This is a genomic window from Flavobacterium columnare (genome assembly GCF_014844295.1).
In the GTDB taxonomy this organism is placed as follows: domain Bacteria; phylum Bacteroidota; class Bacteroidia; order Flavobacteriales; family Flavobacteriaceae; genus Flavobacterium; species Flavobacterium columnare.
Genome location: NZ_CP054494.1, coordinates 2,347,672 through 2,463,014, shown reverse-complemented (window position 1 = coordinate 2,463,014; position 115,343 = coordinate 2,347,672). Strand labels below are relative to the sequence as shown.

The following is a 115,343-nucleotide window of genomic DNA, read 5'->3' as shown; positions in this document are numbered from 1 at the left end:
TTCAATAATGGCAAAATGGGCAGTCATTCCATTTTTAAAAAATAAAAATTTAGAGATGATCTCATTTCATGAAAATTTGGGAAATAGAGATTGGTACGTTGCAAGTCTAAATGAAATTTCTAAAATTGAAAACACTTTTATTAATGAAATTAAGAATCACTTTAAAAAATAGAAACAGATTGAAACGCACTCACTGAAACAACTATAAAAGAAGTTGATAATTTACAAATAAAATACCTTATCCTATTGTTATTAATACTGATAGTTAATATTAAATTATGAAACTTTTGAATTTGAATTACTACGTTTTGAACTAAAATAAAAAAAATATAAAAATAAATATTGATTAACAGCTGTGTAGAATCGACTCTGGTTAATACAATCTATATATTTAACTTCAACTTTTGAGATTTTTGCACTTAAAAATCACTTCCGAACTAACTAGAGCCGAAATTTGCAATATGTACCCAACCAACTAAACTCAATAGCGTATGAAGAAAATACCGTTTAAATTTATTCAAAATGATGAAATACCGAAAATATTGATGAAATTTATCGAAATCGATTCTGATTTATTGAGCTTAACACAGAAATAACCCTAAAAAAAATTAAGTCCTATTCATAACACCGTGCCATAACAGCGGTTACACGAGATTTGGGTTTTGGGCTTAATTTAAACTTGGTTTTGTACTTGAAAATTAGTGTTTAACCAAAAAATTAGTCTTAATTTAGTCCCAAACCTCGTGTAGCCGCGATACGTTGTAGGTAATTGTACGAGAAACGTGTTAAAAAGAAACCTAAGCGTAAAAAACAGAAAAAATTATGCTTTGGAATAAAATTTGCAGTATATTTGATATATTAAACAAAAGTATTATGTCAACAGAAGTTATAGTAAAAGTAAACGGAGAAGATGTTGGAGTTCGTGAAAACTATCACGGAGAAATCTTTATTAATAAAGCAATTTACTTAAAACACGACAGAATTACATCAGCAGTAGATGCATTGAGAAGAGCAAAAATTGTAGTTAAAAAATCTTCAAAAAAGAAGAAAGAGAAAGATTAATGACTTATACAATTTGGTTATTTCCGTTGATTAGTGGCTACTACTTTTTAAGTAACTTTGTTTACTCAAAACACAAATATGAAAGATTAGATAAAGATAGGTTAATCTTTCACTCTATTATTTATGGAATCTTTATTTACACATATCTATATTTATTCAGAATACTTTTAGAGTTTTATCATCCTGATTTTATACCATTTCTATATAAAAATTTATATAAACTGCATGTTTTAAAAGTTGATTATTTATGGACATGTATATTTGGGTTTGTAATTACTGTATTACTCACTAAACTTATTAATTTTATATTAGAAAAAGGTAACTATTATTGTTTGCCTTATCCGACATTCAGAGCTATTGAAAATTATGGAGATGATTTAGAAATACTTTTAAAAGATTGTATGCTTAAAGGATTACTTGTTCAAACAACCTTAAAGAACAACAAAGTCTACATTGGTTTAGTCGAATCTGTAAAACCTCCAAATGAAGAGAAATTTGTAAAAATTGTTCCTCTTATGAGTGGATATAGGAAATCTGAAAATAAAAAGTTAAAGTTAACAACAGATTATTTTGATGCATTTGACTTGTACAAAAGTTCTCCATCGAAATCTAATAATTTCAGTATGGAAATTATCCTAAATAAGTCGGAAATACTTTCTGCAAATGTTTTTGACTTGGAGATTTACGAAGCGTTTAATTAACAACTACCTACAACAGCGGTTTTGCAAGATTTGGGTTTCAGTCTTAAATTTAAAGTTCAGTTTGTACTTGCAAACGCCGTTAAAAAACAAAAAATTGGGAAGGCTTTCCCCAAACCTAGCAAAGCCACAAAACGTTGTGTGATATTTTACCGCTGAAAAACTAAAAATGAAAAAAATAACATTATTAGCATTATTTGCTACAATTTTCACTTCTTACAGTCAAAATTACAAAGATTTAATTAAAAAAGCGGATTCGTGTTACAATGAAAAATCATATAAATTATCAAATGATTACTTTAAAAAAGCATTTAAAATTGAAGCTAAAAATCCAAATGATTTATATAATAGTGCTTGTACATCTGCTTTAGCAAATGAAAAAGAAAACGCCTTTTTTTATTTAAAATTATCAATTAAAAATGGCTGGACAAATCTTGAACAATTAAAAACAGATAGTGACCTAGAAAATTTACATTCAGAATCGGAATGGTTAAATTTGATTAAAAAATTGCAGAAAAAAAATGATAAGGAAATAGCTTCACTTTTCAAAGGAGGCAAAGAAGTTGTAAAAATTTCAGTTTCTAAAACTGATGATTCAGGATTATATATAAATGACGAAAATTCTACAGAATTATTCTACTATAAATTTGTACCTAAAAACAAAATTAAAGGTGTTTTAGTTATTATTCCGTCTGGTGGAGAACTCGTTGAAAATACTTTAAAACAAATAAAACTGCATAAAATCGCCACAGAAAAAGGGCTTTTAGTAGTTGTTCCTTCGATAAATTGGGGAACAGATAATCGAGAAGCAGAATTTAAATTACTAGATAAAATTTTCAATGAAATTGTTGTTAAGGATAAAGTATCAAAAGATAAATTCATAATTGGTGGACTTTCAAGTGGAGCAATGATTTCTTTAACTTACGCTGAAAAGGCTACTAAAAATCCTGAAAAGTTTTTTCTAATTCCAAAAGGTGTTTTTGCATTAGACGCACCTTTAGACCAAGCGAGATTTTATAAATATTGTGAAAGAGAAATCGAAAGAAATATTTATGAGCCAGCAGTAAATGAAGCAAAATGGATAAAGAATAATTACGACAATATTTATGGAGGTTCTCCAGAAAAATTCTCTGAAAAATATGTAGAAAATTCTATTTATTCTTATGGCGCAAAAGATGGCGGAAACGCAAAGTATCTAAAAAAAATGCCTCTTTTAATGTTTACTGATTTGGATACAGATTGGTTAATTAATCAAAGACATCGTGATTTAAATGATTGGAATGGAATTGATATAATCTCAATGATAAACCAATTAAAAATAATGGGAAATGAAAACGCAAAAGTAATAGTTAGTCAAGGAAAAGGAATAAGATTAGATGGCTCAAAAAATCCACATTCTTGGTCAATTATGAATTCCGAAATTTGTCTGAATTGGATATTAGAAACAATTGATAAATAAAAAACATCACACAACAGCAGTTTGGCGCCATTGCTAGGCTTGGGCATACTTGGAAAATTTCTTTTTTTTCCAATCTTGGTTTTGTACCTGCAAACTTTTGTGCTATATTTACGCAACGGCGTCAAGCTGGCGGGACGTTGTGCACTATGTTTAAAAAAACCGTTTAAAACAAACTAAATTTTGGAAAATACAACAAATACAGAATACAAGGTTGGCGATTTGATTTACGATGCTAACATTTATGACGGACTAAATACTTTTCTTTCTGATTTTAGGTTCTATAAAAATTGGATGCCAAAAGAAGTAAATGCTGGAATACTTGAACTTTGTTGTGGTTCTGGACGACTTACAATACCTTTAGCCAAAGAAGGACTAAAAATCACTGGAATTGACAACTCAAAAACAATGTTGGAACAAGCTAAAGTAAAAGCAAAGAATGAAAAATTAGGAATCACTTTTATTGAAGCGGACATAAGAAATTTGGATTTAACCAATAAATACGACTTAATTTTTATTCCTTTTAATTCCATTCATCATTTGTATGAAAATCAAGACTTATTTAACACATTTAAAGTTGTCGAAAAACATTTGAAAGACGATGGTTTATTTATTTTTGATTGTTATAATCCAAACATTCAATACATAACAGAAGCTGAAAAAGGGAAAAATAAAATTGCTGAATATACAACAACAGATGAACGAAAAGTAATGATTGAGCAGACAATGAAATATGAAAGTAAAACTCAAATTAATAGAATTAAGTGGCATTATTTCATAAATGAAGCGTTTCATTCAGTACAAAATTTGGATATGAGAATGTATTTTCCTCAAGAATTGGATACATATTTGAAATGGTCGGGATTTACAATTCAACATAAATTTGGAAATTTTGAAGAAGCAAAATTTAATGACAAATCAGAAAAACAGATTTTTGTTTGTGTAAAAAGTAAAGAAATAAATAAAAATAATAAATAACACAGTGCACAACAGCGGTTTCAAGAAATGGCGAGGCACGGGATTTATCAGAAATTGGAAAGGTTTTTAATTAAAAGTTTTGCCTATATTTGTAAAGGCTTGGTCTTGATTCATCGCCACTTCTTAAAGCCGTGAAACGTTGGCAGTAACACTAAAAAACTGCCGTAATTTTTTTACGGCATTATTTTTTTCATTATCTTTGGCAAAAATGTAATAGAAATGCTTAGAAAATTTAAAGTTTCAAACTTTAAAAGTTTTGAAAAAGATTTTGAAATAGATTTGACTAATGTTAATGGTTATGAATTTAATAAAAGTTCTATCAAAAATGGAATAGTCAACAATGCCATTATTTACGGTCATAACGGTGTTGGTAAATCAAATTTAGCTCTTGCAATTTTTGATATCATTGAGCATTTAACTGACAAACAAAGAAATGAGTCTGTTTATAAAAATTATTTAAACGCTTATTGTAAATCTGATGTAGCAACTTTCTATTATGAATTTTTAATAAATTCAAAAATTGTAAAATACGAATATAAGAAAACTGACTACAAAACTATATCTTTTGAACGTTTTACAATAGATGATGAAGAACTTGTCTTATTTGATAGAGTTAATAAATCAAGTGCTATAATAAAACTAAAGGGAGCAGAAACATTAAAAACGGAAATAGAAAATTCTGAATTATCTATTCTTAAATACATAAAAAACAATACTAATCTCGAGCATAATGACGTAAATAATACGTTTACTACGTTTTTTTACTTTATTGAGCAAATGTTATATTTCCGCTCATTAAATGACAGAATTTTTCTTGGTTTTGATATTGGAGGAAAGCATATTTTAGAGGACATTATTAAGAAGAAAAATGTTGAAAATTTTGAATCTTTTTTAAATTCAGCAGGAATAGAATGTAAATTATCTATTGTTGAAGAACTAGGTAAAAATTCAATTGTTTTTGATTTTAATGGAAAACAACTTCCATTCGGTGAAGTTGCATCAACAGGAACTTTTGCACTTGCTCACTTCTATTTTTGGTACCAAAGTATAAAAGAAAATGGAACAGTTTCATTTGTCTTTATTGACGAATTTGATGCCTTTTATCATCATTCTTTGTCTGCTTTGATAGTTAAAAAATTAAAAGAAACAGATGTACAATTCATTCTTACAACTCATAACACTTCAATAATGACTAATGATTTATTAAGACCAGATTGTTACTTTGAAATGACTAAAAAGCAAATACGTTCTTTATCTAAAAGTACACAAAAAGAGTTGAGAGAAGCGCACAATATCGAAAAAATGTATAAAGCTGGTTCATTCGATGTCGAGTAAAGTATTATTTATTTTTGAAGGCCCTAAACTAGAGAAATTAATTACAGACAATTTAACTAAATTCTTTGTAAATGAAAACACTGTAATTACTTGTGCATATTGTACAACTATTTATAAAATGTATTCAGAAATCTCAGAAGATGAAGATTTAGACACTTTTAACTTACTTAAGGAAATAGAAATCAATAAAGAAAAACTAAAGGATTTTAAAAGGTCTGATTTTGCACAAATTTATATGTTTTTCGATTATGATGGTCACGCAACAAATGCCAGTGATGAAAAAATAAAAAAATTGTTAGGATTCTTTAATGAAGAAACTGAAAAAGGTAAACTTTATATAAGTTACCCAATGGTAGAAGCATTTAAACATATTGAAGATTTTGATACATTTGAAGAATTAAAAGTTCCTTGTAGAGAAAATATTGATTATAAAAGAATTGTAAGACAGAAAGGTTTAGAAAGCTTAAAACATATTATCAATTATGAAATAGATAATTGGTCAGAATTAATCAATGCTCATCTTAAAAAAATGAACAAAATTGTACACAATTCATATATCTTTCCAAATGATGTTATTGAACAAATAATCATTTTTGACAATCAATTAACCAAATATATTAATTTAGATAAAACTGTAGGGATTTTAAGTGCATTTCCCGTATTCCTTCATGATTATTATGGTAACGAAGAAATAAAAAAACGTATAGAATAAAAGTACTACTGCCAACAAGCGTTTGGCAAGATTGCGAATTTTGTGGTAAATTCACGTTTATTTCTCGCAAGAAATTTTATCTTTAACAGAAAATAATCGGTTCCGAACTTCGCAACCTCGCCAAGCGCCGGGACGTCAGGCTGTGAAAAAAACTCTTTTTTGAATACAATTCATCCCACCAAACTGACATAACTTTATTTTAAACAATGCTATTTTTGAACTTATTTTGAGGTGTTTCAAAAAATATAAAGCCTATAAACAGGTTTAAATAAGTCGTTTTTATCAAAAACAAGTCCTTTGTCTTGTAAGGTGAGTTCCAAGCTTTAATTTTTGCTATTAAATCAGGGACTCCAAGGATATTTATGGTACGCTTGATGTTGTACACTAGCATAATCAAGCTATGTTCTCCGTTTACTTTTTCAAGTCCTATTAAATTGGTATGATTGTATCCCCATCGGCATCTTTCAAAAAAGAAACAAACAGTTTAAAGAGTTGCTTCAATGCTTTGGGATTGTCTTTTCTAAAATCAGAAATACTGTGATAATTAGGACGAATATCTTCCAGTAACCACTGCATTTCTATGTTACGAATGCATTCTTTTTCTAGTTTTTTGGAGCTGCGAATACCATTCAAATAACCGTATAAATAGATTTTAAGAAACACTTGGATATTGAAACTTGGACGACCTTCTTTTTTAAAATCACTGCTGTAAATCCTACTTTTTGAAGGTCTATGTGTTCAATAAAAGCATCTATGAATCGAACAGGATTATCAGAAGTAATTTTGTCTTCTAAACTCGATACAGGTAACTGATTACGGGAAATCCCTTGGATGTGCTGCATTTTTAAAAATACGAAAATTCCTCTTTTTTAACAAACTATTTTAGCTATATTTGGTGAGGTTTCTGAGTTTTTTCACAGACTGACGTTAGCTGTCATTGCGGTGCAACGCAGAAAAACTGAACTCACAGAAAATTAATTAAGCCAAAAATTGACAAATTCCAGCAAAATATTTTCCGAAATTGAACTTATAAATAATCGTATTTTTCAGGTTTGCGGAATAGTACTTGAAAATGTAGAAACCGAAATAGAAAGCCAAGAATATTTCGCACATAATTTTGAGCTGAATAAACAAAAAGCAAAATTCAGAATGGCGAAAATTACACCGACTAAAACGGGGCAATTTGTAACAATCTGGAAACGAAACGAAAACAAAATAACTGAACCGTATAATATCGACGACGAATTTGAATTTTATATAATAGCAACTCGACAAGAAGAAAAATTTGGAGTTTTCATCTTTGACAAAACAATTTTAAGTGAAAACAAAATTCTGACAAGGAAAAGTGGACAAGGAAAACGTGGAATAAGAGTTTATCCTACTTGGAGCGTAACAGAAAGTAAACAAGCACAGAAAACTCAAAATTGGCAAACAAAATATTTTGTAGAAATTAGAACCGAAACCGACATAAACAAAGCAAGAAAGTTGTTAAAAGAACTAACCTAAAAGAAGCAACGAACAGCTAACAGCGGTTTCACAAAATGGCGAGAATATTAGTAAATTCATATTTGTTTTTCGCTATTAAATTATATCTTAGTGGAAAATTTATCGTCCCGAAGTTCGCCACTTCTTGAAGCCAGCGGGACGTTATATGCCACCTTATGACGACAGACGGTAAAACAAAGAATTATGTTTAAAAACCTATTCAATAGACAAAACGGAAAGACAAAAAGTGTTTTTCTTGCGGGTTGGGAAGTTCATTTGAACGGAGACCAACAATGTGACAATTTCATTGCGACTCAAATTACAAACAAGAGAACAGTCGATACACTTTATAGTGGAATTGAGTTAGTTTTTGAAAATGACAAACTAATAAGAGCTTATGACTATGAAGAAGGAAACAGAAAGGACAGAGAGCTCAAAGCAGACGAAATAGGACTGGAATATAAAGAGTTTGAAGAAAATAGAATATTGCAGTTAGTTGAAGACAAAAATGGACTACACCAACTTGGGGGAGAAATCCCAAACGACTTTCAATTACCAGACAATAATTGTGTTGTTCCCTTTCAATATATGGGGTTCATTGACAATAGGGACAAAAATCTTAGTTGGTTGCCATTTAAAGTTCATTTGACTTGTCCAATTTATTTAAACATTGGAAACGTATTCTTAGATTATTCAAATCCAAACAAACCTACTATAATCAATAGAGATGAAGTTGAGAAAGCTGACACATCATACGATGACGACCTTAATCAAAACTCTGAAATAGTGTTTAATGAAATGAAATTTTCCTTTGTCGAGGAAGAAGAGTTTTCAGGAACTGGACATTCAGGATTACCAAATTGGATACAATATCCCGGCATTCCAATGTGTCCAAAATCAGGAAAGAGAATGAAATTCCTTTGCCAATTAAATGGTGGGGTAACTGTAAAACGAACAAACGTTGATCCTAAAGATGAGTGGTATAGACACTATTACGAAGAACTGAACTTTTGGGGTGACGGTGACTTATTTGTATTCTTTGAACCGACATCAAAAGTTGCTTGCTATTTTATACAAAACACATAGAATGACAAGAAAGGCGGCATATAACAGCTAAGGTTTCGTTGGGCTCGAAGAGCCAACAATGAAACCTCTGTTGAACGGAACCGTTGAGATTCCATCCATTATGGGAATATCGAAGTAAAAATTTAAGAATATACAAGAGGCATTTAACGCCTCTTTTTTTGAAGTCTACTTTAGGTGGTTTTTAGCGTGATTTCCTTCACTTATGGGTAAAATCCCCGTATTACTTTATTTTGAAAAAGTTTTTGGGGAGTATATGCAAGACAAAACGTCTTGTGAGCTCCTCTAAGAAAGTGTCATTTGTTTTTTAATTCCCTTACGACTTGTAATGTTTATAGTGTAACTTGAGCCACACTTAGGACACTTTTTTATTTTTTTCACAAATAAAGAAGTATATTGAAAGTAGTTTCAATATACTTCTCTTTATCTACTTATTTCATTGGGCTTAATAACATTTTTTAGGTGCTATTTTTACTACATTGTCTTTTTAGTTATTCTTTACAACTAATCGAAACCCTTCTCCATGAATATTAAGTATTTCGACGTTTTCGTCGTGTTTAAGATATTTACGCAACTTGGCAATATAAACATCCATGCTACGAGAAGTGAAGTAATTATCATCTCTCCAGATTTTAGTTAAAGCTAACTCACGTGGCATTAAATCATTTTCGTGCAATGCTAACATTTTTAGTAGTTCATTTTCTTTTGGAGAAAGTTTTACGGGCTCTTCTCCTGGATAAGTTAAGAAGCGTAACTTAGCATTTAAATGAAACTTACCTATTTCAAATTCATATTTGCTAGTATCTCCTTTTATTTCAGAAGTTTTTCGCTGAATAATGGCTCGTATTTTCATCAACAACACTTCTGAATCAAAAGGTTTGTTTAAATAATCGTCTGCTCCTACTTTGTATCCTTTTAAGACATCCTCTTTCATGGTTTTTGCAGTAAGGAAAATAAGAGGGACTTCTTTATTTTTTTCTCTTATTTCTTTTGCTAATGTAAAGCCATCTTTATAAGGCATCATGACGTCTAAAATACATAAATCATATTCGTCTTTTTTAAATTTCTCGAAGCCTTCCATTCCGTTTTTAGCTAATGTTACTTCAAAATCATTCATGCTTAAATAGTCTCGAAGAATTGAGCCAAAATTAGGATCATCTTCTACTAATAATATTTTTTTTACCATTTCCATAATCAAACTATTAAGGGTAATTTTATTATAAATGTACTTCCTTTACCTTTTTCACTTTCTACCATCACTTCTCCGTGATGATCATCCATAATTCTTTTTACATAGGCTAATCCCAATCCATGTCCTTTAACATTATGAATATCACCTGTGTGTTCTCTATAAAACTTATCAAAAATCTTTTTTTGTGCCACTTTACCTATTCCAATTCCATTATCTTTTATTTTTACGACAATAAAATTTTTGATATTTTCTGTACTTATTTCTATCATGGGTCTTTCCGGTGTATACTTGACCGCATTTTCTAGAACATTTACCAAAACATTAGTAAAATGAATGTCATTCAGTAGAGCTTTTGATTTTAAGGCTTTGAAATTTGTTTTCATTTCACCTTGACGATCTTCCACTATTAAACTAACGTGTTCAATTGCCTCTTCTAACATATCGTGTACATCGTGACATTCTTTTGTTATATCTAATTCTTTTCTTTCTAATTTTGAAATCCTTAAGACATTTTCTACTTGTGCATGCATTCTCTTATTTTCGTCTTTGATCATTTGTAAATAACGTTGCACTTTTTCTTTATCATCAATCACTTTAGGGTTTCGAATAGCATCTAAAGCTAAATTAATTGTTGCAATAGGCGTTTTAAATTCGTGAGTCATATTATTAATAAAATCCGTCTTGATTTCAGAAATATGACGTTGGGTATTTAATTGTTTTAAAGCACTATAATAAGCTACGATGATAATAGATGTAAACAAGAAAGCTAAAAATGCGATTCCAACAAAATCAGAAGCTAAAAACACTTTCTTTTTAGGGAAACTTAATAACAATTGATATCTACTAATTCCGTCGTTATCTGTAAAAAGAGGCGTATCGTAGGTGTTTTTTTTATCATATTTAAAGTGCTCTGATTTTACTTTAGTAGCTAAACCATTATTATAAACTCCAAATTCAAAAGGAGTATTTATTCCTAATGCTTTTAGTTCATTTGCAAATAAAATCTGTAATTGTTCTACACTAACTCTTTGTGAAACTTGTCTAGTTGACGCTATGTCTTTAAAATTTAGTTCAAAAGTTGCTTTATCTAAGATCTCTACGACTCCCGCTTTTTCTATTCGTTCAGAAGGTTGAACTGTGGAAGTCATATTCTGATCGTTTAGGGTAGTTTCGTTATATACTTCTGTTACTCGTTTTGCTACATAATTTTTGATGCGGGTAGAGTCATTATTTTTATCAAAGAACGAGGAAGATACGGAATAATCCTCAGGAATTATACTGTTTGAATAAATAATCGTTTGATTTGTTAATTCGTTTTTTTCTACATAAAAAAACTTCATTAATTCACTTCGTTCTGGATCTTTACCTATACTATCTTTTATCTTACTAAATCGACTTAAAAAAGAATAGGCTTCCTGCTCTTCTACTTCTCTAGCTACATTATCAATTACTTGTTTAACTTGGTATTTAAACTGTTCTTCCTTATTTTTAAAGGAAACATTTATCAAATATCCTTGCACAGCCACAATTCCTAGTAGAGCGATAGACATTAAGACTACGACAAAACGAAACCAATTCTTATTCATTGAAACAAATATAATATTTTAACATTTAACTGTTAAAAAAATTAACCAAACATTAACAACAAAGAATTTTAATAAAAATTTGATAAAATTTTAAGAATATCCTCCAATTGTTTTCGGGTTTCTTCTAAATTTTCATTTTTTATAACAAAATCACTTTTAAGGATTTTTTCTTTATCCGATGATTGATTTTTCATACGTTCTAAAACTGCTTCTTTAGTCAACTGATCGCGTTTCATGACTCTTTTAACACGCATTTCTTCTGAAGCAGTAACTACAATTATTTTATCACAATCCTTATAGCTTCCACTTTCAAAAAGTATAGCTGACTCTTTTATGATAAAAGGATATGAATGATGAAATTGCAACCATGTTTTAAAATCTTTAGCTACTAACGGATGTATTAATTCATTCAGTTTTTTTAGTTTTGAAGGATCATTAAAAACAATTTGGGCTAATTGTTTTCGATCTATTTTTCCTTCTATTAATACTTTATTACCGAATAGCTGCACTACTTGATGAATCGTTTCGGGCAACTCCATTATTTTTCGAGCTTCCTCATCAGCTATATAAACAGGCACTCGATTCTCTTGAAATAAACGAGCTATTGTCGTTTTTCCACTGCCTATTCCTCCTGTTAAACCAATAATTTTAGTCATCAAACTTTGAAAAATAATTCTGGAAAAGCTTCTTCTGGTGATTTTTTTAAGATATTTATTTTATAATATGATTCTATAAACCCCATACCGTACCCAAAAAACTGTCTCCAAACAGCAACGATAGAATACAAACCTACTTTAAAATTCTTATTCTTATATGTTGAAACTGTCATTACCAAAACAGTGTATAAGAAATATAGTTTTAACAACCAGTCAAACAAAAATAAGAAACTTAAGAATATCCCAAGAAAAAATCCTACGACAAATAAAGACGGTAAAAAGAATGTTGGCTTAGCATACTCAGGATACCATTTATTTAAAATAGGTCTGACCTTTCCAAATTTATTAACTTGAATATAAAATTTTTCCCAATCAATTCTTCGTTTATGATATACAAAAGCATTAGAAATTAATTTTGTTTCAAATCCCATTTCCCACAAACGAATAGACAAATCAGGGTCTTCACCTGGGTGAATATTAGAAAATCCTTTTGATGCTTCAAATGCTTTTCTGGAAATTCCCATATTAAAACTTCTAGGTTGAAATTTTCCTATTTTTTCGCTAGCTCCTCTTATACCTCCTGTAGTAAGTACAGAAGTCATTGCAAAATTAATAGCCTTTTGGATAGGTGTAAAACTGGCTAACATATCATCGGGGCCTCCAAAACAGTCTACATATTTTTCTGACAAGGATTTTTCAACTTCCAACAGATATTGCGATGGAAGTATGCAATCGGAATCTAAAATAATATAATAATCCCCTTTTGCATATTGCATTCCAAAATTACGAGAATCGCCTGGGCCTGAATTATATTTTAGATAATATGTTAAGTTTAACTTGGTTCTATATTTATCTATTATATGCTCACAAGGTACTGTTGAACCATCTTCAACAATAATAATTTCAAAAGGCTTATTATAAGTTTGTTTGGTTAAACTTTCTAATAATTCATCTATTTCATCAGGTCTATTATAAACAGGGATAACAAAAGAAAAATTCATTCTTCTTATTTTTTTGACAAAGTTACATTTTTAACAAAAAAAGTCATGAAAAATAAATGCTTTTTTACCTTATTTTCACGCTTTTTTTCGCTAGAATATTCCAAAATTACAATTTATCATAAATCCTCCTTCTTTTGATTGCTCTAAGAAGTTTTTTACTACTCTAATGAAAGACATCTAACAATTTAGTTCTATTGAATATTTTTTATTTTTAACATTAAACAAGCAAACTAATAACTCCAAAAGTACTTTATTTATAGATTTTATTATAGAGATCGATAGCCGTAGTTTTATATATAAAACACTTTTAAAAAAATCAAACTTCTATTTTATTTTAATAAAACCATCTTTTACCTTTACACGATAATTAAAATAGTTTAAAAAATGAAGAAGATTATTATGTTTTTTTTAGGATGCTTAAGTATCAATGCTCAGTTCAATCAAAATTTTGAAAATTTGCCAAATACTATACAGTTAGAAGTTAACGGGTGGAAAGTTTTAAACAATAAAGATAATGAATCGAGTTGGGGGCTTTATGCTAATGATAATTACTTTCCTAGAACTGGCAAAAATTGCGCTATGATAGTAAAAGGAAAAAGCTCTGGTCTTAACGATGATTATTTAATTACTCCTAAAATTTCTGTAACACAAGCTGTAAATGATCAATTGAGTTATTGGATAAGTACGGTATTCATTCCTGATAGCGAAAAATACAGTCTACTTAAGCTATCCACAAATAATCCTACTGAAGAGGATTTAAATAATCAATCCAATGTATTAGTTAACAATGAAAACATTGAGTATCAATGGAAGTTTAAAACGATAGATTTAAGACCCTATATAGGGCAAGATATTTATTTAGCGTTTAAAGTAACTGATCTAAAAGGAGGTATAAAAGTAGATGATGTTATAAATAACACTTACGGAACTCTGAGTACCGACATTTTTAGTACCGATTTGTTTCAATTATACCCAAATCCTGTTATTGATCATTTAAAAATATCTTCTCAATCACAAATGAAAAGCATTTCTTTATTTAATCTTTTTGGAGAAGAAATTTACAGTAGAAACATTACTAGCATTGAACATAATTTAGATTTATCTAATCTAAAAGCGGGAGTTTATTTTTTAAAAATAAATTCAGGAAAACAAACTAAAACAACAAAAATCATTAAATCTTAATGGATTGGTTTGCTTTCTTTAGCGAATATGAAATCTTTTTTGATAGATATTCTGAGTTAGTTTCTATTATTACTAGGTAATTTAAATTAGGGGTCCAGGATATTATATAAATAACACCTCTCAAAAATATTATTTTTCTGAGAGGTGTTTTATTAACAGATGCCTATCTAATCTAAAAGATAAGGCTGTTTTTAGAACAGCCTTATCTTACATCTATACCCTTTGGTCTTTTATTACCCAATACTTTCAATAACAACCCTTTCGTTTGTATCAGCTAAATAATCAACACCTTCAAAACCAAAACCAAATAAATTCAAAAAGTCACTCTTGTAACCTGCTAAATCTCCTATTTCTTTTAAAGTTTCTGTACTTGCTTGTTCCCATAAAGTTTTAACAGCTTCTTGAACATCTGCGCGCATTTCCCAATCATCTACACGAATACGCCCTTTTTCATCTACTGGTACTGCTGCTCCAGTATATAAACATTCTGAAAACAAACGTTGCATTTGTTCAATACAGCCTTCGTGTATTCCTTTTGTTTTCATTGTTTTATATAATAATGATATATACAATGGAATCACAGGAATTGCGGAACTGGCTTGTGTAACCAAAGCTTTATTTACAGATACAAAGGCGCGTCCGTTAATATTCTTTAATTTTTCATCTATTTCAAAGGCTGTTGCTTCAAGGTGGTCCTTGGCACGACCAATAGTTCCTTTTCTATATACAGCTTCTGTGACTTCTGGGCCAATATACGAATAAGCAACAGTAGTAGCACCTTCAGCTAACACCCCTGCATCCATCATAGCATCCATCCACATTGTCCAATCTTCACCTCCCATTACGACTACTGTATTGTCTATATCTTCTTGTACAGCAGGTTGGATAGAAACTTCTGATACTACTCCTGTATGAAAATCAACTGTTTTATCGCTAAAAACCTGACCTATAGGTTTTAATACGGAACGATGTAACACTCCTGTATCTGGGTGCATACGTACTGGTGAAGCTAAACTATATACAACAAGATCGACCTGACCCAGGTCCGTTTTTATCATTTCAATCGTTTTTTGCTTAATTTCTTTTGAAAAAGCATCACCATTAATACTTTTAGCATACAAACTTGCTTTTTTTGCTTCTTGTTCAAAAGCAGCGGAATTATACCATCCTGGAGTAGCTGTTTTTCCTTCTGCTGGTTCTTTTTCAAAGAAAACCCCAATTGTAGAAGCATCACTACCAAAAGCAGCTGTAATTCTAGAAGCTAAACCAAAACCTGTAGAAGCTCCAATGACTAATACTCTCTTTGGTCCATTAATTTTTCCTTTAGATACTACGTAATTAATTTGGTTTTTAACACTTTGAGCACAACCTTCTGGATGTGCTGTCAAGCAGATAAAACCTCTCATTCTCGGTTCAATAATCATTTCTTTTCAATTAGTTTGATTAGCAAATTTAATTTAAATAATTAGTTAAGCAATGCTTTTGCATGTGCAATAGCAGAGTCTGAAATATTTTTACCTGATAGCATTTCTGCTATTTCTATTATTCGTTCTTCTAGAGACAGTAATTTTAATTCTGAAACAGTAACATCTGCTCGATCTGATTTAAAAACTTTATAATGTTGCTGTCCTTTAGATGCAATTTGGGGTAGATGTGTGATAGCAAACACTTGCATTTTTTCACTCATTAACTTCATTATGTTTGCCATTTTTTGAGCTACTTCACCTGACACTCCTGTATCTATTTCATCAAAAATTATTGTTGGCAATTTCGAATAGTTTGCTAAAACCGCTTTTACAGCTAACATGATACGTGACATTTCACCTCCTGAAGCTACTTTTTTTAGCAATCCAAAATCAGTTCCTTTGTTTGCAGAAAACAATAATTGGATTTCATCTTTTCCGTTGGCTAAGAATGTTTCTGACTCTTTTATATCAAATTCAAAACGGGCATTTGACATTCCTAATTCATTTAAAATAATTCCTATTTGAGAAACTAAGGTAGGCACTGCCTCTTTACGCTTTTTAGAAATAGTTGTGGTTAATTCTACTAACTTTTCTTGTATTGTATTTATTTCGGATTGTAGTTTTTCTATTTGTTCATCAAGATCTCCTGCAAATACAACTTTTGCATCTAAATCTTTTTGAATTTGAATTAATTCTTCTACAGTAGTTACTTGGTGCTTTTTTTGGAGATTATAAATAAGTTGTAGTTTTTGACTTACCCATTCTAACTTTTCAGGATCACTAAAAAGTTTTTCTCTTTGATTTTCTAAATCGCTTACTAAATCATCCATTTCTATCAAGACACTTGTTATTCTTTCAAACAAAGCTTGGTATTCTTGAGAAAAATTTCCTATTTTTTGAAGTGCGTTTTTTACTTCTTTTACATTTTGTAAAATCCCTATTTGCTCTTCATTATTTAATGCAATAGATTTATCAAGATTTTCTTTTATTATTTCAATATTGTTTAATTTTTCAAAAATATCTTCTAATTCTTGCTGTTCTCCTTCTTTGAGATTAGCATTAACTAATTCTTGTAGCAAAAAACTATTATAATCTGCTTCTTTAGCTAAAGATTCTTTTTCTGATAAAATTTTCTTTAATGATCCTTGAAGTGATTTGTACTGTTTTAGATTTTTTTGATAGGTGTTTAATACGGTTCCATTAGAAGCTATAGCATCTAAAATTTCTATTTGATATGATTCTTCTGTTAATTCACGTGTTTGCTGTTGTGAATGAATATCAATCAAAAAAGTACCCAACTCTTGTAATTCGGTTAAATTTATAGGACTATCATTTACAAATGCTCTTGACTTACCAGAAGGAAGAATTTCACGACGAATTATGGTTACTTCTTCAAAATCCATATCATTTTGTTTAAAAAAATCTTGTAGATTATAGGCAGATAAGTTAAAATGAGCTTCTATCACACATTTTTGTTCTTTATCTTTAAGAGATCCTAAATCCGCTCGATTTCCTAAAACTAATCCGAGTGCTCCTAATAGGATGGATTTACCAGCCCCTGTTTCACCCGTGATTATAGAGAACTGATCAGAAAAATTCATTTCTAATTGTTCTATTAACGCAAAATTTTTAATTGATAATTGTATAAGCATGATACAAAATTAAAAACTAATCTGACTCCATTTACTAATATTCGTTGGAGATAATTTACTTAATGTTTCAACTAATTGATTTACCTCCATTTTAGGGCCTTCAGAAAACACATTTAGAATTTCATCGGACTTGGTATCAAAAAAGATTCGAGTCAAATAAGCATTTGGACGAGATACGGCAATTTCTTTTAAATTAAAAATGGCTTTTTGCATGGCTTCTTTTCCTTCTTTCGGATTTTCAGCCATCTTGTCTAATGCTTTCAAATGGTACTCATAATTTGTTTTACGATAAGACGCAAAAGTAGGAGATAATATATCATTTACTAAAAAATAACGATTTTGTGGTGAAGTAGCTGCCCATCCTTTTTCTTGTGTTACTTGTGCTTGTGCTACAATACTAGAAGCTACTTCAAAAGCTTTTGTTCCTCCTTCTAAAGCAAAGGTATCAGCATCTATTCCAATAATCATGTTTGCATAAAAAGCAACTATAGAAATTAAATTAGATTCATAAGTATTGGGATTGAATACTAAGTTTTGAAATTCGTTATAAGTAAATTTTAATTCTTTATCGTTGATATTTAAAATAGGCGTTGTATAGGTTGCATTGTATACAGGGCGCGTGGCTGTAACTTGCAAACTGGCCGTAAATTGATTTATATTATCAAAAGAAGTGATATTAAAGAAAAATGAACTGTTTATTTTTTCATTTGCCTTATATGATTTATCTGTCCATTTTGTATTATTTATGAACTCTGTAAGTGTTTTTTTTAACGTTTTAAATATTTGTTGATTTGTTCCTGAAACTTGGTTGGTATTAATTTCTACCGTACAATTCAACTCTTGTGCATAATAGCTACTACCGGAGAGGAGACAGATAAATAAGATTAAAAATTTACGCATAATGATTCACAATTTTATTTACTATATCCATAGCTACTGCTTCTTTTGATTTTAGTTCCTGAGGTTCTATATTAAATTTTTTATCAATAAAAGTAACTTTATTGGTAGGTTGTCCAAAACCGGCTCCTGTATCGTTTAATGAGTTCAAAACAATTAAATCTAGGTTCTTTTTCTGAATTTTTTGTTTTGCGTATTCAATTTCATTTTCTGTTTCTAAAGCAAAACCAATCAAAAACTGATTATTTTTAATTGCTCCTAAAGAAGCTAGAACATCTTTTGTTTTTTCTAATTCAATTACAAACGTTGGATCGTTCTTTTTTATTTTTTGGGAGGCTATTTTTTTAGGTTTATAGTCTGCTACTGCTGCTGCTGCAATAGCTACATCTACACTATTATAAACCTCATGGCAAGCATTATACATATCTTCTGCTGAACGTACTCGTTTTATTTGAATTGTTTTGTTTTTAGTTTGAAGATGAGTTGGCCCTGTGATCAAAATTACTTCAGCTCCTAAACCAGCAGCTGCATCAGCTATATCAAATCCCATTTTACCTGTAGAATGATTGCTTATAAATCGAACAGGATCTATAGCTTCATAAGTGGGACCAGCAGTAATTAATATTTTTTTTCCTTTTAGGGGCAGTTTGCTTTCTAAGTCTTTTTCAATAAAAAAAACAATATTTTCAGGTTCAGCCATACGTCCTTCACCAGACAGACCGCTTGCTAATTCACCGTTTTCAGCTGGTATCATAATATTACCAAAGCGTTTTAAAGCAGCAAAACTAGCTAAGGTTGAAGGGTGTTTGTACATATCTAAATCCATTGCTGGTGCGAAATAAACGGGACATTTGGCGGATAAATAGGTTGCTAACAAAAGATTGTCGCAATTTCCATTTACCATTTTAGACATTGTATTAGCAGTAGCAGGTGCAATGATCATAAAATCAGCCCAAAGCCCTAATTCAACATGGTTATTCCATAAGGCAGCAGCATCCTCTTCGTTAAAAAAATGAGTATAAACTGGATTTTTGGATAATGTTGAAAGCGTTAACGGAGTAACAAAATCAAGAGAAGCAGGTGTCATGATTACTTGAACCTGAGCACCTGCTTTTATTAAAAGCCTTACTAATGAAGCCGACTTATAAGCGGCAATTCCACCAGTTACACCTAGTATTATTTTTTTACCACTTAAAACCGACATGTTATTAAGCCTATATTATTTAGTATTCTTATGATAGATTTTTCCTTCTAACCACTCTTGTACTGCTAAAGCATGAGGTTTTGGTAATCTTTCGTAAAATTTAGAAACTTCAATTTGCTCTTTGTTTTCAAAAATTTCTTCAAGACTATCATTATAGGTAGCAAACTCGTCTAATTTTTCTATTAATTCTTTTTTGATCTCAGAATTAATTTGATTAGCTCTTCTTGCCATAATTGTAATAGCTTCATAGATATTTCCGGTTGGTTCTTCAATTTTGTTTTTATTATAAGTAACCGTGTTAACTGGAGCTGTTGTCTTTTTTAAATCCATTCTAATATCCTATTTTTGAAATTGTTGTAAATCTTTTTCTATACGAACCAACATTTGATCCGCCTCTTTTTTAAAACTTGAATCAGCTTTAAACTTCATTAATCCATTATACGCCAAACGAGCCTCTTTTAAACGTTCTTCCATTTTAGTAGTAACACTATTTATAGCCAATTTATAGGCTGAATCTAGTTTGTAAAACAAAGCTTTTTCCTTATAAACTGTTCCTGGATAATCAATTAAAAAATTATCCAATGCTTTTAAAGCTGCTTTATAATCTGAAATGGTATTGTATTGTTTGGCTATTTCAAATGCTTTTTTTTCTAACTTTTGTTGTAGTCCTAAAACAATTTTATTAGCTTCTGAAAGACTTGTTGAATTAGGATACTTGTTAATAAATTCTTGCATTTTTGAAATGGCTTTTTCTGTATCTGTTTGATCTAACGAATAAACAGGCGATAACTCTGAGTAAGACTTAGCTCCTAAAAAGGCTGCTTCTTCTGCATTCTTACTTTTAGGGTATAAAGCGTTAAAACTTTCAAACTGATACCCCGCTAAATAATATTGTTCTGTTACAAAATATGATTTAGCAAACATGTAATACAAATTTTCAGCGTCTGCTTTACCTCTATACACAGGAGCTATTTGTTCAAAAAGACGAATAGCTTTTGTATATTTTTCTTGTTCGTATTTATGTGTCGCGGCTGTTAACTTAACAGCCGGATCCTCTGATTTCAATGCTTTTTGATACTCACTACAAGAAGCTAACAACATTGTAGATAAAATACCTCCTATATATTTATTCATAAAAATTTACCAACTTTTTTCAAAGACTTATTAGAATACTACAAACACTCCCTAAAAGTCAGAGTGCAAAGTTAATTATTAATTTTTTACTTCAAAACTTTATTTTTCTGCTATTTAGTCATTTGTTTTGTAAATGATTCTAAACGATTAGCCAAATCTTCATTTACATTCACTAAAGGCAAACGTAATGTATTTTTGGATAATCCTAGCGTTTTAAATACTTCTTTAATTCCTGCCGGATTTCCTTGTTCAAAAATCATATCTATGCTATCCATTAATGTATAATGCAATGCGTAAGCTTCATCTACGTTGCGTTTTAATCCTAGACGCACCATTTCTGAGAATTCTTTTGGAAAACCTTCACCTATTACAGAAATAACCCCTGCCCCTCCTGCTAGTACCATAGGCAATGTTATCATATCATCTCCCGATATAACTAAAAAATGCTTAGGTAACAACTGAATTAATTTCATAGCTTGTACGATATCTCCTGCTGCTTCTTTTATTCCTATTACATTTTTACATTCGTTAGCAATACGTAAAACTGTAGTTGGCAACATATTACTTGAAGTCCTACCTGGTACATTATATAAAATAACAGGAAGAGGTGAAGCATCTGCTATCATTTTAAAATGTTGAAAAATTCCTTCTTGTGTAGGTTTATTATAATAAGGGGAAACCGACAAAATAGCTTTAAAAGGTGATAAATCACGAGTTTTTAATTCTTCTACCACTTTTAATGTATCATTCCCCCCTACTCCTAAAACCAATGGCAATCTACCCGCGTTAGTTGTAACGATTGTATTTATTACAAGTTCTTTTTCTTCTGATGACAAAGTAGCTGATTCTGCTGTAGTACCTAATATTACTAAATATTCTACTCCTCCATCAATAACATAATTGACAATTTTTGCTAACGCTTCAACATCTACTGAAAAATCTTTTTTAAAAGGCGTCACTAAAGCTACACCCGTACCTATGAATGATTTCATTTTATTATATCCTATTTAAAATTTTCAAATATTTAACCAATTCTTGCACAAAAATTTTAAAATTTTGAGCATTTGTATTTATTATCAAATGATTTAGTCTTTTATCTACTGAGGAAAACCCTACCTTAAATAATGCTTTCGAGTTATGTGTAACTAATAACAAAGGTGCCTTTTCGACATCATAATAACTTATTAATAGATCAAAAGGGGTATACATAAACTCATTAACAAACGGAACCGAAAACTCTCCCTTCCAATTAATATCTTTAAAAGAAAAAGTTGGAAAAGTTAAATGTAGACTCTTCTCTAGTTTGTCTCTATAAACTAAAACCTTAATATTATCACGTTTAAAACCCTTATTTATTAATTCATTTATCAATTCTTGTTCTTTAAAAGAATATGACTCATCTAATAAAATCCCTACTCTTTTAATGGAAGTAACTAACGGAGCCTCTTTTACAGGTTGTAAAGTAGAATTTAATTTTTTTTTTAACGATAATCCTTTTATATAGTTTATAAACATATTATTTTTGTCGCCTTGTTTCTTTTGAAACGAATTAATGTTAACAAGCTTTACTCAGCATCTTAAATGCTAGGTAAAAGTATAAAAAAGAGTAGGAATAAATGAAACATTTTGGTTTAATTTTAACGTTAATAACGTTTAGCTTTACTACAAATGCACAAAATGTAGTAAAAGAAATTCATGGCAAACAAATTAAGGTAGAAGCTAGCGTAGGTAGCATTCAGGAATATGAAACCTTAATAGCTCCTTACAGACAACAAATAAACAAAGATCTAGACAAAGTTTTAGCTTACAATCCTCAGTTACTTGACAAAACAAAAGGAACAAAATTCCAAAGTAATATTGGTGATTTATTTGCTGAAATTATTTTAGAAAGAAGTAGTCAAGTACTAAAAGAAAGAGAAAATAAAGTAGCTGATATTTCGGTATTAAATAGTGGAGGAATACGAACTGTCATTCCATTAGGTAATGTTACTGCTAGAAACGCATTTGAAGTAATGCCTTTTGAAAATGCAGCTATGATTTTAGAAGTAAAAGGAGATGTCATTTTAGACTTTATCAACTTCTTTATTAAGGAAAAGAAACCACATCCTTTTGCTGGGATGAGTTTCACTATAAGCTCTGACAATAAACCTAAAGATATTAAAATAGGTAAAAATGATCTAGACTTAGAAAAAACTTATTACGTAGCAGCTAATGACTATTTAGCTAGTGGAGGTGATCGAATGGAGTTTTTCTTAAAAGCTACTCGTAAAATATCTATTGATTATAAATTAAGAGATATGCTAATTGACTATTTTGATTCAGTAGATATTGTAAAAGTTCCACAAATTACTAAAGTTACTCAAGAATAACACTTAAAGAAAAGAGATTATGAAAAGAAGAGATTTTTTAAAAAATACGGTTGCTAGTTCTGCTTTATTAGGACTAGGAGGTTTATCTTTAAGTAGCTTTAATACAGCTGGTTCTTTACGAAAACTTACCATTTTACATACTAATGACACACATAGTCAAATAGATCCTTTCCCAGAAGGACATCCTAAAAACCCTAACTTAGGAGGTGTTGCTAGAAGAGCAGCACTTATTAGTCAAATTCGAAAAGAAGAAGACAACGTACTGCTACTAGATGCGGGCGATATCTTTCAAGGCACCCCCTATTTTAACTACTACGGCGGGGAGATTGAATTTAAAGTTATGAGCATGATGAAATATGACCTTGCTACAATAGGTAATCATGACTTCGACAATGGTATTACAGGATTGTATGGGCAATTACCTAACGCTTCTTTTGAGTTTGTTTGTGCTAATTATGATTTTAAAAATACTATCTTAGATACCCATATCAAACCTTATAAAATTTTTGAAAAAGCAGGAATTAAAATAGGAATATTTGGTTTAGGAGTAGAACTATATGGCTTGGTAGATCCTAGATATTATAAAGAAACTAAATATCTAGATCCAGTAGAAATTGCAAATGATATAACAAAAAAACTAAAAGAGGTTGAAAAATGTGATTTAATCATTTGTTTATCCCATTTAGGTTTTGAGTATAAAAATGAACCAGAAAGAATTTCAGATATCAACTTAGCAAAAAAAACCAAGAATATTGATCTAATTATTGGAGGTCATACGCATACTTTCTTAGATAAACCTGTAATTGAAAGAAATTTAGATGACAAAGAAGTTCTAATTAATCAAGTAGGGGCCTATGGTATTAATTTGGGGCGTATTGATTTTTATATAGACGATCAAAAAAACATAGCTCCTGGAACAGGAAGAAAAATTGTTATATAAATAACTACAAAAAGACACTTTTGTTTTTTTTAAAAAAATAACAAACTTATTCTTAAATAAACCCCGTTTTTGAACATAAATAATCAAAAATGGGGTTGTATCTTTAAGAAAATTTCCTATAACAAAAGATAAAACAATTACAAAATATTTTCTTTTGAATTAATGATTTCTTTATAAATATTTTCATAAATAGGCACTATATTTTCTACAGAAAACAATTTGGCTGTTTCAAAAGCTTTCCTTTTGAATTCGTTTAGTATATCATCGTTTGAAAGAATTTTAAGGGCATTTTGAGCCATATCATCTACATCGCCTACCGAGCTTAAAAAGCCTGAAACACCATTTATATTAACTTCAGGCAAACCACCCGAATTACTTGATATAACAGGTACTTTATTAGCCATGGCTTCTAGTGCTGCCAATCCAAAGCTTTCTGTATCAGAAGGCAATAAAAACAGATCTGAATAACATAAGATCTGACTAATTTCATGACTGTTTCCAAAGAAAATAACTTTTTCTTCAATACCTAATTCTCTACAAAGCCATTCTGCTTTTTCTTTTTCAGGTCCATCACCCACCATCATTAGTTTAGCAGGTATTTTTTCTTGTATCTTAAAAAAGACTTTAACTACATCTGGTATCTTTTTAACCTTTCTAAAATTACTAATATGGGTAATTATTTTCTCTTCTGGCGTAGCCATTACAGACCTTTTACAAATTAGATTGTGAGCCTCTGTTTCTTCTATTTCTATAAAATTAGGAACTACTTTTATTTCCTTAGTTACATCAAAATATTTTAGTGTATCTTCTTTTAAGCTTTTTGAAACAGATGTTACTACATCTGACTTATTGATACTAAAAGTAACTGCTGGTTTATAATAAGGATGATTTCCAACTAACGTTATATCTGTACCATGCAATGTAGTAACCATTGGTAGATTAATTCCCTCTTCTTTTAAAATTTGTTTAGCCATATAACCTGCATAAGCATGAGGTATGGCATAATGCACATGCAATACATCTATTTTATAGAGTTTTACCATATCTACTAATTTACTCGAAAGAGCTAATTCATAGGGTTGGTAATGAAATAATGGATATTCAGGAACGTTTACTTCATGATAATGTACATTGTGACTCAAAAGAGCTAAACGCACGGGTTGACGATAGGTAATAAAATGAATTTCATGACCTCGACGAGCCAGCTCTAAACCTAATTCTGTTGCTACTACACCACTACCTCCAAATGTTGGATAACAAACTATTGCTATTTTCATAAATAATGAAAAATATTATTATTTTAAAAATCACTCTACTCTTTTAGCTAATCTTTATATTTTTAAAAAACAAATAAGAGTAGATTTTTTTTAAAAAAAATTATTAAAAAAAATTCGCAAAGTAAATTTATTACTTTACGAATTTACTATATTCTAAAAATTTAAAAACTAGTTTCACTAAATAGTACCGATTAATCAAGAATTGAATCATAAATAATTTGCTGAATTTTTTCTCTTGTGTTTTCTTTTGCAAGTCTATTTGGTGCATTACTATCTGGAAAGGTTCTATTGGATAAGAATATATAAATAAGTTCTTTTTCTGGATCAGCCCAAGTCATTGTTCCTGTAAAGCCTGTATGTCCAAAACTAGTTATTGATGCACACCCACAAGTAGGGCTTTCCCCTTTTAACTGAGGTTTATCAAACCCTATTCCTCTTCTATTTCCTTCAGTACAAAAATAACAAGTATTAAAATCGTCCATTGTTTTAGAAGAAAAAAATTGAATTCCTCCATAATTACCTTTATTCAAGTAAAGCTGCATCATTTTTGCAATGTCACTTGCATTTGAAAACAACCCCGCATGGCCTGCTACTCCTCCTTGCATAGCCGCAGCCATATCATGTACATATCCTTGAATTATATCCTGACGAAAATAACTATCTCTTTCTGTGGGTGGGATTTGATCTATTTCTATTTTTTTCAAAGGATTATACATTGTATAATTCATTCCCATTTTTGAAAAGAAATTTTCATTAGCCAATTTATCTAAGGTAGTATTATGATGCGTTTCTAAATATTCTTTTAATAAAATAAAGGTAAAATCGCTGTATTTATATTCTTTTTTAGGTAATAACGGACTTTTTAATATCTTAGATATAATTGAATCTTTGTAATTATCTACTAAAAATAAATTTTCAGATACTTGCGTTGTAAAACCTTCTGTTGCCGTTTTACGATATAATTTTTCTGATGGTTTTTTAGTAATCGAATCAATTGTTTGTTTATAGAAAGGTTCCCAAGGTTTTAATCGTGCATAGTGTGACAGCAAATCTTTAAAAAAAATAGAATCTTTGTTTGTTCCTCTTGCTTTAGGAAGCATTTCGCCTAAACGGGTTTCTAAATTTATCTTTCCTTTATCATAATCAATCATTACATTGGGTAAAGTACCTATAATTTTAGATAAAGATGCAATATCGTAAACATCTGTATTTTTAACCTTTGAATCTTGTTCATAGGTGTGATAACCGAATGATTTATGATAAATTATTTTTCCTTTTCTTGCAACTAAAACTTGTGCTCCAGGTGTTATTTTATCATCAATTGCTTTTTTAACTATATCATCAATTTCTTTTAATTTATTAAAACTCATCCCTACTCCTTCTGGGGAAGAAAAGCCTAATCTATTAATTTTTTCGGTAGATAGTCCTTCTCCTACCTTAAAATGTTCTTTAATAGAAACAGGTAATTTACCTTTTGATTCTATTGCTCCAAAAATTAATTCAGCTGAAATAGTTTGTGGTATATCCCCATTTTGGTAGCTAACTATTAGTCCTTTTATATTGTCAAAGGATTTAATTTTAAGTAACGTGTATGGTTTTACGAAAACATCTAGAATTACATGGTTTTGAGCTGCTATTTTTTCTAACCAAAGTAGATCCTTTTCAGAAAAATCATGCTTACGCCATGCTTTATCCGACTTATGATATCCTATAATTACCGTATTAAATTCCTTTAAATTAACCAAAAGGGTATCTAGATTTTTTTCTTCCATTTCTTGTACTTCGGCATATTTTTTTAATGAGTTCAAAAAAACGGCACCTGAATCATCGCCAAGTTTTACGTAGGCTATTTTAGCTTTAGTCAAATCTTTTATAGGCAATAGAGACTGTTCATTTTTTAAAACCGTAATTGCATTTTCATATAATTCATATTGCAATTTATTACCTTCTGGAGCATTTAAATCATTAGACAAACCTGTTAGATCTACAGGCTTATACTGATGTAATCCTGCTTTATATTTATAACTTAAAATCTTTTTTACGGAATGTTCAATACGATCGTCTGTAATTATTTTATCGTTATAAGCTTGTGTAAATTTAGTAATGGCTGCTGGAACATCTTCTGCAAATAACATAATATCATTACCAGCTAAAAAGGCTTCTAAATCTATATCGCCTGGTTTTTTAAAACTACTTGCTCCTTTCATATTAAGAGCATCTGTAAAAATCAACCCTTTAAAGTCTAATTCTTTCTTTAAAATATTTGTTACTATATTATAAGAAGTAGAAGAAGGATAATTTTGACGTTCTTCTAAACTTGGCACATTTAAATGAGCTACCATAACAGAAGATAATCCCAAGTTGAACATTTTTTTATAAGGGTATAATTCAACTGAGTCTATGCGTTCTTTTGTAAAGTTTACGACGGGCAAGGTGTGATGAGAATCTGTTTCTGTATCACCATGCCCTGGAAAATGTTTCCCTGTAGCAAATACGCCTTGATTTTGGATCCCTTTCATTAAGGCTACTGCTCGCTTGGTTACCTCTTCTTTATTTTCACCAAAAGAGCGATTTCCTATAATGGGGTTGTTAGGATTTGTATTAATATCAATTACAGGAGCAAAATTAAACTGCAATCCCATTCTTTTGGTTTCCTTAGCCATTCTTTCTCCTAATTGTTCTATTAGTTTCATATCTTGAACAGCACCTAAAGTCATATTCCAAGGATAAGCATAAGTAGAATCTAATCGCATACTAAGTCCCCACTCTGCATCATTACCTACAAAAAGGGGTATTTTAGAATTCGCTTGAAAACGATTTGTTAGTTTTGCTTGACGCAATGGCCCTCCTTGAAAGAAAATTAGTCCTCCTATTTTATAATTCTTTATAAGTTTATCTAATGCGTTAAAATGAACTGTATCTTTATTAGAATACGCTGCAACCATAAAAAGTTGTCCTAATTTTTCTTCAAAACTTAACGAATTATAGATACTATCAACCCATTGACGTTCTCCTGCCAATTCGTTAAATAGATTGAATCCTTCTTTAGTAGGATCTATAAATTTTTGAATTACAGGTATATTTTTTGTTTCTGCCATAATAGTCTCTTGCCTTTTACGATTTTTTATAACCGCGCATTGCATCATTAATAAGGCTATTACAGAAAAAAATAAGTATTTAAAAATAGAAAACTTCATGTTTATTGATTAAAAAAAGCGGCTATGCCAGCTTTCATTTGCAGGAACTTCCCAAGAATCATTCAGTTCCTCTATAGTATTAACTAAATTATTAAAAACAATGGTAGACGCTGAAACTGCTTTTTCTTTAGCCATTTTCTTGAAATCTATTAATGATTTATGCGCTATAAAATCCCCATTTTTAAAAGTAACGTTCATTTTATCCAACAAATCAATGTCATATTTTTTTTCTAATTGCTGAATAAATTGTACTGAACTATCAATTGAACACCCTGTAGGTGCTTGTACATCAGCATTCACTGCTAAAATAACGAAACGATTATATCTAATATCAAATGATGCTTCTAAAGAAGCACCATGAGCTGACCAATCATCAATAAAGTTTTGTACATGAGCGGCTATTTCTTCCACTTCGACATCACTTAATTTTCGGTTGGATTGGTAAATCCAAACACGTGAATCAAGTGGCATATTTTCAAAAGGTATATACATCTTAATATTATAAATCTTGGGCGTTAGCAATTAATTCTGCTACATCCAGTACTTTTACATCATGTTCACGATGTTTTGCTTTAGTACCATCTGTTAGCATTGTATTACAAAAAGGACATCCAGCAGCTATGATATCTACCTTAGTTGCTAATGCGTCTTCTGTACGCTCAACGTTAATGTCTTTATCTCCGTTTTCAGGTTCTTTAAACATTTGTGCTCCTCCTGCTCCACAACATAATCCGTTAGTCTTAGAACGTTTCATTTCAACGAGTTCTGCATCTAACTTTTGAATTAGGTCACGAGGTGCTTCATATATTTTATTAGCACGTCCTAAATAGCACGGGTCGTGGAATGTTATTTTTTTCCCTTTAAACTGACCTCCTTCAATCGTCAAGCGCCCTCCGTCTAATAGTTCTTTTAAAAATTCGGTATGATGCACTACTTCAAACTCCCCTCCTAATTCTGGATATTCGTTTTTTAGAGTATTAAAACAATGAGGACAAGCCGTTACAATTTTTTTTGTTTCATAAGCCTTTAGAACTTCAATATTCATAAAAGCTTGCATTTGAAACAAAAATTCGTTTCCTGCACGCTTTGCAGGATCTCCTGTACAAGCTTCTTCGGTTCCTAAAACCGCAAATTCAACGCTTGCTTTATTTAAAATTTTAACAAATGCTTTTGTTATCTTTTTAGCTCTATCATCAAAACTTCCTGCACATCCTACCCAGAATAAAACTTCTGGCTGTTTCCCTTGAGCTAACATTTCTGCCATTGTAGGCACTATTAAATTTTCTGACATAACTCTCTATATTGATTTGTCTGCAATTTCAACTATTAATTTTCGTCTTTCCAATTCAAACGATCCATCTGACTATATTGCCAAGGTGCACTATTGTTTTCAATATTGGTCATCATGGCATTTAAAGACTGAGGTGCTGCGCTTTGCTCCATTACTAAATAGCGACGCATATCCATGATTATCGAAAGAGGACTTATATTAACGGGACATTCTTCTACACAAGCATTACATGAAGTACACGCCCAAAGTTCTTCTTGTGTAATATAGTCATTTAATAACGTTTTTCCATCTTCTACAAATACCCCTTTATTTTTATTTATATTATCTCCCACTTCTGTTAAACGATCGCGTGTATCCATCATAATTTTACGAGGAGATAATTTTTTACCTGTCTGATTGGCTGGGCAAGAAGATGTACAACGTCCACATTCAGTACATGTATAAGCGTTTAACAATTGAACCCAATTTAAATCTGTAACATCCGAAGCTCCAAACTTACTTGGTACTGCATCTGCTGGTGCTGCCGCATAAGGATCAGCATTTGGATCCATCATTAATTTCACTTCATTGGTAACACTTTCTAAATTATCAAACTTTCCTAAAGGGTTCAAATCTGCAAAAAATGTATTTGGAAAAGCTAGAATAATATGTAAATGTTTAGAATAGTATAGGTAATTTAAGAAAACCATTACCATCATAAAATGTCCCCACCAGCCTATTCTTTCCAAAATATGTAAGGTTCCTTCACTCAAACTTCCAAAAAAAGCAGGCCCTAAATACTGAGATACAGTAAACCCAAACGATCCTTGTCCTTCAAAGTGTGATTTACCCATTGTATATAACACTTGATCCGTTCCATTCATAGTGAAAATACAAGATACTAATACAATTTCCATTATCAGGATTAAGTTTGCATCTTTTTTAGGCCATCCTAACAATTCGGTCTTATTTAAACGAGGTAATTTAAGTAAATTTCTTCTCATTAAAAAAGCAACAGTAGCCACTAATGCGGTAACTGATAAAATTTCGATAAAACTGATTAAAAAAGTATAAAAACCACCTAAAGCTGGTTTAAAAAAACGATGAGTTCCAAAAATACCATCAATAAAAATTTCGAGTAATTCTATTTGAGTAATTATAAAAGCTGAATACAATACAAAATGCAAAACTGCAGGTATTGGACGTGTAAACATCTTTTTCTGACCAAATGCTACTAAGAGCATATTTTTCCAACGATCTGATGAACGATCTGATCGATTAATATCTTTTCCTAACTTTATATTACGAATGATTTTTTTTACATTTTTTGCAAAAAATCCTATTCCAACACCAAGAATAATTAGAAAAAATAAACTGCTTAAATAATTCATATATCTATAAAAGATTGATTGGTTTAAAATTATTTTGATTGTGATTCAGGTCCTTTATATGGTTTATCTTTTTTACCAAAAAGGGAAACATTCACATAACGGGTAGGATGCAAACGCAAATCTTGTAATAACAATTCAATTTCTTTAGCGGCTTTGGTCAAGTTATTATACATTGCCTCGTCTTTCATTGCTTTTCCTAAAGTTCCTTGTCCCGCTTGCATATCTGCCATTAGTTTATTAACATTAGCTAAGGTTCCTTCTAAGTTTTTCAAGGTCTTTCCTAATTCTGCTTTTTCTAACTCACTAGATACTTTCGAAAAATCTGTGGTAATTTTTTCTATATTTCCTAATGAATGATTTAAGCTTTTTTGATTGGTTGCTAATAATTGGTTAGCTCCTTTACCTAATTTATTAAACTCTGCCATTGTTTGACTAAGCCGAGCTATAGCTTGTTGAAGATCGTTCTTTGCTTGATCATTTAAAATCTGATTAACATTAATCATTAATTGATCTGCATCTTGAACTAATGACTCTATTTTTTGCTGAGTTGGAGCTAATTTTTTACCTAAATTATCTGTTAATCCTAATTTAACATCTGCCTTTAAACGATCTCCGTCAACTGTTATATTTTTATCATTAAAATTAGGAATAATAGCTATTTGTTTTCCCCCTATAAAACCAGGCTCATATATTTGAGCTACACTTGTTTTAGAGATTGGAAAATCATCTTGATTAATTTGTAATTCAGCTAGAATTTTTCCTGTATCTGTCAAATTTAGTGATTTGACTTTACCAACTACTTTTCCACTGATAGTGACAGATGCGGAAGAAAGTAGACCTTCTACATTATCAAATTCTACAAATAGTCTTTTATGGTTATTTAACAAGTTACTTCCTTTTAAAAAACTATATCCCCAGATAAATAATAAAATAGAAGCAATTACCAAAATTGCTGTTTTAATTTCTCGTGTTATTTTCAAAATATAAACTTTTTTTTTACAAAAATACTAATTACTTAGCAGATTTCACTGCTTCATTCAGGCTAATTTTAACTCCATTTTTATAGGGAACAATAAAAGCTGATTCATATCCTTTGTTTTTAACTTCTGTCAACATTTTTCTAGATTCCTGATAATCATTTGTTTCTCCATACATATATTTATAATATCCTCCTTCAAAAACAGAGGAAATACTAGACAACCCATTAAAATTCTCTGGTTTAATATCAATTTGCATATTACTTGCTTTTAATTGCACTTTAAAAACAACTTTTTGATTATCAATTGTTTTTGTTTTTATTTCTGATTTTACAGGCTCTTGTTTTACAACGTCTTTCACGGGTGCTACGACCTCTTTCCCTTTAGGCGTGGTATCTTTCGGGGTAGGTTTTTCTGATTTTTTAATATCTAGAAAGGGTACAGAGCCACCAAAATGTTCTGCTTTCATCCTAAAAATGGCATCTGCTATGGATCTTGCTACATTTTCTTGTCCCTCTTCTGAATTTAGATAAGCTCCTTCTAATTGATTAGAAATAAATCCTGTTTCTACTAAAACTCTAGGCATAAAGGCTTTGTGCAGAACCATAAAAGGTGCCTGATGTACTCCTCTATTTTTACGATTTACTTTTTGGTCAAAATTGTCTTGAATTCTACTGGCTAATTCAATACTTTGATCTAAATATTCTTCTTGTGCAATTGTAGCACTAATTAATGATTCAGGAGCATTAGGGTTATATCCTGCATATTTCGTTTTATAATTATCCTCTAACTTTATAACTTCATTTTCCTTTCGTGCCACAGCTAAACTAGAAGCACTTTTTGAAAGTCCCATTACGTAGGTTTCTGAACCATAAGCTTCTAAATTTTTATTAGCATTGCAATGAATAGAAACAAAAATATTTGCTTTATTTTTATTAGCAATATTAGCTCGTTCAACAAGTTCTATAAAAGTATCTGTTTTACGAGTATAAATAACATCAATAGTAGGATCTTTTTCTAAAATAGCTCCTAGTTTTAAAACGATAGCTAAATTAATTTGTTTTTCTACATAACCATGATACGTAGCTCCAAAGTCTTGATTACCATGTCCTGCATCTAAACAAACTCGAAACTTACTTGTATTTTGTGCTTGAAGAACACCAGACAAAACAAATAAAGCAGCAAAAAAAACACGTTTCATTTTATTTCTATTTTTCACCTTCATTTCACTAATGAATTAAATGGTTATAATTTTATTAAATACTTACTTAATTTCTAAAAATAGCTGTAAGTTTGTGGCTTCAAAAATTAAGCCATATTTTTACAAAAATAGTATTTATAGCTTTGCGTACAAACTTATTTTACATCGTTTTAGTTCCTTTTTTTATAACCGTTTGTAGCCTGAGCCTACAATCGCAGGAACTTCCTAAAAAAAACACTAGTCTACTATCTGTAAAACAGAAAGATAGCATAAAACTTAATTCTAATATTTCAAATAAAAAAGAAGAGATTGCTAAAAATAAAGACAGTATAAAAAAGAAAAAATCTTTTTTAGAAGGTAAAATATTCTATAAATCAAAACATTCTGTTAGGCTAGACAACCAAAAAAAACTTGCTATTTTAAAAGATGAAGCAGAAGTAAAATACAAGGATATCGAGCTTAAATCTGGCATTATCGTTATAAATTATAATAAGGACGAAGTATATGCAGGTAGATTGAAGGACTCAACTGGTAAATATATACAGTATCCTGTTTTTAAACAAGGGAATAATATTGTTGAACCCGATTCAATCCGTTTTAATTTTAAAACAAAAAAGGCATTAATCTGGAACTCTAGAACGGATCAAGGAGAGTTTAAAATAAAAGGCGAAATAACTAAAAAAGAAAACGACTCTGTTTTTTTTATTAAAAATGCAAGATTTACAACTTCTAAAAACTTAGATGATCCTGAGTATTATTTCTTGGCTCGAAAAATAAAATTTGTTCCAAAAAAGAAAATAGTAGCAGGTCTAACGAATATGGTAATTGCTGACGTACCTACTCCTATAGGGCTTCCTTATGCTTTTTTTCCAATGACTGAACAAGCTAGTTCTGGAATTATAATGCCTACTTTTGGACAAAATAATGCCCAAGGATACTCATTACAAAATGGCGGATATTACTTTGCTATTAGTAATAATTTAGACCTAGCCTTACTAGGAGATTACTTTACAAACGGTAGTTACGGACTAAGAGCAGAGACAAATTATGCAAAACGATATAAGTACAGAGGTAATTTCAATTTTCGCTATGAAAATCAAATAAATGGAGAAAGAGGCTTACCAGGTTATGGAAAGTCTACTCTATATAATTTACAATGGAGCCATTCTCCAGATGCTAAAGCAACACCCAATTCAAGATTTTCTGCCTCAGTAAACTTAGGTAGTAGCAAATACTACCAACAATCGTTTAATCAACTAAACACCTCTAATTTCTTAAATAACACTTTAAGCTCCTCTATTTCATACGGAAAAACGTTTAATTGGACTCCGCAAGCAAACCTTTCTTTAACGGCTTCGCACTCTCAAAATACAAATACCAAACAAATTAACATGACACTTCCAACCTTACAAATTGGCTTAGATCGTGTTTTTCCGTTTGCCGCTAAAAGTGGTACTAAAAAAGGAATTATTAAAAACCTAAATTTCACTTATAGCTTACGAGGTGAAAACCGTGTACAAACAACTGATTCTTTATTCTTTAAACCTGCTATGTTTAAAAATATGCAAAACGGGATTCAACATAATATTCCTTTTAGTACGAATTTTAAAATTCTTAAGTACTTTAGTATTACTGCTTCGTCTAATTTCAATGAAACATGGTATTTTAAAACTACAAGAAAACAATACAACACTGCGCTAAAAAAAGTAGAAGAAACTGACAAATCAGGTTTTGATTCTTTTAGAACCTATGATTTTTCAAGTAGTATGGGTACTACTATATATGGTACTTTTAATTTTAAAAAAAATGGAAAAATCCAATCCATAAGACATACTATGCGACCAAATGTTGGTTATTCTTACGCGCCTAGTTTTGAAAAATATTATGACACATACGCTATTGATGGCAGTGGAAAAATGGCAAATTACACACGTTTTGAAAAAGGAATTTTTGGAGGCCCTTCCAATAGAAGAAACAATAATTTATCTCTTTCTTTAAATAACGTTTTTGAAGCTAAAGTACGAGATAAAGACTCTACTAAAACAGCTCCTAAAAAAATAATCTTAATCAACAATCTGAACTTCTCTTCTAACTATAATATTGACGCGGATTCATTAAAGTGGTCTCCTTTACGAGTAAGTGGGGGTACTAACTTACTTAAAGATAAATTAACTATTAATTTTGGCATGACTTTAAACCCCTATGCTATCAACAGCAAGGGCAATACGATAGACAAACTCAATATTAACAATGGAGGTAGTTTATTTCGAATGACTAGTGCTAATATTACTTTAAACTATTCTATTAATAGTAATGATTTGAGTAGTAAAAGGAACCCTGAACAGAGTAATTTAAATAATTCAGGACTAAGAAATGGTGGTAGAGCAGACGACCTTTTTGGGACATCTAACGATTTCAGCAATCGAAATCAAAATCCTTTTGACAAAAAAGACAATGATGATTCTAATTTCAAAGGATTTTACCAATCAGTAATTCCTTGGGATTTGAACCTTGCTTATTCCTTAACTTACTCTAATAATAGAAGAGAAAATACGATCACACAAAATTCATTAATGGTCTCGGGAAATATAGATCTTACTCCTCGTTGGAAAACAGGAATATCAACTGGATATGATTTTGTACAAAAGGGAGTTACGTATACCCAATTGCGTTTTCAAAGAGATTTATTAAGCTGGCGTATGGATTTTCAATGGAATCCGTTTGGAGATAGAGCCTCTTGGTATTTCTTCATAGGCATCAGTTCTTCTATGCTAAGTGATATTAAATGGGATAAAAGAAGTTTACCTGATAGAAGATTATAATAATTTATACAAAATATGAAAAAAATAATTTTTACAGAAAAAGCACCTGCCCCTATTGGCCCTTATAGCCAAGCAGTACAAATTAAGGATACTTTATACACCTCAGGACAAATAGCTATTAATCCTGAAAATAGCGAATTAGTTTTAACTTCAATTGAGGAAGAAACAGAACAGGTTATGCAAAACTTAAAAGCAGTACTTGAAGCTGCTGATATGACTTTTGAAAACGTTATTAAAACAACTATTTTTATTATGAATATGGGTGATTTCACAAAGATCAACTCTATTTATGGAAAATATTTCGAAGAAGCTACTGCTCCTGCTCGCGAAACAGTACAGGTTGCTACGCTTCCTAAAAACGTAAACATTGAAATTTCTATGATTGCTGTTAAATAATCATACGAATCGATATAAAAATAAAAATGAGACGATTTAGAAAGATCGTCTCATTTTTATTTTAATCAATAGCTAAACTAAAAGTTTATATGAATTTTAAAATATAAAAAGAGAAACCTTAGTTTTTTATTCTAGTCTATTTTTAAGTAATATTTTTTTATTATACCATTTAACCTTAAAATATACTGGATTAAAAAGTAAAGTTCTCAATACGTTTTTTTTTCATTTTAAAAACAACTCGAACAGACAGTTGAGTATATAATTGAAATCATCGTTAGTTCGAGCGCGAAGCGCATCGAGAACCAACACTAATTTTTGTTACTTTTGTAGATGTACTATTTTTAAAAAGAAAATTCAACGTTTAAATGGTATTAAATCCTTGATGTTTTATATTATTATATTTTATTACCCACAAGTATAGAAATTCCATAGATTAGTTTTTTGGTTGTTTATGAGTTTTACTGTTTACTCAAACCTCGTGATTTTTTATAGAGTATAACAGTGAATAAATCTTTAATTTTATATGCTGATAAATAATTTTTTGCTCTTATTTGATAAAAACACATCACAAAATAAAATTCCCTACAATGCCACCCTTTTAGATTCAAAGAATACTCTTTTAGATTCTATTTATAGTCTCTTGTTTGTCACTCCGACGTAAGGAGGAGTCACATAATCAATATCAAAAAAAGGAATCATAATTAGGAACATTTCATAAAATAATACAGATCAATAAACCAATTAAAAAAAGAGATAAATGAATATATAATTTATTACAATAATGATAGAATCAAGTCAAATTTAAACAAAATGAGCCCGATATTCTATCGGGCTCATTATTATCAAAGTTAATTATAAATTTGTCTAAACTTTTGGGTGCAGTACATTTTTCGGACAGCTTTCTTATTTATAAAATTTATAATATTTTATTTTACTTCTTCAAACTCTACATCTTGAGTAGCGTCACCACTTGCATCAGCTTGTGGCTGTCCTTGAGCGGCTTGCTGCCCTTCTGCTTGAGCTTTATACATTTCTTCAGAAGCGTTTTTCCAAGCTTCATTGATTTTTTCTAAAGCTGGAGTAATAGCAGAAATTTCTTTTGTTTCGTAAGCAGCTTTTAACTCACTTAAAGAATTTTCTATATTTGATTTATTACCTTCTGATAATTTATCACCAAATTCACTTAACTGCTTTTCCGTTTGAAAAATCATGCTATCTGCTTCATTTAACTTATCTGCTTTTTCTTTAGCGGCTTTATCTGCTTCCGCATTCATTTCAGCTTCCTTACGCATTCTCTCTATTTCTTCTTGTGTTAATCCAGAAGAAGCTTCGATACGAATGTCATGTGATTTGCCTGTTCCTTTATCTGTAGCTGATACTTTGATAATACCATTTGCGTCGATATCAAAAGTAACTTCAATTTGCGGCACTCCTCTTGGTGCTGGCGGAATACCATCTAAATGAAAACGACCTATTGTTTTGTTATCGTTAGCCATTGGTCTCTCACCTTGTAATACGTGAATTTCTACTGATGGTTGATTATCTACTGCTGTCGAGAAAACCTGTGATTTTCTAGTAGGAATTGTTGTATTAGATTCAATTAATTTAGTCATTACACTTCCCATTGTTTCAATACCTAAAGAAAGTGGCGTTACATCTAATAACAATACATCTTTCACATCACCTGTTAGTACACCTCCTTGAATAGCAGCTCCAATTGCTACTACTTCATCTGGATTTACACCTTTAGATGGTTTTTTACCAAAAAACTTCTCTACTTGTTCTTGAATAACAGGAATACGTGTAGAACCTCCTACCAAGATTACTTCATCAATATCAGAAGTAGACAAACCTGCGTCTTTTAATGCTTTAACAACAGGCTCCATTGAACGTTTTACTAAACTATCCGCTAATTGTTCAAATTTAGCACGTGTTAGAGTTTGCACTAAGTGTTTTGGTCCAGAAGCTGTAGCCGTAATATAAGGAAGATTGATTTCAGTTTGTGCTGATGCTGACAATTCAATTTTTGCTTTTTCAGCAGCTTCTTTTAAACGTTGTAAAGCCATTGGATCTTGACGTAAGTCTAGTCCTTCTGCTGATTGAAATTCATTAGCTAACCAATCAATAATTACTTGATCAAAATCATCTCCTCCTAAATGAGTATCACCATTAGTTGATAATACTTCAAACACTCCATCACCTAATTCTAAAATAGAAATATCAAAAGTACCTCCACCTAAATCATAAACAGCAATTTTTTTATCGTGAGCTGCTTTATCTAAACCATAAGCTAAAGCTGCTGCTGTAGGCTCGTTAATAATACGCATTACTTTTAAACCTGCAATTTCACCTGCTTCTTTAGTAGCCTGACGTTGTGCATCATTAAAATAAGCTGGAACTGTAATAACCGCTTCAGTTACTGTATGTCCTAAATAATCTTCAGCTGTTTTCTTCATTTTTTGAAGTGTCATAGCTGATAATTCTTGTGGTGTATATAAGCGACCATCAATATCCACACGTGGTGTATCGTTATCTCCTTTCACTACTTTATAAGCCACAGTTGAAGCTTCTTTCGCGCTTTCAGAGTATTTATTCCCCATAAAACGCTTAACAGAAGCAATCGTTTTAGTAGGGTTTGTTACTGCTTGACGTTTTGCAGCATCTCCTACTTTAATTTCTCCTCCTTCAACAAATGCAATTACTGATGGAGTAGTTCTTCTACCTTCTGCGTTTGCAATTACAACTGGTTCTCCACCTTCCATTACTGCCACACATGAGTTAGTAGTACCTAAGTCGATTCCAATAATTTTACTCATAATATAATTCTCCTTAAATTTTAATTCTTTTTAATGAACTACTTTTAAACAAGTAGTCGTGCTTTCAATACATTTTCGAAAATGACAAGGATTATGCCAATACTAAAAACGGTGTCGTTTGTCAGCACACCTTTATTACTTTATGACAAAATGACAAAAAAAACATTCTTCATTATTTTTTAAATTGACAAAAAAACAGATTTTCCATTCGTTTACCTCGTTAACAATTCCTTTTTTCACAAATCTAAAGCAGCTTTTTAAAATTTTGATTTGCCCCCTCTCTTCTTTATAAGTAAAAAAAACAAAAGTAGGACTTTCTATTAATAAAAAAGCCAACTATACAATGATAGCTGGCCCTAAAAATAAGATTAACTAAATTTATTATAAGTTAAAATATTCCGCATCAGACATTTTTCCTGATTGAATTTTTTGTAATTCCTGCATTTTACTCATAATTAATCGGTGGCCTTTATCACTCATTCCTTCTGGTTTAGCCATTCTATAAGAAGCATTTAATACTCCATTATAGTAATAAAAGAATTCAGTATCAAACTGAGTTGCTGTTAATTTAGTATTTGCAGGATCTGCTAACAAAAATCCTAAACGAACTGCTGAGCGTCTTTGTGCAGGTTTACCATGATGATCTGATTTTGTTATTTGATTATCTCCAATTGAATATGCAAATTCATAAGCTGCGGCTATTTGATAATAAGTAGTTTTACCATACCCTTTTCTCAAATAATATCCCGCCATTCCATCTGCTTCTAACTCACTTGCTCTGGCGGTTGATTCTTTTACAGAAGGTAAACGAAACGTATATTGTAATTGATGTCCATACTCATGAGCAAGAATCATTATGTTAACTAAATTTGAGGCATCTTTAGATTTTGCATCTCTGAAAATACCTTCTCCATAATAAATTTTCCCAGTATCATAAGAAATAGCATTATAAGTAGATTTCCAGTCCGTGCCATTTTTTACAAATCTAAAAACTGGAGCTGCTTCAGAAATTCCTCTCCAAAAAGTTTTAATAGCTGTATTTTGATCATTCATTAAAATAGCATCTGCTACTGTTCCTGCTCCATCAGATAAGGTTTTTGATAGAGTAGCCGAAGCTGGCCAATTATCATCAACAAAATCACATTCTTTTTCTACCTCTATTGGTTTTTCTATAATTACTGCTTCTTCTTGTTTTTTTACTTCTTCTTTTTCTTTAGAACAAGAACATAATATTAAAGAAACTACACCCAACAACAGAGTGCTTACTTTGATTTTTTTTTTCATAAACTTAGTTTGTTTTTAAATAATTTCTGCAAATTTAAATTTTAAAAATCACAAATAAATCATAAAACACAACAATATTTTTAAAAAAACATATAATTATAAATTAATTAATTTTTTGTTAAATTTAAAACATAAATAAAATTATAGTATATCATAAAAGAGTAAACACTTGATTTAATTAAATTTATTTCTTCTTTAAAATAAAAAAATATCAAGAATAAATGATCAGTGGATTGATACACATTAAAACGCCTACTTTTTAAATTAGTATCTTTAAGTTCATGCAAATTTAAAAACAAAAAAATAGAATAGTAAACAATATAATTATAAAAATCATTACCTCTCTAAAAAACAATACTGTAGATGCTATTTCTAATTTGAACAATAATAAGCCACAAAGGTTCTTCTCTCTAATATTTTTTAATACATAATCCGGGTTTAAAATTTGATTATTTTATCAGAAAAATAAGATTACAAAAAAGCCAGCTACAAACTTATAGCTGGCTCTAAAAATAAAATTAACTAAATTTATTATAAGTTAAAATATTCCGCATCAGACATTTTTCCTGATTGAATTTTTTGTAATTCCTGCATTTTACTCATAATTAATCGATGCCCTTCATCACTCATTCCTTCTGGCTTAGCCAATCTATAAGTACCTGCCAGCACCCCATCATAGTAATAAAAGAAGTTTGAATCAAACTGAGTTGCAGTTAATTTAGCATTTGTAGGATCTGCTAACAAAAATCCTAAACGAACTGCTGAGCGTCTTTGTACAGGCGTACCGTGATGACCAGGACTTGTTGTTTGATTATCTCCAATTTCATAAGCAAATTCATAAGCCTTAGCTATTTCAGAGTAAGTAGATTTACCATACCCCCTTCTTAAATAATAACCTGCCATTCCATCTGCTTCTAATTCACCTGCTCTAGCTGTTGATTCTTTTTTAGAAGGCAAACGGAACGCATATTGTAATTGATGTCCGTACTCATGAGCAAGAATCATTACATTGATTAAGTTTGAAGCATCTTTAGATTTTGCATCTCTAAAAATTCCTTCTCCATAATAAATTTTTCCATTACTATAAGAAATTGCATTATAGGTGGAATTCCAGTCCGTACCGTTTTTTACAAATCTAAACACCGGAGCTGCTACAGAAGTCCCTCTCCAAAAAGTTTTAATAGTAGTATTTTGATTTGTCATAAAAGTAGCATCTGTTGATGTTCCTGCGCCAGAAGATAAGGTTGTAGATAAACTAGCTGAAGCTGGCCAAGAAGAATCTACATAACTACATTCGTGTTCAACTCCTGTTGGTTGTTCTACAATTGCTGCCTCTTCTTGATTAGTCAATTCCTCTTTTTCCTTAGAACAAGAAAATAATGCTACTGATGTAGCCACACTCAGCAACAGAGTGCTTACTTTGATCGCTTTTTTCATAAATTGGTTGGTTTTTAAATTATTTCTGCAAACCTATAATTTTTTTTTTTAAAACAAAAATAAAACAAACATTTGTTCTCATAAAATATTAAACAAAACAATAAAAAGGATTAATATTAATAGCATATTCCCTCTTTTTTAACAAAAAAGTGAAATTTTGTGTAAAAAATTAATCCCCCTTTTTCACAAAATAGTTGATGTTAAATAAAATTATAGCAACTATTATTAACAAGTAAGCACTTAATTGAATTAGATTTATTTCTTCTTTAAAATAAAATAATGCCAAAAAGAAATTAATCAACGGATTAGTATACATTAAAACTCCTACTGTTTTTGAATCAATACCTTTAAGGGCGTACAAATTTAAAAACAAAGGAAGGATAGTAAACAATACAACTATAAAAGTCATTACCTCCCAAAATAATAATACTATGGGCGTTTCTGATTTATAAAAAAAATAAAAAGGTAATAACAGTAATGATGAAATCATCAATTGAATTGTTAATACCACAAAACGATCAAATTGATTATTTTTTCTTTGACTTATAAGATACATTGCAAAGGTTGATGCAATTATTAAGGAATAGATCAAATCTTCAATATGCCCATAAGATAAAATACCACAGCTAATAATAAATAATCCTACTGCTATCCATTGTCCTTTATTCAAATTTTCTTTGAGTATAAAATAAGCTAATATTGTTGTAATTATTGGACAAATTAGATAGGCAAATGAAGCAGATTGTATACTAACATGATTTACGCAATACATGAATAAAAACCAATTTAACACAAGTAACAAACCTCCTAAAACGGTTAAAAAAATTGTTTTTTTCTTGATCTTTATACTTAATTCATTAAACGTTTTAAAATTATTAAAAACGACGTGTTTTCTGAATAACAAATTAATGAGTAACAACAAAAAGGTGGCATAAAAAACGCGGTAGAATAATATATCTAAAGAAGGATAAGCATGAAGTTTTTTTATCGCCAAACTAAAAAAGCCCCATATAAAGAAGGATGAAAAGGCAGCTACAAAATATTTGTTAAGGTTCATAAAATCAGATTTATAATTATAAAAAAAGGATAAAAGTACTCAATTCCTTTTACCCTTTTCTAAAATTAATATTTTTCAAAGTTCTAATGCCCTTCTTTAATTTCTATTAAGTCTACATCAATATTTTGTTTTTTTAATATATTCTTAACTAGAATTGCAAAAAATGTTAAATAAGCAAAACAAAGAACAGCTACAATATATGAATTATGTATACCTATTAAATCTGAAATTTTACCTTGAATAGGAGGTATTATTCCACCACCTAATATCATCATGATTAAAAAAGCGGAACCTTGTGAAGTATATTTTCCTAAACCAAAAATAGATAAACTAAAAATTGCTGGCCACATGATACTACACGCTAATCCTCCCGCTAAAAACGCATAAACTGCAATAATACCTGTTGAAAACAAACCTATCAGCATAGCCATCAGACCAAATAAGGCAAAAATCATTAATGTTCTTGCTGGTTTATCTTTAGATAAAAACATGGCTACAATTTGTAATAGAACACATAAAACATAAAAATATAAAGGTTTCATATCTTTACCAGAAAGGATATTAGCACCTAATACTATTCCAAATGCTATCAGAGGGACTACTATTAATGCTATTATCTTTTTCATTCCTTTCAAATCAAAAACACTAATAGCACCAGCCCAACGTCCTATCATTAAACCTCCCCAATACATAGATATATAAGGCGCAATATCAGAAGATTGTAAACTACCAAATTCAGGTAATTTTAACAATTCTCCTAGGTTACTTCCTATAGCAACCTCAACACCTACGTAAACAAAAATGGCCAACATTCCTAATACTAGTTGAGGATACTGCATAGCCCCCCAACCTTCAGGGTTTTTCTTAGCGGATGTATAAGCATAAAAAATTCCCCCTAAAACTACTACTAAAGCTCCAATTAACCAGTTCATTCTATACTCATTTAAATCTAATAAATCAGACGAATTTAAATCATTTACATTCTGATATGTTTTAAAAATAAAGGTAAAACAAGCGGCTAAAAGTATGGTCATAACGACCAATGTCATTAAAGCCTTATTGGCTTTTTCCATAGGTTCATTAGAGATTCCTGAGGGTACTTTTTTAGATAAATAAAACAATGCTGCTGAACCTACAAATAGTAAGCCTACACACACATAAAGAAAAATAACTTTATCTAATTCTAAATGTTTAATTTGATCATCTGAAACTGAAGCGGTTGTTCCAAACAAGGCTAAGGCTACAATTATTGGCCCTATTGTTGTCCCTAATGAATTAATTCCTCCTCCTAAATTTACTCTACTTGCTCCTGTTTTAGGATCTCCTAATAAGATAGCAAAAGGGTTAGCTGCCGTTTGTTGCAATGAAAAACCTAATGCTACTATAAACAAACCTACCAACATACCTTCATAGATACTCCCTTTTACGGCTAAAATCATGGCTCCTGCTCCTAAAGCAGAAAATAACAAACCATAAATTATACTTTTTTTATGTCCCCAACTTCCTACAATATCTTTCCCTCTGGCATTTCCAAAAGCAAATAATAATAATGCTCCTAAATAATAAGCCGTATAAAATGCAAAATCTATTAACTGGGATTGGAATTGATCTAAGGAAAAATAATTTTTACAAAATGGAATAAATATACTATTTCCTGCCGCAATAAAACCCCAAAAAAAGAAAACCGTTACCAGGGTATATAAAGCTGGATAATTTGTTTTTGTTACTTGTGAATTCATAAATATTTTTAGTTAGCGATCCAAATATAACAATAACTTTGATTAAAATTTTAAAATTGTATTTTTGTTTTAAATTTAAAGAATATGAAAAATTTTTGGTTTTTACTAACTTCACTAATGCTTCTGACGGCTTGTGATGACGGGAATATAATAGAGGAAACATTTAATTTTGGAAACATTACTGTTCAAAAATGCAACACCACCAATACATTATATAAAATTAATGATAGAGAAGCTCTTGTCTTTGTTACTCCTGAAACAAGCTTTCCTAATGAAGAAGGAACTAAAACGTACACTATTGGAACAACTCATAGTTTAGTTTATAAAAAGTTTTATTCTACAATTAGTAGTAATGAAATCTGTTCTACGGGCAGTGTTCCTATTGCAGAACAATGGACCGTATCAGGCGGGACTATTGAAATAACTTCTAACAAAATAACCTCTACCAATGATCCTTCCAAAATAGTAGGTTATAACCATAAGATCTTATTCAAAAATATAACATTCAACACCCCTAACAAACAACTGGTATATGACCAATATGATTTTGGCAATTACACAACCGATTTAATCGATTTAAAATTTGATTATAAAAATGCTGTTATGCAAAATTGTTCAGGAAACAACCTTATATTTAAATACAATAATAATAATGCCTTATTGTTAGATATAGATTCTAATTTATATAAACACCAAACGGTTGGTACAAAGACGGCGTTAATAAATAACGTTAATAAAATAAGCTATAGAGTTTACAATGGTAATTTAAATAGTAATTTTTTCTGTCAATCTATCCCTCCTACAAGTCCTAGTTTAACCGAAGAATGGATTGCTCAAAACGGGACAACGGATAACGATGGTGTTATTGTGATAGAAACCACTCAACAAACCTCTACCACTTATCGTCATGTTATCAAACTCAGAAAAGTTACTTTTAAGAATGGAATTAAAACATACAGTCCAAATCCTAATGGTGATTATGAATTTGGCGAAATTATAAACTAGTTTACAAAAAGTTTTTTTGGTTAATATATACTTCTGTTGCACCAAAACCATATTTTTGAAAACTAGCTTCTTGAAAGCTGATGTAGCTATATCTATTTAATAGGAAATCTAGTTCAGCTTTCAAGATCCCTTCTCCAACACCGTGAATAAGTACCACTTTCTGAATTTTGTTTTTTATTGCAAAATCTAGCTGTCTTTGTGCTGTTTCTATTTGAATATTTAAAATATCGTAATTATTCATTCCTTTAGTACTTTGTACTAATTTTTCTATATGAAGATCCACCTCTAAAATGGTTTCATCCTTCTTAGATTTTTTTTCTTTTATAGAATTTTTAGGTTTAGAAATTTCTTTTTCTTTCTTTATTGCATAAAAATTTGTTGTAGAAAAATCCATTCCTGATTCTCCTATCAAAATCAATTCGTTGCTTTTAAAAGGTAACTCAAAACCTTCTTCTGTTTCTATCCAAACTTGATCTGTAGCTATCTTAATTACTACTCCATTAATATTATCATCTAAAACGGACACTTTATCTCCTTTGGAAAACATAACTTTTTTTTGACAAAAATAGGAAGTAAATATTTAATTTTACAATGAACTACGTTTTTACACGGGTAGAAAAGAAATAATCATGAACGATTTTATGATTCCTTGTTTATTTAAAATGGTTTTCAGGGTAGATTGTCTGGGGTGTGGGGCACAAAGGGCTTTTATTTTATTACTAAAAGGAGAGTTAAAAAATGCTTTTTTTATGTATCCTCCTCTTTTTAGCGTACTTCCTTATGTATTGCTAATAATTGGACAATATTTTAAAGTTTTTAATTTTTCTAATAAATACATCCGATCATTAGGCTATATAAACTTAATTATTATGTTTATTTCTTATTTTATTAAACATTTAACATAAAGAAGGAGGCTGTCTACAAGATAATAATTGTATCATTTTATCTTGTTCCCTAACAGTAAGAAATAGCATCAAAAATGAAGCTTTTCGTGTTATTAAATAAACAAAATAAGATTTTCTATGCTTATTTTGTAGACAGCCTATTAGTTTTTATTTTTCAAACGCTTTAAGAGTATCTATGATTATAGCAACACAATCTCTTAATTGTTCTTCATTCATCACCAAAGGTGGTGCAAAACGAATAATATTGCCATGTGTTGGTTTAGCTAATAAGCCTTTCTCTGCCAATTTCACACAAATATTCCAAGCTGTATCACTTTCTTCTGTATCATTAATTACAACCGCATTCAACAACCCTTTACCACGGACTAAAGTAGCTACATTCGATGTTTTTATAAATTTAGCTAATTCTTCTCTGAATATTTTCCCTAAACGTTCTGCATTTTCGGCTAATTGCTCCTCTTTTACCACTTCTAAAGCTTCTATAGCCACAGCAGCAGCTACTGGATTTCCTCCAAAAGTAGATCCGTGTTGACCTGGTTTTATTACATTCATAATGCCATCATTAGCCAATACAGCTGATACAGGATACGCACCTCCTGATAATGCTTTTCCTAAAATTAAAATATCAGGTTGAACATTTTCATGATGTACTGCTAGTAATTTACCGGTACGAGCAATACCTGTTTGAACCTCATCGGCTATAAACAATACATTATGTTTTTCACATAATGCTTTTGCTTTTGCTAAATATCCTTCACTAGGAACATAAACTCCTGCTTCTCCTTGAATAGGTTCTACTAAAAAACCTGCAACATTAGGAGATGACGTAATTGCTTGTTCTAAAGCTTCTAAATCATCGTATGCAATTTTTATAAATCCTGCTGTATAAGGGCCAAAGTTCTTACGAGCATTTTCATCATTAGAGAATGAAATGATTGTGGTTGTTCTTCCGTGGAAGTTATTTTCACAAACTATAATTTGAGCCTCATTTTCATTAATTCCTTTTTTTTCATAAGCCCATTTACGACACAATTTCAAAGCTGTTTCAACTGCTTCAGCTCCTGTGTTCATTGGCAATACCTTATCAAAACCAAAATAGTTGGTTACATATTGTTCATAAACACCTAACTTATCATTATAAAATGCTCTTGAAGTTAAAGTTAATGTTTGAGCTTGTTTTACCATAGCATCGACAATTCTTGGATGACAATGCCCTTGGTTTACGGCAGAATACGCTGATAAAAAATCGTAATATTTCTTACCTTCTACATCCCAAACGTACACTCCTTCTCCTCTACTTAAGACTACTGGTAGTGGATGATAATTGTGTGCTCCGTGTTTGTCTTCTAATGCAATGGCTTCAGCTGAACTTAATTTTTCTAAAACTGACATAATAATTCTTATTGATTGGTAAAATCGCAATTCCTTCTTACGGGCGAGAAATCAACCCTATGAACGTCAAAAGTACAAATTTCTACGATCATTCTCCAAACAATTCAATTTCAAACATCTGATCTTTTTCAAGAAACATTTTATTAACAAACATTTCTGTTTTTTAACTATAAGTAAATCGTAATATAACAATCTAAAAAAAAGTCATAAACATTTAGCTAACATAAAGCCTGTAGGTTTGCCAAAACAAAAAATAAATTTATGAACTTAAAAAACATGCTCTTTACCTCTATTATTATATCAGTAATAGCTTGTAATAGAGAGGAAAACACAAACACGGATTCAGCAGTTGAAAATACTCGTATTGAATTTAAAAACCATTCTAAAACTCCTGCTCTTATAAAAACAATGCCTGAGTTTTCAAGTATTCAAACCTATTCTTTATTTTCAAGTGAAGACCCTTTTATTAATTCTCCTGACTTTGTTTTTGGGGGTTCCGCAGACGGATCGGGACTTATAAAAAACCCAGACGGCACCTTTACTTTTTTAGTAAACAATGAAGATAATTTTTCTGTTTCTAAAATAACTTTTGATAAAACCTTTAAACCTATTGCTGGTGAATATGTTTTAAATTCTAAAGGTGCAGGAACCAGACTTTGTTCTGCCACTTTAGCAATGCCTGAAATTCACGGTTTTGGACCTTTCTTTTTAACTTGTGGTGAAAGCGATAGTGAATCTCTTGTACATAAAATAGCACCTACGGATACTCACATAAATGCCAGTATTCCTAAAACCATTCCTGCTTTTGGTAGATGGAGTGCTGAAAATGCAGTTCCTTTATCTAAAAATGCTTACGCTGGTCAAACAATTATCATGATTGGAGATGATGACAACAAAGATTATGGAGGTCAACTGGTAATGTATAAATCAACAACAGGCGATTTAAACAATGGAAAAGTATATGTAATCAAACGTATAGATAACGAATCTATTGAAACTAAAATGACTGAAAATAACACCTATGACATAGAGTTCGTTGAAATTACAAACGCTAAAACCAATACAGGCTTACAAAACAATCAAGCAGCCCAAGCCGCAAATGCCATTATTTTTGGACGTGTAGAAGATATTGACTGGAATAAAACCACAGGAAAAGAACGAGAAATTTATTTTAATGTTACAGGTCAAAACAATACGGGAGTAAACGCAAATAATACCCGAACTAAATACGGAAGATTGTATCGTTTAGAATTAGATCCTAGCAATCCTTTAAAAGGAAAATTAACTGTTATGTTAGACGGTGATAACAAATCAGGTTTAGCAAAAACATTTCAAAACATAGATAATATTTGTGTTACAAAAAACTATGTGTATCTACAAGAAGATGCTAATGGTTATGGTGACGAGTCACATGACGCATATATTTATCAATACGATATCGCTAAAAAAACACTAAAAGTAGTTTTTGAATTAGATCACAGACGAAATGATACTTCTGATAAATATTTAGGTGCTAAATCGCCCAAAGGTTCTTGGGAATATGGTGCTTTATTAGACGTTTCTGATATTATTGAAAAAGACAATACCTTTATGTTATCTATACAACCTCATTCTTGGGAAAAAGAGGATTTTAAAGGTAAAGATGGTGGCGGTTTACGCCCAGACGAAAAACAAGGAAGTCAGGTTATTCTTATTAATGGTTTACCAAGATAATCCTTTCTAAATACACTCTATAAACGAAACCTAGAGACTGTCTAAAGATTATTCATCTATCATCTGTTGTTCAACAAGAACCAAACTATTAAACGAATTAAATTCTAATTATACATTAGTCTTTATAATAAAGATGAAAAAAGTAAAAGCAGTCTCTTTTTTTTACTAACTCAATTTTCATGAAAAATATAGTCTTTTTAATCCTATTCATTTGTACTATCTCCTGCAAAAAAAATGAATACCGATCCATACAAAGCGTGCATAACACACAAAACCTACTCAAACTTAATTTCAAGTACTTTGCCAATGAAATAAATACATTTGAAAAAATAACAAAAAACAATGCAACAGCAGATCAATTACGAGATCAATTCAAAAAAACTCGGTTAGCTTTTAAGAAAACAGAAGAATTTATTGCTTACTATTTTCCTAGTAGTTTTATAAAAATAAACGGTGCTCCCATTGACGAAAATGATCTCAACGAAACCAATAGAAAAATAGAATACGCTACAGGATTTCAAAAAATTGAAGAACTAATATTCCAACCTTCAATTAACAAATTTTTTTTATCAAAAAACATTGAAATACTAAAAGGCCATCTCGTAGTATTAACCCAACAAATCAACAACTTACAATTAAATGACAGCAACATATTTGAAATTCAAAAATTACAATTACTTCGCGTTCTAAGTTTAGGAATTACAGGTTTTGACTCCGCTCTAGCCCTGCATTCATTACCCGAAGCACAAAGTTCCTTAAGAGGTATTCAGGAAGTTGTTAACAGTTTTCAATTTGATAAATCATTCAATACAGCCATTAGTAAAGCAATATCTTACCTCAAAAAAAACAATTCGTTCAACACCTTTGATCGTGCGGTATTTATCACACAATACGCCAATCCGATATTTCAAAATATCTTTCGAATTCAACAAGAATTGCATATTAAAAACAATCCCTTTTTAACTGCTATTAATTTTAATAAAAAAACGCCTTTTGAAACAGAAGCGTACGACCCAAACTACTTTGCTCCTTTTTACAACAAAAACCCTAGCAAATTACAAATTCACTTGGGTAAACAACTTTTTTTTGACAAAATTTTGAGTGGCAATAATCAAATAAGCTGCGCCAGTTGTCACATTCCTAACCAGGCTTATGCAGACCACAAAACGAAAGCCGTTGCAAATAAAACATCACGTAATACGCCAACCTTATTAAACGCAGGATTGCAAAACACCCAATTTGCAGACAATCGCATTCGTTATTTAGAAGATCAAGCCAAAGCCGTTATAAATAACCCCGATGAAATGCACGGTAGCTTTACATTAGCCCTTAAAAAACTTAATAAAAACCAAATGTATCGAAATCTTTTTCATAAAGTTTTTCCTAGTTCAAAAAATATAACCGAAGAAAATTTATTACAATCCATTGCTAGTTTTGTCAGAAGTCTATCCAAACTAAATTCTAAATTTGATGAATATCTAAGAGGAAAAGCTTCTTTAACCATACAAGAAAAAAAAGGTTTTAATCTTTTTATGGGAAAAGCAAAATGCGCAACTTGTCATTTCTTTCCTTTATTTAATGGCAGCATTCCTCCTTTATACCAAAAAACAGAAAGCGAAATATTAGGTGTTCCCTCCCGTATACATTCAAAACAAATAGATCCCGATTTAGGAGAATATCATATTACAAAAGCACCACTCAAAAAATATGCTTTTAAAACACCAACCGTTCGTAATGCCTCGATTACCTTTCCTTATATGCACAACGGTGTTTTTAACACGCTAGAAGAAGTCATTAATTTTTACAATAAAGGAGGTGGCAAAGGAAACGGAATCATAGTAGAACACCAAACTTTAGCTCAAAATCCGCTCCTTTTATCTAAAGAAGAAATGCAAAACATAATTCGTTTTATACAAACCTTAAACAATCCATAGTTCTAAAACCACTATGGATTGTTCAGGTATTTTTAAAACATTTCTAACAACTTAGTTACAGTATTAAAATTACGAATTGTAGAAAGTACATTTAATTTTTTTTCTATATACTTATTATCCATTCGGGTTTTACCAGCCCCATTAATATATTTCAAATATATCCGATTCTTATCTACTGTTGCCTCATCTGGTTTAACCTGACTTATTTTTAAATCATGAATAGCACTTTCATTTAGTTCTTTATTCAAAAAAGCAAAGTATATTTTTGAAGGATCAGCTTCCTTTTCTTTTAAATATGGATTATTAGAAAGAGCTCCTTCTAAATCTTCTTTCCCTAAAACCATTACAGGTACTTCATAGCCCCATTCCTTAAAAATTTCTTGTTTGATTTTGAACCCTACCGAAGGGCCATTTGCTTCCTCACATTCAAAAAACACATTTCCTGACTGGATATAAGTCACCACATTTTGAAACCCCATTCGCTCCAATAAAACTTTCAAATCATCCATCTTTATCATATTGTGTCCTGATACATTTATACCGCGAAGGAGTGCAAGGTGTTTTTTCATTATTACTTTTTTTAAAAAATTATCAAAAGAGATAGAATAACAAATTTAGATTAATTTAAAAAGTTCACAAGATAAAATTTAAAAAGCCTTAAATAATTCCTTATTTTAGAACAGTCAAACACAACTATAAAACCAACACATCTACAATGAGTTCAAAAAATGAATCTTATAACAAACAAAAAACTTTTAACCACTACAAACAAGAAGACAAATACTTTTTTGGTGGCTTTTTGAATAATGCTGAGGAAAACATAATCACTTCCTTTAAAGAAATTGCAAAAAGGCTAAATAGTAAAGAAAAAAATAAACCCATTGAAATCCTTCAAGAAATTTTATCTGAAACTATAATTGATACTGAATGGGATAAAAATATAAAAGTAATTGCTGAATATTTTCCTTTTGTAAAATCATTAGAGACTATTACCCAAAAGCAATATGAAGAAAATCAAAACAAACTTTTTTTTAAAGAAAGAAATCCTAGGCAAAATTTTAAGAATCTGTTCCTATATAATTGCATAATACTTTTTAATTGCCCTTTACAATTACGCGACTTTTATACGCATTTTTATCATAGAAATTTCATCACTATTTCATTTCCAGATTTTAGAAGAACTACTACGGATAATATTTCCATATATGATTATGTAAAAAATGAAGCTATTCAACATTCAGCACAATCTGACGGAGTTAATTTTATTGCCCATTCTATTTTTGAACTTTTAGATGAATTAAAACTAGAAACGGTAAGTCAAGTAAATAATCAACGCATTAAGCCTAATGAAAAATATAGTTTTTTAAAGAAAAATTACCAAAATGATTTTACAGATTTAACAGAAGAAGAAATCTCTAAAAAATTTAAAAAAGTCTTTAATCAATTTTGGACGTTTAACGATTATAAAGGGAGAATGGTTTTGAAGGATTTTCATAAAAGCCATTTTGTAGAAAAAGTTGAAGAAGGTTCAATGGAACAAAAACCTAAAAAGGATTTTTTCCACCAAAAAATTAGTCGTTCAGGTTTCTTATTCTTACTATCCTTATTTGTAGATAGAAAAAACGCCGAATTTATTTTAGACAATTCTACCAATTTTAAAGCAAGTTTTGATTTGCAAAAACTAGCTACTCGATGGGTATATACCTATAATTGTTATAGAGGGCTAAAAAATACAATAAACACCACTTTCCCTAAAGAAACGCTACTTTCTAAAATGGTAGACTATTTGAGCAAAGTTCCTGATGAAGTTTACCAATTATTAAGTATAGAACAGCAAGAAATGTTTTTAGAGGATATGAACGAATATATGCGCGATAATGAAGAAAACAATGATTCTTCTGAAGCATCTAAAGTTGTACATCCAGTTATAAGAAAACGTTATTCAAATGAATTTAATTACCTAGCATTAAGTTTTATTGACCAATATATACAATTACCCAACTTAAGATTTGCAATAAATCTAGGCACTTATGTACATAATAAAGAAGAAAAAATTGTAGGTAAAGGTAAAACCAGCAGTACTAGCAATAGAGTTATAAAGGAAGATATTCGCATTTACGCCCGCTTACATGAAGCAATTGATTTTAAAAATAATTTTTTTCTAAAAGAAAATTTTAGCGAAGATAATAAAGGTTGCCATTGGGAAGAATTCCCTAACCCTCATTACGCCATTAAAGACAATAATATTGGTATCTATTTTATTAACAAAGACGACATACAAACCAATTTAGAAGAACGCAGCAACGGGAAAAAGAAAAAAGCTTCCATCATTGAAATGCTAACGGAAACCGAAAGTGATACAATCAAATATGGAAAACCGCACGCGCTTTTAAGTTGTTATGAGCTGATACCATTAATTTTCGATTATTTTCAAAAAGTAAAAAATTCTAGAGAGAAAAAATTGAATGAAAAGGAATTAAATGCAATACCTATTCAAATTGAAAATAAAATTTTAAGTGCAATAAATAGTTTTACAAAAAGTTTTGAGAATTATTCCGAAGGAAAGAGTATTCTCGAATCCTACCCAAAAAAATTATCTAAAACGTCAAACGAAACTTCATTTTTAGAAGTACAAGATGAAAACGGTAATCCTGTACAAAAGATACTACAAGACATTAATAAAGAAATACAAAAAAGTCAGGATAAATTAGACATTCTTAAACAGAATGAGAATGAATTCCAAAACAACGAACGTAAAGCAGTATTCTCCAAAAAAGAAATAGGTGAAGAAGCTACTTGGCTAGCAAACGATATATTACGTTTTATGCCTTCTTCCTCTAAGAAAAATTGGAAAGGGTACGAACACTCGCATTTGCAATATTTATTAGCGTTTTATGATGTTCGAAAAACGGAAGTTTTTCAGTTATTAAACCAAAAATGGCCTCTTTACGAGGACAATTTTATGGGGAAAAGTTTGAGAACTTTTTTGGACAATAGAAAAACGTTTGAATCCTTTTATAAAGGGTATCTAGACAAACGAAAAGAAATTTTTGGAAATCTAAAAAATAATTTATCGCTACACAATGAAAATTTATTTCGTGTTTTTGACAAACGCAAATACATTACCCAAAGTTTAGAAAGCTATAAAAATGCAATTTTAGAACAACCTGTTAGCTTTAGTCGTGGTATTTTTGAAGACAAAAAAGCTACAATTAAAAATGAATGGTCTTCAATTCCTAAAGACCCTGCAACTGAATACCAATCGTTTTATAACCTAATCAATATTTATACTAATGAAGCTATTGGTAAAGAGGAGAAAAAAGAGAAATACAAAAACCTACGAGCTATTAACAAAGTAAAAATTCAAGACTATTATTTAAAATTAATGGTAGATACTTTGTATCAAGACTTGTTCAATCAGCCATTAGACAAATCTTTATCAGATTTTTATGTTTCTAAAGCAGAAAGAGAAAAAATAAAAGCCGATGCCAAAGCTTACCAAAAGCGCAACGATAGCTCCTTATGGAATAAAGTCATCCATTTATCTTTACAAAATAATAGGATTACCGCTAATCCGAAACTAAAAGACATAGGAAAATACAAGAGAGCCCTGCAAGATGAAAAAATAGCCACGCTGCTTACTTATGATGATAGAACGTGGACGTATGCCTTACAAAAACCTGAGAAGGAAAATGAAAACGATTATAAAGAATTGCACTATACCGCACTTAATATGGAATTGCAAGAGTATGAAAAAGTGCGTAGTAAAGAACTACTAAAACAAGTACAAGAATTAGAGAAAAAAATTTTAGATAAATTTTATGATTTTTCTAATAATGCTAGTCATCCTGAAGATTTAGAAATTGAGGATAAAAAAGGAAAAAGACACCCTAATTTTAAACTTTACATTACAAAAGCCTTATTAAAAAATGAATCTGAAATCATAAATTTAGAAAACATAGATATTGAAATTTTACTTAAATATTATGATTATAATACTGAAGAGTTGAAGGAAAAAATAAAAAATATGGATGAGGATGAAAAAGCCAAAATAGTTAATACTAAAGAGAATTATAACAAAATAACCAATGTTTTAATTAAAAAAGCACTTGTTTTAATTATCATTCGCAACAAAATGGCGCACAATCAATATCCTCCTAAATTTATTTACGATTTAGCTACTAGTTTTCAAAATGATAAAGGGAATAAAGATTGGGAAAAATTTGTACACCAAAAAGAAAGCGAATACTTTGCGACCTATTTCAACCGAGTTTTTGAAACCATAACAAAAGAATTATGGGAAAACAAAGAGAAAAAAGATAAAACACAGGTCTAAATACAATTGCTCTTTGACATTTTAAATTAGGATTAAAAAAATGACTACATTTGCAGTGATTAAAACAAAAAAAGTTCATTTTTTAGTATAAAAAATTGTAGTAATCCCTTACTATGAGAGGCTTACCAGCGTTTAGGTTGGGAAAGCCCTTATTTTGAAGGGTATCTACAACTTTCTAGCTTTAGTCACCTCATCTTTTGAAGTTGGGAAAGCCCTTATTTTGAAGGGTATCTACAACTCTGAGTACTGAAAATTATAGCCATTGTAAGTTGGGAAAGCCCTTATTTTGAAGGGTATCTACAACTTTTATGTTTTTGACCGTAATCAAAAGATAGTTGGGAAAGCCCTTATTTTGAAGGGTATCTACAACCGATTAATTTTAGATAAACCAAGAACTTTGGTTGGGAAAGCCCTTATTTTGAAGGGTATCTACAACATGATAAATAAGTTTTGTATGATGATGTAGTTGGGAAAGCCCTTATTTTGAAGGGTATCTACAACATTTCTTTTAGTCTTATTCTTTTCTTGAAGTTGGGAAAGCCCTTATTTTGAAGGGTATCTACAACCCTGCTGTAATTGCTGTAATTGCTGAATAGTTGGGAAAGCCCTTATTTTGAAGGGTATCTACAACAGTTAGATTTATATCAAGTATTTTAGCCTGGTTGGGAAAGCCCTTATTTTGAAGGGTATCTACAACTCTATTACAGTGTAATATTCTTCAGGTATTGTTGGGAAAGCCCTTATTTTGAAGGGTATCTACAACATAAAATCCATTTTTTCAAAATAATTTAAAGTTGGGAAAGCCCTTATTTTGAAGGGTATCTACAACGCATTTGATATTTTATAATTGTTCCGATTTGTTGGGAAAGCCCTTATTTTGAAGGGTATCTACAACTCTACTGTTTTTATTAACTTGATAAACAGTGTTGGGAAAGCCCTTATTTTGAAGGGTATCTACAACGTTTTTTGAATAAATAGTTCATAATCGTAAGTTGAGAAAGCCCTTATTTTGAAGGGTATCTACAACATTTGAGATTGGTGGATTAGCCTTATCATGTTGGGAAAGCCCTTATTTTGAAGGGTATCTACAACACGCCTCTATTTCACGTTTATGGTAAAAAGTTGGGAAAGCCCTTATTTTGAAGGAGGGACGAGCGTTAAAAAATAGTCCAATGGACTATTTTAGCGAAGTAGCCAGGAGGCGCGTGGGCGTTTAAAACCGAATTCAATTTTTTTGAAGGAGGGACGAGCGTTAAGGAAGCTGTCCAAAAAGTACTAATTCAACATCCAGTTTGTCACTCCTACGTAAGGAGGAGTCTCATAATCAATAGTATGTAATTTCTTCCTTTGGTCAAAATCACAAGATTGCGAACTTTTTGGACAGTCTCTAGCAAAATAGCGAGCAGGCGTTTGAAACCAAATTCAATTATTTAAAAAATAGATAAACCATAATTCTTATTCATAGAAATACCTGTTTTTTTAAAATAACAAAAACAAACCTATAACACAATCAAGTAAATATGATCTGTATACTACCTCCTAAACTTCCTTATAATTTAACCTCAACACCTAAGATATTTTTGTAAATTTGATCCATCAAACCATTTGGAAACATGAAGGCTAAATATATTAATCCGTTTACCGACTTTGGATTTAAAAAAATATTTGGGGAAGAAGCCAGCAAAAATTTGCTCATAGACTTCCTTAATACACTATTGCCTCAACACGACCAAATTAAAGAACTTTCTTTTAAAAACACCGAGCAACTCGGAATTACCGACCTCGATAGAAAAGCCATATACGACATCTATTGCCAAAATGAAAAAGGAGAAAAATTTATCGTAGAACTACAAAAAGCAAAACAAAATTTCTTTAAAGAACGAACCATTTATTACGCCACTTTTCCTATTAGAGAACAAGCCGAAAAAGGAGAATGGAACTATCACCTCAAATCCGTTTACTGCATAGGCATTTTAGATTTTACTTTTGACGATTACGAATCTGAACCCGAAAAAAGCGAAGTCGTACACACCATTAAACTAAAAAACCAAAATGGAAAGGTTTTTTACGATAAACTCACCTATATTTATTTAGAAATGCCCAACTTTAAAAAACAGGAAACCGACTTAAACTCCCGTTTAGACAAGTGGTTGTATTTTATTAAAAACCTAGAAGACTTCCAAAATATACCTACCATTTTCAAAGATGAGGTTTTTACTCAAGCCTTTGAAAAAGCCGAATTGGCTAATTTTGGACAATGGGAATTAGACAAATACGAAAGTAGTTTAAAAGTGTACAGAGACCTAAAAAGTATTATTGATACGGCTTTTGACGACGGTAAAATTGAAGGTAAAATTGAAACTGCTAAATCTTTAAAAAAACTAGGCATTTCAATAGAAATAATCATGCAATCAACAGGATTAACCCAAGAAGAAATAAACAAATTATAAAAAGCAGTGCTCCTGCCTTTTTTGTAAATTTGATCCATCAAACCATTTGGAAACATGAAGGCTAAATATATTAATCCGTTTACCGACTTTGGATTTAAAAAAATATTTGGGGAAGAAGCCTGCAAAAATTTGCTCATAGACTTCCTTAATACATTATTGCCTCAACACGACCAAATTAAAGAACTTTCTTTTAAAAACACCGAGCAACTCGGAATTACCGACCTCGATAGAAAAGCCATATACGACATCTATTGCCAAAATGAAAAAGGAGAAAAATTTATCGTAGAACTACAAAAAGCAAAACAAAATTTCTTTAAAGAACGAACCATTTATTACGCCACTTTTCCTATTAGAGAACAAGCCGAAAAAGGAGAATGGAACTATCACCTCAAATCCGTTTACTGCATAGGTATTTTAGATTTTACTTTTGACGATTACGAATCTGAACCCGAAAAAAGCGAAGTCGTACACACCATTAAACTAAAAAACCAAAATGGAAAGGTTTTTTACGATAAACTCACCTATATTTATTTAGAAATGCCCAACTTTAAAAAACAGGAAACCGACTTAAACTCCCGTTTAGACAAGTGGTTGTATTTTATTAAAAACCTAGAAGACTTCCAAAATATACCTACCATTTTCAAAGATGAGGTTTTTACTCAAGCCTTTGAAAAAGCCGAATTGGCTAATTTTGGACAATGGGAATTAGACAAATACGAAAGTAGTTTAAAAGTGTACAGAGACCTAAAAAGTATTATTGACACGGCTTTTGACGACGGTAAAATTGAAGGTAAAATTGAAACTGCTAAATCTTTAAAAAAACTAGGCATTTCAATAGAAATAATCATGCAATCAACAGGATTAACCCAAGAAGAAATAAACAAATTATAAAAAACAGTGCTCCTGCCTTTTTTGTAAATTTGATCCATCAAACCATTTGGAAACATGAAGGCTAAATACATCAATCCGTTTACCGACTTTGGATTTAAAAAAATATTTGGGGAAGAAGCCATTAGAATTTTTTAGGATTTCGCGTTTACAAGGAATACCGTTTTACGAAACCATCAAAGGTTTGAGTACAACAAGTTTTTGAAAATATTTCATTTTTACAGTAAATTGATGTTTGCGTTTTGCAAGAATTTTTACCTTTAACAAAAAATAATCAGTTCCTAAGTTTCTAAAGTTGTAAACCGTCGGCAAACAGAATACAAAAGCAAATTAATAAAACATCTATTTCAATTATTATTTATGGGATTTTTTGATATTTTCTTTAAGAAAAAACAAGCTGTAACTAATTTAAAAAACTCAAAACAAACTCAAGACGTTCAACTAAACAAAGAAAATACGTTCGTTTCTACAGTTGATCATTTAAAACATAAGATCATTCGATCTTTAACAAACGAACAAAGAGAACGCATTCATAAATCGACTATTTTGCTTCAAGCGGGACAACTTTATATGCACTATTGGACAGACCATTTAGTTTGTAAAAACCCGAATGATCCCGAATGGCAAAATAAAGTTATGTTCTTTTGGAAAGCAGAAGAGCCTTTTCCTAAAAAATCTTTACCCCCTATTTTTGAAACTTTTAAAACCAAACATTTTCTCTTTGTTGGAGATACGTCTAAAATTTCATTACAAATAGGGCAAGCCATCCCTTGGTTTGGAATGCCTGGCCTTGGTCAGAAACATTCCTGTGAGATGAATGGACAAAAAATAACAATTCCTGAATTAAACAAAATTGGTTTGGTTGAATACATAGAACCCGTTGAACTAAAAGATGACAATCTAGATATATTATCCGACAAAGACAATTACTTTTTTTTAATTGATGAAAGGATTACTCCATTTCAAAACGGTAATTTTCTTCTAAATGGCATTCCAATCCCTATAGATGTGGCATATAGTATTGGAGGTATTCACATCATCAAAAAAATAGAATTGGAAGAATCTAAAAGTAAATAGGAATTTCAAATTAACGTTTTATCAGGTCCAAGAATAATAGATTAGTTATTATTCATTAATCAAACTAAACTGGTTTTTTCTAAAATCCAAGAGCAAAAATCATAAATATGATAGCAATTATTATCTTTGCACTATGGGAAGAAAAAAAGACAAACAAGTCGTATTCGAAAACGTAAAAGTCCTTGATGCAGGAGCAAAAGGCGTATGTGTGGCAAAAGCCCCAGAAGGTCAGGTCATTTTTTTAAGTAATGTAGTACCTGGTGATGTAGTAGATATTCAAACCTTCAAAAAGCGAAAATCGTATTATGAAGGTAAAGCTTTCAAATTTCATTCGTATTCAGAGCATCGTGTAGATCCCGTATGCGAACATTCTGGTGTATGTGGTGGTTGCAAATGGCAAAACATGAATTACAACCAGCAGTTATTTTACAAACACCAAGAGGTAGAAAATAACTTAAAACGCATTGGAAAAATAGAATTACCAATATTCGAACCTATTTTGGGCTCTGAAAAACAGTTTTTCTATCGTAATAAAATGGAGTTTGGCTTTTCCTCTAGTCGCTGGATGACCCCTGAAGAAATTAACAGTGGCGAAGAACTAGATAATAAAAATGCGGTAGGATTCCATATTCCAAAAATGTGGGATAAAATTCTTGATATCAACAAATGTCATTTACAACAAGATCCTTCTAATGATATTCGTAATGAAATAAGGCATTTTGCCAACGAAAATAATTTATCCTTCTTTAATCCAAGGGAGCATAGTGGTTTGTTACGCACCCTTATGATTCGTACAGCTTCTACGGGAGAAATCATGGTAGTGATTCAATTTTTTGATCATAACCAAAAGCAAATAGAATTGATTATGAATTTTTTAGCCGAACGTTTTCCTGAAATTACTTCGCTGCAGTATGTAATCAACCAAAAAGCAAATGATACTTTGTACGACCAAGACATTATTTTATTTAAAGGTCGAGATTATATCTTAGAAGAAATGGAAGGCTTACAGTTTAGTATTAATGCGAAGTCTTTCTATCAAACCAATTCAGAACAAGCGTATGAATTATATTCTATTACGAGGGATTTTGCAGGATTAACAGGCAATGAATTAGTATATGATTTATACACTGGAACAGGAACAATTGCTCAATTTGTTTCTAAAAAAGCAAAAAAGGTAGTTGGTGTCGAAGCAGTTCCGGAAGCTATTTCCGATGCAAAAGTAAACGCTAAACGCAATAATATTAACAATTGTGAGTTTTTTGTAGGTGATATGAAAAACGTATTTAACGACGAGTTTATTGCCACACATGGACATCCAGATATCATTATTACAGACCCCCCTCGTGATGGTATGCACGCAGATGTGGTCGAACAAATCTTAAGAATTGCCCCTAAAAAAGTAGTGTATGTAAGTTGTAACTCTGCTACACAAGCACGTGATTTAGCGTTAATGGACAAGATGTATAAAGTAACTCGTGTACGACCTGTGGATATGTTTCCACAAACCCATCACGTAGAAAATGTTGTACTTTTGGAAAAAAAGTAAATAGTAAAAGGTGATTAGTAGCTAATCACTTTTTACTTATCATTAATTACTCAAATAAATATGAAAAAAATACTTTTTGGATTATTCACCATTATATTCACTTTGCCTTTTTTGAATTGCGAACCCGATGATGTCTGTCCACAGGGAACTCCCACAACCCCTAGAATGATTGTACAATTCTTTGACAACAACAATCCAACTAATCTTAAAACCGTAACAGATCTGAAAGTTACTGCGGAAGGAATGTCTACTTCTTTAGATTTTACGGGTAGTAACAAGATAGAATTGCCTCTAAAAGTAAATGGAAATCAGGTACATTATACTTTTCAAATTAATTCAAAAAATAGTACTTTAGCTAAGGACGATCAAATTACCCTTAATTACTCACGTAACGATGTTTATATTTCAAGGGCTTGTGGATATAAAACTGAATTTACACTAAACACTCCTAATGGAGCTACCCTTACAACCCCTAAAAATTGGATACAAGAAGTAACCATTCAAAAAACATCTATAGTAAACGAAAATGAAACACATATCAAAATTTTCTTTTAGTCTGTTATTAACTGTCTTTGCACTAACTATTAGTAAAGCACAGGAAAAAACAAAAGATACTATCAAAAAAACAGAACGCTACGGGGTACGAATAGGCGCTGATTTATCTAAAATTACTCGTTCTGTTTTTGATAAAAATTACAAAGGGTTAGAATTAGTTGGTGATTATAGAGTAGGCAAAAGAATGTATATAGCTACCGAAATAGGTAATGAAAAAAAGACCACGGAAGATAAGCGTCTTAATTTCACAACGAAGGGTAGTTATTTAAAAGTCGGATTTGACTATAATTTTTATCAAAATTGGCTTGACATGGAAGACATGGTTCATTTAGGACTTCGTTATGGTTTTTCTTCTTTTAATCAAGAACTTACGAGTTACAAAATATATAATACTACGGGATATTTTCCGCAAGCAGATGCTGTAGTTGTTAATATGAACTATAAAGGTTTAACAGCACATTGGACTGAAGTGGTGGCAGGAGTAAAAGCTAAAATTTTTAATAATTTTTATGCGGGTTTCAGTTTACGAATTAATTATTTACTATCCGAAAAAAAACCAGAAAACTTCAATAATTTGTACATTCCTGGGTTTAACAAAACATTTGATGGAAAATTTGGAGCGGGATGGAATTATAGTATTACGTATTTTATTCCTTTATATAAAAAGAAAAAATAGTTATAACTATTTTTTCTTTTTATAATAGTCTTTAAACTATTATAAAAAGAGGTTGTCTAAAAAGATATTCTAATGATGTTTTTTTTACCCAATGAAAAAAACGAAGTTAAACAGGAAAAGCAAATCACATAAGCAGATTATCTTTAGTTCCGATTTCCTATCGTTAGGTAACAAACGAAACATTTAGGCGTGTTTTTTGGACAACCTCTTCATTCTTGATCTATTCTTTTACCAAATAAATACCATCTGGTCTTAATTCTATCATTTTTTGTCTGTAAAGAGTCCCTATGGCTTTCTTAAAAGTTTTTTTACTCATTTGTAAAATTGTTTTAATATCTTCTGGGCTACTATTGTCATGTAATTTTAGCATTCCTCTTCCAGCTTTTAATTCATCTAATATTTTTTGAGCAGAGACATCTATTCGTTCAAAACCCAATGGCTGTCTTGATACATCTATCTTACCATCTGGGCGAATATTTTTGATATACCCAATGATGCGATCTCCTGTTCTTAGATCTTCAAAAATTTGATCTTTATAAATTAATCCTTTGTGCTTTTCATTAATAATTACATTAATACCTGTATCTGAAATATGAGAAACAATCAGGTCGACTTCTTCTCCATTTTCAACACTTAGATTTTGATTACTCAAAAATTGATTTAACCTACTAGAACCCACCAAACGATTCGTTTGTTTGTCTAAATACATATATACAAGATACCTTTTTCCTTCTTCCATGGGTCTTGCCTGTTCTTTGAAGGGTACAAACAAATCTTTTTCTAGTCCCCAATCCATGAAAGCACCAAATTTATTCACATAATTAACTCTCAATAATGAAAATTCATTTAAAACGATATAGGGTTCTAAGGTAGTTGCTACAGGGCGTTCTTCATGGTCTAAGTAAACAAACACATCTATTTCTTCATCTATCTCATATTCTATAGGCACGTATTTGTTAGGCAATAACACGTCTTTATCACCGTCTGTTAGATACAATCCTATATTGGTATTTCGAGCTATTTTTAGAGTATTATATTTTCCTATTTCAATCATCAGTCAAAATTTAAAGTGGCAAAGATACAAATAAAAAATCCCGATAAAAATCGGGATTTTATAAACTTTATAAATTCTAATTAATTATAAGCACTCTCTTTTTGGAAATGAAGTGTTAATAAATAGTATACAACTGCGCGGTATTTATTACGGTTAGAACGTCCGTATTGTTCGATTACACTATCAATTGCAGCATCTAATTCTGGACTATCAGACAGTCCTAATTTTTTTATTAAAAAGTTATTTTTAACTGTATCTAATTCGGACTGTTGTGACCCCGAAACGGTTGCTGAATCTTGATTATAAATAGACGGTCCACACCCTATTACTACTTTTGTCAATAATTCCATATCAGGTGTTACTCCACATTTTTCTTGTAAATCCGCAGCGTATTTTTCAATCAGTTCATCTCTTTTACTCATATTTTTTCTAGTTATGTTATTGTATATCTATCAAATATATAAAATTATATCAAAACAAACAAGCTCTAAAACAAAAAAAACAATCATTTTAATTCCTTAAAATACTGTATAAGAATCTCATTATTGCGTTTTTCGGGGGTAAAAATTTCATATATAGCTGGTTTATTCAATAATGAAAACGTTTTCCAATCGGTTCGCAATTGATTTTCTTCTGTAGCCTTAAAATAATCAAATCCATACATTTTAGCTAAATATTCTGCTGTTAGACTATGTGAAGTTTCAAAAAAAGTATTGAATGTTTCGTTTTCTTGATGCCCTGGTAAAATTCTAAAGATCCCTCCTCCTCCATTATTTATAATAATAATTTTAAAATCGTTGGGTATATAATGATTCCATAACGCATTGCTATCATAAAAGAAGCTAATGTCTCCCGTTATAAAATAAGTTGTTTTTTTACTTGCCACAGCAGCACCAATAGCTGTTGTAGTACTTCCTTCTATCCCACTCGTCCCTCTATTACAATACACTGAAATACTGGGATCTATAGAAAATAATTGTGCGTATCGTATAGCTGAACTATTACTAATTTGTAATTGAATATTTTTAGGTAATAACTCCGTTATAATTTGAAAAACTTTTAGATCTGAAAAACTCAATTCTTTCAAATAAAGAGTATGCAATATTGCCCTTTGTGAACGAATGGCTAATACTTCTTTTTGAAAAGAACTTTCTTTATAAGATGTTAATTTTAGGAAATGTTCAAAAAAAACATTAGGTTTTACCTTAAAGTGCTTCTTAAGACATCCATACGTATCGTAAGCTCTTAACTCATCTATATGCCAATGCGTATTGGGTTTGTATTTCCTAAAGAAAGTTTTTATGCGTTTTGAGACGATCATCCCTCCTAATGTCAACAATATTTCGGGTTTATAACGTTCAAACTCTTCTTCTGAAAAAGGTGTTATAATCGTATCTATATTGGTAATAAAATTTTCATGATGCACATTAGACGTAACCTCAGTCATAACAATAACTGAAGGATCGCGAGCTATTATGTCTAAATATTTTGTATCAATAGAATCCGAGTGATTTTCGCCTATTAATATTATTTTTTTTTGAGCTAGATTCCATTCTTCCGCAAAAATTTCTAGAGCATCTAATTGTTCATCCTTTTTTTGAAAATTAAACCATATAGGCTTGATAGTTGGTTCAGGAATTGTTTCATATAAAGGTTCTTCAAAAGGCGCATTTATATGAACAGGTCCTTTTTGGGAAATACTAAAAAAAAGGGCTTCTTGTATCAATCTATCATTTTCTGAAGAAGCATCTTCTTGTAGATTTGCGTTATATAGGATGTGATTAGCAAAAACATTCGCTTGTCTAATGGTTTGTCCGTCTCCTATATCTATTTTATCAATTGGCCGATCAGCCGAAATAACAACTAAAGGTATCTGACTATAAAATGCCTCTGAAATAGCGGGGTAATAGTTTAACAACGCTGATCCTGAAGTACAAATTAGCACTACTGGCTCCTGTAATTGTTGAGCTAAGCCTAATGCAAAAAAACCCGCACAACGTTCATCTACTATACTATAACAATTAAATTCAGTTTGATTAGAAAAGCCTATAGTCAAGGGTGCATTTCGCGAACCTGGGGAAATGACTATGTGTTTTAATCCTTTATTCTTACATATTTCAATTATGCTTTGTGCTAAAGGAATTCTTGGGTAAATAGCGGTAGGTTTCAATTTGTAATAAACTCATGTTTTAACGCAAAAGTATTAACTTATCGTCATATTTTGAGCATTTTCTTTTAAAATTAAAAATTTATAAATCATGTAATAGGCTAAAGCAGAAAAAACGACAATCCATTTGTGTAAAAAAATTGATTCATAGTAAAACATATTAAAGAAAAAGAGCGACATTTGAATTACTAAAAAAACTGTAGCTATAAGAAAAAATAGATTTTCTTTTTTCATTTGATTCACATAAGTAATAACCCCAACAGCACCTAAAAAAGCCGTAAGCAAAGAATTAAAAACCCAGTAAATATAATGCTCTTCTACTTGTTCAAAAACAAAATTAATCATATAGAGGTATAAAACGAATAATGGCACTAAAGCAACTCCTATGGCGGTTCTATCTTTTTTTTCAATAAACTCTAGTATTAAATAAATCAGTCCCATTTTGGAAACCAAAGAAAACAGGGTTGCCATTTTAAAAACCGCATCTCCTTCTATTGCAAATAAAGAAGAAGTAACCTGATATATTATTAAACATACTAAAAATTTCATATTGATTCTTAAAGAAGAAATTATATACAGTATGAAAAGCAAGGGAATGCTCATACAACGTAGGTATTCTTCTAATATATCTACTTGCAAAAAAGCCATAACCCCATACAAAATAAGGTCAAAAACAAATAGAAATTCAAAAAGTTGAGCAATTTTTTGTATTTTCATGATTTAAATTTATTAATTTTTTTTTAATTAAAGAGTAATATGTCCATCCAAATAAAAGAAGCTAAATTTGAAGATCTTCTTGAAATTCTTGAAATCATAAATTACGAAATTTTAAATAGTACTTCTATTTGGGAATATGATATCAGAACTTTAGAACAGCAACAAAAGATTTTTGAAGAAAAAAAAATAAATAATCAACCTTTTTTAATTGCGATAAAAGAAAATAAAATAGTAGGATTTGGGACGTATGGTTCATTTCGTTTTAAAATAGGGTACCAATTTACCGCAGAGCACTCAGTATATGTACATAAAGATTTTCACGGAAATGGAATTGGCTCACTTCTTTTAAAAGAACTCATTAAAATTGCAAAAAAAGAAAAAATTCATACTTTAATTGGTGTTATTGATTCTGAAAATTTAGGAAGTCTTGCCTTTCATAAAAAATTGGGATTTCAAGAAGTAGGACATATTAAAGAAACTGGGTTTAAATTTAACAAATGGCTGGACTCTATCTTTGTTCAAATTTTGTTATGAGTTAGCAACAATTGGCCACTTGTTTATTTACTATCCTATATTGAAAAAAAACTTTATCCGTGACCCAAACAATCAAGATTATTCTCATCAAAGCAATATTTGTATATCCGTTTTATAACAAATTCTCTTTCTAAATAAAAAGAGCCTAATACTCCATAAAATATTTGCCCTTTTTTCATGTTTACTTTTTTAACAAACAAATTTACAATTTTCATTCAAGAAAGAGCTCTTAACCCAAAACTATAATCTACGAAATAACTACCTTTGCAAAAAAACAAAGCAATGCAAAATACATATATAGGATACCATTTTGAGGTAGAACCTAAGGAGCTAGGCTCTGAAATTTTAATAGCAGAATTGGGAGAACTTCCATTTGACAGTTTTATTGAAACGGACAAAGGTTTTTCTGCTTATATTCCTAAAGAAAATTGGAATGAGGGTATTTTAGAAGATATTTATATATTACAAAATCCCGAGTTTAAAATTTCATACACTTTTGAAGAAATTGAACAACAAAATTGGAATGCAGAATGGGAAAAAAACTTTGATCCAATTGATGTTGATGGTTTATGTCATGTACGCGCGCCTTTTCATCCTAAAACAGATGCGCAATTTGACATTATAATAGAACCTAAAATGAGTTTTGGAACAGGACATCACGAAACCACCCACATGATGATCCAACATTTATTAGAATTAGACCTTAAAGACTTAAAAACACTTGATATGGGATGTGGAACTGCTATTTTAGCAATACTTGCTGAAATGAAAGGAGCACAACCTATAGACGCTATAGACATCGACAATTGGTGTTATTTAAATTCTATTGAAAATGCAACACGCAACAATTGCAAACATATAACGGTTTATGAAGGAGATGCTTCCTTATTAAACAATAAAAAATACGATTTAATTATTGCAAACATTAATAGAAATATACTCCTTAATGATATGCAAACTTATGTGAATTGTTTAAATCCTAATGGCATTATTTTATTCAGCGGTTTTTACGAACAAGACATTCCTTCTATTGATGCTTCATGTACAGAAAAAGGCTTAACTTTTGTTAAAAAAATTAGCCGTAATAACTGGGTATCATTAAAATATATAAATTCATAAACTAATTTTCCTTTAATAAAAATTAATATCCATGAGTATTATTGAAAAAACACAAGAAGACGTTGCCGTTTTAGAAGAAGTTTCTATCAACCATGAAATAATTTTGTATAACGATGATGTAAACACGTTTGATCATGTAATAGAAACACTAATACGCGTTTGTAATCATGAGGAATTACAAGCAGAACAATGCGCTATTTTAGTACATTATACAGGTAAATGCGCTGTAAAAACAGGTTCTTTTAACGAATTACAACCATTATGCTTTGCTCTTCTTGATGCTGGATTAAGCGCAGAAATTATATAATTCTTAAATAAATCACTAAAAAAAAATTTATTTAAAAAAAAATAATTAGATTTACTAAAAGCAGATAGAATCCTTTTTAAAAAAAATTTCTGAATTTTTAAAATCTAATATTACAATGGAAACTTACGGCAAAATACTGATTATAGCAATGCCTGTTTTCTTATTCTTAATTATTATTGAGAAAATATATGGCTATTACAAAAAAGTAGATTACGCTCCTATGATGGATAGTATTTCTAGTTTAAGCTCTGGAATGACTAACGCTACTCGAGATGTCTTAGGCTTAAGTATGTCCATCATTACATACGAATTCATGGTTTCTAAAATAGCTTTTTTTCAAATTAAAGAATCTATTTTTGCCTACATCATTGCATTTATTGCTATTGATTTTCAGGGATACTGGACACACCGTTTGGCACATCAGATCAATATTTTTTGGAACAAGCATGCTATTCATCACAGTAGCGAAGAATTTAACCTATCGTGTGCATTAAGGCAATCCGTTTCTGATTTTTTTAAATTATTTACTTTTTTATTATTACCTGCCGCTCTGTTAGGTGTTCCTTCTAAGGTTATTGCTATTACCCTACCCATCCAATTCTTCTTACAATTTTGGTACCACACACGATACATTAACAAACTAGGTTTTTTAGAAAAAATAATTGTAACCCCCTCTCATCATAGAGTTCATCATGCTATTAATCCAGAATATATGGATAAAAACCATGCGCAAATATTTATCTTTTGGGACAAACTTTTTGGTACTTTTCAAGAAGAATTAGCAGATGTTCCACCCGTTTTTGGTATTACACGTCCTGCCGAAACTTGGAATCCTTTTAAGATTAACTTTCAGCACCTTTGGCTATTAATTAAAGATGCTTGGTATGCTGAAAAATTCATAGATAAATTAAAAATTTGGTTTATGCCTACTGGCTGGAGACCAGAAGGGTTTGACAAAAAATACCCAATTCCTAAAATTGAAGATGTATATAATTTTAAAAAATTTGGTACCAACCATTCTACATTATTAATACGTTGGTCATTTATTCAATTATTTTCAACCTTGTTATTAATATCTTACTTATTTGACAATATAGCTAGAATAGGCTTACCGTATATCTTTTATTATGGATCCTTCATTTTTGCAACAGTGTATAGCTACACCGAATTAATGGATAAAAATAAGTTTGCACACATTTACGAAACTACCCGTTTCGTATTTGCTATTGTTATCATTTACCATTTAAATGGCTGGTTTCAAATAGACCAAATTATCCCTTATGGCACACATATAGTCTTCAGTTATTTTTTAATTGCTCTTTTTATGAGCTTTTATTTTGTAAAAATAGAATTTAAACAAAAAAATATTAATTCGCTTTAAACTAATTTTATGAGCCAGTATTTGAAATTTTTTATAGGCATTAGCGTGTTTTACCTACTCCTATTACTCGCTAAACAAGAAGCTATTGCTTGGTATTTCAAACCGCTATTACTTCCTTTACTAATTTTAGAAACTTATAGTTCTAGTAATTTCCGAACAAAAAAACACCTTCTTTTTGCTTTGTTTTTTTCTTGGATTGGCGATGTCGTCTTAATGTTTGCAGACAAAGCTGAGCTATATTTTATTTTAGGCTTAACCTCTTTTCTAATAAGCCATATTTTCTTTATCTTTTTATTTATAAAACAAGACCAAACCAAACCCAATTCTAACTTGTTTTGGATAGGATTTATATTTGTAACAATGTATTTATTAGGTATGCTAAATCTACTTTTCCCTAGTTTAGGAAATTTAAAAATACCTGTTGCATTATATGCCACAACCATTTCTATTATGTTGTTAATGGCTATTAAAGGTTATTTTAAGTGGTCTAAACCAAACAACCTAACCATACTGATAGGTGCTTTATTTTTTGTAAGCTCTGATAGTATATTAGCAATCAACAAATTTCATTCAGAACTACCCAAATCTGGTTTTTTGATCATGCTAACATATATCGTTGCTCAATTCCTTATAACTAAAGGAATTTTAGGTCTAAACAAAAATAAATAGCATTCTTTTTTTCTATTTAACCCAAATTACGCATTAGACTTCGTTGTGAAATTTGGGTTTAAATTTCATCAAATAAACAGATACAAAAATCAACTCAAAACTATGTATTAAAATTTATGATGAAGGTAAAAAGCTGAGATGATAAAAATCCCCGTTTTTTTCGTAGATGTAGTTTTTTCATTGAAGATAGAAAATGGTTGTTTTTTAGATTTAATGTTATTTTTTATCTGTAATAAATTTTCAATCCATAATCTGAACCTAAACTGTCATCCAAATAAAAATCTGTATATTATGTAATGCAAGCCTCTAAACAAGCTCCTTGAAAACAGGTTAAATCTTACATAAGGATGCGTTTAAATATACAGAAAAAATAGGTCCTGAAAGGCAATAAAGTATAAAATGATTTTTTTAAAGAGAGACTTGATATGGATTCAGAAAATTAAAGGAGAAGGCCTCCAACATCAAGATAGATAGTTTCAACAATGAGGGGGTCTTAAAAAGTTGTCTTATTATCATTTCAACCAAAGGTAGAAAATAAAATCACATAGTACTTATAACTTTTTTGTCTTGTCTTTGAAGTAATAAACTAGATTTTATTTTAAGGTACTACTTTTTAGACACCCACAATGTTTTTAAAAATTATGTTTGATTAGAACATTTCTCTTCCTGCAAAGTGAAAATCACCTTCAATAGCAGCATTTTCATCAGAATCTGAACCATGAACCGCATTTTCACCAATAGAAGTAGCATATTTTTTACGAATAGTTCCTTCTGCTGCTTCCACTGGGTTCGTAGCACCAATTAAAGTACGAAAATCTTCTACTGCGTTCTCTTTTTCTAAGATAGCTGCAACAATTGGCCCACGAGACATAAACTCTACTAATTCACCATAGAATGGTCTTTCAGCGTGTACAGCGTAAAATTTTTGCGCATCTGCAACTGTTAACTGAGTTAATTTCATAGATACAATTCTAAAACCACCTTCAGTAATCATGTTTAAAATTCCCCCAATGTGTCCTTTTTCAACAGCATCTGGTTTAATCATTGTAAAAGTTCTATTTCCTGCCATTTTTTATTTTTTTAAATTTGGTGCAAAAGTACAAACTTTAGTTTAAAAGTTTATTTTTTTAAGATTTATTTTCATCCGAAACCTTTTTAAAAAACTATTGTGTTAAATTCATTACTAAGCGGATTTAATTTTTCTAATAAACTAGCAATAAAATTTTCACCGTATTCAATATAAAACACACTGAAATTCAACTGGCGTTCCTGCAAACTTTCATTTGGAAATATCTCATTTTGCAAATCAATAATTCGTTTTAATTTATCGTCATGATTTCTTTTTTCAGCTTTTAAGAGGCGTTTTTCAAGATTTTCTAACCCTTTTATTTGTTTTGTTTCTTGGGCTTTTACTGCTTTTACAAATGTTTTATCCGTTTGGTTTGCAAGATCCAAAAGGCTCTCGAATTGTTTTTTTAAATGTTCTTTTTGTCTTGAAAAATCTATTCTAAATTCCGAAAACTGTCTTGTTTTCTGATTTACTAATTCAGTTTGTTTAAGAAACAAATCCGACCAGGTTAATTGTAATTTATCTGCTTTTTTAAATTGTTTTTCAGAAGCAATAACTACAGAATTTCGAAGCAACAAAATGGGAAACGTTACCTTAAAAGTTTCAAACATTGTTTTTAATTCTAACCAATAGGCTATTTCTCCTCCTCCTCCAATATAAGACAAATTTGGCAATATGGCCTCTTGATACAAAGGTCTTAAAATAACATTAGGACTGAATTTTTCAGGTGTTTTTTGAACTAACTCTAAAATTTCAGTTTCAGAAAAAACAAGTTTTGTATTATTTATTTTATAAACTCCATTTTCAAAAAGAATACGTTCGCGCGAATTATCTTCCATATAAAAAAGGTTGATTTCTCTAGGATTTACCTGAACATCGTAAGAAAAAGAAGAAAGTCTTTCTTTTACTTTTTTGTATGAAGTTTGTTGTATGAGTTCTTCTTTAATAACAGGAACAAAAAGTTGTTTTAGGGCATTATCATCTCCATCTAAAATTACTAACCCGTATTCTTTAAATAATTCATTAACTAAATAGCGTGTTGCATCTGCTAAATTATCATGTCCTAAATAGGCTTTTTCAAAAAGCAAAATAAGTCTCTTGGCATAGTCACTAATTCCTAAACTTTCTTTCATTTCTTGAAATACTTGATCCAATCCTTCTGTGGTCAATCTTCCTACGGGACCTTTAGAATTTCTATGCCAACTGATTTTTTTTTGATTGAATTTAAAGTGATTGATTTCCTCAAAATCGTGATCTTCCGTAGCCATCCAATAAACAGGTACAAAATGGTATGTTGGATATTTTATTTTTAATTCTTTACACAAATTTATAGCTGAAACTATTTTGTATATAAAGTATAAAGGCCCTGTAAATAAGTTTAGCTGATGCCCTGTAGTAATCGTAAATGTTTTGGATTCTTTTATCCTATGAATGTTATCCAAAGTAGCTTGACTGATATCAAATCCTTGGTTTTGTTTTAGAAGTGAATCAGCTAGTATTTCTCGATTTTTTACAGGATAGTTATTTGTTTTTTCTTCTATTTGATTCAAAAAATGCTCAACTTTAGGAAATCGGTTATAGTATGACTGTAATTCTTTTTCTTCATTTAAATAATCAACAATTAATGGCGTAAAATACCCTGAGTCCTGATAAGTTATACAATCTGTTAGCATCTCTTTTTTTTAGGTAAAAATAGCAAATAGATTGATTCCTTTTTTAGGTTTTAACATCTTCTTAAAAGAGGGGGCTGAATCTGTAATAAATTTCTAATGCGTAATCTGATATAAAGTTATTATTCAACGGTAGTTAATATTTCTTTTTATAATTGCCTTTTAGATATACAAATTAGTAGTTTATCCACAATACCCTTTGCAAACATCTCTTTAATACCTCTTATTTAGTCTCTCATAAAAGTAAAAAAGTAAATTATGATGGTATTATTCAGGATTTTTTCAAAAAGTATCTGTTATAGGCAATTTCACTTGTAATTTGTAAACTTTTTGATAAGCCTGTATCTTTGTTCTTTTTTAAAGATCGTTTCTAAACTAAAATCTTCTATACCCTCCTGTATATCAAGAGAAATGATTAAACAATCAATATTGGTGTCATTTTGAATTTTTAATTTTTCTCTCACTCTATTCAATCGAGCATAACCTACCACTTGCCTAATATCCTGATGGAAATATACTTCCTTGTACCGTAATTTATATTTAGTATCTATAATCATTTGACAATGGAGTTTTGAAACCAGAACATCTAAGCTATTACTATAAGTGGATAATTAATAATATATTTCTTACTTACAAAATGGATTAAGCTTTAATCTGTTTGAGTTCATTGTCTTTAATTTCGTTTGAAATACGTTCAAAGACGGGATGACAATAATTTATGATAGGTTGGATGCTGCTATATTTTTTCCAAAAAGATTTTGATTACTTTTCCCATAACTACTAACAAAGTATAACACTTTTTTTAAAAAAATCTGTTTTTAATGCCATCTTCGCGAAACAGCTAAGATTTCGCTACCTTCAGAACACAAAAAATGCCCTCCTATTGAACGGAACCATTGGCATTTCATTCCCTTAGACCTTTGAGTTTTGGCTACCACCAAGATACCAAGCGAGTGGCTCTCTTTTGTAAAAAACTGCTAGAATGTAAATTGCCGTTTTTGCAACAAGGTCATTTCGGCAATCCTTTTTATTTAAGCTGATTTTAGGTTGGTATTACTTCTATTTTTATCTGCAATGCAGGAAACTTGCGGCGCTTCCACATACTACTCAAAAAGCCATAATCCCTCATTTTGATAAGATTTTAGGGAGTATATGCAAGGTAAAACATCTTATAAACTCCTCCAAAGAAAGTGTCATTTCTTTTTTAATTCCTTGTTCCTTTTAAAAAAGAATAAAAAAGAGGTTGTCCAAACATTTTTTTAGGACAACCTCTTTTTATTGGTTTACGCTGAATTTGCGATTTTGTAATGTCTTATGGAATAGTAAAAACCAAAGGAGTATACATTCTTTTTATATCTTAAAGGATTTATAAAAAATCCTTTGCAACTACTCTTTCACTATTTTTTTTAAAACTTTGTAGCCTGTTTTGTTTTGTCCAGAAAATAGATAGATTCCTTTTGGTAGTTCAGAGAGGTTCATAGTATCTGTGTTTTGCTCATTTCTAGAAACTAATTTACCCTCTGCGTTATAAATTGCAATATTTTCTAAATCTTCTGAAAAATACAATACCTCTTTTGCTGGATTAGGATATAGAACAAAGCTATTTTTTATATTTTCTGATGTAGAAAGAGTCTGTTCTATAATCTTAAAATTTTTCCAAATTACAGCTGCTTGATATGCAGCAACTCTACCTTCAGGAATTTTTAGTTCTATATTATTTAAAACAAGCCCATTAAAAACATCCCCAGATACTGCAAGTGGATCTATCCAATTTACAGTAACAGCAGTTAAACCTCTGCAATTTTCGAAAGCTCTATTTCTAATAGAAGTAACAGAATTAGGAATGGTAAGGGTGGTTAAAGCTCTACAATCCTGAAAAGCTCCATATCTAATAGTAGTAACTGAATCAGGAATGTTAACAGTCCTTAAACCTCTACAATCCTTAAAAGAATACGTTCCAATAGAAGTAAGCGAATTAGGTATGGTAACAGTGGTTAAAGCAGTACAATTTTCAAAAGCACTTTCACCAATAGAAGTAACTGAATTGGAAAGGGTAAGGGTATTTAACCCTTCGCAATTTAGAAAAGCTTTATCGCCAATAGAAATAACGGAATTAGGAATGATAACAGATCTTAAATTAGTGCAATAATAAAAAGCTTTATTTCCTATAGAAGTAACCGAATTGGGAATAGTAACGGTAGTTAAACCAGCACAACCCGAAAAAACAGATTCCCCAATAGAAGTAATAGAACTAGGAATCGTAATAGTAGTTAAACTACGACAATTATCAAAAGCATTATTTCCGATAGAAGTAACGGAATTAGAAAGGGTAACACTAGCTAAACTACGGCAACGCTCAAAAGCACTACTTCCGATAGAAGTAACGGAATTCGGAATAATAACAGAAGTTAAACCTGTTTTATAAAAGGCATTGCTTCCTATGGAAGTAACCGAATCAGGAATGGTAATAGAGCTTAATTTAGAACATAAATAAAAAGCTCTACTTTCTATAGAAGTAACAGAATCAGGAATGGTAACAGTCGACAAATTAGAACACCCCGAAAAAAGAGCACTATTAATAGAGGTAACAGAATTAGGAATGGTAACAGCGGATAATCCTAAACATCCTGAAAAAGCCAAATTTCCAATAGAGGTAATGGAATTAGGAAGATTAACAGCGGTTAAGAGTTCGCAATTAATAAAAGTAGAAAAACCAATAGAGGTAACGGAATTAGGAATGGTAACAGAAGTTAAACCTTTGCAATTTTCAAAAGCCTCATCTCCGATAGAGGTAACCGAGTTAGGAATGCTAACAGAAGTTAAACCTGTACAATTCTGAAAAGCACCATATCGAATAGAGGTAACTGTATAAGTAACACCTGCATTATCTACAGTAGAAGGAATAGTAATAGCGCCGCTAATAGAGGTATTAGGTGTTCTTACACTTACATTCATACCCGATGTCACCTCGTAGGTTAAATTTCCTACTGCAAACTCCTGCGGAAAAATACTAACTGTAAATAATAGAGCTACTATTATATTCAATCTTTTTAAAATTTTTTCAATCTTCATCATAATATTTTTTTGCAAATTTAAGTATAACTTTTGTTCTTTCTACTAATAGTATACCGTTTTTTAAGGCTAAAGAGAGGGTAACATTCGATGTTTTTTCTTTGTTTAGGCTCTAGTTATCCTTTTTTATTTATATTTCCCTGTGATCTTTAGTGTGTGTTTTTGATGACTCTTCTTTTAAATATTTCTTATAATTCAATACCGTTTCACTCCGTTTTTTCTATCTAAAAAATCCAAATCTTCTATCTTTCTACAACATAATAATGAGAGCACTAATAATAGGTTATTCTAATCATTAAACATAAAAACAACTTCACAAATGGTTTTCTTATTCACTCTAATTATACCTCTTCGTGTATTTTTACCCCAGATTAGCATTATTTATTACAGATAAAACCTATATATCGAGAAAAAATTTCCGTCTTTTTTTCTCTTCTTTTCTTCATCTTTTAGAAATTATCCCAATATTTTAGAAAAAAAATACAATCTCATAGATTCAAAACCTTAACAAAATGCTTTTTTAGATTTACCTTTGCAAAAAAAACAATCCCTTGAAAACCATTTTACTTATAACTCCTCCTTTTACCCAACTGAATACACCGTACCCAGCTACTGCCTATATAAAAGGTTTTTTGAATACTAAATCTATTTCATCATTTCAAATAGATTTAGGCATTGAAGTTATTTTAAAATTATTTTCTAAAAAAGGGGTTGAAAAAATATTTGAAATAAAAAAAACAGAAATCAATCATTTAACCGAGAACGCTCAACGAATCTATTCTCTTAGAAATGATTATATAAAAACAATTGAAAGTGTTATTGCCTTTTTACAAGGAAAAAAACCGTCACTAGCACGCCAAATCTGTTCAGGAAATTTCTTACCCGAAGCCTCTCGTTTCCAACAATTAGACGACATGGATTGGGCTTTTGGTAATATGGGAATGCAAGATAAAGCAAAACATTTAGCCACTTTATATCTTGAAGATTTATCTGATTTTATTATAGAATGTGTTGATGAAAATTTTGGTTTTAGCCGCTACGCTGAACGATTAGGAAGAAGCGCTAATTCTTTTGATGAACTACATCATTGTTTAAAAGAAGAACTCACTCATATTGACTCTATTACGCTAGAAATCCTAGAAGAAAAAATTAAAAACACAGCACCAAAACTCATTTGTCTTTCCGTTCCTTTTCCAGGGAATTTATACAGTGCTTTTCGTTGTGCACAATTCATTAAAAAACATTATCCTGAAATAAAAACCGCTATGGGAGGAGGTTTCCCTAATACGGAACTCCGCGATTTAAAAGATAAAAGGGTTTTTGAATTCTTTGATTTCATTACTCTTGATGATGGTGAATTACCATTAGAATTACTATGCACCCATATCTATAATACGAGCTCTAAAGAAATACAACTAAAACGAACTTTTATTCTTGAAAATGATGAAGTTATTTTTAAAAATAATTGTACACAACCTGATTATAAACAAAGCGAGGTAGGTACTCCTGATTATTCTGACTTATTGCTTGATCAATATATATCAGTAATAGAAATAGCCAATCCTATGCACAGTTTATGGAGTGATGGTCGATGGAACAAACTTACTATGGCACATGGTTGTTATTGGGGAAAATGTACATTTTGCGATATTTCATTAGATTATATCAAAATTTACGAACCTATTCACGCCCGAATTATAGTAGATCGTATGGAAAAAATCATTCAGCAAACAGGAGAAAGTGGTTTTCATTTTGTAGATGAAGCAGCCCCTCCTGCCCTTATGCGAGAAGTGGCTTTAGAAATTTTAAGAAGAGATCTAGTGGTCACTTGGTGGACTAACATTCGTTTTGAAAAAAGTTTTTCGAGAGATCTGTGTTTGCTTCTAAAACTTTCAGGATGTATAGCCGTATCAGGCGGATTAGAAGTAGCCTCTGATCGCTTATTAGCTTTAATAAAAAAAGGAGTAACAGTAGAACAAGTAGCCCGGGTAACACGTAATTTTACAGAGGCAGGTATTATGGTACATGCCTATCTTATGTACGGATATCCAACCCAAACAATTCAAGAAACAATTGACAGTTTAGAAATGGTACGTCAACTTTTTGAGATGGGTGTATTACAAAGTGGTTTTTGGCATCAGTTTGCCATGACCGCGCATAGCCCCGTAGGAATGAATCCTGAAGATTTTGGTGTAATTCCAAAAATAAACGAGATTACTTTTGCTAACAATGATATTCAGTTTAGGGATAAAACAGGGATTAACCACGATCAGTTTAGTTTTGGTTTAAAAAAATCACTTTTTAATTATATGCATGGTTTATGCTTTGATTTCCCTTTGCAAGATTGGTTTGATTTTAAAATTCCTCGAACTAAAATTGCGCCCAATTTTATTGAAAACTGCCTAATAACTGAAGATCCGTTTAATTTTAAACCTAATCAAAAAGTTTATTACATAGCTCCTCTTCCTCAAATTAAATTTTTCACAAAAAGTAAAAAAGGAAGATCTTGGGAAATGGCAGAAATGCTTTTTGAAACAAAAACAAATCGCTTTTCAATTCATCTAGAAAAAGGACACGCCCTCTGGTTACTTCAAAAATTAACCAACTTAGATATAAGAAACCATATTCCTCAAAATTTAGGACAGATAAAAAATAGCTTTGAAGAAAAATTTGAAGATTTTGAAATATTTTGGTTTTCAAAATCATTAAATCTAGTAAAAGAAAATGGTTTAATCTGTTTATAGTATTATTTTAAATTATGTCTATCAATTTATAAATCCATTTTTCGACTTATTAAAATTAAAAAAATACTAATTTCATTTGGCTTTATTTTCATAAAAAAGGGTTAATAGTCAAAAAGGGTTGGTGAAAATACTGTAAAGCATTATAAAATATGATATTTCGAAGGGTTTATTGAAACAAATTTCAATAAACTTTTTTTATTTATGAAAACTTCAAAAAAAGAGATATCCAACTTGTAAAAGTCTAGAAACTATAAAATGAGGAATTCAACAAAAAACAACGATTTAAGTATAGGTATTGTGGGCAATTATTTACTGCTATTAATAATAAATGTTTCAGATTCTAATAAAGAAATAAAATCAATATAAAATAAAAAAACCAGCCTTTAAAGACTGGTTTTAGGTGTTTTATTACGCTATTTTATTACGTTTTCTGTCATTTTCATTTAAAAAGATTTTACGTAAGCGAAGCGATTTAGGAGTTACTTCTACATACTCATCTTTTTGAATATATTCTAATGCTTCTTCTAATGTGAATTTTATAGCAGGAACAATTCTAGTTTTATCATCAGCTCCCGCACTACGGAAGTTTGTTAACTGTTTTGTTTTAGTAATATTTACAACCATATCATCACCACGAGAGTTCTCGCCAATTACCTGACCTTCGTACACATCTTCATTTGGATCTACAAAGAACTTACCTCTGTCTTGTAATTTATTGATTGAATAAGGAATTGCTTTTCCGTTTTCCATACAAATTAAAGAGCCACTAATACGTCCTGAAATTTCACCCTTATAAGGTTGATATTCTAAGAAACGGTGTGCCATAATAGCTTCACCTGCTGTAGCTGTTAATAATTGGTTACGTAATCCAATGATACCACGAGAAGGAATGATAAATTTAATAATCATACGTTCGCCTCTTGGCTCCATACTTAACATTTCACCTTTACGAACTGTTACAAATTCTACTGCTTTACCTGATACATTTTCAGGTAAATCAATGGTTAATTCTTCAACAGGTTCGCATTTTACGCCATCAATTTCTTTAATGATAACTTGAGGTTGGCCAATTTGCAATTCATAACCCTCACGGCGCATTGTTTCAATTAAAACAGATAAGTGTAATACACCACGACCAAAAACCATAAATTTATCAGCAGAATCAGTTTCATTAACGCGTAATGCTAAGTTTTTTTCTAATTCTTTTGTTAAACGATCTTTAATATGACGAGAAGTTACAAATTTACCCTCTTTACCAAAGAAAGGTGAGTCATTAATTGTAAATAACATACTCATTGTAGGCTCATCAATAGCAATAGTAGCTAATGCTTCTGGATTTTCGAAATCAGCCACAGTATCACCAATATCAAACCCTTCTAAACCTACAATTGCACAAATATCACCTGCAACGACTTCTTGTACTTTTTTACGGCCAAGACCTTCAAAAGTATGTAATTCCTTAATTCTAGACTTTGTGGTAGAGCCATCACGTTTTACGAGTGAAATATTCATTCCTTCACTTAAAACACCTCTTTGTAAACGACCAATCGCTATACGGCCTGTAAATGAAGAGAAATCTAATGAAGTAATTAACATTTGTGGAGTACCTTCAGAAACTTTAGGAGCAGGTACATTGTTTAGAACCATGTCTAAAAGAGGTTCTATAGATGAAGTTTGAACTTTCCAATCCTCGCTCATCCAGTTGTTCTTTGCAGAACCATATACACAAGGAAAATCTAATTGTTCTTCAGTAGCACCTAATTCAAACATTAAATCGAAAACTTTTTCATGTACCTCTTCAGGAGTACAGTTTTCTTTATCTACCTTGTTTATAACCACACATGGTTTTAAACCTAAATCAATTGCTTTTTGTAATACGAAACGAGTTTGTGGCATAGGTCCTTCAAAAGCATCTACTAATAAGCATACTCCATCAGCCATATTTAATACACGTTCTACTTCTCCACCAAAATCCGCGTGACCAGGAGTGTCTATAATGTTGATCTTAGTTCCTTTGTAAGTAACAGATACGTTTTTAGAAGTAATTGTGATACCGCGTTCGCGTTCTAAATCATTGTTGTCAAGGATTAAATCTCCTGTATTTTCATTTTCTCTGAATAATTGACAGTGGTACATAATTTTGTCAACCAAAGTCGTTTTGCCGTGGTCAACGTGCGCGATAATGGCAATATTTCTAATTGATTCCATGTGTGTGATTTTTGAAGGTGCAAAATTACAATTATTTTTTTCTAATTCAATCGTTAAGTATTGATTAGTTTAAAAAGATTTCTTCTCTTTATAAAAAAAACAAATAATATGTAAGTTATTTGAGTAGGATCCCCTTTTTTTTGATAGGTCTGATGGTGTAATAAAATAAAAAATCCCGAATGATTCGGGATTTATTTTTTGAACACTTAATTATAGATTATAAAGCAGCTACGTGTCTTGTTAATTTTGACTTTAAGTTAGAAGCTTTATTATCGTGTATGATATTTTTCTTAGCTAATTTGTCAATCATTGAAATAACGATTGGTAACTTAGCAACTGCTTCAGCTTTATCTGTAGCTAAACGGATAGTTTTGATAGCGTTACGAGTAGTTTTGTGTTGGTATCTGTTTAATACTCTTCTTTTTTCGTTACTTCTAATTCTTTTTAATGCTGACTTATGATTTGCCATTGTTCTTTAATTTTAATTGTAATAATAATTTATAAACTATTAGTTAAAAAAGAAAAACCTCCCACAACTACCTTGGTAATCACTTTGGTTTTAACTAATAAAATAATACTCGAGACACTAAGTAATTATTTTATAAAACTTATTTACAACTAATTTGTAGCCCGTAGGGGAATCGAACCCCTCTTGCAAGAATGAAAATCTTGAGTCCTAACCGATAGACGAACGGGCCAAGAAGCCTTATAGTATTTTAAAGTTGTAGCCCGTAGGGGAATCGAACCCCTCTTGCAAGAATGAAAATCTTGAGTCCTAACCGATAGACGAACGGGCCATAAGGCATTTGTTTTTTCAGTATTTCAATTTTTGTAGCCCGTAGGGGAATCGAACCCCTCTTGCAAGAATGAAAATCTTGAGTCCTAACCGATAGACGAACGGGCCTTTTTGTACTTTGATTGCTTTTATTGAGCGATCATTTCCGTATTTCGAGTGCAAAGATACACACATTTTTTGTTTTTGCAATAGCACTCGTAATTTTTTTTTGTTTTTTTTTATCTTTTTTTAGTAAGCCTTTGCAAATAAGACTCTTCCGTTTGAAGGATTTCCTGAAAAAATACAAATTCCATTTTCTTCTTTTCGTTCTAAAGGGATACAACGGATCGTTGCTTTGGTTAATTCTTTTATTTTTTCTTCGGTTTCTGGGGTTCCGTCCCAATGAGCGGATACAAATCCTCCTTTGTTTTCTAAGATATCTTTAAACTCATCAAATGTGTTTACTTCTGTAATATGAGCATTTCTAAAACTTAAAGCTTTAGTGAACATTTCGGTTTGGATTTCTTCCATTAAGCTTTGAATAAAGGATACTACGTCCTCTTTGGTTACTACTTGTTTAGATAAAGTATCACGACGAGCAATTTCAAAAGTTCCGTTTTCTAAATCTTTAGGTCCTATAGCCACGCGAACAGGGACTCCTTTTAGTTCCCATTCAGCAAATTTAAACCCTGGTTTTTGTGTGGTTCTGTTGTCAAACTTAACAGAAAGACCTAGCTTTCTTAAGGAATTACTTAAATCATCAGCTGCTGCCGTGATTTTTTCTAATTCTTCATCTGATTTAAAAATAGGTACAATAACGACTTGAATAGGGGCTAAGTTAGGAGGTAGTACTAATCCGTTATCGTCAGAGTGAGTCATAATTAAAGCTCCCATTAAACGGGTAGATACGCCCCATGAAGTTCCCCATACATATTCTTGTTTGCCTTCGGAACTGGTGAATTTTACATCAAAGGCATTGGCAAAGTTTTGGCCTAAAAAATGAGATGTTCCTGCTTGTAATGCCTTACCATCTTGCATTAAGGCTTCTATACAAAAAGTTTCTTCAGCTCCTGCAAAACGCTCATTAGCGGTTTTTACTCCTTTTACTACTGGTATAGCCATAAAGTTCTCAACGAAATTGGCATATACATTCATCATTTGTACTGTTTCGTCTAATGCTTCTTGTTTTGTAGCATGTGCTGTGTGACCTTCTTGCCATAAAAACTCAGCTGTACGTAAAAATAAGCGTGTACGCATTTCCCAACGTACTACATTGGCCCATTGGTTAATTAGTAATGGAAGGTCTCTGTATGATTGAATCCAGTTTTTATAAGTACTCCAAATAATAGCCTCAGAAGTAGGACGTACAATTAGTTCTTCTTCTAATTTAGCATTAGGATCAACCATTAATTTACCTGGTCGTTCTTCATCATTTTTTAAACGATAGTGTGTAACCACAGCACATTCTTTGGCAAAACCTTCTGCATTTTTTTCTTCGGCTTCAAACATACTTTTAGGTACAAAAAGAGGGAAATAGGCGTTACTGTGCCCTGTTTCTTTAAACATTTTGTCTAATTGTGCTTGCATTTTTTCCCAAATAGCATAGCCGTAAGGTTTGATCACCATACATCCTCTAACCGCTGAATTTTCAGCTAAATCGGCTTTTACTACTAGTTCATTATACCATTTGGAATAATCGTCTGCGCGTTTTGTTAAGTTCTTGCTCATTATCAGTATTTTGGCACAAAAATTGTGATTTGTTAAAGTTGAAATAATTTGTGCAAAACTAGTTATTTTTGTATTGTCCAACAATAAAAAATTGAGAAATGAAAACAAACTTCCAATATTTAAGAAATGCTGTTGTTAAAACAGTATTAGTAAGCATAGGCTTGCTTGCACAAGCTTGTGCTTCTTATCAAAATATTTCCTATTATGATAATGATGGCATTTATGGTTCTACTCCTAAGGAAACGAGGATAGTTCAAGAGATTAAAGATCAAAATAATGATGGTGGACGTTATAAAGAGTATTTTGGTGCTAAAGCAAATGATTTTAAAATCTCTAATAAAGAAGTGTTTACAGATATTGCTAGTTATACTTCAACTTTAGATACTACTAAAATAGTATCTAGAAAGAATTATGAAGGTTGGGGAGGCAATAATAAAGAGGTAACGGTAAATGTATACAATAATTCTTGGAATCATTGGGGATGGAGTTATGGAACATGGTGGAACCATTGGGGATATAGACCTTATTATTCTGGATTTAGTTATTGGAATGATTGGTATTATAGCCCTCATTGGGGATATACGTATTATGGTCCTTATTGGGGATCTGGTTGGTATGACCCTTACTATACTAATACGTATTATGGTTGGAATAATTCTTATTATTATGGAAGAAATTACAGTTATAGTGGAGAAAGAAGGTTTGGAGGATATGATGGAGGAAGTTATTTAAACTATTCAAATTCGTTTTTAAATTATAATACCAATCCAAATTATATTGGTTCAAGAAGAAATGGAGGAGATACACAAGATTATATAACTAATACTAGACCTAGAAACTATGAATCTTCGCCAAGGAGCTATGAAACACCTAGAAACTATGAATCTTCACCAAGGAGTTATGAAGCACCTAGAAACTATGAATCTTCACCAAGGAGTTATGAAGCACCTAAAAACTATGAATCTTCACCAAGGAGTTATGAAGCACCTAGAAACTATGAATCTTCACCAAGGAGTTATGAGGCACCTAGAAACTATGAATCTTCACCAAGGAGTTATGAAGCACCTAGAAACTATGAATCTTCACCAAGGAGTTATGAAGCACCTAGAAACTATGAATCTTCACCAAGGAGTTATGAAGCGCCTAGAAACTATGAGTCTTCACCTAGATTTTATAATAATGGAGGGCGTAGATAACCATAGTTTAAGATTCAAAATTTGTTAAATGCTACTTTATATTTAAGGTTTTATAAGTAAAAAAATGAAAAAGTTTTATTTAGTATTTATTATTCTTATAAGTTTTTTGAATAGTAATGCACAAGGAGTAAAAGAAGCTCTGCAATATTCCATAATAGATATGAATGGAACCGCTCGATTTAGAGCCCTAAGCGGTGCTTTCGGTGCTTTGGGAGGAGATTTGTCAGCGATAAGTATAAATCCAGCTAGTTCTGTCGTATTTGCAAATAATCAATTTGCTTTTACCCTGAATAATAGATACAATGGTATTAGAACTCAATATTTTGAAACAAATACAAATACCAATACGGGTAATTTGACTTTTAATCAAATTGGAGGGGTTTTTGTTTTTGAAAATAACAATAAGTATTCCGATTGGAACAAATTTGCTTTAGCGTTGAATTATGATGATCAAGCAAATTTTAAAAATACTGTAGCTGTATTGGGTGAAAATCCAATAAATTCTATTGATAAATATTTTTTAAACCATGCAAGAGGGATGCGCTTTTCTGATATTGCAGGTTTAAATTATGATCAAATGGGCTTTACTCAAAACCAAGTAGCTCTAGGTTATAGGTCTCAATTATTAGATTATGATACGGTGAATAATGTGTTTTATGCTAATGTTTCACATGCTTCTGATGGTAAGAAATATACGCAACAAAGTTACATAAGTAATACAGGATATAACGGTAAATTAGCTTTTAATTTTTCTACCGAATATGATAAAAAATGGATGTTAGGTCTTAATTTAAACGCACATTTTTCTGATTATACACAACAAAAAACATTTACAGAAAAAAATGACAAAGCATATTATTCAAAAGGTGCTACGATCAATGAGGTGTTATTTTATAATGAATTAACAACAAAAGGTTCGGGGTTTTCATTTCAAGTAGGGGCTATTTACAAACCCGTTGCAGGGTTGAGACTAGGACTTACGTATGAATCGCCTACTTGGATGGTTTTAGAAGATCAACTAATACAAAGAATTTCTACTTCGGGAGTAGTTGTCAAGCCGGTAGGAGGAAGTACGACTTATAGTCCTGTTGTTAACAAAGTAGATCCGAGAACAACCATTATTTTTGCGCCCTATACAGTCGTTACGCCTAGTAAATGGAGTTTTAGTGGGGGGTATGTTTTTGGTAAACAAGGGTTTATTAGTTTTGATTACAGTGTAAAAGATTATTCTTCGATTATTTTTAAGCCTATTAACCAATTTAATAATCCAAATGAAAATAATTCTAATAATATATTTTCAAATTTGTTTAGAACATCTAATGAGTTTAGAGTAGGTGTTGAGAAAAAAATAAAACAATGGAGTTTACGTGGAGGGTATAGATATGAAGAGTCCCCTTATAAAGATAAAAGTTTAATGGGCGACTTAGTTGGTTTTTCAGGAGGTTTTGGCTATAATTGGGGAGGGACAAAATTAGATTTTGCTTTTTCTACTTCAAAAAGAAATTATAAAGAGTTGATTTTTGAAGGAATTCCTGATTTTGTTAGTTATTCTAGAAGAAATAATAATGCAACCCTAACACTTTCATTTGAGTTATAAGTAAATTAAATAAAAAATATAAAACCTCTTGTTTATAAAGACTAACAAGAGGTTTTGCTTTAAAGTAATAGGTGTTTTTGAATTAGAGTGTCTTATCTTTCAAAATTTTATCGTAATTTTGCACTCCAATTTTTTACAGTCATGAGAACCAAGTCGTTAAAAAAAAATAAAATCAATGTAATTACCTTAGGTTGTTCTAAGAATGTATATGATAGTGAAGTCTTAATGGGGCAACTAAAAGCCAGTGGCAAAGACGTAGCACATGAACAAGAAGGGAATATTGTAGTAATTAATACTTGTGGTTTTATTAATAATGCTAAAGAAGAATCGGTTAATACAATATTAGAATATGTAGATAAGAAAGAACAAGGTTTGATTGATAAAATTTTCGTTACAGGATGTTTATCGGAAAGATACCGTCCCGATTTAGAAAATGAAATTCCAGACGTAGATCAGTATTTTGGAACGACAGATTTGCCTTTGCTTTTAAAAGCTTTAGGGGCTGATTATAAACATGAATTATTAGGTGAACGTTTAACGACTACACCTAAAAATTATGCGTTTTTAAAAATAGCAGAAGGATGTGATCGTCCTTGTAGTTTTTGTGCTATTCCTATTATGAGAGGAAAACATATATCGCAACCTATAGAAAAATTAGTCAAAGAAGCTGAAAATTTAGCCAAGGACGGTGTAAAAGAATTAATTTTAATTGCTCAAGATCTGACTTACTATGGATTGGATTTATATAAAAAAAGAAATTTAGCAGAATTACTAGAAAACTTAGCAAAAGTAGAAGGTATAGAATGGATTCGTTTGCATTATGCTTTTCCTACAGGGTTTCCTATGGATGTATTGGATTTAATGAAGAGAGAGCCTAAAATTTGTAACTATTTAGATATCCCTTTACAGCATATTTCAGATAAAATTTTAAAATCAATGCGTCGAGGTACTACGTATGAAAAGACAACCCAGTTGATACATGATTTTAGAAAATTAGTTCCTAACATGACCATCCGTACAACACTTATTGTGGGATATCCAGGCGAAACAGAAGAAGATTTCCAGATACTTAAAAATTGGGTTGAAGAAATGCGATTTGAGCGTTTGGGTTGTTTTGCCTATTCACATGAAGAAAATACAACGGCGTTTGAATTGGAAGATGATGTGCCAGATGAAGTAAAACAAGCACGTGCTAATGAAATTATGGAAATTCAGGCTCAAATTTCATGGGAATTAAATCAAGAAAAAATAGGACAAACTTTTAAATGTATTATAGATCGTAAAGAAGGGGCTTATTTTGTAGGAAGAACAGAATTTGATAGCCCAGATGTAGATAATGAGGTATTGATAGATGCTTCTAAGTTCTACTTAAAAACAGGAGAGTTTGCAACTATTACTATTATTGATGCAAGCGAGTTTGATTTATATGGAGAGCCTGTCTAAAAAATAGCAGGTTATTGATAAAAAAGCGGTATACAAAAAGGAAGTAATTGCGTTGTTTGGACTCTCTAAAAAACAGAGAGGTCATAATGCCTTCAACAATAGAAGAAGAGCATCTGAATGTTAAATATTCTTTTTTATACAGCTTTTTTATGGTAATGTGGTCAAAAATGGTTGGTAATTTTTGATTTTAAATTGCTTATATTACAACATCAAATTCAAGAGGAAGTTGGCTCTGCTGAGGAGCAACCAACCAGCAATAAGTTTGATGATTATACGATAATTAAAGGATAGGTTTTAATCTATCCTTTTTTAATTATCGGTAATCAAATATGGCTAAAAAAACCTATTTTTGCATTTGATTTTTATAGTATAAATACCACCTTAAAAAGTTCTTTTTGTTTTTTATACTTAATCCTCTATGAATATTTAGATTCCCTTTCAAATGTCCAAAAAATGATTCAAGAGCATTAGTTGAATTTGGTATTTTATCATCTTTAAGATAGGTAAAGATATGTGGTAATGCTTTTTTAATTACAGTAAATGATCTTCTAACCATTTTATGAGTATACCAATATTTTTTACTTTCGATTTTATATGATCTTTCATTAAGATAGTCTCTATATTTTTCTTCCCAATCTATAAGCTCTATTAACCATAATTGTCTTTTGTGTTGAGAATTAAATCTGATGGATTTTAATTACAATTTGCTTTAATTCAAAGCCTGATTTGTGTTTTGGATTAGCGGTGAGCCAAATTTTACACATTCTTAAATATGTACTAAACACCTTTGAAAAGCTATGTCAGGGCAAATTCTTTGTATCGCTTTTAATACAGATTTATCACCATCAGAAGTAATATATTTTATAGTAATCCCTAGATTTAATAAATTTTGTAAATCTTCTGCAACTTCTTCATAATTTTCGTTATCAGTTATTCTATAAAGTTGAGTAGATTTTAAATGAAAATTTCTATAAACTACTAAGCAAATATCATTAGGAAGATAAGTCCCATCAATCATAAAATAAAAATCATCAGTGGAACTAAACTCTAAAACAGGAGCTTTAGATAACATTTTAGAAAAATAACGTTGTAAAGTACTTTTACTGTAACCAGATTCAAGTGAAATTTTATCAAAAATATCTTTACCGATTATCCAGTTTTTAAACCAAATCTCTTTATTAGAATCTGAAACTGATTTATTATTTGAAGTAAATAATTGACCACAATCATTACACTTAAATCGTTGCTTATTTTCTCTTATTCCCCACTTTATCGTATTGAGGCTTTTCCAAGTTGGATATCTCTTTTTTTGAAGTTTTCATAAATAAAAAAAGTTTATTGAAACAAATTTCAATAAACCCTTCGGAATATCATATTTTAGAATGCTTTACAGTATTTTTACCAACCCTTTTTGACTATTAAACCATATTTTACAATACTTAACAGCTATTTCACAAATTACACCATTTAAACTTTGAATTTTCTTTTTAAAAATAGGATATCTACAAAAACAACAAAAATTAGTGTTGGTTATCGATGCGCTTCGTGCTCGAACGAACGATGATTTCAATTATATACTCAACCGTCTGTTCAAGTTGTTTTTAAAATGAAAAAAAACGTATCGAGAATTTTACTTTTTAATCTAGTATATTTTAAGTTTAAATGATATTATTTTTGACTATTAAACCTTATTTTCCTCTTAGTTTTCGGAAATAAAAAAAGGCTGTCTGAAGAGGTCATAATCTTATCATTTCCATCAAAAGAGAGAATTACATAAAAATGATAATGTAATTTCTCCTGTCATTAAAACAACCGATTAAACGTTAAGTTTTGACTTTTCAGACAGCCTCTCTAAATTAAATACTTATTAATTTATATAACTATTTCCTTTTCCATTAACTTCAAAATTCACATAAGGAGCATCTCCTGTTGCAATAGTACCTCTTACTCTAAAAGGGCCTTGTAGTTTTTCAATAGAAGGACGTACACTATTATTGTATAACTCTGATTCTGTTATTTCTTTAAAATCAACTAAAACATTATTGGTTCTAAACTGATCCCAAGGTGCATAGGTTCCAAAACTTACTGTTTTATCATCTATAGTATATGCTATTTGGTTAAATGTACCTGTTGACGCTCCTGTTTTATGAACTGCTAAAACATATCCGTATTTTTTTACTGGAATAGAGGTTGGTGGTGTATTGTAAAAATAACTACCATACCAAGGAGTATAATTTTTTAATACAATTTCTCTATCTGTATTATTGAATATGATAATTTTGGCACAATTAGCTATACCGTAATCTGATTTTAGTTTATCCACTGCTTTTTTAGCTTCATCATAAGTCTTCGCTGTGTATAAAGTTTCTTCACATTCTGAGTAGTTTGATACTCCATTAACATTAATAGTAACATCAAGGTTTGATTCAATATTTACAGCAGTATATTCTATTGGGTATCCTGGGTTTTGTTTAGAAACCTCTGCTCCATTCACCACAAAGTCTCTTACTTTTTCAAAATTTCCTGCAAAAGCCCCAAATGCTGAATCTAATCCACCAGTTGCGCTACCTCCTAACTGTTTTGCATATACTTTTGTATTTTGAAATGTACTGGCATATCTTAACTTTTGCTCGGCTGTTATGTTTGCAGCTGGATTTTTATAAGCAAAGTTTAAAGCTTGTTCCATTTCAAAAGAACTTTCATCGGATTCGTAAACTAAAGTATATAATCTACCATAGGTTACAGATGATATATAGGCAGCTGGATTTTTTTCTCCTATATATTTATCAAATTCAGATCTTGGATACTCTTTTTTTATCCAACCAAAATCGCCTTGAAGTCCTGGTTTTGCTAATACTGATACATTAAAGAATTTTTGTTTAAGCGTAACAGCGTAATAAGTCTTGTTTTTCTTAAAGTTTATTCCCAAACTCGCTGACAAACCTGCTGCCGGTCCTGTATAACCAACCCCTACGGCTACTTGTAATTGCTTGCTATCGTAGGTTCTCTGAATTTCAACAGCATAATTAGCAGGAAACTTTGTTCCTGATTCATAGTATCCATCTAGTATTTTTTCTAAGGCTCCTTGTACTTTTCCTGCCGTTGGATTTTCTACATTCATGCTTGAAGGTTTTGATGAACTTGCTGAAAAAGCATCTACTTTTACTTCAATTGAATTTCTTCCTGTTCCATCAATAGGAATAGACGCTAGATTTCCTGATACAATAGTTCCTCCTTGCACAATGTTTCCTGGCCACAGCAAATGAGCTCCTCCTCCTAATTTTGAAAAATTTTCAAATGTCTTATCATAGCGTTCTTCAATCGTTTTACAGCTTGAATAGCCTCTTTCATTTGATGATGGAGAAAGGATTCTTCTACTAATTTTTAATTCTGTTTTAGGACCAGCATAAATCCCTTTGTCATTAAGAGCTTGACTCTCTTTTGGGGATTCATTGGTCACAACGTCTTCGTTGTTACAACTTAAAACGGACATTTGCATTACTAGTAGTAATGCCAATCTAGCATTTGGTTTTAAAAAATTCATACACATCTATTTGTAATTATCTAATCAATAAGCTTATTTTTTATTTTAAACATTATATATAACTCTAGTTATTTTTGGATAACTTCAAGAAATTACCGTAAAACAACGTCTTTTACAATTTCTCCTCCTAACTCTTCGTTTATCATTTTTATAATTTTATCTTTTCCATAACTTAATTCTTCTCTTAAAACGGCAGATGTTAATTCAACATATAAAACAGAACCTTTTAATATAACTCCTTGTGTGTAATAATTCACGCCATTTCCCATTAAATTTTTCCAAGCATCAACTACCGAAATTTGATTTAGCCCTTTCTCTAATTTGTTTGTTTGAATAATCTGTTTTAGTATGTCCCCTATTGGGCTGTCATTATTTAATCGTTTTGCCATCTTCCATTACTTTTGCGTAATAATTTTCATTTCCATTTTCTGCTTCTAAAATCATTTCTTGGTCTGTAATTTTTAGCAATTTATCCTTGTGTTTTCCAAATTTGGAACTAAATTCTAAATAAATCTCACCTTCTTTTTCTATTCCTTTTATTGTTTCTTGTAAATCGTTAATTAAAAATTTACCTGTAGGTTGCCAACGTACTTTTTTATGAAATCCTTGCTTTTCTGTGAATTCAAAATAATCATAATTTTCATTTATTACATATTTTTTATCCTCACCTTCAACGACTTCTACTTTTTCTATTTGCCAATAACCATTTAACTTATTCAATTCTTTTAATTCTATTTTTTTAGTACATGAAATAACTAAAAAAACAAACAGAATATTACACGCTAACCTCATATTTGTCCCTATTAATATGTGGTCTAAAGTAAGGAGTATTAAACTATAATAAAACTATTTTACAGGATTTTTTTAAAAAAAAGAGTCTTTTTTTTCTGTTTTTTTATCAACAATAAGCATAAGAAACAGGTTTAACCTACTATCGTTTTATAGGTAGTTAAGCATCTTTCACGAGCTATTTTATGATCTACCATAGGTTTAGGATACTGAGGGGTTTCTAACTCTGGAATCCATTTTTTGATGTATTGTAAATTGGGGTCAAACTTTTTAATCTGCTCGGTTGGGTTAAAAATCCTAAAGTAAGGTGCTGCATCTACCCCACTCCCAGCAGCCCATTGCCAGTTGCCTACATTACTTGATTGCTCATAATCTAATAATTTTGTAGCAAAATAAGCCTCACCCCAACGCCAGTCTATTAATAAATGTTTGCATAAAAAACTAGCCACAATCATTCGTACACGGTTGTGCATGTGCCCTGTTGCATTAAGCTCTCGCATACCTGCATCTACAAAAGGATAACCTGTTTGTCCTTGACACCATTTTTGAAAAAAAAGCTCATTATTTTCCCATGGTATATGATCATATTTATCCTTGAAACTCTTGTGAACTGTATGAGGAAAATGCCACAAAATTTGCATAAAAAATTCTCTCCAAATCAGTTCGTTTAGAAACGTTGGGTTTTCAAAGGTGCGCACATATTCTACTAATTTTCGTATGCTTAAAGTTCCAAAACGCAAATGAATGCTTAATAATGAGGTTCCTGGTAAACTGGGATAATTACGAGTGGCTTCGTAATGGGTTATCAACGCATCTGAAATATTATATTTAGGGAACACAATAGTAGTAGGCTTAAAACTAATGTCCTTTAAACTTAAAAAAGGGTAATTATGTGGTATTATTTTATGTATTAATTTTTCAGAGGGGTAATATGGTAATTGTATTGTATTTAAGTTTTCTTTCCATTTTTTAGAATAGGGTGTATAAACCACATAAGGTGTTTGATTGTTTTTTAATATTTCTGTTTTTTCAAAAATAACTTGATCCTTACACGTTTTAAAGGCTACTTGGTGTGATTTTAGTAGTTCATTAATGGCTTTATCTCGTTTTCGGGCGGCTGGTTCATAATCATGATTTGTATAAACATTTTCAATTTTATGCTTTGTTATAAGTTCTGAAAAAATTTCTACCGGATTGCCATAAAAGATAGCTAAAGATTTGTTTACTGCTTTAAGCTGCCTGTTAATATATTGTAACTGTTCATGAATAAACGAAACCCGAGCATCCGTTTTTTCTAATTGATTTAAAATAGTAGTATCAAAAATAAAAATAGGTAATACGCTCTGGTTTTCTTGCAAAGCAAAGTATAAGGCTGCGTTGTCCTCTACTCGTAAATCTCTTCTGTACCAAAAAATTGTCATTTTTAATTAATTATTGAAACATGTTAGCTAAAATACGGTATCGACTCTCGAAAATAAAACGCACTTTATTAGACACCCACCATCCTGCAATTAAATTACCTAGCAGCCCTAAGGGTAGTTTAAAATTAACAATATCGGTCATTAATACGTTTCCTTGTGGTGTTTTTTCAAAATGATGTTCATGATGCCACATAGTATAGGGACCAAAACGTTGTTCATCTACAAAAAATTTTTGGTGCTCTAAATGTGTAATTTCGGTTATCCAATTATTTTTTAAAAAAGGGAAAACACCTATTTTGTAGGTAATAATTTGCCCCGCATAGGTAGTATTACTGGGGTTATTAGTAATACGAAAATCCATATCCTTAGGCGTAATTTTATCAAGATTTTTGGGCAAGGTAAAAAAATGCCATGCTTCATCTAAACTAATAGGTAGTATTTGCTTAGAAGTTAGGGTATAAATACCTGATTGTTTTTTTATGCTAATATTCATCTTTTTTAATTTTTATAGGATAATTGAGTAGTATAGTTCCATTTTTCTCTAAGATATTCAAACAGGAGTACGCTACTATAAAGCATTGTAAAACAATAAAAACTGTCTTCTAAAGGCATGGTCCCTATTTGAATATTTAAGTTTTCGGTATTGTTGTAATAAACAACAGCTTGCGGGGTAAACATTCCTGTAAGTGCTGAATTAACTAAAAAAAAAGGAATGTAAATAATAACAAAACTTATATAAAACTGACGAGCATAACGCCATTGATATACGCTTTGTAAGAACATAATTAATGCAAAAAGACCTAAGCTTGAAGCGGTGTATCTTTTTTCTAAATTAAAAAAAAGTAATAATACGCTAATAATGAATAAACAAACACTTATGCTTTGGGTTGCTTTTTTAGTCAATTTAATATAAGGAAAAAAATAACACATGGCATAATGTATAAAGTTACTAGCATAGGGTATTAGCAAGAAAAACAACCATTCTTCTATGGGTAATTTCAAAAAGCGAATACCCATTAAGTAGGTGTTATTAAAACCCCAAATTTCTTGATAGGCAAAATAAATATCCCAAGCAATAAAAAACAACCCTACGACAATAATGGATAGAAAATAAGGTTTCCAAAAACGAATAAAGTGCATCCATTTCTTCTCAAAACTAAATAGAAAAGGAAGGGCAAAACTGGTTATATCTAATATGAAGTAGTAGTATTTTTCCACGATTTTAATGTTTTGTATTCAATTTTCTAGCTTCTTTAAAATATTTAATGGGTACAAACAACATTCCAAAACATTCGCCATCTGCTTTACCTAGGTGTTTGTGGTGTACTTTATGGGCTTTTCTTAGCCCTCGTAAATACCAATTATTTGTGTTTTCAAACCATTTGAATCGTCTATGAATAAGAATATCATGGATTAAAAAATAGGCTAATCCGTAAAAAAAGATGCCTAATCCTATAAAAAAAAGTGTATTTATCCCGTTGTTTGCTCCAAAAAAGAACAATAAAATGCTTGGGGTGGCAAATACTATAAAAAAGAAATCATTTTTTTCGAAAACATGAGGATATCCGGGTTGATGGTGGTCTTCATGAAAATACCAGCCTAAACCGTGCATAACGTATTTATGTGTAAGCCAAGTAACACCTTCCATTGCTACAAAAACAAGTAGCGTAATAAGTATATAATAAATGATTTGCATGTTTTTTTTATAACTGTTATTATAAGATATTTTATTTAATTAAATTTAGATTTTTAAATACCATCATTTCGCCAAAAAGGCAAACTTTTCTTATATTAGAAACCCTAATTCTTTGAGTAATTAAAACTTCGGGTTTACACTTCTTAATTTTTTTAAATAGGCTTAAGTAATACTTATAAGCCATATAAACGGCTATTTTAGAAGAAATAGGCAATAGTTTTATGCCTATTAAAGCGTTTTGAAAATCATTTTCAATGTCATTTTCAATATTTAGTTTTTCATGCGTAGAAAAACATTTAAAATTAACCTGAGGAAAATAAGTTCGCCCTAAATCGTTAAAATCAGCACTAATATCTCTTAAAAAATTAATTTTTTGAAAAGCAGCTCCTAAACTTTGTGCATAAGGTTTTAATTGTTCATATTCAAGAACATTTCCATTTAAAAATACTTTTAAACACATTAATCCTACTACTTCTGCACTTCCGTAAATATATTCGTTGTATTTTTGATCGTTTAGATTTTGTATTTCTTCTAAATCCATTTTCATAGAATGCAAAAAAGAATCTACTAAATGTTGTGGAATATTCTTTTCGCGCTGGGTTTTACAAAACGAATTAATAATAGGATTAAGCGAAATACCATTTTCAATAGAGGCACGGTACTCGTTTTCAAAAAGCATCATTAATTTAGCTTTATCGTATTGATGAAAGGTATCTACAATTTCATCAGCAAAACGAACAAATCCGTAAATGTTATAAATATGCTGTCTTATTTCAGGTTTAAACAATTTAGATGCCCATGAAAAAGAAGTGCTATATTTTTGGGTTACCATTTTTGAAGTAAGCCCTGAAATATGATCAAAAAGTTGCTCGTTATTCATAGTCTAAAGTTTAGAAATTTATAATTGTTTTTTTAGAATATAATCAGTTACTACTTTACCCGAAATTAAGGCAGGAGGTACTCCTGGTCCTGGAACGGTAAGTTGCCCTGTATAGAAAAAATTTTTGAGTTTTTTATTATTTATACGAGGGCGTAAAACAGAGGTTTGTAATAGCGTATTAGCCAGTCCATAGGCATTGCCTTTACAAGAATGATAGCGTTGTTTAAAATCATTTACTCCAAAAGATTTTTTAAAGATTATAGCTTCCTTTAAATCTTCGCCGGTGCATTTTTTGATTCTTTCTAAAATGATATCAAAATATTTTTCATGTATGGCTGGGTTATCATTTAGGTCCACTGCTACGGGTATTAAGAAAAACCCAATTTCTTTTCCTTCTGGAGCCAAGGTATCATCTGTTATACTTGAAAAATTAGCATAAAATAAAGGTTTTTTAGGGTATTCAAAAGTATCGTAAATTTCTGTTGCGTGTTGTTCAAAATCGGTATCAAAAAATAAATTATGGTGTAACAAATGTTTTACTTTTTTATTAAATGCCACATAGTACAAAAAAGAACTTGGGGCAAATGTTTTATTTGACCAATAATTAGGAGTGTAATTTCTATTTTTGTTTAATAAACTTTCGGTATGCGCATAATCTGCACCTGAAATAAATACATCCGCTTCAAACTCTTTATTTGTGGTACGTATTTTAGTTACTTTATGTTTTATATTTTCAATAGATAGAACTTCTTCATTTATATGAAAAACAACACCCAGTTCTTTAGCTAACTGTACGATACCTAATGCTACAGCATTAAAACCTCCTTTAGGGTACCAGGTTCCTAAACCAAAATCGGCATAGTTCATAAAGTTATAAAAAGCAGGAGTCTTGCTAGGCTTAGCTCCTAAAAATAAAACAGGAAATTCTAAAATACTGCGCAGTTTAGTATCTTTTATTCTACTGCGTACTTGCTTTGCTATGGTTGTAGTAAATAAATGTAATCTTTTAGCTGTTTGTATTGAAATTAATTCCGTTATTGACCTTCCTGGATTGTATACTAGGTCGTGAATAGCTATTTGATAATTATCGTGTGCTTCTTTTATAAATTGTTTTAATATTTTTCCGCTTCCTTGTTCTATATGTTCAAATGTGTCTACAATTTTTTCAAGGCTGTCATCAATATCTATAGAATCCTTTTCGCCAAAAAACACTCGATAAGCAGGGGTTAATTTTTCTAGCGAGTAATAATCTTCTACTTTTTTTCCAAAATCAGCAAAAAATCGTTCAAACACATCGGGCATCCAGTACCAACTGGGCCCCATATCAAATTTAAAACCGTCAATTTCCATCATGGAAGCTCTCCCTCCTAGCTGTTCATTTTTTTCAACAACTTGTACACTATAGCCCGCCTTTGCCATATAACAGGCTGCTGTTAATGATGAAAATCCTGAACCTATGATAACTGCTTTTTTCATTTCGAAAAATTTAATTAGTACAAATTTATACTATTTTATTGTAAATAGAAAAATATTTTACTAAATTTGAATCAACCTAATAAGTTATTAAACTAAAATACAGTTATTTACATAAAGATAAGGTAATTTTCCTACTTAAGAACATTTTTTTACATAATTAACACGCAGTTGTTCTTTTGTTTTTAAACGGCTTAAAAAAACATTTTATTAATTCATAAAAAGACATTCACCATTGATTTATCTCAAAGAAAACCAATAACTTTTAAAATGTTTACAGATGAAGATATTAATTACAGGAACTACAGGATATATAGCACAACGTTTAATCCCCTTGTTGTTAGAAGCAAATCATAAATTGGTATGCTGCGTTCGCGATTTTAACCGAACCCCTTATATCTATGAAAACCATCCTAACATTACTTTTATAAAAATAGATTTTTTAAATATTGAAACAATTCAGTTACCACAGGATATTGATGTTGCTTACTATTTAATCCATTCTATGTCTGCCTCTGGAGGAGATTTTGAAAAGATGGAAAAAATTTGTGCTGAAAACTTTAAAACATTGATTGAAAAAACAAATTGCATACAAGTTATATATTTAAGTGGCATTGTAAACAATAATACTTTATCAAAACATTTACAATCTAGGCTATGTGTTGAAAAAACCTTACAATCACAAAAATATGCTCTAACAACTTTTAGAGCAGGCATCATCGTTGGAAGTGGTAGTGCTTCTTTTGAAATTATACGTGATATTGTGGAAAAATTGCCTCTTATGATAACTCCTAAATGGCTCAATACAAAAACTCAATCTATAGCAATAAGAGATGTTTTAAATTATCTTACCAAAACTATTTTAGTAAAAGCAACATATAATAAGTCATTTGATATTTTTGGTCCAGAAATACTTACTTACAAACAGATGTTGTTAAAATTTGGAGCTGTTAGAAACTTAAAACGATCTATTTTTACCCTACCCATCTTGACTCCAAAATTATCTTCTTATTGGTTGTATTTTGTTACTTCTATTTCATTCAATTTAGCTAAAGCTTTAGTTGATAGCTTAAAGGTTGAAGTCATAGGAAAACCAAGTACTATAAATGAGTTGCTAAACATTACTCCTATTCCTTATGAAGAATCCGTTGCTTTAGCCTTTCAAAAAATAGAGCAAAATGCTGTTATTTCTAGTTGGAAAGATGCTATGAGTAGTGGTTTTTTTCAGAATCAATTACATGATTATATACAAGTTCCTTCCTATGGTTGTTTTAAAGATTTACGAGTAAGAAATATAATTGATGAAAAATTAACATTGGAAAAAATCTGGTCTATAGGAGGAAAAAACGGGTGGTACGCTTTTAACTGGATGTGGGAACTAAGAGGGATTGTAGATAAATTTTTTGGAGGAGTAGGATTGCGTCGTGGCAGAACACATCAAAATGAAATTCAATCAGGTGATTCTTTGGATTTTTGGCGAGTTATTTTAGCTGATAAACAACAAAAACGTTTATTATTATTCGCAGAAATGAAGTTGCCTGGCGAAGCTTGGTTGGAATTTTCTATCAAGAAAAACAAATTGTATCAACGAGCTGTTTTTAGACCTAAAGGAGTTCTTGGTCGAATTTATTGGTATGCTGTCTCTCCGTTTCATGTTTTTGTATTTAATGGGATGATTGACCATTTAATAAAAAAAGACTAGGATCAATAGTACCGTATTTTTTGAATCTAGCCGTTGTGATAAAAAAGAAAAGAGTAACGAAGATAAAAATACAAGGCTTTTTCCCGCAGATGTGGTTTAACTGCATTGAAAGCAAAAAAAGGATTTCTTTTTTAAATTCAAAGTCTTTTTTATCTGTCATAAACTACTAATGCACAATCTGGGTTTAATGCCCTTGTTTGGTGAAACTTTTTGATTACAAAAAGAGTTAGATAGCGTCATTCTCTAGAATATTTTAGGATTAACCAAGGAATTTTATAAACATGAAAAAAATGAAAAATATAGTTGTCATAGGTTGTGGAAGTGGTATAGGACTTGCTACCCTAAAAGCATTACATAATACTGATCATATCATAGGAATTTCAAAAACGTATTCTACAGAGTTTGATTCTTTAGACATTCCGTTTTATAAAAAAAACATCATAACTGATCAATTAGATGATATTGTATTTCCGGAAATTATTGATGGAATTGTTTATGCTCCAGGAAGCATTAACTTAAAACCTTTTCATCGTTTTACAGAAGAAGATTTTAGAGCAGATTTTGAAATAAATGTATTAGGTGCTGTTAAAATAATTCAACAATTATTACCTCGTTTAAAAAAATCCAATTCTGCCAGTATAGTCCTTTTTAGTAGTGTAGCAGCAAAAATAGGCATGCCTTTTCATGCTTCTATTGCAACTAGTAAAAGTGCAATTGAAGGATTGGTTCGGAGTTTAGCCGCTGAATTTGCTCAACATAATATCCGCATTAATGCAATAGCTCCATCGCTAACTACAACAAAACTATCCGCTTCATTACTATCTACTCCTGAAAAAATAGAAGCCGCTGCAAAAAGACATCCATTACAGAACATTGGCGATCCTAATGATATTGCAAAAATGATCGTATTTTTGCTCTCCGATTTCTCCTCTTGGATAACAGGACAAATTATTAGCATAGACGGCGGAATGAGTAATATAAAACTGTAATTAACATGAATACTGATTTTTTCATACAACTATTACTACAGGTCAAAGAGTTCGAACAAGAAGTACCTATTAAAGCAAATGCAAGTGTTGAAGACTTTAGGTTATGGATGAACGAAAAAGCTTATCAAAACACTAATCCTACAGCTTTGTTCAAAAAGAAAAAAAAGACGGTATTTGATATTGAAAACGAAATTGCTAAACAAGTCATTTTATTAGGTCGTTTTTCCAAACAAATGATTCGTAGAGGATTAAAAGATTTCCCTCAATTAGCAAACGAGGAATTTACTTATTTGTATCGCATCATAGATGAAGAATCCTTGACAAAAATGCAGTTAATTGAACGAAATGCCCACGAAAAACAAACTGGTATTGAAATAATAAAACGCCTCGTAAAAAATCTTTTATTAGAAGAATTTCCTGACAAAAAAGACAAACGCATTACGCGATTACGAGTCACTCAAAAAGGAAAATCTTTTTTCAACGAATCGGTAGAAGATGTAACTCAAATAGCAAGAATACTTTCAGCGAAATTAGACGAGGAAGAAAAAAAGAATTTACTTTCACTACTTAAAAAACTAAATGAATTTCATTTTAATGTATATCACAACCATAAAGATTCTAGTATTGATCAAATTAATGAATTGATCTAAAATCTTATTTTTATTTCATTACTTATAAAAATTTAAAGGAGTTTATGAAAAAAAATATTCTAATAGCTAACTTATTCCTATTAATATTTTTAGGAATAATCAGTTGCGAATCCGAAAAAAACATTCAAAATAGCACCACAACGGAAGAAATGTATTTCCCTCCTAACTCTTTAGGTACTTGGGAAACAAAAAACAGGAATAGTATTAACTGGAATTCTACTGCTTTTGAACCATTAAAAATGTATTTAAAGGAAACCAATACTAAATCATTTATGATTTTAGTTAACGGTCGTATTGTGGTAGAAGAATATTTTAGTGGTCATTCAATATCTCAAGTATGGCAATGGAATAGCGCAGGAAAAACCCTTATCTCTACTCTTACAGGAATTGCACAACAAGAAGGAATACTAAATATAAACGATAAAGTATCTAAGTACCTAGGAATAGGATGGACTACTACTCCTATTGAAAAAGAAAATTTAATTACGTGTAAACACCTCCTAACGATGACTTCAGGTATTGATGACGAACAAGGAGAAAAAACAAGTCCTTCTGATCTTATCTATAAATCAGATGCTGGTAATAGATGGGCTTATCATAACATTTTTCAAAAACAAATGGATGTGATAGCAAATGCTAGTAACTCTCCTTTTGAAGATTATTATAATTTGAAACTAAAGAATAAGATTGGAATGGATGGCTCGTGGTATTTGGGACCTATTTATAGGATTTATTATAGCACTACCCGAAGTATGGCACGATTTGGCCTGCTAGCACTCAATAAAGGAAAATGGAATAATGAACAAATACTAAATGAAGCTTTTTTTAATGAAAGTATTTCAACTTCTCAAAATATAAATCAAGCCTATGGGTATTTTTGGTGGTTAAATGGAAAAGATTCTTTTATGCTGCCTAATTCACAAAATGTATTTGCAGGCTCATTAATTCCAAACGCACCCTCTGATATGTATACTGCTATGGGAGCTGCTGATCAAAGAATATATATCGTTCCTAGTAAAAAAATGGTCGTTATAAGAATGGGGGAATCTAGTACTCCTAATAGTCCTAATTTTTCTTTATCTGGTTTTGACAATGAATTATGGAAAAAAATAAATGCGCTAATCAATTAAATTAATATAGCGCATTTATTTTTATGATTTAATCCACTCTAAAACAACTGGATTGTCGGGTGTTATATGAGGTCCTAAAACTTGATCAACGTGACCACTTTCATTAATTAAATACTTTTGAAAATTCCAATGCAAAACATTATCCTTTAAACCATTCTTGTTTTTACTCATCAAAAATTGGTAGACAGGGTGTCTATTATTTCCTTTTAAATTCACTTTTCCCATTATTGGAAAAGTTACACCGTATTTGGTTTTACAAAAAGCATTAATCTCAGAATTTTCTAAAGGCTCAGAATTTCCAAAATCATTAGAAGGAAATGCAACAATTTCTAAGCCTTTTCTTTTGTACTTAGCATACATTTGTTGTAAGGCCTCTAACTGATCCGTAAATCCGCAATCAGTAGCTGTATTAACAATCAGGATTTTTTTTCCTCTTAATTTTGAGAAATCAAAAGTCTTTCCATTTATATCTACAACTTGGTATTGATAAATAGTCTGCCCTTCTAAATTTTTTTCAATAACAACTTCTTCTAACCCTTTAAAAGCTTCTTTTGCTGAATCATCATTTTTTAAAGTCTCCTCTTGGTTTTTACACGAAAATACAAGTATTGACATTAATAATAAAACTTCTTTTTTCATTTTTTAGTCTTATTTTAATTTGGCTGTTTTTGGATGTAGCTAATTTAAAAAAAAGTTAAAACTACACCTCTATTTTTTATGTAAAAATAACAATTCAAGAATAAAGTTATCAAAAAAGTCGACAATCTTGCCATTAACTTTGTTTAGTTTCCTTACCTTGGCTGACCAAAGGGAAAAAATAAAGGAAACAGATGAAACAAATCACATACTATTGATTCTTCAGTTGTTAAAATACTTTCTTTATGATTTTATCCAATTAATAACTTCATCTGAGTTAGGTAATGTTTTAGGCATTATCATCTGAACTAATTTTCCTTTTTCATCAATCAGATATTTTTGAAAATTCCATTTCACGTCGCTATCTAATACTCCATTTAGCTTTTTTTGAGTTAAGAACAAATAAAGAGGGTGTATATCAGCCCCTTTTACTGATATCTTTTCCATTACAGGAAAAGAAACACCATAGTTCTTCTTACAGAAAGTAGCAATTTGTTCATTATTTCCTGGTTCTTGTTCTCCAAAATTATTGGCAGGAAACCCTACAACGACAAAGTTTTTTTCTTTAAAAGTTTTATATAACTCTTCTAATTGAGCGTACTGTGGCGTTAATCCACATTCTGAAGCTGTATTTACAATCATTATCTTTTTACCTTTTAATTGCGCTAGATCAAACTCTTTCCCGTTTATATCTTTTACTTTAAATTGGTAAATTGTATTTACATATTCATCACTCGGCTGGCTTTTCTGGGCCCATGTTATGGCGCAAAAAAGCATACATACAGTTGCAATAATTCTACTCATTTTTTTTAGATTTTAAAATTTTATAATATACTACGATTGAAAACAATAAAAAGCCTACAAGAACTTTTATATAGATTTCCACATTTTGTCGTTCTCCTGTAGCATACGAATGAAGTCCACTTAAATGAAAATTAACTCCAAAATAGGTCATTAATACAGATGCAAAAGCTAAAACGCTAAAGAAATTATAAATAAATTTTCCTCTTAAAGCAGGTACAAAACGCATGTGAATAACAAAGCCATAAACCATGATACTAATTAAGGCCCATGTTTCTTTTGGATCCCAGCCCCAATAGCGTCCCCAACTTTCATTTGCCCATTGCCCTCCTAAAAAGTTACCTATCGTTAACATAACTAAACCTACTGTCAATGCCATTTCATTAATATAAGTAATTTCTTTTATATTTAAGTCCATTACTTTTTGATTCTTTTTGTTGGTAAATAACATCAAGAACATAGCTACTAATCCTAAAATGGCACCCAAAGCAAAGGGGCCATAGCTTCCCACAATGACTGCTACGTGAATCATTAACCAATACGAGTTTAATACGGGTTGAAGATTAGCTATCTGAGGGTCTAACCAACTCTGATGTGCCACCCATAAGATCATAGAAGCCACAAAAGCTGTCGAAGCTACTGTTAAATCAGACTTTCTTCCAAAGAATAACCCAAATAACATAATAGACCATCCTACATAAATCATAGATTCATACGCGTTACTCCAAGGAGCATGTCCTGAAATATACCATCTGGCAACAAGCCCTAATGTATGGATTAAAAAAAACACTCCCAAAAGAACATGAAAAGTTTTAACTGAAAAATGAACCCATTTTGTCTTATTAAATATTTGCATAATTACAAAAGCAAACATTAATAGTCCCGCTAACATATACCATGAGTACAATTTTTTGAAAACATCATATTTATTATATAATATTTCTGCATCAATTTTTTTATCCGAAGGTCTTACGGTTGATCCGTATTTTTTTTGATATTTTTCTAATCCTGTTATCAAACTATTAGCTAATGTATAGTCTTTAGAAGCCGTTGCTTTATCCAAAGAGTTCAAATAAAAAGGCAAAACGTTTTTAATTGTATCTAATGAAGTTCCTGTAGAATGACTAATTTCTAAAAAGCTAACCCATTTATTATTTTTATCAGCGGGTACTGGAAATATCTTTAAAATTTGTCCTGAAATAGCCGAATATAATAAGTTTACTTTTTTATCTGCTTCTATAAAATCTTTTTCAAATTGATTAGGAACTGTTGCTTTATACGCTTTATCTAATTGTTCAGATAATTTATAATTCCCTCTTTCGTCAAAAAAATCAATTAGTTTGGCATATTTAGCTTTGTTTTCAATACCTAATAGCTTATGAATACTATCGTTGTCTTTTTGCATAAAAATAATAGGAATCTCATACCAAACTTGTGGAAATTGTGTCATAGACAAGAAAACCTGGTCAGAGTTCATTTCTTTATAGGTATCTTTTTTACTGACTTTCCGTAATAATTCGGATGAAAAAGTATTAATTGGCTTCATACGTCCTCCTTGATCCTGAATTACTAATCGACCAAATTTGGCTGCTTGCTCTTCAGGTACTTTATAACGATTTAGTATAGAATCAATCTGCTGTTCTGTAGGAATTGCGTGTGCCTGTTTTTTTTGAGCATTTAAAGAGAGTGCAAAAAATAAAATAACAATAGTTATCATATTAGCCTTCTTATTACGCACTTTTTCTAATTTCTTTTTAAGATCATTAAAACGAGTATCTCCAAAAAACAATATCGCTATTAATCCTATATATAATAAGGTATAGCCTAGATAAGTCATCCAAGTTCCCCAAAAATCATGATTTACGGATAATTTTGTTCCTTTTTCATCAGGGTCAAATCCTGATTGAAAAAAACGGTATCCTTTATGATCTAAAATATGATTCATATAAATACGTGCATCAAATGGTTTTTCGTCTAATATGCTTACTTGGCTTTCAAAAGCGGAATAACTTTTTTCGGTACCTGGATATTTAGAAGCAATAAATTTATTTAAACGCACTTTAAATGGTAATTCATAAATTTTACTACCGTACTGAAAAGTATACTCTAAACCTCCTTGTTTAAAGGCCACTGGCTCGCCAGGACTTCCTTTTTGTCCTAATAACGTTATCCTTTTTTCCTTTCCTTCATTTGTTATTTTAAGGATCAAAGCATCATTGCTTTCTTTGTCTTTATAGTTTCCATTAGACTGATACTCTTTTACTCCTTTTATTGCCGTTTCAGGAAACACAAATTGCGCACCCCCCACGTTATATAAGGAACGATACATCAAAGCTGATTTATTGTTTTTTACAACAACTCCTTTTAACTGATCTGCCATTCTCATAAAATTACCATCAAAAGGCGATTCGATTGTGGATTCCTTATCATTAATTGTAATATTAACAGCTCCTTTAGTATGTTGATTGAGTGAAAACAAAATATTGTGTATGCTGACAACTTCTCCTTCTTTTAGATAATGCTCATGACGCTGTCCTCCTCCTGCTTCTACCATTTTAAGATACAATTTACCTTTTGGATCTTCTTTTACAGTTTCCTTTGCCCCCATTATAAAATCTACCAACTCTACTTTGAATGGAATTTTATCAAATTGTTCTTCATCAACAAAATGATTATTAACAGCGGCTGATACTAATAGAGGTTTTTCAAAAACTCTTCTTTTAAACTCATTTTGGTGCATACCATCCACAAAATAAGTCAAATAGGTACGATCTGAATAAAATTGATTTTCAGTAGCTCCTTCTCGAATAGGCATTATCCCTTCATAACTAATATAACGGGTAATAAAAGCTCCTAGTATAATAAACAAAAAGGAAAGGTGAAGCATAAGGGTTGCCCATTTTTCTTTTTTATATAATTCATACCGTTTTATATTTCCTAAGAAATTGATAACAAAAAATACCATTATCACCTCAAACCACCAAGCATTATAAATAATAATACGTGCAGTATCTGTATTATACGCATCTTCTATAAAAGTTCCTGCCGCCATAGCCGCTGCAAAAACTAGAAATAAAATAGCCATCAATCGAGTTGAAAATAGAAAGGAAAAGATCTTTTTATCCATGATTGGGAAATTCAAATTTTTAAGCTGTACAAAAATACTTATTTTGTTCCGTTAATACTTTTATCTTTGTTTTTTTTAAGATTTTTTTATAAATAAAAAACGAGACCTTATGATAAAAGATCTCGTCATACAAATAATTTTTCAAAAAAATTAAGATTTCTCAAATAATTTTTTAACGTCATCTAACGTCATTGCTTCTGAAATACCTGTAGTAGCTGTGGCTTTATTAGTAGTCATAAACTGTACGGTTGTCTTAGCGGTAGACTTAGCATAATGCAACCAAATAAAATCATTTGGTAATTCTAATTTAATATCATATATAGGTGAAGCACTAAAACCATCTACTATAATTTTAAAAAGATTCTCATAATCATTCTCTAAATTTTTAAAAGAAAAATTACGTATAGGCGATTCTTCTGGATTTTCTATATCTTTATAAAAAAAGGTATAAATATTTCCTTCTTTATGCACATATATACTATTGTTCCCTACCCTTCCTAAACGCTCTATAGGAGTCGTAGGAATTACTTTTATCTGGCTAAAACCAGAGTAAGAACAAATAAAAAATAGGGATAAGCTTAATAACTTTCTCATAAAATATTAATTTACAAATTGAATATTTGCAAAATAAAACTTTTTTCTTTTCGTTTATCGATTCTATTAAAAATATATTAACTTTTTTTTATTAAAAAGTGCTTACCTACGCATTGTGCCTGAAAATTTTGGGTAAAAATTCTTTTTTAGTAACTTCGCCTTATGACAACAGTAGTAATTTTAGGCTCAGGAAATGTAGCCTCTCATCTTATAAATGCTTTTCAACGAACAGAAGAGGTAAAAATATCTCAAGTGTATACAAGAAACACTACCATTGAAATACCTAATTTTAAAAAAGAAAATATAGTTCATACTTTAGAGGAATTAAAAGAAGCCGATGTTTATATACTATCTGTAACTGACGCAGCAATACCCTCATTAGCAGAAAAAATTCCTTTTCAAAATAAATTAATTATTCACACATCAGGAACCGTCAACATACAAGCGCTACCTGCAACCTCAAGAAAAGGTGTTTTTTATCCATTGCAAACCTTTTCTAAAAACAAAGCCATTAACTTCAATAAAATTCCTATTTGTATTGAAGCAGAATCCGATCAAGATTATTTATTACTAGAAAAAATAGCGCAATCAATTAGTAATCAAGCACTTAAAATAAATTCAGATCAACGAAAATCATTACACGTATCAGCCGTTTTTGTTTGCAATTTTGTAAATCACCTATATCAAATCGGACATGAAATTTGTACAGAGCACGAAGTTCCTTTTGAAATCCTTCATCCCCTTATAGAAGAAACTGCTAATAAAATAAAACAACTTAATCCCAAAGATGCACAAACTGGCCCTGCAAAAAGAAAAGACTCCATTACAATTAATGAGCACCTTTATTTTTTACAAAACGATACCCATAAAGAAATCTATAAATTGCTAACAAAATCTATTATTGACAATGTCTAAAAGTTATAAAGAAATAATGAACCTAATCAATACATTTGTATTGGATGTAGATGGCGTTCTAACCGATGGAACTGTACACGTAACGCCTACAGGTGAAATGCTACGCGAAATGAACATACGTGACGGATTTGCTATAAAAGCAGCCATAGAAAGCGGCTACAATGTATGTGTTATTTCCGGAGGAAGCAATGAAGGGGTTCGAATCCGATTACGAAACTTGGGTATAACAGACATCTATCTTGGATCATCTAACAAAGTCGAAACATTTAAAGAATATTGCGACATTTATAACATCCATCCCCAAAACGTATTATATATGGGCGATGATATTCCTGATTATCAGGTTATGCAATTAGTAGGCCTTCCTACTTGTCCACAAGATGCAAGTCCCGAAATAAAAACAATTTCTAAGTATATTTCACATATAAATGGAGGTAAAGGAGCCGTTAGAGATGTCATTGAACAAGTTATGAAAGTCCAAGAAAAATGGAATACCTATTTTGATGGAAAGTTTTTTTAAACATTCAATATAAATTTTAAAAAACATGAAATTCCTACATCTAATCCGATACAAAAACTTACTACTAATTGCATTAATGCAATTAGTCTGTTATTTTGGTTTTTTAAAACTTCAACCTACTCTTTTAGCTATTCCCAATTGGCAATATATACTTCTAGTTCTCGCTACTCTTTTTATTACAGCAGGTGGTTATATTATAAATGATCTATTTGATCAAGGTACTGATGCTATTAACAAACCCAACAAAAACCTTATAGGCAATACCATTGACGAATCGGTTGCCTACAACCTCTATACAGCTTTCACTTCCGTAGGGGTTCTTATAGGCTATTATTTATCACACGTAATTAAGCACCCTAACTTTGTAATTGTCTTCATTCTATGTGCCTCTCTATTATATTTATATGCTACCAATCTAAAAAAAATAGTACTCGTTAAAAACATCATTGTCTCTCTATTATTAGCCTTTAGCGTTATTATTATTGGCTTATTTACACTCTTCCCTGTACTTCCCTTGGGGGATAAAGGACATTTACTCTTTTTGTTTTCCGTATTAATTGATTTTTCAATAATGGCGTTTATGATTAATTTCTTACGAGAAATTATAAAAGACATTGAAGATATAAAAGGCGATTATAGCGAAGATATCCGTACTTTACCCATTATTTTAGGAACTAACAGAACTTTAAAACTTGTTTTTGGTGTGACTTTCATACCTATTACTTTGATTTTATCTTATGTATATAGTAACCTTTTTGAATTACTATACGCTACTTTATATATTCTCTTCTTTATTGTTGGTCCCCTTTTGTATTTTGCTATAAAAGTATGGAATGCTCAATCTCAAAAGGACTATAGACATCTGAGTAGTGTTTTAAAACTAATCATAGTATTAGGCAGTCTTTCCATAGGAGTTATTGGTTTAAACATGAATTATTATGCTACGCACTAAATTTAAAAAACATCAGATAATACTAGCCTCTGGCTCGCCTCGTCGTCAACAATTTTTCAAAGATTTTGATATTGATTTCAGTATTAAACTAAAAGAAATTGAAGAAAATTATCCCGAAACATTAAAATTTTTAGAGATTACCGATTACTTAGCAAAGCTAAAAGCTTCTGCTTTTGATGGTGAATTACAAACCCACGAATTGCTTATTACAAGCGACACCTTAGTGTGGCATAACAACAAAGCTTTAGGAAAACCTGCAGACTATGACAACGCATTTGCAATGCTTAAAAGTTTATCTGATAGCACTCATGAAGTCATTACCTCTGTTTGTTTTAAAACCACAGAAAAAGAAGACCTTATTAATGAAATCACAAAAGTAACATTTGGAGTACTAACAGACCAAACAATACATTATTACTTAAAAAACTACAAACCTTTTGACAAAGCGGGAAGTTACGGCATTCAAGACTGGATAGGTTTAATTGGTATTTCAAAAATCGAAGGTTCTTATACCAACGTAGTGGGGTTACCAACAGAAAAAGTCTATCAATATTTAGTGAATTTTTAAATGATTCATTCTTCATATTTTTTTGGCATAGTAATTGGATACTTTACTAAGAAATTAACAATAGCAACAAAACCATAGAATATGAAAAAACTATCATTTATAATCGGAGCCTTTTTAATGATACTAAACTTTCAAACTTTGGCACAAGTTTCAGTAAGTTTAAATATAGGCGAACAACATCCCAACAGGTGTGCAAATTATTCAGAAGAAAGAGTACAATATGTATACTTACCTGAACTAGAATGTTACTATGATAACTTTAACCAAGTGTACATTTATTCAGGACCAAGAGGCTGGTGTCGATCAAGTCATCTACCAGACTATTGTAGAGGATATGATATTCAAAGGGCACCTAGAGTCATCATAGATTATAGAGGAAACTGCCCTTGGACTTCTTTTAATGATCACAGAAAAAGCCATTGGAAAAATAATTACCGAAACTATCATAGCGAATATTATGGCCCTGCTTATTCACGAAGAGGAAATCACATCGCTTACGTAAATAGAGATAACCAATACTACAGAAAAAATGAAGATCGTTACGAAAACAGAGTAGAAAACCGTGATTATTATAGAGATCAACAAGAATATAAAAATAACGAAAGAAGTTACGAACAAGGAGAAAATCGCGCTCATGGTAGACGATTTTAAAACAGCCTAATAAGATCTAAAAAAGCAGTGAGGTAATACACTGCTTTTTTTAGATCTTATAGTCCTATCATATTATTCAAAATCTGTTTCATTTCTTTTATCTTTGCTCACAAATTTTTACACCTTGAGATATTTTATTGAATTTGCATATAAAGGCACCCATTATCATGGTTGGCAATACCAACCCAATGCCATTTCAGTACAAGAAACTTTAAATAAAGTATTTTCTACACTTTTACAAGAAAGTATAGAAATTGTAGGTGCTGGTAGAACTGATACAGGAGTACATGCTTCACAAATGTATGGGCATTTTGATACTCAAAAAGAACTAGATCTAGCAAAACTAAAACAAAGAGCTAATTCCTTTTTACCAAAAGATATTGCTCTATTTCGTATTATTCCAGTACATGATGAAGCGCATGCTCGTTTTGACGCTACTTCTAGAACCTACCATTATTACATCAGTACTCAAAAAAATGCCTTCAATACAGAACTTGCTTGGTATAATCATCATATTTTAGATATAAACACGATGAATGAAGCCTGTAAAATTCTTTTTGAATACATAGACTTCGAGTGCTTTTCAAAAACACATACAGACGTACACACTTTTAACTGCAAAATAACAGAAGCCTACTGGCGTAAAGAAAACCAAAATTTAGTTTTCACCATCACTGCCGATCGTTTCTTACGGAATATGGTAAGAGCTATTGTGGGAACTATGGTAAACATTGGTACCCATAAAATCACAAAAGAAGATCTAGTATCTATTATTGAAAGTAAAGACCGAAAAAAAGCAGGTTTTTCGGTTCCTGCACAAGGATTATTTTTAAGCAAAGTAACCTACCCTTACATAAATGAAAGCATTTGATAGTACATTATTCAAAAGAATACTCACTTATACAAAACCCTACAAATGGCGATATTACAGCGTTATTTTATGGGCTGTTCTGTTATCTATTTTTGCTGCACTCCGCCCCTACTTGTTACAAAACATTATAGATCTTTACGTAATTCCTAAAAAACTAACAGGTTTTTTAGTTATGCTAGGCATCATGGCCTTGACATTAGTACTTGAAGTATTAGCCCAATTTTACTTTGTCTATTGGGCAAACGTACTCGGACAAGATATAGTCAAGGATATTCGTATAAAATTATTTAACCACTTAAGCTGTTTTAAAATACAATATTTTGACAAAGAGCCTGTAGGAAAACTAATCACCCGTTCCGTCTCAGACATAGAATCCATAGCCCGTATTTTTAGTCAAGGATTATTCATGATTATGAGTGATTTAATGAAAATGACTACTATCTTCTTTTTCATGCTATACATGAATTGGAAACTAACTCTGATTGTCGTAGCTACCATGCCAATACTCCTATATGCTATTCGGATATTTCAGATAAAAATGAAAAGCGCGTTTGAAGATGTTCGAACTCAAATTGCTAACATGAACACTTTTATTCAGGAACGACTAACAGGAATGAAAATCGTTCAACTTTTCACACGAGAAGAAATTGAATATAAAAATTTTAAAAAAATAAACCATTTACATCGTAAAGCTTGGGTAAAAAACGTTTGGTACAACTCTATTTTCTTTCCAATTGCTGACATTATAACCTATTTAACCTTAAGTCTAATCATTTGGTTTGGCTGTATTTTGTTATTACAACACGATCCGTTTACCAATGTAGGCCATCTTTTTGCCTATACTATGTACATCACTATCTTCTTTACCCCTTTAAGACAAATAGCCGATAAATTTAATGAAATGCAAATGGGGATGATTGCTGCTCAACGAGTATTTGAAGTTCTTGATTTTAAAGAAGAAATAGAAAACAATGGAAGTATTAAAGCTCCTAAATTTATAGGCAAAATAGAGTTCAAAAACGTATCTTTTGGTTATAAATCTGATGAATATATACTCAAGAATCTTAATTTAAGTTTAAACCCTGGTCAAACCGTTGCCATAGTAGGAGCCACTGGAGCTGGCAAAACAACCATTATTAATTTACTCAATAGATTTTACGATATTCAATCAGGATCTATTTCTATAGACAATCAAAACATAAAAGATTTCACCATAGAAAGTTTAAGAACTCAAATAGCTATTGTTCTCCAAGATGTGTTCTTATTTGCAGACAGCATCTACCATAATATAACTTTAAAAAATCCTTTTATAACTAAGGATCAGGTAATAAAAGCGGCCAAAGCCATTGGGGCACATGATTTTATCATGGCTCTACCCAATAACTATGAATATGATGTAAAAGAACGTGGAGCATCACTTTCATCAGGTCAAAGACAGTTAATTGCTTTTTTAAGAGCCTACTTAAGTAATCCTAGCATCCTAATCTTAGATGAAGCCACTTCTTCTATAGATACTTATTTAGAAGAAAAGATCCAAAAAGCCACAGAAACTTTAACAAAAAATAGAACTTCTATTATTATTGCGCATCGTTTAGCAACAATTATAAATGCAGATAGAATCATAGTGCTAGACAAAGGAATAGTCATAGAAGAAGGCACCCATACCTCTTTATTAAAAAAGGAAAAAGGAGCCTATCGAAAATTATACGAAGCACAATTTATTAATCATATCAAATAAATCTACAATGGAAAATTTTTTTATTGAAATGTCTGTTCGCAATTACGAATTAGACGTACAAGGAATCGTGAACAATTCCGTTTATCAAAATTACCTCGAGCACGCTCGACATCAGTTTTTACACCACCATGGAGTAGACTTTGTTGAATTTGCTCAAAAAAATATCTTATTAGTCGTAAAAAGCATTGAAATCAATTTTAAAAATTCACTTATTAGCCGAGACCATTTTAAAGTAGAAGTACGTGCTGAAAAAGAAGGAAATCTAAAAGTAATCTTCCATCAAAACATCATTCGCCTATCCGACAACAAACTAATGGTGTCTGCTAAAGTAACAGGTGTAGCTATAAAAGATGGTCGCCCTGTCGCTCCAGACACCATCCCACAAATAGCACAATTATTTACAACAGCAGTTATTGAATCATAAAACTTTTTTCTAAAACAAATAACCAAGTGATTAAATTTGATTAAATTTGATTTTTAAAACCTACTAATATGAAAAAAATAATCTTCTTTATTACTTTATTATCAAGTCTTATCACATTTGCTCAAAATGAAGAAATAGTTGATAATCCTTTTACACCTGAAGAAAATACGCTTTTTTCTAAAGCACTAGAAAAATTAAATTCTAAAAAATACCCTGATGCTATAGAGATGCTAAACAAATTAATTTCATCTAATAAAGAGCATAAATCACCTTATTTTTACTTAACACAAGCCTATTTTGAAAACAAACAATATTCAGAATGTGTTGAAATTTGCACTAAAGGTTTAGCTATTGGTCCAAAAGAAAATTTATTAAATTATTATAGAGCTAAGG

At 30.7% G+C, this 115,343-nt stretch carries 102 protein-coding genes, 3 tRNA genes, 2 pseudogenes and 1 CRISPR repeat array (2 of these 108 only partly in view); of the genes and pseudogenes, 48 read left to right on the top strand and 59 right to left on the bottom strand.

Features of this window, described 5'->3' with window-relative positions; genetic code table 11:
• The 7 genes from HUE53_RS10720 to HUE53_RS10690 all read left to right on the top strand — a co-directional run.
• Positions 1 to 172: the 3' end of a LysR family transcriptional regulator gene (locus HUE53_RS10720; RefSeq protein ID WP_094178401.1), read on the top strand. It extends 716 nt beyond the left edge of the window; 172 of the gene's 888 nt are visible here — the last part of the coding sequence; the start codon falls outside the window, past its left edge; it ends in the stop codon at positions 170 to 172.
• A gap of 701 nt (positions 173 to 873) precedes the next feature.
• Positions 874 to 1,062, top strand: coding sequence for a hypothetical protein (locus tag HUE53_RS10715; protein WP_192188478.1), 189 nt, complete (start codon positions 874 to 876; stop codon positions 1,060 to 1,062).
• Positions 1,062 to 1,763, top strand: a complete 702-nt coding sequence (locus HUE53_RS10710) for a hypothetical protein (RefSeq protein ID WP_192188477.1) — start codon at positions 1,062 to 1,064, stop codon at positions 1,761 to 1,763. Before HUE53_RS10715 ends, HUE53_RS10710 begins: the two co-directional genes overlap by 1 nt.
• Before the next feature lie 166 nt (positions 1,764 to 1,929).
• On the top strand, positions 1,930 to 3,219 hold the full coding sequence (locus HUE53_RS10705) for a TPR end-of-group domain-containing protein (protein WP_192188476.1): 1,290 nt from the start codon (positions 1,930 to 1,932) through the stop codon (positions 3,217 to 3,219).
• Positions 3,220 to 3,399: 180 nt separating this feature from the next.
• On the top strand, positions 3,400 to 4,194 hold the full coding sequence (locus tag HUE53_RS10700; protein ID WP_192188475.1) for a class I SAM-dependent methyltransferase: 795 nt from the start codon (positions 3,400 to 3,402) through the stop codon (positions 4,192 to 4,194).
• A 219-nt stretch (positions 4,195 to 4,413) separates the two neighbouring features.
• Positions 4,414 to 5,529 (top strand): AAA family ATPase, encoded by a 1,116-nt coding sequence (locus tag HUE53_RS10695; RefSeq protein ID WP_192188474.1) that lies wholly within the window; start codon positions 4,414 to 4,416, stop codon positions 5,527 to 5,529.
• On the top strand, positions 5,519 to 6,241 hold the full coding sequence (locus HUE53_RS10690; protein ID WP_192188473.1) for a hypothetical protein: 723 nt from the start codon (positions 5,519 to 5,521) through the stop codon (positions 6,239 to 6,241). The genes HUE53_RS10695 and HUE53_RS10690 overlap by 11 nt, the downstream gene beginning before the upstream one ends.
• A 441-nt stretch (positions 6,242 to 6,682) precedes the next feature.
• On the opposite strand, the pseudogene HUE53_RS14585 reads toward HUE53_RS10690, so the two are convergent.
• A pseudogene (locus HUE53_RS14585) lies at positions 6,683 to 7,083 on the bottom strand (transposase); the annotation flags it as partial.
• A gap of 148 nt (positions 7,084 to 7,231) precedes the next feature.
• On the opposite strand from HUE53_RS14585, the gene HUE53_RS10680 reads away from it, so the two are divergent.
• Together HUE53_RS10680 and HUE53_RS10675 are read left to right on the top strand one after the other, a co-directional pair.
• Entirely contained in the window at positions 7,232 to 7,747 is a 516-nt protein-coding gene (locus HUE53_RS10680) for a MepB family protein (protein ID WP_192188472.1), read from the top strand.
• 183 nt (positions 7,748 to 7,930) lie between these two features.
• Complete coding sequence (locus tag HUE53_RS10675; RefSeq protein WP_192188471.1) at positions 7,931 to 8,812, top strand: hypothetical protein; 882 nt, start codon at positions 7,931 to 7,933, stop codon at positions 8,810 to 8,812.
• Between the two features lie 484 nt (positions 8,813 to 9,296).
• Here the strand turns inward: HUE53_RS10675 and HUE53_RS10670 are convergent, their stop codons facing one another.
• The 4 genes from HUE53_RS10670 to HUE53_RS10655 all read right to left on the bottom strand — a co-directional run bounded on the left by HUE53_RS10670 (position 9,297) and on the right by HUE53_RS10655 (position 13,244).
• The gene (locus tag HUE53_RS10670; RefSeq protein WP_014165504.1) at positions 9,297 to 10,001 is read right to left on the bottom strand and encodes a response regulator transcription factor; all 705 of its coding nucleotides are present in this window, start codon (positions 9,999 to 10,001) and stop codon (positions 9,297 to 9,299) included.
• Positions 10,002 to 10,003: 2 nt separating this feature from the next.
• A complete protein-coding gene (locus tag HUE53_RS10665) occupies positions 10,004 to 11,587 on the bottom strand; it encodes a sensor histidine kinase (RefSeq protein WP_041253217.1) in 1,584 nt (527 codons plus the stop codon).
• A gap of 68 nt (positions 11,588 to 11,655) precedes the next feature.
• Positions 11,656 to 12,243, bottom strand: coding sequence for a dephospho-CoA kinase (gene coaE / locus HUE53_RS10660; RefSeq protein WP_065213435.1), 588 nt, complete (start codon positions 12,241 to 12,243; stop codon positions 11,656 to 11,658).
• Positions 12,243 to 13,244, bottom strand: a complete 1,002-nt coding sequence (locus HUE53_RS10655; protein WP_014165507.1) for a glycosyltransferase — start codon at positions 13,242 to 13,244, stop codon at positions 12,243 to 12,245. The genes coaE and HUE53_RS10655 overlap by 1 nt, the downstream gene beginning before the upstream one ends.
• A gap of 384 nt (positions 13,245 to 13,628) precedes the next feature.
• On the opposite strand from HUE53_RS10655, the gene HUE53_RS10650 reads away from it, so the two are divergent.
• Positions 13,629 to 14,426 (top strand): T9SS-dependent choice-of-anchor J family protein, encoded by a 798-nt coding sequence (locus HUE53_RS10650; protein ID WP_041253218.1) that lies wholly within the window; start codon positions 13,629 to 13,631, stop codon positions 14,424 to 14,426.
• Positions 14,427 to 14,659: 233 nt separating this feature from the next.
• Here the strand turns inward: HUE53_RS10650 and fabV are convergent, their stop codons facing one another.
• From fabV to HUE53_RS10610, 8 genes are all read right to left on the bottom strand, one after another.
• A complete protein-coding gene (fabV, locus tag HUE53_RS10645; RefSeq protein WP_014165509.1) occupies positions 14,660 to 15,850 on the bottom strand; it encodes an enoyl-ACP reductase FabV in 1,191 nt (396 codons plus the stop codon).
• Between the two features lie 41 nt (positions 15,851 to 15,891).
• Positions 15,892 to 17,544, bottom strand: a complete 1,653-nt coding sequence (recN, locus tag HUE53_RS10640) for a DNA repair protein RecN (protein ID WP_065213433.1) — start codon at positions 17,542 to 17,544, stop codon at positions 15,892 to 15,894.
• A 9-nt stretch (positions 17,545 to 17,553) separates the two neighbouring features.
• Entirely contained in the window at positions 17,554 to 18,444 is an 891-nt protein-coding gene (porD, locus tag HUE53_RS10635) for a type IX secretion system protein PorD (RefSeq protein WP_041253219.1), read from the bottom strand.
• Positions 18,437 to 19,645, bottom strand: a complete 1,209-nt coding sequence (gene coaBC / locus HUE53_RS10630) for a bifunctional phosphopantothenoylcysteine decarboxylase/phosphopantothenate--cysteine ligase CoaBC (protein ID WP_077225086.1) — start codon at positions 19,643 to 19,645, stop codon at positions 18,437 to 18,439. The genes porD and coaBC overlap by 8 nt, the downstream gene beginning before the upstream one ends.
• Before the next feature lie 15 nt (positions 19,646 to 19,660).
• The gene (locus HUE53_RS10625) at positions 19,661 to 19,975 is read right to left on the bottom strand and encodes a DNA-directed RNA polymerase subunit omega (protein ID WP_014165513.1); all 315 of its coding nucleotides are present in this window, start codon (positions 19,973 to 19,975) and stop codon (positions 19,661 to 19,663) included.
• A 9-nt stretch (positions 19,976 to 19,984) separates the two neighbouring features.
• Positions 19,985 to 20,779 carry an outer membrane protein assembly factor BamD gene (locus HUE53_RS10620; RefSeq protein WP_014165514.1) on the bottom strand — a complete coding sequence of 265 codons (795 nt, stop codon included), beginning with the start codon at positions 20,777 to 20,779 and terminating at the stop codon, positions 19,985 to 19,987.
• Positions 20,780 to 20,889: 110 nt separating this feature from the next.
• Entirely contained in the window at positions 20,890 to 21,771 is an 882-nt protein-coding gene (gene dapA, locus HUE53_RS10615) for a 4-hydroxy-tetrahydrodipicolinate synthase (RefSeq protein ID WP_014165515.1), read from the bottom strand.
• A gap of 4 nt (positions 21,772 to 21,775) precedes the next feature.
• Positions 21,776 to 22,294, bottom strand: a complete 519-nt coding sequence (locus HUE53_RS10610; protein WP_014165516.1) for a DUF6913 domain-containing protein — start codon at positions 22,292 to 22,294, stop codon at positions 21,776 to 21,778.
• A 101-nt stretch (positions 22,295 to 22,395) separates the two neighbouring features.
• On the opposite strand from HUE53_RS10610, the gene HUE53_RS10605 reads away from it, so the two are divergent.
• Both HUE53_RS10605 and HUE53_RS10600 read left to right on the top strand, forming a co-directional pair.
• The gene (locus tag HUE53_RS10605) at positions 22,396 to 23,148 is read left to right on the top strand and encodes a 5'-nucleotidase C-terminal domain-containing protein (protein WP_014165517.1); all 753 of its coding nucleotides are present in this window, start codon (positions 22,396 to 22,398) and stop codon (positions 23,146 to 23,148) included.
• 19 nt (positions 23,149 to 23,167) lie between these two features.
• Positions 23,168 to 24,088, top strand: a complete 921-nt coding sequence (locus HUE53_RS10600) for a bifunctional metallophosphatase/5'-nucleotidase (protein WP_014165518.1) — start codon at positions 23,168 to 23,170, stop codon at positions 24,086 to 24,088.
• 137 nt (positions 24,089 to 24,225) lie between these two features.
• Here HUE53_RS10600 and bshA read toward each other — a convergent pair whose 3' ends face one another.
• The 7 genes from bshA to HUE53_RS10565 all read right to left on the bottom strand — a co-directional run bounded on the left by bshA (position 24,226) and on the right by HUE53_RS10565 (position 33,401).
• Positions 24,226 to 25,365, bottom strand: a complete 1,140-nt coding sequence (gene bshA / locus HUE53_RS10595; protein ID WP_014165519.1) for an N-acetyl-alpha-D-glucosaminyl L-malate synthase BshA — start codon at positions 25,363 to 25,365, stop codon at positions 24,226 to 24,228.
• Between the two features lie 191 nt (positions 25,366 to 25,556).
• Positions 25,557 to 28,562, bottom strand: a complete 3,006-nt coding sequence (locus HUE53_RS10590; protein ID WP_065213431.1) for a glycoside hydrolase family 3 N-terminal domain-containing protein — start codon at positions 28,560 to 28,562, stop codon at positions 25,557 to 25,559.
• A 9-nt stretch (positions 28,563 to 28,571) separates the two neighbouring features.
• A complete protein-coding gene (locus tag HUE53_RS10585) occupies positions 28,572 to 29,054 on the bottom strand; it encodes a hypothetical protein (RefSeq protein ID WP_014165521.1) in 483 nt (160 codons plus the stop codon).
• Positions 29,055 to 29,061: 7 nt separating this feature from the next.
• Positions 29,062 to 29,853 carry a (Fe-S)-binding protein gene (locus HUE53_RS10580; RefSeq protein WP_192188470.1) on the bottom strand — a complete coding sequence of 264 codons (792 nt, stop codon included), beginning with the start codon at positions 29,851 to 29,853 and terminating at the stop codon, positions 29,062 to 29,064.
• Positions 29,854 to 29,888: 35 nt separating this feature from the next.
• Positions 29,889 to 31,223: a (Fe-S)-binding protein gene (locus tag HUE53_RS10575; RefSeq protein ID WP_192188469.1), complete on the bottom strand. Its 1,335-nt coding sequence runs from the start codon at positions 31,221 to 31,223 to the stop codon at positions 29,889 to 29,891.
• Between the two features lie 29 nt (positions 31,224 to 31,252).
• The gene (locus HUE53_RS10570; RefSeq protein ID WP_192188468.1) at positions 31,253 to 32,203 is read right to left on the bottom strand and encodes an MlaD family protein; all 951 of its coding nucleotides are present in this window, start codon (positions 32,201 to 32,203) and stop codon (positions 31,253 to 31,255) included.
• 31 nt (positions 32,204 to 32,234) lie between these two features.
• A complete protein-coding gene (locus tag HUE53_RS10565; protein ID WP_041253420.1) occupies positions 32,235 to 33,401 on the bottom strand; it encodes an N-acetylmuramoyl-L-alanine amidase family protein in 1,167 nt (388 codons plus the stop codon).
• Positions 33,402 to 33,544: 143 nt separating this feature from the next.
• On the opposite strand from HUE53_RS10565, the gene HUE53_RS10560 reads away from it, so the two are divergent.
• The 3 genes from HUE53_RS10560 to HUE53_RS10550 all read left to right on the top strand — a co-directional run bounded on the left by HUE53_RS10560 (position 33,545) and on the right by HUE53_RS10550 (position 37,471).
• On the top strand, positions 33,545 to 36,223 hold the full coding sequence (locus HUE53_RS10560; RefSeq protein WP_077225427.1) for a putative LPS assembly protein LptD: 2,679 nt from the start codon (positions 33,545 to 33,547) through the stop codon (positions 36,221 to 36,223).
• A 15-nt stretch (positions 36,224 to 36,238) separates the two neighbouring features.
• Positions 36,239 to 36,619, top strand: a complete 381-nt coding sequence (locus HUE53_RS10555) for a RidA family protein (RefSeq protein WP_014165527.1) — start codon at positions 36,239 to 36,241, stop codon at positions 36,617 to 36,619.
• A gap of 732 nt (positions 36,620 to 37,351) precedes the next feature.
• A complete protein-coding gene (locus HUE53_RS10550) occupies positions 37,352 to 37,471 on the top strand; it encodes an IS3 family transposase (RefSeq protein ID WP_080572519.1) in 120 nt (39 codons plus the stop codon).
• A gap of 74 nt (positions 37,472 to 37,545) precedes the next feature.
• On the opposite strand, the gene dnaK is transcribed toward HUE53_RS10550, so the two are convergent.
• The 5 genes from dnaK to HUE53_RS10525 all read right to left on the bottom strand — a co-directional run bounded on the left by dnaK (position 37,546) and on the right by HUE53_RS10525 (position 44,952).
• Positions 37,546 to 39,435 (bottom strand): molecular chaperone DnaK, encoded by a 1,890-nt coding sequence (dnaK, locus tag HUE53_RS10545; RefSeq protein WP_065213429.1) that lies wholly within the window; start codon positions 39,433 to 39,435, stop codon positions 37,546 to 37,548.
• Between the two features lie 381 nt (positions 39,436 to 39,816).
• Positions 39,817 to 40,719, bottom strand: a complete 903-nt coding sequence (locus HUE53_RS10540) for a neutral zinc metallopeptidase (protein WP_014165530.1) — start codon at positions 40,717 to 40,719, stop codon at positions 39,817 to 39,819.
• Between the two features lie 531 nt (positions 40,720 to 41,250).
• The gene (locus HUE53_RS10535) at positions 41,251 to 42,156 is read right to left on the bottom strand and encodes a neutral zinc metallopeptidase (protein ID WP_014165531.1); all 906 of its coding nucleotides are present in this window, start codon (positions 42,154 to 42,156) and stop codon (positions 41,251 to 41,253) included.
• A gap of 169 nt (positions 42,157 to 42,325) precedes the next feature.
• Positions 42,326 to 43,213 carry an EamA family transporter gene (locus HUE53_RS10530; protein ID WP_077225060.1) on the bottom strand — a complete coding sequence of 296 codons (888 nt, stop codon included), beginning with the start codon at positions 43,211 to 43,213 and terminating at the stop codon, positions 42,326 to 42,328.
• Between the two features lie 83 nt (positions 43,214 to 43,296).
• Positions 43,297 to 44,952: an MFS transporter gene (locus tag HUE53_RS10525; protein WP_065213428.1), complete on the bottom strand. Its 1,656-nt coding sequence runs from the start codon at positions 44,950 to 44,952 to the stop codon at positions 43,297 to 43,299.
• 84 nt (positions 44,953 to 45,036) lie between these two features.
• Between HUE53_RS10525 and HUE53_RS10520 the strand changes: the two genes are divergently transcribed.
• Complete coding sequence (locus HUE53_RS10520; RefSeq protein ID WP_014165534.1) at positions 45,037 to 45,957, top strand: hypothetical protein; 921 nt, start codon at positions 45,037 to 45,039, stop codon at positions 45,955 to 45,957.
• Position 45,958: 1 nt separating this feature from the next.
• Here HUE53_RS10520 and HUE53_RS10515 read toward each other — a convergent pair whose 3' ends face one another.
• The gene (locus tag HUE53_RS10515) at positions 45,959 to 46,504 is read right to left on the bottom strand and encodes a Smr/MutS family protein (RefSeq protein WP_014165535.1); all 546 of its coding nucleotides are present in this window, start codon (positions 46,502 to 46,504) and stop codon (positions 45,959 to 45,961) included.
• A gap of 82 nt (positions 46,505 to 46,586) precedes the next feature.
• Here HUE53_RS10515 and HUE53_RS14525 point away from each other — a divergent pair, with 82 nt between their 5' ends.
• Entirely contained in the window at positions 46,587 to 46,862 is a 276-nt protein-coding gene (locus HUE53_RS14525) for a DUF2752 domain-containing protein (protein ID WP_065213426.1), read from the top strand.
• A 147-nt stretch (positions 46,863 to 47,009) separates the two neighbouring features.
• Here HUE53_RS14525 and rocD read toward each other — a convergent pair whose 3' ends face one another.
• Positions 47,010 to 48,254 carry an ornithine--oxo-acid transaminase gene (rocD, locus tag HUE53_RS10505; RefSeq protein WP_014165537.1) on the bottom strand — a complete coding sequence of 415 codons (1,245 nt, stop codon included), beginning with the start codon at positions 48,252 to 48,254 and terminating at the stop codon, positions 47,010 to 47,012.
• A 261-nt stretch (positions 48,255 to 48,515) separates the two neighbouring features.
• Between rocD and HUE53_RS10500 the strand changes: the two genes are divergently transcribed.
• Both HUE53_RS10500 and HUE53_RS10495 read left to right on the top strand, forming a co-directional pair.
• Positions 48,516 to 49,967, top strand: a complete 1,452-nt coding sequence (locus tag HUE53_RS10500) for a PhoX family protein (protein ID WP_192188467.1) — start codon at positions 48,516 to 48,518, stop codon at positions 49,965 to 49,967.
• 257 nt (positions 49,968 to 50,224) lie between these two features.
• Entirely contained in the window at positions 50,225 to 51,901 is a 1,677-nt protein-coding gene (locus HUE53_RS10495; protein ID WP_192188466.1) for a cytochrome-c peroxidase, read from the top strand.
• 32 nt (positions 51,902 to 51,933) lie between these two features.
• Here HUE53_RS10495 and HUE53_RS10490 read toward each other — a convergent pair whose 3' ends face one another.
• A complete protein-coding gene (locus HUE53_RS10490; RefSeq protein ID WP_065213425.1) occupies positions 51,934 to 52,470 on the bottom strand; it encodes a DUF1697 domain-containing protein in 537 nt (178 codons plus the stop codon).
• A gap of 146 nt (positions 52,471 to 52,616) precedes the next feature.
• Here HUE53_RS10490 and cas13b point away from each other — a divergent pair, with 146 nt between their 5' ends.
• The 7 genes from cas13b to HUE53_RS10455 all read left to right on the top strand — a co-directional run bounded on the left by cas13b (position 52,617) and on the right by HUE53_RS10455 (position 63,429).
• Entirely contained in the window at positions 52,617 to 56,237 is a 3,621-nt protein-coding gene (gene cas13b / locus HUE53_RS10485; RefSeq protein WP_192188465.1) for a type VI-B CRISPR-associated RNA-guided ribonuclease Cas13b, read from the top strand.
• A gap of 136 nt (positions 56,238 to 56,373) precedes the next feature.
• Positions 56,374 to 57,329: a CRISPR direct-repeat array (repeat unit 36 nt; unit sequence GTTGGGAAAGCCCTTATTTTGAAGGGTATCTACAAC).
• A 521-nt stretch (positions 57,330 to 57,850) separates the two neighbouring features.
• The gene (locus tag HUE53_RS10480; RefSeq protein WP_077225046.1) at positions 57,851 to 58,687 is read left to right on the top strand and encodes an Rpn family recombination-promoting nuclease/putative transposase; all 837 of its coding nucleotides are present in this window, start codon (positions 57,851 to 57,853) and stop codon (positions 58,685 to 58,687) included.
• A gap of 54 nt (positions 58,688 to 58,741) precedes the next feature.
• Positions 58,742 to 59,578 carry an Rpn family recombination-promoting nuclease/putative transposase gene (locus HUE53_RS10475; RefSeq protein ID WP_014165543.1) on the top strand — a complete coding sequence of 279 codons (837 nt, stop codon included), beginning with the start codon at positions 58,742 to 58,744 and terminating at the stop codon, positions 59,576 to 59,578.
• A gap of 357 nt (positions 59,579 to 59,935) precedes the next feature.
• Positions 59,936 to 60,652 (top strand): hypothetical protein, encoded by a 717-nt coding sequence (locus HUE53_RS10470; RefSeq protein WP_107317712.1) that lies wholly within the window; start codon positions 59,936 to 59,938, stop codon positions 60,650 to 60,652.
• Positions 60,653 to 60,785: 133 nt separating this feature from the next.
• Positions 60,786 to 62,198: a 23S rRNA (uracil(1939)-C(5))-methyltransferase RlmD gene (gene rlmD, locus HUE53_RS10465; protein ID WP_014165546.1), complete on the top strand. Its 1,413-nt coding sequence runs from the start codon at positions 60,786 to 60,788 to the stop codon at positions 62,196 to 62,198.
• 60 nt (positions 62,199 to 62,258) lie between these two features.
• On the top strand, positions 62,259 to 62,753 hold the full coding sequence (locus HUE53_RS10460; RefSeq protein ID WP_065213421.1) for a DUF6452 family protein: 495 nt from the start codon (positions 62,259 to 62,261) through the stop codon (positions 62,751 to 62,753).
• Positions 62,725 to 63,429: a DUF6048 family protein gene (locus tag HUE53_RS10455; RefSeq protein WP_014165548.1), complete on the top strand. Its 705-nt coding sequence runs from the start codon at positions 62,725 to 62,727 to the stop codon at positions 63,427 to 63,429. Before HUE53_RS10460 ends, HUE53_RS10455 begins: the two co-directional genes overlap by 29 nt.
• 220 nt (positions 63,430 to 63,649) lie before the next feature.
• On the opposite strand, the gene HUE53_RS10450 is transcribed toward HUE53_RS10455, so the two are convergent.
• The 4 genes from HUE53_RS10450 to HUE53_RS10435 all read right to left on the bottom strand — a co-directional run bounded on the left by HUE53_RS10450 (position 63,650) and on the right by HUE53_RS10435 (position 67,367).
• A complete protein-coding gene (locus HUE53_RS10450) occupies positions 63,650 to 64,483 on the bottom strand; it encodes a CvfB family protein (RefSeq protein WP_014165549.1) in 834 nt (277 codons plus the stop codon).
• Positions 64,484 to 64,563: 80 nt separating this feature from the next.
• Positions 64,564 to 64,905 carry a DUF2853 family protein gene (locus HUE53_RS10445; protein ID WP_014165550.1) on the bottom strand — a complete coding sequence of 114 codons (342 nt, stop codon included), beginning with the start codon at positions 64,903 to 64,905 and terminating at the stop codon, positions 64,564 to 64,566.
• An 83-nt stretch (positions 64,906 to 64,988) separates the two neighbouring features.
• Positions 64,989 to 66,653, bottom strand: coding sequence for a 2-succinyl-5-enolpyruvyl-6-hydroxy-3-cyclohexene-1-carboxylic-acid synthase (gene menD / locus HUE53_RS10440; protein ID WP_107317711.1), 1,665 nt, complete (start codon positions 66,651 to 66,653; stop codon positions 64,989 to 64,991).
• A 33-nt stretch (positions 66,654 to 66,686) separates the two neighbouring features.
• Complete coding sequence (locus tag HUE53_RS10435; protein ID WP_014165552.1) at positions 66,687 to 67,367, bottom strand: hypothetical protein; 681 nt, start codon at positions 67,365 to 67,367, stop codon at positions 66,687 to 66,689.
• Positions 67,368 to 67,406: 39 nt separating this feature from the next.
• On the opposite strand from HUE53_RS10435, the gene HUE53_RS10430 reads away from it, so the two are divergent.
• Positions 67,407 to 67,901 carry a GNAT family N-acetyltransferase gene (locus tag HUE53_RS10430; protein ID WP_014165553.1) on the top strand — a complete coding sequence of 165 codons (495 nt, stop codon included), beginning with the start codon at positions 67,407 to 67,409 and terminating at the stop codon, positions 67,899 to 67,901.
• Positions 67,902 to 67,954: 53 nt separating this feature from the next.
• Here the strand turns inward: HUE53_RS10430 and HUE53_RS14460 are convergent, their stop codons facing one another.
• Positions 67,955 to 68,080 (bottom strand): hypothetical protein, encoded by a 126-nt coding sequence (locus HUE53_RS14460; protein ID WP_261764991.1) that lies wholly within the window; start codon positions 68,078 to 68,080, stop codon positions 67,955 to 67,957.
• A 103-nt stretch (positions 68,081 to 68,183) separates the two neighbouring features.
• On the opposite strand from HUE53_RS14460, the gene prmA reads away from it, so the two are divergent.
• From prmA to HUE53_RS10410, 4 genes are all read left to right on the top strand, one after another.
• On the top strand, positions 68,184 to 69,020 hold the full coding sequence (gene prmA, locus HUE53_RS10425) for a 50S ribosomal protein L11 methyltransferase (RefSeq protein WP_014165554.1): 837 nt from the start codon (positions 68,184 to 68,186) through the stop codon (positions 69,018 to 69,020).
• A 31-nt stretch (positions 69,021 to 69,051) separates the two neighbouring features.
• Positions 69,052 to 69,327, top strand: coding sequence for an ATP-dependent Clp protease adaptor ClpS (locus HUE53_RS10420; RefSeq protein WP_014165555.1), 276 nt, complete (start codon positions 69,052 to 69,054; stop codon positions 69,325 to 69,327).
• Between the two features lie 115 nt (positions 69,328 to 69,442).
• Positions 69,443 to 70,708: a sterol desaturase family protein gene (locus HUE53_RS10415; RefSeq protein ID WP_192188464.1), complete on the top strand. Its 1,266-nt coding sequence runs from the start codon at positions 69,443 to 69,445 to the stop codon at positions 70,706 to 70,708.
• Between the two features lie 9 nt (positions 70,709 to 70,717).
• Positions 70,718 to 71,377 (top strand): lysoplasmalogenase, encoded by a 660-nt coding sequence (locus HUE53_RS10410; protein WP_077225038.1) that lies wholly within the window; start codon positions 70,718 to 70,720, stop codon positions 71,375 to 71,377.
• A gap of 649 nt (positions 71,378 to 72,026) precedes the next feature.
• On the opposite strand, the gene HUE53_RS10405 is transcribed toward HUE53_RS10410, so the two are convergent.
• The 4 genes from HUE53_RS10405 to HUE53_RS10390 all read right to left on the bottom strand — a co-directional run bounded on the left by HUE53_RS10405 (position 72,027) and on the right by HUE53_RS10390 (position 77,191).
• Entirely contained in the window at positions 72,027 to 72,446 is a 420-nt protein-coding gene (locus HUE53_RS10405; RefSeq protein WP_192188463.1) for a nucleoside-diphosphate kinase, read from the bottom strand.
• A gap of 86 nt (positions 72,447 to 72,532) precedes the next feature.
• Complete coding sequence (bshC, locus tag HUE53_RS10400) at positions 72,533 to 74,119, bottom strand: bacillithiol biosynthesis cysteine-adding enzyme BshC (RefSeq protein WP_014165559.1); 1,587 nt, start codon at positions 74,117 to 74,119, stop codon at positions 72,533 to 72,535.
• Between the two features lie 305 nt (positions 74,120 to 74,424).
• Complete coding sequence (locus HUE53_RS10395) at positions 74,425 to 74,673, bottom strand: hypothetical protein (protein ID WP_077225034.1); 249 nt, start codon at positions 74,671 to 74,673, stop codon at positions 74,425 to 74,427.
• A gap of 829 nt (positions 74,674 to 75,502) precedes the next feature.
• Positions 75,503 to 77,191 (bottom strand): leucine-rich repeat protein, encoded by a 1,689-nt coding sequence (locus HUE53_RS10390; RefSeq protein WP_192188462.1) that lies wholly within the window; start codon positions 77,189 to 77,191, stop codon positions 75,503 to 75,505.
• A 548-nt stretch (positions 77,192 to 77,739) separates the two neighbouring features.
• Here HUE53_RS10390 and HUE53_RS10385 point away from each other — a divergent pair.
• Positions 77,740 to 79,932, top strand: coding sequence for a B12-binding domain-containing radical SAM protein (locus tag HUE53_RS10385; RefSeq protein ID WP_014165562.1), 2,193 nt, complete (start codon positions 77,740 to 77,742; stop codon positions 79,930 to 79,932).
• 408 nt (positions 79,933 to 80,340) lie between these two features.
• Here the strand turns inward: HUE53_RS10385 and typA are convergent, their stop codons facing one another.
• From typA to proS, 6 genes are all read right to left on the bottom strand, one after another.
• Positions 80,341 to 82,140 carry a translational GTPase TypA gene (gene typA, locus HUE53_RS10380; RefSeq protein WP_014165563.1) on the bottom strand — a complete coding sequence of 600 codons (1,800 nt, stop codon included), beginning with the start codon at positions 82,138 to 82,140 and terminating at the stop codon, positions 80,341 to 80,343.
• A 217-nt stretch (positions 82,141 to 82,357) separates the two neighbouring features.
• Positions 82,358 to 82,609: a 30S ribosomal protein S20 gene (gene rpsT, locus HUE53_RS10375; RefSeq protein WP_014165564.1), complete on the bottom strand. Its 252-nt coding sequence runs from the start codon at positions 82,607 to 82,609 to the stop codon at positions 82,358 to 82,360.
• 157 nt (positions 82,610 to 82,766) lie between these two features.
• Positions 82,767 to 82,838: transfer RNA gene (locus HUE53_RS10370), tRNA-Glu, on the bottom strand.
• Between the two features lie 27 nt (positions 82,839 to 82,865).
• Positions 82,866 to 82,937 (bottom strand) — tRNA-Glu (locus tag HUE53_RS10365).
• A 35-nt stretch (positions 82,938 to 82,972) separates the two neighbouring features.
• A tRNA-Glu gene (locus HUE53_RS10360) sits at positions 82,973 to 83,044 on the bottom strand.
• A gap of 120 nt (positions 83,045 to 83,164) precedes the next feature.
• Positions 83,165 to 84,643, bottom strand: a complete 1,479-nt coding sequence (gene proS, locus HUE53_RS10355) for a proline--tRNA ligase (protein WP_014165565.1) — start codon at positions 84,641 to 84,643, stop codon at positions 83,165 to 83,167.
• Between the two features lie 98 nt (positions 84,644 to 84,741).
• Here proS and HUE53_RS10350 point away from each other — a divergent pair, with 98 nt between their 5' ends.
• The 3 genes from HUE53_RS10350 (at position 84,742) to rimO (ending at position 88,879) form a co-directional block, all read left to right on the top strand.
• Positions 84,742 to 85,839 carry an alkaline phosphatase family protein gene (locus HUE53_RS10350; protein ID WP_014165566.1) on the top strand — a complete coding sequence of 366 codons (1,098 nt, stop codon included), beginning with the start codon at positions 84,742 to 84,744 and terminating at the stop codon, positions 85,837 to 85,839.
• A gap of 64 nt (positions 85,840 to 85,903) precedes the next feature.
• Positions 85,904 to 87,436, top strand: coding sequence for an OmpP1/FadL family transporter (locus tag HUE53_RS10345; protein ID WP_014165567.1), 1,533 nt, complete (start codon positions 85,904 to 85,906; stop codon positions 87,434 to 87,436).
• Positions 87,437 to 87,577: 141 nt separating this feature from the next.
• Positions 87,578 to 88,879: a 30S ribosomal protein S12 methylthiotransferase RimO gene (gene rimO, locus HUE53_RS10340; protein ID WP_107317709.1), complete on the top strand. Its 1,302-nt coding sequence runs from the start codon at positions 87,578 to 87,580 to the stop codon at positions 88,877 to 88,879.
• Positions 88,880 to 89,222: 343 nt separating this feature from the next.
• Here rimO and HUE53_RS14340 read toward each other — a convergent pair whose 3' ends face one another.
• The 12 genes and pseudogenes from HUE53_RS14340 to HUE53_RS10290 form a co-directional block, all read right to left on the bottom strand.
• Positions 89,223 to 89,435 (bottom strand): hypothetical protein, encoded by a 213-nt coding sequence (locus HUE53_RS14340; protein ID WP_225556138.1) that lies wholly within the window; start codon positions 89,433 to 89,435, stop codon positions 89,223 to 89,225.
• A 210-nt stretch (positions 89,436 to 89,645) separates the two neighbouring features.
• Positions 89,646 to 89,951 carry a transposase gene (locus tag HUE53_RS14335; RefSeq protein ID WP_014165570.1) on the bottom strand — a complete coding sequence of 102 codons (306 nt, stop codon included), beginning with the start codon at positions 89,949 to 89,951 and terminating at the stop codon, positions 89,646 to 89,648.
• A 144-nt stretch (positions 89,952 to 90,095) separates the two neighbouring features.
• Positions 90,096 to 90,155 (bottom strand): annotated as a pseudogene (locus HUE53_RS14580) (transposase-like zinc-binding domain-containing protein); the annotation flags it as partial.
• A 591-nt stretch (positions 90,156 to 90,746) separates the two neighbouring features.
• Entirely contained in the window at positions 90,747 to 92,423 is a 1,677-nt protein-coding gene (locus HUE53_RS10330; protein WP_014165571.1) for a thiol-activated cytolysin family protein, read from the bottom strand.
• Positions 92,424 to 92,515: 92 nt separating this feature from the next.
• Positions 92,516 to 92,812 carry a DUF721 domain-containing protein gene (locus tag HUE53_RS10325; RefSeq protein ID WP_060381770.1) on the bottom strand — a complete coding sequence of 99 codons (297 nt, stop codon included), beginning with the start codon at positions 92,810 to 92,812 and terminating at the stop codon, positions 92,516 to 92,518.
• Entirely contained in the window at positions 92,793 to 93,215 is a 423-nt protein-coding gene (locus HUE53_RS10320; protein WP_014165573.1) for a lipocalin family protein, read from the bottom strand. Before HUE53_RS10320 ends, HUE53_RS10325 begins: the two co-directional genes overlap by 20 nt.
• 131 nt (positions 93,216 to 93,346) lie before the next feature.
• Complete coding sequence (locus HUE53_RS10315; RefSeq protein WP_065213412.1) at positions 93,347 to 94,633, bottom strand: cryptochrome/photolyase family protein; 1,287 nt, start codon at positions 94,631 to 94,633, stop codon at positions 93,347 to 93,349.
• A gap of 10 nt (positions 94,634 to 94,643) precedes the next feature.
• The gene (locus HUE53_RS10310) at positions 94,644 to 95,126 is read right to left on the bottom strand and encodes an SRPBCC family protein (RefSeq protein ID WP_014165575.1); all 483 of its coding nucleotides are present in this window, start codon (positions 95,124 to 95,126) and stop codon (positions 94,644 to 94,646) included.
• Between the two features lie 5 nt (positions 95,127 to 95,131).
• Entirely contained in the window at positions 95,132 to 95,851 is a 720-nt protein-coding gene (locus tag HUE53_RS10305) for a lycopene cyclase domain-containing protein (RefSeq protein ID WP_065213410.1), read from the bottom strand.
• A gap of 4 nt (positions 95,852 to 95,855) precedes the next feature.
• On the bottom strand, positions 95,856 to 96,329 hold the full coding sequence (locus HUE53_RS10300; RefSeq protein ID WP_065213409.1) for a sterol desaturase family protein: 474 nt from the start codon (positions 96,327 to 96,329) through the stop codon (positions 95,856 to 95,858).
• A gap of 31 nt (positions 96,330 to 96,360) precedes the next feature.
• Complete coding sequence (locus HUE53_RS10295; RefSeq protein WP_014165578.1) at positions 96,361 to 97,209, bottom strand: phytoene/squalene synthase family protein; 849 nt, start codon at positions 97,207 to 97,209, stop codon at positions 96,361 to 96,363.
• Positions 97,210 to 97,227: 18 nt separating this feature from the next.
• Positions 97,228 to 98,685 carry a phytoene desaturase family protein gene (locus tag HUE53_RS10290; RefSeq protein WP_014165579.1) on the bottom strand — a complete coding sequence of 486 codons (1,458 nt, stop codon included), beginning with the start codon at positions 98,683 to 98,685 and terminating at the stop codon, positions 97,228 to 97,230.
• 277 nt (positions 98,686 to 98,962) lie between these two features.
• Between HUE53_RS10290 and HUE53_RS10285 the strand changes: the two genes are divergently transcribed.
• From HUE53_RS10285 to HUE53_RS10270, 4 genes are all read left to right on the top strand, one after another.
• Positions 98,963 to 100,384 (top strand): SDR family oxidoreductase, encoded by a 1,422-nt coding sequence (locus HUE53_RS10285; protein WP_065213407.1) that lies wholly within the window; start codon positions 98,963 to 98,965, stop codon positions 100,382 to 100,384.
• Positions 100,385 to 100,674: 290 nt separating this feature from the next.
• Complete coding sequence (locus HUE53_RS10280; RefSeq protein ID WP_102135419.1) at positions 100,675 to 101,373, top strand: SDR family NAD(P)-dependent oxidoreductase; 699 nt, start codon at positions 100,675 to 100,677, stop codon at positions 101,371 to 101,373.
• Between the two features lie 5 nt (positions 101,374 to 101,378).
• Positions 101,379 to 102,023: a MarR family winged helix-turn-helix transcriptional regulator gene (locus tag HUE53_RS10275; protein ID WP_014165582.1), complete on the top strand. Its 645-nt coding sequence runs from the start codon at positions 101,379 to 101,381 to the stop codon at positions 102,021 to 102,023.
• A 44-nt stretch (positions 102,024 to 102,067) separates the two neighbouring features.
• Positions 102,068 to 103,153: a serine hydrolase domain-containing protein gene (locus HUE53_RS10270; RefSeq protein WP_014165583.1), complete on the top strand. Its 1,086-nt coding sequence runs from the start codon at positions 102,068 to 102,070 to the stop codon at positions 103,151 to 103,153.
• 21 nt (positions 103,154 to 103,174) lie between these two features.
• On the opposite strand, the gene HUE53_RS10265 is transcribed toward HUE53_RS10270, so the two are convergent.
• The 4 genes from HUE53_RS10265 to HUE53_RS10250 all read right to left on the bottom strand — a co-directional run bounded on the left by HUE53_RS10265 (position 103,175) and on the right by HUE53_RS10250 (position 108,311).
• The gene (locus tag HUE53_RS10265) at positions 103,175 to 103,792 is read right to left on the bottom strand and encodes a glutathione peroxidase (RefSeq protein ID WP_014165584.1); all 618 of its coding nucleotides are present in this window, start codon (positions 103,790 to 103,792) and stop codon (positions 103,175 to 103,177) included.
• Positions 103,793 to 104,032: 240 nt separating this feature from the next.
• Positions 104,033 to 104,566: a glutathione peroxidase gene (locus HUE53_RS10260; protein ID WP_225556218.1), complete on the bottom strand. Its 534-nt coding sequence runs from the start codon at positions 104,564 to 104,566 to the stop codon at positions 104,033 to 104,035.
• A 19-nt stretch (positions 104,567 to 104,585) separates the two neighbouring features.
• Positions 104,586 to 107,717 (bottom strand): cytochrome c biogenesis protein, encoded by a 3,132-nt coding sequence (ccsA, locus tag HUE53_RS10255; RefSeq protein WP_041253222.1) that lies wholly within the window; start codon positions 107,715 to 107,717, stop codon positions 104,586 to 104,588.
• 150 nt (positions 107,718 to 107,867) lie between these two features.
• Entirely contained in the window at positions 107,868 to 108,311 is a 444-nt protein-coding gene (locus tag HUE53_RS10250) for a hypothetical protein (protein WP_014165587.1), read from the bottom strand.
• Between the two features lie 162 nt (positions 108,312 to 108,473).
• On the opposite strand from HUE53_RS10250, the gene HUE53_RS10245 reads away from it, so the two are divergent.
• The 9 genes from HUE53_RS10245 to HUE53_RS10205 all read left to right on the top strand — a co-directional run.
• Positions 108,474 to 109,226: a Rossmann-like and DUF2520 domain-containing protein gene (locus tag HUE53_RS10245; RefSeq protein ID WP_192188461.1), complete on the top strand. Its 753-nt coding sequence runs from the start codon at positions 108,474 to 108,476 to the stop codon at positions 109,224 to 109,226.
• A complete protein-coding gene (locus HUE53_RS10240; RefSeq protein ID WP_065213404.1) occupies positions 109,219 to 109,746 on the top strand; it encodes a KdsC family phosphatase in 528 nt (175 codons plus the stop codon). Before HUE53_RS10245 ends, HUE53_RS10240 begins: the two co-directional genes overlap by 8 nt.
• A gap of 25 nt (positions 109,747 to 109,771) precedes the next feature.
• Positions 109,772 to 110,698 (top strand): geranylgeranylglycerol-phosphate geranylgeranyltransferase, encoded by a 927-nt coding sequence (locus HUE53_RS10235; protein WP_107317706.1) that lies wholly within the window; start codon positions 109,772 to 109,774, stop codon positions 110,696 to 110,698.
• Complete coding sequence (locus tag HUE53_RS10230) at positions 110,685 to 111,266, top strand: Maf-like protein (RefSeq protein ID WP_192188460.1); 582 nt, start codon at positions 110,685 to 110,687, stop codon at positions 111,264 to 111,266. Before HUE53_RS10235 ends, HUE53_RS10230 begins: the two co-directional genes overlap by 14 nt.
• Positions 111,267 to 111,347: 81 nt before the next feature.
• The gene (locus tag HUE53_RS10225; RefSeq protein WP_014165592.1) at positions 111,348 to 111,917 is read left to right on the top strand and encodes a hypothetical protein; all 570 of its coding nucleotides are present in this window, start codon (positions 111,348 to 111,350) and stop codon (positions 111,915 to 111,917) included.
• Positions 111,918 to 112,041: 124 nt separating this feature from the next.
• Positions 112,042 to 112,788: a tRNA pseudouridine(38-40) synthase TruA gene (truA, locus tag HUE53_RS10220; RefSeq protein ID WP_014165593.1), complete on the top strand. Its 747-nt coding sequence runs from the start codon at positions 112,042 to 112,044 to the stop codon at positions 112,786 to 112,788.
• A complete protein-coding gene (locus HUE53_RS10215) occupies positions 112,775 to 114,526 on the top strand; it encodes an ABC transporter ATP-binding protein (RefSeq protein WP_065213403.1) in 1,752 nt (583 codons plus the stop codon). Before truA ends, HUE53_RS10215 begins: the two co-directional genes overlap by 14 nt.
• Positions 114,527 to 114,533: 7 nt before the next feature.
• On the top strand, positions 114,534 to 114,950 hold the full coding sequence (locus tag HUE53_RS10210) for an acyl-CoA thioesterase (protein ID WP_014165595.1): 417 nt from the start codon (positions 114,534 to 114,536) through the stop codon (positions 114,948 to 114,950).
• Between the two features lie 68 nt (positions 114,951 to 115,018).
• Positions 115,019 to 115,343: the 5' portion of a tetratricopeptide repeat protein gene (locus HUE53_RS10205; RefSeq protein WP_014165596.1), read on the top strand. The gene runs 92 nt beyond the window's last position; only the first 325 of its 417 coding nucleotides appear in the window; it begins with the start codon at positions 115,019 to 115,021; its stop codon lies beyond the right edge, outside the window.

What these genes read in the sequence shown, in the direction of transcription:
- HUE53_RS10715 (WP_192188478.1), top strand. Translation starts at nt 874, where the DNA reads ATGTCAACAGAAGTTATAGTAAAAGTAAACGGAGAAGATGTTGGAGTT.
- HUE53_RS10710 (WP_192188477.1), top strand. Translation starts at nt 1,062, where the DNA reads ATGACTTATACAATTTGGTTATTTCCGTTGATTAGTGGCTACTACTTT.
- HUE53_RS10705 (WP_192188476.1), top strand. Translation starts at nt 1,930, where the DNA reads ATGAAAAAAATAACATTATTAGCATTATTTGCTACAATTTTCACTTCT.
- HUE53_RS10695 (WP_192188474.1), top strand. Translation starts at nt 4,414, where the DNA reads ATGCTTAGAAAATTTAAAGTTTCAAACTTTAAAAGTTTTGAAAAAGAT.
- HUE53_RS10690 (WP_192188473.1), top strand. Translation starts at nt 5,519, where the DNA reads ATGTCGAGTAAAGTATTATTTATTTTTGAAGGCCCTAAACTAGAGAAA.
- HUE53_RS10675 (WP_192188471.1), top strand. Translation starts at nt 7,931, where the DNA reads ATGTTTAAAAACCTATTCAATAGACAAAACGGAAAGACAAAAAGTGTT.
- HUE53_RS10670 (WP_014165504.1), bottom strand. Translation starts at nt 10,001, where the DNA reads ATGGAAATGGTAAAAAAAATATTATTAGTAGAAGATGATCCTAATTTT.
- HUE53_RS10665 (WP_041253217.1), bottom strand. Translation starts at nt 11,587, where the DNA reads ATGAATAAGAATTGGTTTCGTTTTGTCGTAGTCTTAATGTCTATCGCT.
- coaE (WP_065213435.1), bottom strand. Translation starts at nt 12,243, where the DNA reads ATGACTAAAATTATTGGTTTAACAGGAGGAATAGGCAGTGGAAAAACG.
- HUE53_RS10655 (WP_014165507.1), bottom strand. Translation starts at nt 13,244, where the DNA reads ATGAATTTTTCTTTTGTTATCCCTGTTTATAATAGACCTGATGAAATA.
- HUE53_RS10650 (WP_041253218.1), top strand. Translation starts at nt 13,629, where the DNA reads ATGAAGAAGATTATTATGTTTTTTTTAGGATGCTTAAGTATCAATGCT.
- fabV (WP_014165509.1), bottom strand. Translation starts at nt 15,850, where the DNA reads ATGATTATTGAACCGAGAATGAGAGGTTTTATCTGCTTGACAGCACAT.
- recN (WP_065213433.1), bottom strand. Translation starts at nt 17,544, where the DNA reads ATGCTTATACAATTATCAATTAAAAATTTTGCGTTAATAGAACAATTA.
- porD (WP_041253219.1), bottom strand. Translation starts at nt 18,444, where the DNA reads ATGCGTAAATTTTTAATCTTATTTATCTGTCTCCTCTCCGGTAGTAGC.
- coaBC (WP_077225086.1), bottom strand. Translation starts at nt 19,645, where the DNA reads ATGTCGGTTTTAAGTGGTAAAAAAATAATACTAGGTGTAACTGGTGGA.
- HUE53_RS10625 (WP_014165513.1), bottom strand. Translation starts at nt 19,975, where the DNA reads ATGGATTTAAAAAAGACAACAGCTCCAGTTAACACGGTTACTTATAAT.
- HUE53_RS10620 (WP_014165514.1), bottom strand. Translation starts at nt 20,779, where the DNA reads ATGAATAAATATATAGGAGGTATTTTATCTACAATGTTGTTAGCTTCT.
- dapA (WP_014165515.1), bottom strand. Translation starts at nt 21,771, where the DNA reads ATGAAATCATTCATAGGTACGGGTGTAGCTTTAGTGACGCCTTTTAAA.
- HUE53_RS10610 (WP_014165516.1), bottom strand. Translation starts at nt 22,294, where the DNA reads ATGTTTATAAACTATATAAAAGGATTATCGTTAAAAAAAAAATTAAAT.
- HUE53_RS10605 (WP_014165517.1), top strand. Translation starts at nt 22,396, where the DNA reads ATGAAACATTTTGGTTTAATTTTAACGTTAATAACGTTTAGCTTTACT.
- HUE53_RS10600 (WP_014165518.1), top strand. Translation starts at nt 23,168, where the DNA reads ATGAAAAGAAGAGATTTTTTAAAAAATACGGTTGCTAGTTCTGCTTTA.
- bshA (WP_014165519.1), bottom strand. Translation starts at nt 25,365, where the DNA reads ATGAAAATAGCAATAGTTTGTTATCCAACATTTGGAGGTAGTGGTGTA.
- HUE53_RS10590 (WP_065213431.1), bottom strand. Translation starts at nt 28,562, where the DNA reads ATGAAGTTTTCTATTTTTAAATACTTATTTTTTTCTGTAATAGCCTTA.
- HUE53_RS10585 (WP_014165521.1), bottom strand. Translation starts at nt 29,054, where the DNA reads ATGTATATACCTTTTGAAAATATGCCACTTGATTCACGTGTTTGGATT.
- HUE53_RS10580 (WP_192188470.1), bottom strand. Translation starts at nt 29,853, where the DNA reads ATGTCAGAAAATTTAATAGTGCCTACAATGGCAGAAATGTTAGCTCAA.
- HUE53_RS10575 (WP_192188469.1), bottom strand. Translation starts at nt 31,223, where the DNA reads ATGAATTATTTAAGCAGTTTATTTTTTCTAATTATTCTTGGTGTTGGA.
- HUE53_RS10565 (WP_041253420.1), bottom strand. Translation starts at nt 33,401, where the DNA reads ATGAAACGTGTTTTTTTTGCTGCTTTATTTGTTTTGTCTGGTGTTCTT.
- HUE53_RS10555 (WP_014165527.1), top strand. Translation starts at nt 36,239, where the DNA reads ATGAAAAAAATAATTTTTACAGAAAAAGCACCTGCCCCTATTGGCCCT.
- dnaK (WP_065213429.1), bottom strand. Translation starts at nt 39,435, where the DNA reads ATGAGTAAAATTATTGGAATCGACTTAGGTACTACTAACTCATGTGTG.
- HUE53_RS10540 (WP_014165530.1), bottom strand. Translation starts at nt 40,719, where the DNA reads ATGAAAAAAAAAATCAAAGTAAGCACTCTGTTGTTGGGTGTAGTTTCT.
- HUE53_RS10535 (WP_014165531.1), bottom strand. Translation starts at nt 42,156, where the DNA reads ATGAAAAAAGCGATCAAAGTAAGCACTCTGTTGCTGAGTGTGGCTACA.
- HUE53_RS10530 (WP_077225060.1), bottom strand. Translation starts at nt 43,213, where the DNA reads ATGAACCTTAACAAATATTTTGTAGCTGCCTTTTCATCCTTCTTTATA.
- HUE53_RS10525 (WP_065213428.1), bottom strand. Translation starts at nt 44,952, where the DNA reads ATGAATTCACAAGTAACAAAAACAAATTATCCAGCTTTATATACCCTG.
- HUE53_RS10520 (WP_014165534.1), top strand. Translation starts at nt 45,037, where the DNA reads ATGAAAAATTTTTGGTTTTTACTAACTTCACTAATGCTTCTGACGGCT.
- HUE53_RS10515 (WP_014165535.1), bottom strand. Translation starts at nt 46,504, where the DNA reads ATGTTTTCCAAAGGAGATAAAGTGTCCGTTTTAGATGATAATATTAAT.
- HUE53_RS14525 (WP_065213426.1), top strand. Translation starts at nt 46,587, where the DNA reads ATGAACGATTTTATGATTCCTTGTTTATTTAAAATGGTTTTCAGGGTA.
- rocD (WP_014165537.1), bottom strand. Translation starts at nt 48,254, where the DNA reads ATGTCAGTTTTAGAAAAATTAAGTTCAGCTGAAGCCATTGCATTAGAA.
- HUE53_RS10500 (WP_192188467.1), top strand. Translation starts at nt 48,516, where the DNA reads ATGAACTTAAAAAACATGCTCTTTACCTCTATTATTATATCAGTAATA.
- HUE53_RS10490 (WP_065213425.1), bottom strand. Translation starts at nt 52,470, where the DNA reads ATGAAAAAACACCTTGCACTCCTTCGCGGTATAAATGTATCAGGACAC.
- cas13b (WP_192188465.1), top strand. Translation starts at nt 52,617, where the DNA reads ATGAGTTCAAAAAATGAATCTTATAACAAACAAAAAACTTTTAACCAC.
- HUE53_RS10480 (WP_077225046.1), top strand. Translation starts at nt 57,851, where the DNA reads ATGAAGGCTAAATATATTAATCCGTTTACCGACTTTGGATTTAAAAAA.
- HUE53_RS10475 (WP_014165543.1), top strand. Translation starts at nt 58,742, where the DNA reads ATGAAGGCTAAATATATTAATCCGTTTACCGACTTTGGATTTAAAAAA.
- HUE53_RS10470 (WP_107317712.1), top strand. Translation starts at nt 59,936, where the DNA reads ATGGGATTTTTTGATATTTTCTTTAAGAAAAAACAAGCTGTAACTAAT.
- rlmD (WP_014165546.1), top strand. Translation starts at nt 60,786, where the DNA reads ATGGGAAGAAAAAAAGACAAACAAGTCGTATTCGAAAACGTAAAAGTC.
- HUE53_RS10460 (WP_065213421.1), top strand. Translation starts at nt 62,259, where the DNA reads ATGAAAAAAATACTTTTTGGATTATTCACCATTATATTCACTTTGCCT.
- HUE53_RS10455 (WP_014165548.1), top strand. Translation starts at nt 62,725, where the DNA reads ATGAAACACATATCAAAATTTTCTTTTAGTCTGTTATTAACTGTCTTT.
- HUE53_RS10450 (WP_014165549.1), bottom strand. Translation starts at nt 64,483, where the DNA reads ATGATTGAAATAGGAAAATATAATACTCTAAAAATAGCTCGAAATACC.
- HUE53_RS10445 (WP_014165550.1), bottom strand. Translation starts at nt 64,905, where the DNA reads ATGAGTAAAAGAGATGAACTGATTGAAAAATACGCTGCGGATTTACAA.
- HUE53_RS10435 (WP_014165552.1), bottom strand. Translation starts at nt 67,367, where the DNA reads ATGAAAATACAAAAAATTGCTCAACTTTTTGAATTTCTATTTGTTTTT.
- HUE53_RS10430 (WP_014165553.1), top strand. Translation starts at nt 67,407, where the DNA reads ATGTCCATCCAAATAAAAGAAGCTAAATTTGAAGATCTTCTTGAAATT.
- HUE53_RS14460 (WP_261764991.1), bottom strand. Translation starts at nt 68,080, where the DNA reads ATGAAAAAAGGGCAAATATTTTATGGAGTATTAGGCTCTTTTTATTTA.
- prmA (WP_014165554.1), top strand. Translation starts at nt 68,184, where the DNA reads ATGCAAAATACATATATAGGATACCATTTTGAGGTAGAACCTAAGGAG.
- HUE53_RS10420 (WP_014165555.1), top strand. Translation starts at nt 69,052, where the DNA reads ATGAGTATTATTGAAAAAACACAAGAAGACGTTGCCGTTTTAGAAGAA.
- HUE53_RS10415 (WP_192188464.1), top strand. Translation starts at nt 69,443, where the DNA reads ATGGAAACTTACGGCAAAATACTGATTATAGCAATGCCTGTTTTCTTA.
- HUE53_RS10410 (WP_077225038.1), top strand. Translation starts at nt 70,718, where the DNA reads ATGAGCCAGTATTTGAAATTTTTTATAGGCATTAGCGTGTTTTACCTA.
- HUE53_RS10405 (WP_192188463.1), bottom strand. Translation starts at nt 72,446, where the DNA reads ATGGCAGGAAATAGAACTTTTACAATGATTAAACCAGATGCTGTTGAA.
- bshC (WP_014165559.1), bottom strand. Translation starts at nt 74,119, where the DNA reads ATGCTAACAGATTGTATAACTTATCAGGACTCAGGGTATTTTACGCCA.
- HUE53_RS10395 (WP_077225034.1), bottom strand. Translation starts at nt 74,673, where the DNA reads ATGATTATAGATACTAAATATAAATTACGGTACAAGGAAGTATATTTC.
- HUE53_RS10390 (WP_192188462.1), bottom strand. Translation starts at nt 77,191, where the DNA reads ATGATGAAGATTGAAAAAATTTTAAAAAGATTGAATATAATAGTAGCT.
- typA (WP_014165563.1), bottom strand. Translation starts at nt 82,140, where the DNA reads ATGGAATCAATTAGAAATATTGCCATTATCGCGCACGTTGACCACGGC.
- rpsT (WP_014165564.1), bottom strand. Translation starts at nt 82,609, where the DNA reads ATGGCAAATCATAAGTCAGCATTAAAAAGAATTAGAAGTAACGAAAAA.
- proS (WP_014165565.1), bottom strand. Translation starts at nt 84,643, where the DNA reads ATGAGCAAGAACTTAACAAAACGCGCAGACGATTATTCCAAATGGTAT.
- HUE53_RS10350 (WP_014165566.1), top strand. Translation starts at nt 84,742, where the DNA reads ATGAAAACAAACTTCCAATATTTAAGAAATGCTGTTGTTAAAACAGTA.
- HUE53_RS10345 (WP_014165567.1), top strand. Translation starts at nt 85,904, where the DNA reads ATGAAAAAGTTTTATTTAGTATTTATTATTCTTATAAGTTTTTTGAAT.
- rimO (WP_107317709.1), top strand. Translation starts at nt 87,578, where the DNA reads ATGAGAACCAAGTCGTTAAAAAAAAATAAAATCAATGTAATTACCTTA.
- HUE53_RS14340 (WP_225556138.1), bottom strand. Translation starts at nt 89,435, where the DNA reads ATGGTTAGAAGATCATTTACTGTAATTAAAAAAGCATTACCACATATC.
- HUE53_RS14335 (WP_014165570.1), bottom strand. Translation starts at nt 89,951, where the DNA reads ATGTTATCTAAAGCTCCTGTTTTAGAGTTTAGTTCCACTGATGATTTT.
- HUE53_RS10330 (WP_014165571.1), bottom strand. Translation starts at nt 92,423, where the DNA reads ATGAATTTTTTAAAACCAAATGCTAGATTGGCATTACTACTAGTAATG.
- HUE53_RS10325 (WP_060381770.1), bottom strand. Translation starts at nt 92,812, where the DNA reads ATGGCAAAACGATTAAATAATGACAGCCCAATAGGGGACATACTAAAA.
- HUE53_RS10320 (WP_014165573.1), bottom strand. Translation starts at nt 93,215, where the DNA reads ATGAGGTTAGCGTGTAATATTCTGTTTGTTTTTTTAGTTATTTCATGT.
- HUE53_RS10315 (WP_065213412.1), bottom strand. Translation starts at nt 94,633, where the DNA reads ATGACAATTTTTTGGTACAGAAGAGATTTACGAGTAGAGGACAACGCA.
- HUE53_RS10310 (WP_014165575.1), bottom strand. Translation starts at nt 95,126, where the DNA reads ATGAATATTAGCATAAAAAAACAATCAGGTATTTATACCCTAACTTCT.
- HUE53_RS10300 (WP_065213409.1), bottom strand. Translation starts at nt 96,329, where the DNA reads ATGCAAATCATTTATTATATACTTATTACGCTACTTGTTTTTGTAGCA.
- HUE53_RS10295 (WP_014165578.1), bottom strand. Translation starts at nt 97,209, where the DNA reads ATGAATAACGAGCAACTTTTTGATCATATTTCAGGGCTTACTTCAAAA.
- HUE53_RS10290 (WP_014165579.1), bottom strand. Translation starts at nt 98,685, where the DNA reads ATGAAAAAAGCAGTTATCATAGGTTCAGGATTTTCATCATTAACAGCA.
- HUE53_RS10285 (WP_065213407.1), top strand. Translation starts at nt 98,963, where the DNA reads ATGAAGATATTAATTACAGGAACTACAGGATATATAGCACAACGTTTA.
- HUE53_RS10280 (WP_102135419.1), top strand. Translation starts at nt 100,675, where the DNA reads ATGAAAAATATAGTTGTCATAGGTTGTGGAAGTGGTATAGGACTTGCT.
- HUE53_RS10275 (WP_014165582.1), top strand. Translation starts at nt 101,379, where the DNA reads ATGAATACTGATTTTTTCATACAACTATTACTACAGGTCAAAGAGTTC.
- HUE53_RS10270 (WP_014165583.1), top strand. Translation starts at nt 102,068, where the DNA reads ATGAAAAAAAATATTCTAATAGCTAACTTATTCCTATTAATATTTTTA.
- HUE53_RS10265 (WP_014165584.1), bottom strand. Translation starts at nt 103,792, where the DNA reads ATGAAAAAAGAAGTTTTATTATTAATGTCAATACTTGTATTTTCGTGT.
- HUE53_RS10260 (WP_225556218.1), bottom strand. Translation starts at nt 104,566, where the DNA reads ATGCTTTTTTGCGCCATAACATGGGCCCAGAAAAGCCAGCCGAGTGAT.
- ccsA (WP_041253222.1), bottom strand. Translation starts at nt 107,717, where the DNA reads ATGGATAAAAAGATCTTTTCCTTTCTATTTTCAACTCGATTGATGGCT.
- HUE53_RS10250 (WP_014165587.1), bottom strand. Translation starts at nt 108,311, where the DNA reads ATGAGAAAGTTATTAAGCTTATCCCTATTTTTTATTTGTTCTTACTCT.
- HUE53_RS10245 (WP_192188461.1), top strand. Translation starts at nt 108,474, where the DNA reads ATGACAACAGTAGTAATTTTAGGCTCAGGAAATGTAGCCTCTCATCTT.
- HUE53_RS10240 (WP_065213404.1), top strand. Translation starts at nt 109,219, where the DNA reads ATGTCTAAAAGTTATAAAGAAATAATGAACCTAATCAATACATTTGTA.
- HUE53_RS10235 (WP_107317706.1), top strand. Translation starts at nt 109,772, where the DNA reads ATGAAATTCCTACATCTAATCCGATACAAAAACTTACTACTAATTGCA.
- HUE53_RS10230 (WP_192188460.1), top strand. Translation starts at nt 110,685, where the DNA reads ATGCTACGCACTAAATTTAAAAAACATCAGATAATACTAGCCTCTGGC.
- HUE53_RS10225 (WP_014165592.1), top strand. Translation starts at nt 111,348, where the DNA reads ATGAAAAAACTATCATTTATAATCGGAGCCTTTTTAATGATACTAAAC.
- HUE53_RS10215 (WP_065213403.1), top strand. Translation starts at nt 112,775, where the DNA reads ATGAAAGCATTTGATAGTACATTATTCAAAAGAATACTCACTTATACA.
- HUE53_RS10210 (WP_014165595.1), top strand. Translation starts at nt 114,534, where the DNA reads ATGGAAAATTTTTTTATTGAAATGTCTGTTCGCAATTACGAATTAGAC.